This window comes from Streptomyces pseudovenezuelae (assembly GCF_029892565.1).
GTDB classification, from domain to species: Bacteria; Actinomycetota; Actinomycetes; order Streptomycetales; family Streptomycetaceae; genus Streptomyces; species Streptomyces pseudovenezuelae_A.
Window position 1 is genome coordinate 112,963 of sequence record NZ_JARXVH010000015.1, and the last position, 114,025, is coordinate 226,987.

The following is a 114,025-nucleotide window of genomic DNA, read 5'->3' on the forward strand; positions in this document are numbered from 1 at the left end:
GCGAGATCGGCGCGTCGGTGGCGCCGGCGACCATGACGTCCGCCGTGCCCTCCCTGATGAGTTCGACGGCGTAGCCGACCGAGTCGAGCCCGGAGGTGCACCCGGCCGACACCACGCTGCTCGGCCCCTGCGCACCCACGGAGCGGGCGACCTCCGCGGCGAAGGAGCTCGGCACGAAGTAGTTGTAGAAGAAGGGGTCGGCATAGCCGTGGTCCACCAGATCGAGCCGCCCGCCGTCGCTGACGACGCGGTAGTCCTCGTCGAGGCTCATGGTGGCGCCCACCGCGCTGCCGATGGTGACACCGATCCGGTACGGGTCCAGCGCGTCCGGGTCGAGACCGCTGTCCGCGACGGCACCGCGCGCCGCGACCACCGCGAACTGCGCGGCACGGTCCATGCGCCGCACCTCGTGCGGGGTCAGACCGTGCTCGTACGGGTCGAAGTCGATCTCGGCGGCCACGCGCGAGCGGAACTGCGCGGGGTCGAAGAAGGTGATGCCCCGGGTGGCCGTGCGGCCTTCGCTCAGCAGGGACCAGAAGTTGTCCGTGCCCACCCCGCCGGGGGCCAGCACCTGCATCCCGGTGACGACGACGCGACGCCCGCTCATACCCCGACCTGCCAGGTGTAGAAACGCGAGGCCATGGCGTCGGAGGGCGAACGCCAGGTCGCCGGGTCGAAGACCGAGATGTACGGCAGGAGGTCCTGCTGGATCCGCACGAAGCGCGGGTCCTGCTTCGCCCGCTCGATCAGCTCGCCGCCGTTGTCGGACTCGAAGTCCTGGATGTGGAAGTAGAGCCCGTCGTGGGCGAACAGCTGCCGGCGCCGGGTGCCCATCGTGTGCGGCAGTTCGGTGCCGGAGTCGAAGTCCCCGAACAGCTTGGCGACGGTGTCGAGGTCGGCCGGGTCGAGCCGGGCCACGATCACGGTGCTGTACATCCGGTGCTCGTCGGTCACCGGCTGCCCGTGCCACTCGTAGAACCGGGTCGCGAGCGCCTCGTCACCGCCGAGCTCCGCGAGCTTGGCCGGGTTCTCCTCGGTGTGGTCCTGGAGATGGATGAACACGCCCCTGTACTCGAAGAGTTGGCGACGAAGGAGCTGCCGGTCGGTGGACGGCTCACCGTCCAGTTCCGCGAAGGCGCCGGCGACCTGTTGCGTGGATCCAGGGTCGATCCGGGCCACGATGACACTGCTGTGCATATGTCCTTCTCCGTAACGCGAGTCCGCTGAATTCCGAATCGGCCTGCGGGAAGCCGGTGACAAGAACGAGTCTTCCGGCGCCAGATACAGGTTTCAATACGGACAACTTCAGAGCTCTGAAGCTTCCGTCAGGACTTTGTCAGAAGTTCCTGAAATCGCGACCTCAGCGCATTTTGAACCGCACCATCACAGGTATGAAACACATCGAAGACATTCTTCGGCTACAGGCCCTCGTGTCACGTTTCGCGCGCGCCGTCGACACCCGCGACCACGAGGCGCTCACGACGATATTCACTCCGGATGTGACCATGGAATTGGGGGCGGATATCCGGATCGATGGCCGCGAGAAATTGGCAGGCATGCTGCGCGACGACCTGATGTGGGCGACCACCATGCACTCCATGGCCAATGTGCTCGCCGAACCGGAGGGCGACGGCGCGACCGTTCACGCGAATGTCACGGCGGTGCATGTGAGCCGCGCCGGCACGGGCGAGCACTTCGATCTCGGCGCCCGCTACACCTTCACCGCCGTGCGGACCGACGGGTCGTGGCAGTTGTCCCGGATCGCGATCGAACCCGTGTGGAGGACGGGCGACGACCAGGGCATGCACGAGGACTGACCACAGAAGGCGAAAGCCGCGCGGGTCCCCTTCCTTGCGAGGAAGGGGACCCGCGCGGCTTCGTGGCGGATCAGTCCTCCGCGATGGACAGAGCTCGCGCCGGGCAGATGAAGACCGCCTTGTGGGCGGCGGCCTCGTCGGCCCCCTGCGGCTGCTCGATCAGGACGCGGACCAGGCCTCGGTCGTCCTGGTCGAAGATCCTCGGCTCGGTCAGCACACACTGGCCGGCGCCGATGCAGCGTTCGTGATTCTTCTCGAGTCGCATGACCACTCCTTTCACCAGGTCACGGGGAGCGAGTACAGGCCGTAGACCAGTGCGTCGCTCTTGAACGACAGTTCCTCGGCCGGCACGGCCAGGCGCAGGTCCGGCAGCCTGCGGAACAGCGTGTCGAACACGACCTGCAGCTCCACGCGGCCGAGGTTCTGCCCCAGGCACTGGTGCGGCCCGTAGCCGAAGGCCACGTGGTGGCGGGCGTCCCGGGAGAAGTCGAGCTCCTCCGGATCGTCGAACACCGCCGGATCGCGGTTCGCCGCGAAGGTCGAGGCGATGACGGCCTCGCCCTTGCGTATGAGGACGCCACCGATCTCGACGTCCTCCATCGCGAGGCGGTGCGCGCCGAAGTCCGGAATCGTGTAGAAGCGCAGCAGTTCGTCGACGGCCTTGGGGGTCTTCGAGGGATCCGCCTTGATCTCCGCGAGCAGTTCCGGCTTCGTCAGCATGGAGAACACGCCGAGATTGATCATGTTCGCCGTGGTCTCGTGCCCCGCCAGCAGCACCAGCAGACACAGGCTGGCGAGCCCCGGCCGGTCGATACCGCCCTGCTGCCGCTGGAGTTCGATCTGCCGGCTGAGCAGGTCGTCGCCCGGATTGTCGATCTTCTCCTCGACCAGCTTGTCCATGTACTGGCGCAGCTTGACCGAGATGTCGATCCGGCCCTGCTCGTCGGTGGTACGGCGCAGCAGGACCTCGGCCAGCTCCATGAAGTACTCGTGACCCTCGAAGGGCATCCCGAGGATCTCGGAGACCAGCAGCGACGGCACCGGCAGGGAGAAGACCTGGTTCAGGTCGACGGGCTTCGGCAGCTTCAGCATGTCGTCGATGAATCCGTCGACGATCTCCTGGATCCGCGGTTTCAGTGCGGCGACGCGTCGCACCGAGAATTCACTGATGACCGGCCGTCGCAGTTCCGCGTGCTCCGGGTCATCGAGAATGATCATGAAAGGGGCATGCTTGGACAGTGCCGCGTTCTGCCCTGGCACCACCACCGGGAAATCCTTCTTACGGCGGTCCGAGCTGAGTTTGGGATTGGACATCACGGCGCGCACGTCTTCGTACTTGGTGACCAGCCAGGCTTTTCCGCCGTCCGGGAGGACCACCTGGCTGACCGGAGACTCCTCCCGGAATTTCGTGTAGACCGGCGGAATAGCAAAAGGACACGTGCGCTGAATCGGGAACTGGACGAGCTCGCTGGCCTCGTCGACATGGGTGTTCATCATGCGACCCCTCGATCGGAGTTTCCGCTTCCTGCAAACTCACGATAACGGGGGAAGCTACACGGCCGGGTTCGACGAATGTCAATTCGACGGCAATGAATTGTCAGCGCATGTTGCGGAGTTTGAAGCCGACCCCGCGTACGGTGACGATCCATTCCGGTCCGCCCAGCTTGCTGCGGAGGCTGCTGACATGGGTGTCGACGGTACGGCGCGACCAGGACTCGCCCCAGACCTCGCGCATGATGGACTCCCGCGAGATCACCTGCCCCGGGGCGCTGGCCAGCAGAGCGAGCAGATCGAACTCCTTGCGCGTCACCGGAACCGGCCGGCCGCTCACCTCAACCTCACGCGAGTCGCTGTCGATCCGGAGCGGACCGTGCTCGAGCACCGCCCCGCCGTCGCCACCCACATCGGCGTACCGGGTGCGTCGCGCACGCCGCATCACGGCATCCAGCCGGGCCATGAGTTCGCGGACTCCGTAGGGCTTGATGACATAGTCGTCCGCCCCGGCCTGCAGCGCGAGAACGCAGTCCAGTTCGGAGCCTCGCGAGGTGACGGTGATGACCGGGATGTCGCTGGCCGCCCGGATCTCGCGGCACACCTCGAGTCCGTCCAGGTCGGGCAGGTCGAGGTCGAGCAGCACGAGGTCCGCGGTCTCGAACCACACCAGCGCCTCACCGCCGGAGTCGACGGCGTCGACATCGTGACCGTGTCGCTCGAGCGCTTCGGTGAGGATCGCGCGGTCGGCCTTGCTGCCCTCGACGACAAGGATCCGCCAGGCGTCCGAGATGTTCCGGAAGGGGGCCGGCGAGGATGTCGCCGCACCGCCTCGGCTGCCGAAGGTCGCTCGGTCCGCCATGCGGTGCTCGGTGTCGTGGGTTTCGAGTATCTCTGGTTGAGAACTCAGTTTCATCTGTGCTGATCGCATAAATGCCCACCCAACTCAGTCCGGCGGGTTGCCGGTCTTCCATATGAGATCGAACGAAAGACGTGACAGACGCCAGCCTCGTTCGGTGAGCACCGCGTCGCCGGTGACGTAGGTGCCGGACACATAGTGCGGTCGCGTCTCGCCCTCGCGCTCGTGGTGCACATGCACCGACGTCATGTTCGCGCGAAGGGACGCACGCTCGCCCGTGACGTTCACGATTGACGGCGTGTTCAGATGATGGGTTCTGGCCCACATCGCCAGCGCCCTTTGATGGTATTCGACGAGACCGCCAATACCGATGTGCCGACTGATCGGGAACTCGATGACCACGTCGTCGGCGAAAAGTCCGTTCGCCCACTCGTCGTCTAGTTTGTCGTAGTCGAGCCCCAGAACATAACGGTCGAGAAGTTCACTGATTTCCCCGTTCGACTGTCTGACGTTCACCATCCCACCCTCCAGCTTCCCCCTTGGCCAGGCAACCACAACTGGATCTATGTGATTGGCGTCACCGCGGATCGAATTCACGAAACACCGATCCCGCCGGTGAAACTCACGAAACCACAGGGGTTCGTTAATGTTTCTTGACGTTCCGCGCGCGGCCATCAGGAATCATGGGAGGGGGCGACGTCGCCGTCGGTAATTTACTTCAAAACCGAACCAAGCCTTGCGGATATGCACACCGACACGCCCCCGTTGACGTCCGCTCTCGGCACAGCCAGCGTACACGAACCGGAGCCACATCGGAATAAGAGTCGCTAGTAAATTCTCGCGGCTCCACATTTGAACCGACTCGCCTTTCGTCGAGCACGTGAAACCGCAGGTCAGGGCAGCTTTCGCTCGATCCGCAGGGTGTCGGAGCAGGCGTGTGCGTCGGGGAGGGCGGGCAGATCGTGTACCAGCCGGCGCAGTTCTCGGCTCCGCTCGGCATCGACCGTGGCGTCGGCGGCGGTGTCGGCGGCGCGGCGGAGCGCTTCCCGTTCCGAGGGATGGAGTCCTGCCAGGCTGCGCAGTTCGCGGCAGGAGGAGGGGGCCGGCGCGCCCGGGACACTGCGGCCGCCCCGGTAGACGGCGGCCCGGTCCCGGTCCCAGTCACCCAGGGCTCGTTCGCCCACGGCGTCCAGATGAAGGACGAGACGCCCGTGTCCGTCGCGGCGGCGCAGTTCGAGGCGGCCCGGCCGGCTGTGCGCGAGCCGCAGCCCGGGCACACCGACCAACCGTTCGTCGGCGCCCACCACGGCGGGGCAGAGCCGGTGGACGAGGTAACCGAGGAGGGACGGTTCCGTATCCAGGTGCAGGCAGGCCGGGCCCGCCGAGGCCGCGCGGAGACCGAGGAGGCAGCCGTCGAGGGGCGCGACGTCCCGCGCGTACTCGACCAGCGTCTCCAGCACACGGCGCTCGATGCCCGGCTGCCCCTTGCACAGCGCCGCGGTGGCGGTGCGGCTCCGCGGTGACTCCGTGCGCGGCTCCTCGTACGACTCCGCGACCGAAGCGATCCTGTCCGTCACAGAAGTGGTCCCTCCCGTCGCATCCGCCATGGGTTCCCTCACGCGTTCCCGCGCTCCTCGACGCTCATCGGGCAAGGCCGCTGACCGCGCCGGCCGGTCCGGCGCGGTCAGGAGCTCATCACCTCAGGAGGCCGCCCAGCCGTAGAAGCGGCTCGCGTGGAGGTCGGTCGTCGGCTCCTGGGGGGCGAGCTGCGGCAGGTCCTGGAGCACCCGGCCGAACCAGATGTCCGCTGCGGCCTTCTGCGCGGCATCCGCGTCATTGAGACCGGCGTGGTCCTGAATGTGGATGCACAGATCCTTGAAGGCGAACAGCTGGCGCCTACGGATTCCCAGCAATTGAGCGGTGGCGTCGAACTCCCGGAAGATCTTCTGAACGTCGGGAATCGCGTCCGGCTCCATCCGGGCGACGGTGACGGTGGTCCCCGTCGGCCCCGCGCTCTCGAGCGATTCCCCCTCCCAGCTGTAGAAGCAGGAGGCCGCGGAATCCGCAGGAGAATTCCACGTCTCGGGCTCGTACGGCGCGACGAACGGCTGGAGGTCGACCGAGAGCCGGGCCATACGCGGGTCGGACTTGACCTTTTCGAGCGCGGCCTGGTCGGACTTCTCGACGAAGTCGTACAGGTGAACCTGGACGTCCTGGTGAATGAACAGCTGACGGCGGTGCAGTCCGATCAGGCCCGGGATCTCCGTGCTGTCGAATTCCGCGAACAGCTTCGAGACCTCGGGAATGGAGTTCCGATCCATCTTCGAGACGGTAACCATGCTGCGCATGTTCATCACTTCCTCGTGGGAGAGTATCGGTTTTCGGTCACGCGACCGACGCGGTCTCCGACTCGGGCAATTTCGCCCCGGATTCGCTGGTACTGCTCCTGGTGGCCACCGCGGAGAGAAGGAGGCCGACGACCGCGATTCCGGCGCAGACGACCAGGAGGAGATCCATGCCGCTCAGGAAGGCCGTCTGGACGTGGTGGAGCATCGACTGGTCGCCCAGCGAATCGGCGACGGCCACGCCGGATCCGACGCCGTCGGAGATCGGCTCACGGTTGAGCGTGCCGAGTTCGGAGTGGTACCGGGTGGACAGCACGGTGCCGAGCACGGCCACGCCGGTGGTGCCGGCGGCCTGACGCAGGGCCGACAGCAGGGCCGATCCGGCGCCGGCCCGCTCGGGGGTGAGCGCACCGACGGCCAGTGCCATGGAGGTGGGCAGGACGAGGCCGATACCGAGGCCGACGATGACCATCCAGGTGGCGACGAATCCGTACGAGGTGTCGATGTCGGTCGTCGCGCCAAGGCCCATCCCGATCGCGAGAGCCCCGAAGCCGACCATCAGGGTCAGCTTGAGGCCGATCTTGTCGCGCAGGCCCTCCAGGAAGTTCGAGGCGACCAGCAGGCCGCCGATCATCGGGAGCATGCGCAGGCCGCTGCCGAGCGAATCGACGCCGAGCACGGACTGGAAGTACAGCGGGATGGTGAAGAACAGACCGAACATCGCGAAGGCGTTGGTCAGTTGGAAGAAGGTGCCCATGCGGAATCCTTGGTCCCCGAAGAGGCTGAGATCCGCGAGGGCGTGTTCCCGGGTCCGTTCCCAGGCGACGAAGGCCACGATCAGTACGACGCCTGCCGCGAAGGTCAGCCAGGCCGTGCCGTCGCCCCAGCCCTTGTCGCCGAAGCGGATCAGACCGTAGGTGAGACCGACCAGTCCGGCCGCCGACAGCACCACGCTGACCAGGTTGATGGGCCGGCGGGTCTTGCTGCGGGTCTCCGGCACCAGCAGGCCCACCGCGAGCGCGCCGATGATGACGGTCGGAATGTTCACCAGGAACACCGAGCCCCACCAGAAGCGGTCGAGCAGCAGGCCACCGACGATGGGGCCCAGCGGCATGCCGAGGGTCACCGCCGTGATCCACACGGTGGTGGCCCGACCGCGTTCGGCCGGGTCCGGGAACAGCACCGGGATCATCCCCATGGACAGGGACATCAGCACCGACGCCGCGACGCCGAGCAGGACGCGGGCCAGGATCAGCTCGCCCGCCGACGAGGCGAACGCGCACCAGATCGAGGCGGCGCCGAACAGGATCAGGGCGCCGAACACGAACTTCTTCCGCCCGTACCGGTCGCCGAGCGCACCGGCGGGCAGCATCACGCCCGCCAGCGTCAGCGTGTACGCGGTGCTGAACCACTGGAGTGCGGCGGTGCCGGCGTGCAGGTCGCGGGCGAGCGTGGGCAGGGCGATGTTGAGCACCGTCATGTCGAGTCCGACGGTCAGCATCGCCAGAGCGAGTGCACCGAGGGCCAGCCATCGGCGCGTGGCTGTTACTTCCATGAGCTCCCCAAATTTTCGAAGTAACTACGAGTTCAGAGTAGATACGAGATTCTCGGGCGTGTCAATGTCGAGGGACTCGACTTTCGGCCTCGCTCTTGAAAGATGCGGACGCAAAGCCGCACGATCCTGCGAAAGGGCAGGTCAAATGGGGTGTCATGGGGTACGAGGAGGACGGCCGCAGGGGTCGGTCAACGGCCCGGAGACCGGGCGAACGCGCCCCCGACCAGCCTCTTCTCGCTGACGGTCACAGACAGACCGCGGTCGGGCCCTGTACGCTCACTCAGCGGACAGGCGCCCCTGATTCCGCGCCCAGCACGATCTGGACACTCGCATATTTGCAGGTCAGAGGCGCTTTCCAGCGCCGGGGAACCCGCTTGCCCGTTCCACTGAAGATCCAGGGCCAAGCAGGGTCGTCGCCGGACCATGGAGCGAGACGTCCCTATTGCGAGAGGGTGCCTGAGTGTCGGGACTGCGAGAGCGGAAGAAGGCTCAGACGCGTAAGCGCCTGGCGGACACCGCGTTCACCTTGTTCCGCGAGCGCGGATTCGAGAACGTGACCGTCGCGGAGATCGCCGAGGCCGCGGAAGTCGCCGTGAGCACGCTGTTCGCGTACTTCCCCTGCAAGGAGGCGCTGGTCTTCGACGCGGAGGACGAGTACGACCGAGCGCTGACGGCGGCGGTCCGTGACCGCGCCGCCGGCGTCTCGATGCTGGACGCGCTGGAGGCCCACCTGATGCCCGTGGCGCAACCCACGGCGGACGGCCCGTCCGGCGAGGACTTCGTCGAACTCGTCAAGTCCACACCGGCGTTGCTGGAGTACGCCGGCCGGGTGCGGCGCAACTGGGAGGCGAGCCTCGCCGCCACCCTGGCGCAGGAGGCCGGGATCCCGGAGCACGATCTGCTCGCGACGACGCTCGCCCGCTTCGTGCTGGACGCCAACTTCCTCGCCACCTACGGCGATCACTCACCGGCGGATCTGCAGGCGGTCTTCGAGCGGTTGCGGTACGGCTGGGCGGATTTCGGTACCACGGCCGACCGGAAACCCACGGCCATGGCCGCCGAGTAGGGGCGGTCAGGTCTTGGCCAGCATGAACCCCACGCCCCGTACCGACACTATGAGGCCGCGGTCACCCAGTTTGGAACGCAGATTGCTCACGTGAGTGTCGATCGTCCGCTGCGACCAGGAATTACCCCAGACCTCGCTGACTATCTCATCCCGTGAAATAACTCTCCCAGAATTCCGCGCGAGGAGAAGAAGAAGGTCGAATTCCTTGAGCGTCAGCCGTGCAGAACGCCCGCCATACGTCACTTCCCGTTTCTGCACGTCGATTCTCAGCTTGCCCCTTTCCAGAAAAGGAGGCAGCTGTGTGCAGGTGTGGGCCCGCCGCATGACCGCACCGATACGCGCCATGAGTTCGCGGAGCCGGTACGGTCGCGCCAGGTAGTCGTCGCCGCCGGCCCGCAGGGCCAGCACGGTGTCCAGCTCCGAGGCAGCGGAGCCGATGAAGATGACGGGAGTGTCCGTGGCGGCGCGGAGCAGTCGGCACACGTGGAGCCCGTCAAGATCTTTCAGCTTCATCCCGAGCAGCACGAGGTCGGATTCCGCGGCGCCTTCCAGCGCCTCCTCACCACTTTCCACGGCTCGCACATTCTGTCCGCTTCGGGACAGATCGGCCACGAGGATCTCTCTGTTCACCTCATCGCTCTCGACGACGAGGATCGTCCAGGGACCAGCATCCCCGCACATCTCCGGAGCCGCGGATGGCAGCGGCAATCCCATAGAAATCTCCCCCAAAATCTCCGTAGGTTGAACGTCTAGCCTCACATGAGCTCGCTCCCCGTTTCAATGGTTTTCGTGACGCTCACAGTGAAGTGCCGCAATCACCCAGGCGACTCACGCAACAACAAAGAATGCCCTAAGAGATCGTAAAATCAACATGGGAGAAAGTGGACGCTTTTCCGGAATACCTGATTCCGTAAAACGCGGCCACCTGCCACTCACAGCGGCCAGGCGGCCAGCAAATCGCCGGGGCCGTAGGCGGCATCGAGCCCCGGACAGTCCACTCCGCTTCGCGAGACCGCCATGACCGGAACGGGTTCACCGGTGAGGGCGGCCCGGTGTCGATGAAGCGCTGCCAGGTCGTGTCGGTGGAAGGGCGACTGCTCCAGCCACTTGATGGAGCCGACGAAGAGCAGCTCCTTGGCGATGGGGGCGCGGTCCGCCCCGACGACATCGATCTCGACGTCGTTGGTGCGGGTCCAGTAGCCGCCCACCACGGGGGCCGCGGGGAGTCGGTCGTCGGGCAGTATCCGAGCGAGCGCCTCACGGATGAGGGGTTCGATCGCCCGGCCGCGCCAACTGGTCCAGCTCTCCCGGATGCGCGCCAAGGTCAGATCCCCCCGCCCCCGCTCGATCTCTTCCATGGACGGGCCGAGCAGGTGGAGCCAGAACCGCAGGTAGGGATCAGTCACCCGGTAGCGGCGATCCTTCGACGGGCGCAGCGACACGGGCAGCTCCGCGGCGACGATCCGCTTGTTCGTGAGCAGCTCCAGCGCTCGCTGCAGCGGCGTGGCCCCGATCCCGCCGGCCGCGCGGGCGATGTTGGTGAAGGTCCGCTCACCACTGCCGATGGCCGCCAGCACCGTACGCGCCTGAGCCTGCGGAGGGAATTCGGCGGCCAGCGAGCGCTCGGCCGATACCAGCAGGGCCGAGACCGGGTCGCTCAGCGCCTCGCCGAGGAAGTCCCACAGCCCCGCGCCTCGCGGCCACTCCGCGCAGATCAGCGGCAGCCCGCCGGTGACCAGCGCGGCGTCGAAGGTCTCCGCCGGTTCCAACCCGAGCATCTGCCCCACCTCGGCGGGGTTCAGCGGTCCCAGCACCATCTCCCGGCCGCGCTGATGGAAGGGGCGTCCATAGCTGTTCAGGGCCTCCATCATCGACAGATCGGAGCCGATGAGGACCAGCAGCACCGGCTTGGTCTCCAGCACCCGGTCCCAGGCCCGTTGCAGCATCCCCTCGAAGGCGCCATCGGCATCCATCAGGTACGGCACCTCGTCGATGACCAGCACGCTCGCCCGGTCGGCGGGCAGCGCCGCGGCCAGCACGTCGAACGCGGCATCCCAGTTCTCCGGCCGCGCGGCGGCCACCAGCCCCGCCAACGGCAGCGTCGATGCCTGGGCGTCCCGGGCCAGTCGCGCCAGATCATCCCCGGCGGACGCACCGGTCGCCGCGTAGAACAAGAACGGGGCACCGGAGCGCTCCGCAAACCGCTCGACCAGTCGCGACTTGCCCACCCGTCGCCGCCCACGCAACATCACGCACCGACCGGGCCGCTCCCCGCCGACCCCTGCCGCCACCTTCTGCAGCTCTCGCTCCAACGTCGCCAGCTCATGCCGACGGCCTACAAAGTCCACCATGCCCGCCGACCTCCACGCATGACACTAACGACAACGTTACTAACGTAGACGTTAGTAGACATCCTTCGCCAGTTGTCACCCGTGATCCGGCGAAGGTGACCTCACCGGCATCCCGGCACGGGCAGAACGAGGGGCCCGACTCCGAAGAGCCGGGCCCCTGTCGATCCGGGTCGGACGGGTCGATCCGGGTCAGATATGTCGATCCAGGTCAGACGTTGAACCTGAACTCCACGACATCCCCGTCCTGCATCACGTAGTCCTTGCCCTCCATACGGGCCTTGCCCTTCGACCGGGCCTCCGCCACCGACCCCATCTCCACCAGGTCGGCGAAGGAGATGACCTCCGCCTTGATGAAGCCCTTCTGGAAGTCGGTGTGGATGACACCGGCGGCCTCGGGGGCGGTGGCGCCCTTCTTGATGGTCCAGGCGCGGGATTCCTTGGGGCCTGCCGTGAGGTAGGTCTGGAGGCCGAGGGTGTCGAAGCCGACGCGGGCCAGGGTCGTCATGCCGGGCTCCTCGACGCCGACCGACTCCAGGAGCTCCATCGCTTCCTCCTCGTCGAGCTCGGCGAGGTCCGCCTCCAGCTTGGCGTTGAGGAAGATCGCCTCGGCGGGGGCGACGAGGGCGCGCTGCTCGACCTTGAAGTCCTCGTCGACCAGCTCGTCCTCGTCGACGTTGAAGACGTAGAGGAAAGGCTTCGTCGTCAGGAGGTGCAGGTCGTGGAGGAGTTCCTCGTTGCCGGAGCCCTGGACGATGCCCGCGGAGAAGAGGGTGTCGCCCTTCTCCAGGATCTCCTGCGCCGCCTCGACCGCCGCGACCTTCGGGCCGATGTCCTTCTTGATGCGCGACTCCCGCTGAAGGCGCGGAAGGACCTTCTCGATGGTCTGCAGGTCGGCGAGGATCAGCTCGGTGTTGATCGTCTCGATGTCGTCCTTGGGCGAGACCTTGCCGTCGACGTGGACGACGTTCTCGTCCTTGAAGGCCCTGATGACCTGGCAGATCGCGTCGGACTCACGGATGTTCGCGAGGAACTTGTTGCCCAGGCCCTCGCCCTCGGAGGCGCCCTTCACGATGCCCGCGATGTCCACGAAGTCGACGGTCGCCGGGAGGATCTTCTGGGAGGAGAAGATCTCGGCCAGCTTCGCCAGGCGCGCGTCGGGGACGCCGACCACGCCGACGTTGGGCTCGATCGTGGCGAACGGGTAGTTGGCCGCGAGCACGTCGTTCTTGGTCAGGGCGTTGAACAGGGTCGACTTGCCGACATTCGGCAGACCGACGATTCCGATCGTGAGCGACACGTTGCGACTTCCCGTACGTGAGAGACATCAGGGGGCTGGGACTGGGCTGGCACTGGGGTTGCGGGCCCGGTCCTTCTTCGGTGCGCGGGCGGGCCGATCCACCAGTCTACGGCGTACCCACCCCCGCCCCGGCTACCAGTCGAACGCTTGGCCAAGCTCCGCCCTCCGGCGTGTCCCGGAAGCGATTCGGCACATAAACCGACCTAAGTTTGTCCAGTGGAGCAACACAGGACGCGACCCCCGCAGCACGGACCGCGACGCGGCACACCCCCACTGCCCCCGCAGGCGACCCGCGGCGAGAGCGACAGGAGCGGGAGTGGCGGTGCGCGCCCCGGGCAGCGTCGCCCCGCCGACCGCCCGGTCGCCCGCCCGACGACGCCCGTACGCCGGCCCGGTCCGCCGCTGGTCGAGGCCGTGCGGCGGATGCCCAACCCGCGGCTGACGGGACTGGGCGGCGGGCTGTTCTGCGGGGCGGTGATGTTCGTGCTCGGCTGCCTGGACGCGCTGTTGTTCGGGGCGTCGCTGACCGTCTACGGCGTGCTGTTCCTGCCGGTGTGCGTGCTGACCGCGTGCTGGGTGCGGCGGGGCGATCTGGTGACCGCCCCGGTCGTCGTGCCGATCGCCTTCGCCGCCGGCCTGCTGCCCGTCGCCGACAGCAACGGCGGGATCCTCGGCCGCCTGATGGGCCTGGTGACGGCCCTCGCCACCCAGGCCGGCTGGCTCTACGGCGGCACCCTCGTCGCAGGCCTGATCGCGTCGGCCCGCAAGATCCAACTGATGCGCCATCGCACGGCGGCGGCCCGGGCCGGCCGCCGGTGACCCGACCGGACTGCGTCTGCCGGACAACCGCCCGCCGGCTAGCCGCTTACCGACCACCGTCCCACCTGGCTGCCGTCCCGGCCGGTCACACGGGCAGGCCGCCGATGCCCTGACCCGGACGGCCGCCCACCGGAATGCCTCCTGCCGGACAATCGTCCGCCGGATGGCCGCCTACCGACCGTCGTCCCGCCCGGCCGCCGTCCCTGCCGGTCACACGGGCCAGCAGCCGATGCCCTGACCCGAACGACCGCCTACCGGAAGGCCGTCGGCCGCCGGAAGGGCGCCTGCCGACCATCGTCCCGCCCCCGGCCCCGGCCCCGGCCACTGTCCCTACCGGCCGCCGGTGACCTGACGGAAGCACCACCCAACGACCGCCGATGACCCGACCGGAGCCCCGCCACCCACTGCCGGCGCCCCGACCAGACCGTCACCCACCGGCCACCCGACCGAACCGCCGCCCACCAGCCGCTGCCCACCAGACCGAACCGCGCCTACCGGCCGCCGTCCCCGCCCGCCGCGTGCATCGCCGCGCCCACGATCCCCGCGTTGTTCTGCAACTGCGCCGGGACGATCTCCGCCTTGATGTCCTCGATGAAGTGCAGGAACTTGTCGGCCTTGCGGCTGACCCCGCCGCCGATGATGAACAGCTCGGGCGTGAAGAGCATCTCGACATGGGCCAGGTACTTCTGGACACGGTGCGCCCAGTGCTCCCAGGTCAGCTCGCCGTCCTCCTTGGCCTTGCTGGAGGCGCGCGTCTCCGCGTCGTGGCCGTGCAACTCCAGGTGGCCCAACTCGGTGTTCGGGACGAGGACGCCGTCCACGAACACCGCGCTGCCGATGCCGGTGCCGAAGGTCAGCAGGATGACCGTGCCCTTGCGGTCGCGGCCCGCGCCGAAGGCCATCTCGGCGACGCCCGCCGCGTCCGCGTCATTGACGACCGTCACGTCGTGCCCGCCGAGCCGGTCGCTGAACAGCACGCGCGCGTCCGTGTCGATCCAGCTCTTGTCGACGTTCGCCGCCGTACGGATCGTCGACCCGCCCGTCACCACGCCCGGGAACGTCAGCCCGACCGGGCCCGTCCAGCCGAAGTGCTCGACGACCTCCTTGACGCCGTCCGCCACCCCGTCGGGCGTCGCCGGGTGCGGAGTGAGCACCTTGAAGCGCTCCTCCGCGAGGTCGCCCTTGTCCAAATCAACAGGGGCGCCCTTGATCCCGGACCCACCGATGTCCACACCGAAGATCTGCATGGCTCTACGTTACGACGATGGACTGACAGTCACTCAGCGGAGGCGACATCCGAACCGGATCCCGAACCAGATCCCGTACCGGATCCACCGCGCTCGGCGACCAGCGCTGCCGCCTCGTCCCGCAGGTCCCGGCGCAGCTCCTTGGGCAGGGAGAACGTGATGGACTCCTCGGCCGCCCTGACCAGTTCGACGTCCTCGAAGCCGCGCTGCGAGAGCCACTCCAGGACCTGCTCGACCAGGATCTCCGGCACCGAGGCGCCGGAGGTGACGCCGACCGTGGAGACACCTTCCAGCCAGGCTTCGTCGATCTCGTCGGCGAAGTCCACCAGGTAGGCCTCGCGGGAACCGGCGAGCTTGGCGACCTCGACGAGCCGTACGGAGTTGGAGGAGTTCTTCGAGCCGACCACGATCACCAGCTCGGCCTCCTCGCCCATCTGCTTCACGGCGAGCTGGCGGTTCTGGGTGGCGTAGCAGATGTCGTCGCTGGGCGGGGAGATGAGCTGCGGGAACTTCCCCTTGAGGGCGTCGACCGTCTCCATGGTCTCGTCGACGGAGAGGGTGGTCTGCGAGAGCCACACGACCTTGGACGGGTCGCGGACCTCCACCTTGGAGACGTCTTCCGGGCCGTCGACCAGGGTGATGTGGTCGGGGGCCTCGCCGGAGGTGCCGATGACCTCCTCGTGGCCCTCGTGCCCGATCAGGAGGATGTCGTAGTCGTCGTTGGCGAAGCGGACGGCTTCCTTGTGGACCTTGGTGACCAGCGGGCAGGTCGCGTCGATGGTGGCGAGCCTGCCCCGCGCGGCCTCGTCGTGGACGACGGGGGCCACGCCGTGCGCGGAGAACATGACGATGTTCCCCTCGGGGACCTCCTCCGTCCGCTCGACGAAGACGGCGCCCTTCTTCTCGAGGGTCTGCACGACGTACTTGTTGTGCACGATCTCGTGCCGGACATAGATCGGAGCCCCGTACTGCTCAAGGGCTTTCTCGACGGCGATCACGGCGCGGTCCACACCCGCGCAGTAGCCCCGGGGGGCGGCGAGCAGGACACGGCGGCCAGGCGAAGCAGTCATGTGAACCATCGTAAGGCCGCGCCCGACGGGTCAAAGATCGCCTTCTTGGGGAGACTGGCCGTGCGGTGGGAGGGGTGGGGAACGACTCGACGGGCGAGGCACAGGCGGAGGCACGATGTCCGGGACCGGCACGGCGGCACGAACGGACGAGGCGGGGCACGACCTGCGGCGGAGCCTCGGGTTCCGGGATCTCGTCGTCTACGGGCTGCTGTTCATCGCCCCGATGGCGCCCGTCGGCGTGTTCGGCACCCTGGACGCGAAGTCGCACGGGGCCGTGGCGCTGGTCTATATCGTCGCGACGATCGCGATGGCGTTCACCGCTTTCAGCTACGCGCAGATGGTGCGGGTGGTTCCCCTGGCGGGCTCCGTGTTCGCCTACGCGCGCGTGGCGCTCGGCAAGGAGGCGGGGTTCGTCGCCGGCTGGATGGCGATGCTGGACTACCTGCTCATCCCGGCGGTGGCGTACCTGTTCTCCGGGATCGCGATGAACTCGCTGGTCCCGGAGGTCTCGCGCTGGGTGTGGACGACGATCGCGGTCGTCGTCACGACCCTGCTGAACCTGTGGGGCGTACGGGCCGCGGCCCGGGTGGGCTTTCTGGTGCTGGCGATGGAGATCGTGGTGCTGCTGATCTTCGTCGTCTCCGCGGTGGTGGTGCTCGCGCGGGACGGGGCCGAGCGGGGGTGGCTGTCGCCGCTGTCCGGGGACGGCACCCAGGGGGCGTTCGCGCTGTCGGCGGTGATCGGCGCGGTGTCGGTGGCCGTGCTGTCGTATCTCGGCTTCGACGCGATCGCGTCCTTCGCGGAGGAGGTCACGGGCGGGTCGGAGAAGGTCGCCCGGGCGGTGCTGTTCTGTCTGGCGCTGGCGGGCGTGCTGTTCGTGGCGCAGTCGTATCTGGTCTCGCTCCTGGAGCCGACGACGTCCGCCCAACTGGCCGCCGATCCGGGCAAGCAGGGCACGGCCTTCTACGACGCCGTGGACGTCTCCGTCGGTACCTGGCTGCACGATCTGGTGGCTGTGAGCAAGGCGCTCGGGGCGGCGTTCGCGGCGCTGGCCGGGCAGGCGGCCGCGGGGCGGCTGCTGTTCGCCATGGGCCGGGAGCGGAGGCTGCCCCGGGCGCTGTCGAAGACGGACTCCGGGGTACCGCGGGTCGCCCTCCTCTGCGCCGCCGTCATCACCCTGGTCGCCGCGGTCTGGGCGGCCCGCCGGGACGACGGGATGGACCACCTGGTCTCGGTGGTCGACATCGGCGCGTTGACCGCCTTCACCCTCCTGCACGCGAGCGTGGTGAGCTGGTTCGCGGTCCGCCGGGCCGGCGGCCCGGCCATCTGGTGGCGGCACGTCCTGATGCCGGTGGTCGGAGCGGCGATCACGATCGCGGTGATCGTGGAGGCCTCGGTGACGGCCCAGGTGGTGGGCGCGGTGTGGCTGGCGATCGGGTTGGCGGTACTGGTGGCCCAACGGGGGCGGGACGAGAACACTCCCCGGGACGAGAACGCCTCCTGACCGCCGCCCCCGCGACCGCCCGTCCGTCCCGACCTCCACCCCGACCTCCGTCCCGCCAAGCCCGGCGCAGGCGTCCGGTTCGATGTCAGTGCCTGCGGATACGCTCACCGGCATGGCTCTCAACACGTCCGCGGAAGCGCCGCTCCCCGTCGGTGAGGTCTCCCGGCTCATCGGGGGGTGGATCGACCGGCTGGGGGCGGTGTGGGTCGAGGGACAGATCACTCAGTTGTCGCGGCGGCCCGGTGCCGGTGTGGTGTTTCTGACGTTGCGTGACCCCTCGTACGACATCTCGATCAGCGTGACCTGTTTCCGGCAGGTGTTCGACACCGTCGCCGACGTGGTGAGCGAGGGCGCGCGGGTCGTCGTACAGGCGAAGCCCGAGTGGTATGCGCCGCGGGGGCAGTTGTCGTTGCGGGCCACGGAGATAAGGCCGGTTGGAGTGGGGGAACTGCTCGCGCGGCTGGAGCAGTTGAAGAAGTCGCTGGCCGCCGAGGGGCTGTTCGCACCGGAGCGGAAGAAGGCGCTGCCCTTTCTGCCGCAGTTGATCGGGCTGGTGTGCGGGCGGGCCTCCGCCGCGGAGCGGGACGTGCTGGAGAACGCGCGGCACCGCTGGCCCGCCGTCCGCTTCGAGGTGCGCAACGTCGCCGTGCAGGGCGTGCACGCGGTGCCGCAGGTCGTACAGGCCGTCAAGGAGCTCGACGAGACCGAGGGCGTCGACGTGATCATCGTCGCGCGCGGCGGCGGCAGCGTGGAGGACCTGCTGCCCTTCTCCGACGAGCAGCTCGTGCGGGTGGTCGCCGAGTGCCGTACGCCCGTCGTGTCGGCCATCGGGCACGAGCCCGACAACCCGCTCCTGGACTACGTGGCCGACCTGCGGGCCTCCACCCCCACCGACGCCGCCAAGAAGGTCGTGCCGGACGTGGGCGAGGAGTACGAGCGCGTGCGGCTGCTGCGGGACCGGGCCCGGCGGTGTGTGCGGGCCTTCGTCGAGCGGGAGGAGCGCGGGCTCGCGCAGGCGCTGGCACGGCCCTCGATAGAGGATCCGCACCGGATGGTGGACGAGCGGGCCGACCATGTCGCGGCCCTGCTCGACCGGGGCCGGCGCACCCTGGGGCACCTCCTGGACCGCGCCGACTCCGAGCTGACGCACACCCACGCGCGCGTGGTGGCCCTCTCCCCCGCCGCCACCCTCAAGCGCGGGTACGCGGTGCTGCAGAAGGCCGACGGTCATGTGGTGCGCGCGCCGGACGAGGTGACGGCGGCGGAGTCCCTGCGGGCGCGGGTCGCCGAGGGCGAGTTCACGGTTCGAGTCGACGCGGGCGATGCATAGGGTGGGCGGAATGACCAGCAAGGTGACGGAAGAGACGCTCGGGTACGAGCAGGCCCGGGACGAGCTGATCGAGGTCGTACGACGCCTTGAGGCGGGCGGTACGACGCTGGAGGAGTCCCTGGCGCTCTGGGAGCGGGGCGAGGAGCTGGCCAAGGTGTGCCGGCGCTGGCTGGACGGGGCCCGGGCGCGGCTGGACGCGGCGCTGGCGGAGGAAGAGGCCGGGGAGACGGAAGAGGCCGGCGCCGAGTAGGGACGGCACCGTCCCGTCGTAGAGGCCGACCGCAAGAACCGATCACGCATGTGAAGCGGATCACGTCATCCCGCTTTTTGTTGAACCTTGAACTTCATCTGGCGTACCTTCATGCCGTAAGCCGATCCGGACCGTGGTCCGGTTTCCCGGCTCCAGGCTACCCCCGAGGAAGTTCACGCATGTCTCTCGCTCTCGCCCCCGCCGCCCAGGACCTGCTGTTCCGCGAGGCCCGCACCGCCAACACCTTCACCGACGAGCCGGTGACCGACGAGCAGGTGCAGGCGATCTACGACCTGGTCAAGTACGGCCCGACGTCCATGAACCAGTCGCCCCTGCGCGTCACCCTGGTCCGCTCCCCCGAGGCCCGCGAGCGCCTCGTGCAGCACCTCGCCGAGGGCAACCAGAAGAAGACCGCCGCCGCCCCGCTGGTCGCGATCCTCTCCGCGGACAACGAGTTCCACGAGGAACTGCCCACCCTGTTCCCGCACTTCCCGCAGGCCAAGGACGCCGTCTTCGGCGAGCGCGCGGTCCGCGAGACCAACGCCTCCCTGAACGCCGCCCTCCAGGCCGCGTACTTCATCATCGGCATCCGCGCCGCCGGCCTCGCCGCCGGCCCGATGACCGGTCTCGACTTCGCGGGCGTCCAGAAGGAGTTCCTGGACGACGACCACACCCCGCTGATGGTCGTCAACATCGGCAAGCCCGGCGAGGACGCCTGGTTCCCGCGCTCCCCGCGTCTGGCGTACGACGAGGTCGTCACCACCGTCTGAGCAGTCCGGCCCGATCCCGCGACCCAAGCGCTCCGCGCATGACAGGGGCCCCCGCCAACGACGCCGAGGGCCTCTTCTTCGTATGCGCGCCCGTGTCCGTGGGCGGGTGGTCACTCCATCTTCAGCGCCTGCGCCATCTCCGTCAGCTGCGCGTACGAACCCGTGCCCGCGACCACCGTCGTCGAGCCCTTGTCCGCGAGCACGAGGGCGTCGTACCGGCCGCCGCTGTACCGCGTCCAGGTGCGGCCGTCGATCTGCTGGGTGGCCTTCGTCGCCTCGGCACCCTGGCTGGCGTCGTCGATGAACGCGCCCGCCTTCTGAGTCGACTGCTCGACCTGCACGTACTGACCACCGGGGGCGTTGAAGCCGAGGTGCCAGGCGTCGAACTCGTCGCCGCGGAAACGGACGGAGGTCGCCTTCCAGCTCGTGGCCAGGCCCTCCGGGGCGGCCACCGGATAGGAGGCGGCACGGCGCGCGGTGAGCAGTTCGACGCGGTAGTCGACCGGCTTGACGTCGGGGGGTGAGTCGTCGTGCGGAATGAAGACGTAGATGATCGCCGCCGCGATCAAGATCAGGCCCAGGGAGAGAATCATGTCCCGGACCGTCTTCTGCTTGCCGCGCTTACCGTTCGAACCTGCCACGCCCCCATCGTCGCAGGTGCCCGGCCCGCTCATCCGTGGGGGCCCCTGCTCATTTTGTCGGACTGACGATAGAGTCGATGGTCGAACCCTCATCCGGCCGTCGTCGTATCAGAAAGGTGCGCCTCGATGACCGAGCATCATCACTTGCCGTCCGAACTCGAAGTCCCCAGCGAAGCCCCCGACCGCAACCTCGCCCTGGAACTCGTCCGAGTGACCGAAGCCGCCGCGATGGCCGCCGGCCGCTGGGTCGGGCGCGGCGACAAGAACGGTGCGGACGGTGCCGCGGTGCGCGCCATGCGAACCCTCGTCTCCACCGTCTCGATGAACGGCGTCGTCGTCATCGGCGAGGGCGAGAAGGACGAGGCGCCGATGCTCTTCAACGGCGAGCGCGTCGGTGACGGCACCGGGCCCGAGTGCGACATCGCCGTCGACCCGATCGACGGGACGACGCTCAACGCCAAGGGCATGCCGAACGCGATCGCCGTGCTGGCCGCCGCGGACCGGGGTTCGATGTTCGACCCGTCCGCCGTGTTCTACATGGACAAGCTGGTCACCGGGCCCGAGGCCGCCGAGTTCGTCGACATCGAGGCCCCGATCTCGGTGAACGTCCGCCGGGTCGCCAAAGCCAAGCGGGTCACGCCCGAGGACGTCACCGTCGTCGTCCTGGACCGGCCGCGGCACGACGGGATCATCAAGGAGATCCGGGAGACCGGTGCGCGGATCAAGCTGATCTCCGACGGCGACGTCGCGGGCTCGATCCTGGCGCTGCGCGAGAGCACCGGCGTGGACCTGCTGCTCGGTATCGGCGGCACCCCCGAGGGCATCATCTCGGCCTGTGCCGTGAAGTGCCTGGGCGGTGTGATCCAGGGCAAGCTGTGGCCGAAGGACGACGCCGAACGGCAGCGGGCGCTGGACGCCGGGCACGACCTGGACCGTGTGCTCACCACCAACGACCTGGTGTCGGGCGAGAACGTGTTCTTCGTCGCGACCGGGATCACGGACGGGGAGCTGCTGCGGGGCGTGCGGTACCGCTCGGAGACCGCCACCACCGACTCCATCGTGATGCGGTCCAAGTCCGGCACGGTCCGGCGGATCGACTCGGAGCACCGGCTGAGCAAGCTGCGGGCGTACAGCGCGATCGACTTCGACCGCGCCAAGTAGCTCGGGGCGGAACAGCTCGCCCCGCGTCAAAAGGGCGCCCCCGGTGCGGTGGGGGCGCCCTTTTGACGCGGGTCAGCCTGCTTGGGCTATGTGGCCCGATGCCCTTGCTGCCTTCTTCAATTCCATGTCGCGGCGGCGCCTGCGGGCCAGGACCACTCGGCGTTCCGCTGCGGTGAGGCCGCCCCAGACTCCGTAGGGCTCCGGTTGCAGCAGCGCGTGTTCTCGGCACTCGACCATGACCGGACAGCCGGCACAGACGCGTTTGGCCGCCGCCTCGCGGGAGAGCCGGGCGGCGGTGGGTTCCTTGGACGGTGCGAAGAACAGGCCAGCCTCGTCGCGCCGGCACACCGCCTCGGTGTGCCAGGGTGCGTCTTGGTCCCTGTCCCGCACTGGCACCCGCTGGGCCGGAACGGCAGCGACCTGCAGGGACGAATGCGGCGGTTGCAGCACGGTCTACTCCTGACGACGGCTTCGCGAGCGAGAGACGATGCAGCAAGGCCTACCCGCTGTGCGCGTGCCTATGCACTGAGTTCCGAACCGCTGGGAATCGAGAGGGCCTTGCTCCGACGCGGTCCGACCGCGGGTGGACCGCGGGTGGACCAACTCCCTCCGGAAACCGATCGATTCGCAACCGTCAACGATCCAAGTGCTTGCGCAAATTCTTGTCGACCTTGCGCTGAACCCGATCGATGATGTCCGCGACGAGCTTGCCGCGCTTCGGCCGACCCTCGACATTGCCCAGTACGGCCCAGCCGTCGACGTACACGACGGGCGCCTCGGGGTCCTCCGCGTCGAGGTTGTCCACCTCGAAGTTGCCGAGCACGCCGCCGCCGGTGCCGCGCAGCGACACGTTCTCCGGGACGCGGATCTGGATGTCGCCGAAGACCGAGACGACCTTGATCACGACCTGCTGGTACTCGAAGATCGCCTCGCTGAGGTCTATCTCCACCGAGCCGAAGATCGAGTACACGTGGATCCGGCGCCCGGCGCGCCAGCGGCCCTTGCGGACGGCGGCGCTGAAGACCGCCACCACGTTGTCGTCGGCGTCCGCCGGGACCGCGCCCGGGGTCGGGCGGTCGGCGGCGAAGGAGGGGGCGGCCCGGCGGTGCGCGACCGGCAGGTCGCGGATGAAGACCTCCAGCTCACCCACCGTCTTGGCGGCGAGCACGCCCTCCACCCGCTCGGCGTGCTCGTCGGGCGTGAGCCGGCCCTCGGCGAGGGCCTCGCGCAGGATGTCGGCGATACGGTCCCGGTCGGCGTCCGAGGCGCGCAGCTCGACGACCTCGGGGTCGGCTGCGCGCGGCGCCGTGTCCTGCTGCTGAGGCTGCTTCTGAAGGTCCACGACAGCAGAGTACCGAAACGCGATAGATCGCGACTAGGGGGCGTGGACAGCCATCTCGGCCAACCGCGAATGCCAACTGAGGATTACCTCACAAGGACCGTGTCAGTGGCAGGTTCTACGCTGGTGGGCGCCCGCCAGTGTCGGCGGGTGGCCGTCTGTCGAGTGAGGAATGGGCTGAGATGCCTGAGTTCGCGTACACCGATCTGCTCCCCATGGGAGAGGACACCACCCCCTACCGGCTGGTGACCTCCGAGGGTGTCTCCACCTTCGAGGCCGACGGGCGGACCTTCCTCAAGGTGGAGCCGGAGGCGCTGCGCAAGCTCGCCGAGGAGGCCATCCACGACATCCAGCACTATCTGCGGCCCGCCCACCTGGCACAGCTGCGACGCATCATCGACGACCCCGAGGCGTCGAGCAACGACAAGTTCGTGGCGCTCGACCTGCTGAAGAACGCGAACATCGCGGCCGCGGGCGTGCTGCCCATGTGCCAGGACACCGGCACGGCGATCGTCATGGGCAAGCGCGGACAGAACGTGCTCACCGAGGGCGGCGACGAGGCCGCGCTGAGCCGCGGTATCCACGACGCGTACCTGAACCTCAATCTGCGGTACTCGCAGATGGCCCCGCTGACCATGTGGGACGAGAAGAACACCGGGTCGAACCTGCCCGCCCAGATCGAGCTGTACGCGACCGACGGCGGCGCCTACAAGTTCCTGTTCATGGCCAAGGGCGGCGGCTCGGCCAACAAGTCGTTCCTCTACCAGGAGACGAAGGCGGTCCTCAACGAGGGCTCCATGATGAAGTTCCTGGAGGAGAAGATCCGTTCGCTGGGCACGGCCGCGTGCCCGCCGTACCACCTGGCGATCGTCGTCGGCGGCACGAGTGCGGAGTACGCGCTGAAGACCGCCAAGTACGCCTCCGCGCACTACCTGGACGAGATCCCGGCGGAGGGCTCGGAGCTGGGGCACGGCTTCCGGGACAAGGACCTTGAGCAGAAGGTCTTCGAACTGACGCAGCGGATCGGCATCGGGGCGCAGTTCGGCGGCAAGTACTTCTGCCACGACGTGCGCGTGGTGCGGCTGCCGCGGCACGGGGCGTCCTGCCCGGTCGCCATCGCCGTCTCGTGCTCCGCCGACCGTCAGGCGCTGGCGAAGGTCACGCCCGAGGGCGTCTTCCTGGAGCAGTTGGAGACGGACCCGGCGCGGTTCCTGCCGGAGACCACCGACGAGCATCTCGAAGAGGCCGATGTCGTCCGCGTCGACCTCAACCAGCCGATGGACGACATCCTCGCCGAGCTGACCAAGTACCCGGTGAAGACCCGGCTCTCGCTCACCGGCCCGCTGGTCGTGGCCCGCGACATCGCGCACGCCAAGATCAAGGAACGCCTGGACGCGGGCGAGGAGATGCCGCAGTACCTGAAGGACCACCCGGTGTACTACGCGGGTCCGGCGAAGACCCCCGAGGGTTACGCGTCGGGCTCGTTCGGCCCGACCACGGCCGGCCGCATGGACTCCTACGTCGAGCAGTTCCAGGCCGCGGGCGGCTCCAAGGTGATGCTCGCCAAGGGCAACCGCAGCAAACAGGTCACCGCCGCGTGCGACGCGCACGGCGGCTTCTACCTCGGCTCCATCGGCGGCCCGGCCGCCCGCCTCGCCCAGGACTGCATCAAGAAGGTCGAGGTCGTCGAGTACGAGGAGCTCGGCATGGAGGCGGTCTGGAAGATCGAGGTCGAGGACTTCCCGGCGTTCGTCGTCGTCGACGACAAGGGCAACGACTTCTTCCAGGACCCGGCGCCCGCGCCGACGTTCACGTCGATTCCGGTGCGCGGACCCGGCCTCGCGTGACCGTGTGACCCTGTGACGGACGCCCGCCCCTGATTGGCGCAGGGGCGGGCGTCGTCGTTCCAGGTCGGGACCGGTCAGCCGGCGCAGATGGTGAAGTTGACCGTGTCGCCCGGCTTGATGGTCTTCGGAGCGTGCGGGGTCACCTCCAGCACCGAGGTCGGCTTGCAGCCCTTGACGGCCTTCTTGGTGACGGTGCCGAGTTTCGTCTGCGTCTTTTCGAGCACCGGCTTGGCCATGTCCAGGCTCAGGCCCGCGAGGGGGAGCCGCGTGGTCGTGCCGTCGCTGAAGAGGTAGAGCAGGGTGGTGGCGTCGTCGCTCTTGGTGGCCGTGCTGCTCGCCGCCGGGGTCGAGCTGCTGCTGCTCCCGACCGAGGTGGCCAGGGCCGTGCCCCCGCCCGCCGCGATGAGGGCGGCGGCGACCGCCGCGATGCCGACGGCACGGCGACGACGGGTGCGGCGCTCGATCTGGGGGGCGTCGAACGCGGGGGTCTCGGCGGAGTCCGCGAGTCGGTTCATGGCGTTCATCAGTTCCTCTTCGAAAGGTGTGCAGCCGGAAGGCCGTGCATCGCCGTACGAGGTCATCGGATTCCTTCCGTGTGCCGCTGGGCCGAAGGGCCGGAGAGTGCGGGGAACTGGCTTCTGAGCTTCTCGATGCCCCGGGCCAGCTGGGAGCGGACCGTGCTCGGCGTGATGCCGAGGTCGGCCGCTATCTCACCGTCCGAGAGATCGTGGAAGTACCGAAGCACCACCACCGTCCGCATCCGCATGGGCAGTTGCTGCAAGGCGCGCACCAACTGGTCCCTGCTGTCCACCTGTCCGTACTCGTCCCCCGGGGCGACGGAGTCGCCGGTCTCCGGGTGGGGAGTGGTGGTCAGGCGGCGGAATCTCCGCCAGCGGTCGTTGGCCAGGTTCACCATGATCCGCCGGACGTAGGCGTCCGGAGCGTCCTTCGCAGCGATGACGCGCCACTTGCGGCAGGCCTTCTCCAGGGTCTCCTGGACCAGGTCCTCCGCCGCCTCACGGTTGCCCGTGAGGACAAGGGCGCCCCGGAACAACGCGGTCGATCGAGCCGCCACGAATTCCTGGAAGTCCGATGCCGGGAGATCCGATGCCTTGAAGTCCGTCTCCACACGCTCCTCCCTTCCTGTCACCCCTTCTCGACGTGGACACGTCCGCTTCTGCTGCACGGCCGTTCTGAGACCTGGGTCACAGGACGGAAACCCGTTCGGGCGAAGTACGCGAAGAACGGCCCCGGTCCGGAACATCCGGGCCGCCCCGATCGCTGTACGAGGCATGAGCGACTACCGCATCGAGCACGACTCCATGGGCGAGGTCCGCGTCCCCGCCGACGCCAAGTGGCGGGCGCAGACGCAGCGGGCCGTCGAGAACTTCCCCGTCTCCGGGCAGCGGATCGAGCGCGCGCACATCGAGGCCCTGGCCCGGATCAAGGGGGCCGCGGCGAAGGTGAACGCGCGGCTGGGGGTGCTCGACAAGGACATCGCCGAGGCGATCCAGGAGGCGGCTGCGGAGGTCGCGCGCGGGGACTGGGACGACCAGTTCCCCGTCGACGTGTTCCAGACCGGCTCCGGCACCTCTTCCAACATGAACGCCAACGAGGTCATCGCGACGCTGGCGACCGAGCGGCTCGGCCGGGACGTGCACCCGAACGACCATGTGAACGCCTCCCAGTCATCCAACGACGTCTTCCCGTCCTCCCTGCACATCGCCGCCACCGCCGCGGTCACCCGCGACCTCGTGCCGGCCCTGGAGCACCTCGCCGCCTCCCTGGAGCGCAAGTCCGAGGAGTTCGCGGACGTGGTCAAGTCGGGCCGCACGCACCTGATGGACGCGACGCCCGTGACGCTGGGCCAGGAGTTCGGCGGATACGCCGCCCAGGTGCGGTACGGCGTCGAGCGGCTGCACGCCTCCCTGCCCCGGCTGGCCGAGCTGCCGCTGGGCGGCACGGCGGTGGGCACCGGCATCAACACACCGCCCGGCTTCTCCGCGGCCGTCATCGAGGAGGTCGCCCGCGCCACGGAGCTCCCGCTCACCGAGGCCCGCAACCACTTCGAGGCACAGGGCGCCCGGGACGGCGTCGTCGAGACCAGCGGACAGCTGCGGACGATCGCCGTAGGACTGACGAAGATCGCCAACGACCTGCGCTGGATGGCGTCCGGGCCGCGCACCGGCCTCGCCGAGATCTCGCTGCCGGATCTCCAGCCCGGTTCCTCGATCATGCCCGGCAAGGTCAACCCGGTCGTCCCGGAGGCCGTGCTCATGGTCGCCGCGCAGGTCGTGGGGAACGACGCGACCGTGGCCACCGCGGGCGCCGCCGGCAACTTCGAGCTCAACGTGATGCTGCCGGTGATCGCGAAGAACGTCCTGGAGTCGGTCCGGCTGCTGGCCAACGTCTCCCGCCTGCTGGCCGACCGCACCGTCGACGGCATCGTGGCCCACCGCGAGCGGGCCCGCGAGTACGCGGAATCCTCGCCGTCCGTGGTGACCCCGCTGAACAAGTACATCGGCTACGAGGAGGCCGCCAAGGTCGCCAAGAAGGCGCTGGCCGAGCGGAAGACGATCCGCCAGGTGGTGCTGGAGGGCGCGTACGTCGAACGCGGCGACCTCACCGTCGAACAGCTTGACGAGGCCCTGGATGTCCTGCGCATGACGCACCCGTAACCGATTGCGAACCAGAACCACAGTGTTCGTGAACCGTGACGCGGACCGCAGCGTCGTATGCCTGTGGCACCTAATATCTGTGCATGGCAGAGGGCGGAGCGGTGAGAGCTGAAGCGGAAGCGGGCGGTTCGACGGGATTCTGGGCCCCCGGGAGTCAGATCCTGTGGCGGTACCGGGAGAACGCGGGCGCGGGTTTTCACATCGCGCGCCCCGTCACGGTCGTACGTGATGACACCGATCTGCTCGCCGTGTGGCTCGCGCCCGGCACCGAGTGTGTGAAGCCGGTGCTCAGCGACGGTACGCCGGTGCACCAGGAGCCGCTGGAGTCGCGGTACACCAAGCCGCGCACCGTCCAGCGCGACACCTGGTTCGGCACGGGCGTGCTGAAGCTCGCGCGGCCGGGTGAGCCCTGGTCGGTGTGGCTTTTCTGGGAGCCGGGGTGGCAGTTCAAGAACTGGTACGTGAACCTTGAGACACCGCTGGTCCGTTGGGCCGGCGGCGTCGACTCCGAGGACCACTTCCTCGACATCTCCGTGCACCCGGACCGCAGTTGGCACTGGCGGGACGAGGACGAGTTCGCGCAGGCCCAGCGGGACGGGCTGATGGACGCCGAAGTCGCCGAGCGGGTGCGGGAGGCGGGGCGCTCGGCGGTGGAGGCGATCCGTGCCTGGGGCCCGCCGTTCCGCGACGGATGGCAGCACTGGCGCCCGGATCCGTCGTGGGATGTACCGTCACTCCCGGAGGGCTGGGACCGTATGCCCGCGCACATGTCCACATGAGACCCTTGATGCGCCCCCGGTCCGCAACCGTAGGATCGTCCTCCGCAAGGGCGCGCAGTAGCAACTCCCGGAGCATGCGCTGGGCTTGACCGATCGTCACCGAGGGGCGGCAGGACGTGAGCGAGGGGTACGAGGGCAACACCGACAGGGCCTGCGTGGACGCGGGTCCTGGCCCTGGGAGCCGCAGACGGTGCGCCGGTGGCGCAGGAACAGTTTCTGACCACGCGGGAATTCCGTTCCTGGGACACGTATTCCGGGTATCGGGTTTTCTGCGGGATGAACTGCGCGCGCGGCGCGCAGCCCCGGACGGACGGATTCGACACGCGTGACGGAGCACCCCATCTCCTTCGAGCGCCCACAGCCGGGCGTCGACCCCGCTGACCCCCGCGGGGCGCTCCTGCACACCCCGACACCGGCGCCCACGACGCCCTCGGCCGCCTTACCCGCACAGGCGCGCACGGGCGAGACGCCGTCGACCCCGGGCACGGCCCATCCGTGCGACAAGGACATGGGCAAGGGAACAGATCCGGCCACTCCCGCGGGCGGCTCGGAGCACTCGCAGCCGGCCGTCGCGGAGCAGGACAATCACCGGCCGCGGCCCGCGCCCGAGGGCATCCCGGCCCAGCCCGGCGCCGAACAGACGGGGCTGCAGAGCTCCGGCGGCTCGGAGCGCCGTACCGGACAGGGACTGCCGCCCGGGCGGCCCACGCCCATGCGGCGGGACGGGGACCGGCTGCGGTTCGTGGGCGCCGCCACCCGGCGGATCGCCCGCGGCATCGACCTCGACGAGATCGTCATGGGGCTGTGCCGGGCCACCGTGCCGACGTTCTCGGACGCGATCCTGGTCTATCTGCGCGACCCGTTGCCGGTCGGCGACGAGCGGCCCACGGGCCCGTTGCTGCTGCGGCTGCGCCGCACCGACCGGATACCGGCGGAGCGGGACAGCGAGGCCGGGTTCACCCCCGCGCTCCAGCCGGAGCCCGCGGAGGTGACCGAACTGGACACGCTCGGCGCCGAGTTGTGCGAGGTCCGCCCCGGCAGCGCGCTCGCCGAGGTGCTGCGCGGGGTCCGCCCGGTCTTCACGGACGCCCCCGCGGCCCGCGCCGCCCTGCCCGAACTCCTGGGCGAAGGCTGCGAGTTCAGCGTGCCCGGAGGCCAGCGCGCGATCCTCGCCCCGCTGCGCGGCCGCCGCCGGGTGATCGGCGCCGCGCTCTTCCTGCGCCGCCCCGAGCGCATCGCCTTCGAGCCGGACGACCTCCTGGTCGCCGCCCAACTGGCCACGCACAGCGCGCTCGGCATCGACAAGGCCGTCCTCTACGGCCGCGAGGCCTACATCGCCGACGAGCTGCAGCGCACGATGCTGCCCGAGACGCTCCCGCGCCCCACGGGCGTCCGACTGGCCTCCCGCTACCTGCCGGCCGCCGAGACGGCCCGGGTGGGCGGCGACTGGTACGACGCCATCCCGCTGCCCGGCAGCCGGGTCGCCCTCGTCGTCGGCGACGTCATGGGCCACTCCATGACCTCCGCGGCGATCATGGGCCAGCTGCGCACGACCGCGCAGACCCTGGCCGGTCTCGACCTGCCCCCGCAGGAGGTCCTGCACCACCTCGACGAGCAGGCCCAGCGCCTTGGCACCGACCGCATGGCGACCTGCCTCTACGCGGTCTACGACCCGGTCTCGCACCGCATCACCATCGCCAACGCCGGCCACCCGCCGCCCGTCCTGCTCCACCTGGGCGGCCGGGCCGAGGTGCTGCGGGTGCCGCCGGGCGCCCCGATCGGCGTCGGCGGGGTCGACTTCGAGGCCGTCGAGCTGGACGCGCCCGCCGGGGCCACCCTGCTCCTCTACACCGACGGCCTGGTCGAGTCCCGCCTGCGGGACGTCTGGACCGGCATAGAGCAGCTGCGCGAGAAGCTCGCCGCGGTCGCGCAGCTGACCGGACCCGACCATCCGCCGCCCCTTGAAGCCCTGTGCGACGAGGTGCTCGACATGCTCGGCCCGGGTGACCGGGACGACGACATCGCGCTGCTCGCCGCCCGCTTCGACGGGATCGCGCCGAGCGACGTGGCGTACTGGTTCCTCGAACCGGAGGACGCGGCCCCCGGCCGGGCCCGCCGGCTGGCCCGGCGGGCGCTGTCCCGCTGGGGCATGGAGGACATGAGCGACTCGGTCGAACTGCTGGTCAGCGAGGTCGTGACGAACGCCGTGCGGTACGCCTCCCGGCCGGTCACCCTGCGGCTGCTGCGCACCGATGTGCTGCGCTGCGAGGTCGGCGACGACGTGCCGCAGCTGCCTCGGCTGCGACAGGCGCGGGCCACCGACGAGGGCGGGCGCGGGCTGTATCTGGTCAACAAACTGGCCAGACGGTGGGGAGCGACCCGGCTCAGCACCGGCAAGGTGGTCTGGTTCGAGCTGAACCGGAACTGAATCAACTTTGGATCAAATCCAAAAGTTGCCGACATCATGTTGGAGGCGTTGACTGCTGGGGTACGCGAAGCGCCTGACCGACCCCTCACCCGAGGATGGGAGGACAATCGTGACGCAGGCACCCCAGCACGTTCCGTACACGACGACCAACGCGGGCATCCCCGTGGAGAGCGACGAACACTCGCTCACCGTCGGGTCGAACGGCCCGATCCTGCTCCAGGACCACTACCTCATCGAGAAGATGGCCCAGTTCAACCGGGAGCGGGTACCCGAGCGCGTGGTCCACGCCAAGGGCAGCGGCGCGTACGGGACCTTCGAGGTCACCAACGACGTCAGCCAGTTCACCAAGGCGGATCTCTTCCAGCCCGGCAAGCGCACCGAGATGCTGGCCCGCTTCTCCACGGTCGCGGGCGAGCTCGGCTCCCCGGACACCTGGCGCGACCCGCGCGGTTTCGCCCTCAAGTTCTATACCGAGCACGGCAATTACGACCTGGTGGGCAACAACACCCCCGTCTTCTTCGTCCGTGACCCGCAGAAGTTCCAGGACTTCATCCGCTCCCAGAAGCGCCGGCCCGACAACGGGCTGCGCGACCACGACATGCAGTGGGACTTCTGGACCCTCTCCCCCGAGTCCGCGCACATGGTGACGTGGCTGATGGGCGACCGGGGCGTGCCGCGGACGTACCGGCACATGAACGGGTACTCGTCCCACACCTACATGTGGGTCAACGCCGGCGGCGAGCGCTTCTGGGTCAAGTACCACATGAAGACCGACCAGGGCGTCGAGTTCCTCACCCAGGCCGACGCCGACCGGCTGGCCGGCGAGGACGGCGACGTGCACCGCCGGGACCTGTTCGACTCGATCCAGCGGGGCGAGCACCCGTCCTGGACGATGCGGGTGCAGGTGATGCCGTTCGCGGACGCGGCCGACTACCGCTTCAACCCGTTCGACCTGACCAAGGTGTGGCCGCACAGCGACTACCCGCTGATCGAGGTCGGCCGGATGACGCTGAACAAGAACCCCGAGGACCACTTCGTCCATATCGAGCAGTCCGCGTTCGAGCCGTCCAACCTGGTCCCGGGCATCGGCCCGTCCCCGGACAAGATGCTGCTCGGCCGCCTCTTCTCGTACCCGGACACGCACCGGTACCGCATCGGCCCGAACTACACCCAGCTGCCGCCCAACCGGCCGCGCTCGAAGGTGAATTCGTACGCCAAGGACGGACCGATGCGCTACGAGGCGGCCGACGTGGGCGCCCCGTACGCACCGAACTCCTACGGCGGTCCGGCGGCGGACGTGCAGCGGTTCGGGGACATCGCCGGCTGGCAGGCGGCGGGCGAGATGGTGCGCGAGGCGTACGCGCTGCACCGCGAGGACGACGACTTCGGGCAGGCGGGCACGATGGTCCGGGAGGTGCTGGACGACGCGGCCCGCGACCGGCTGGTCTCCAACATCGCCGGACACCTGCTGGACGGCGTCTCCCGTCCGGTGCTGGCCCGCGCGCTGCAGTACTGGCAGAACGTCGACAAGGAGCTCGGCGAGCGGGTCGCCGCCGAGGTCGACGGAGGCTGACGCGGACCGAACGAGCGAGGGCGCCCGGTGCTCACCGGGCGCCCTCATCTCGTACTCACCGCATTCCCACCTACTGGTCGTCGTCCAGCGGATCGTCCGGCTCGGTCGGTGTCTCGACCGGTGTGGAGATCGGCGGCGACGTGGTCGGCGTCTCGACCGGCGCCGAGGTGGTCGGCGTCTGGCTCGGTGGCGCCGAGGACGTCGGCGGCTTGGTCGTCGGCGTCTCGCTCGGTGTCTCGCTGGGCGTCTCGCTGGGCGTCTCGGACACCTTCGGCGTCGTGCTCGGCTGGACGGCCGCGCCCTGCGTGGTGTCCAGGTCGAACTTGGCGTTCTTGGACGAGACACCGAAGGTGTACGTCGCCCAGATCTGCGCCGGGAAACCACCGCCGTTGACGCGCGGGAAGCCGCCCGCCTCGTACATCGAGACCTGCGCACCGGACTTCTTGCCCTCGCCGAACAGGCCGACCGAGGTGACCAGGTCGGGCGTGTAGCCGGTGAACCAGGCCGACCGGTTCTCGTCGGACGTACCCGTCTTGCCGGCCACCTTGCGGCCGTCGCGCTTCTCGTTGTCCCGCACCGACACCTTGGCCGTACCGTCGTCGACCACGCCGGTCAGCACCGAGGTGACGGTGTCGGCGGCCTCGCGGCTGACGATCTGGGCGCCGATCGGATCCGGCAGCTTCACCTCGCGCTTGCTGTTCTCGACCGACTTGATGATGGTCGGGGTGACCTGTCTGCCGTGGTTGTCGAGGGTCGCGTACACGCCGGCCATCTGCCACGGGCTCGCGCCCATGGTGCCCAGGGTCTGCGCGGGCACCGACTTGAGGTCGGCGGTGTCCATGCCCATCTGGCTGGCGACCTTGAGGACCTTGTCCATGCCGACGTCGACGCCCATCTGCGCGAAGACGGAGTTCACGGACTTGTTCATCGCCGTCTGGACGGTGATGTCGCCGTAGTCCTGGTCGTCCTCGTTCTCCGGGGCGAAGCCGACCTTGTTCCCGTCGTTCACGACCTGGCGCTTGCTGGTGCCGTCGTAGATCGTGTTCGCGGAGATCGCCTTGCCGGACTGGGTCTTGGCGTCCTCGTCGAGGGCGGCGGCCAGGATGACCGGCTTGAAGGTCGACGCGGGCTGATAGTCCACGCGGGTCGCGTTGGAGCGGAAGTGCTTGTAGTAGTCCGTGCCGCCGTACAGCGCGACGACCGCGCCCGTCTTCGGGTTCACCGACACCGCACCCGCCTGGACGTCCGCGTCGACCTTGCGCTTCTTCGCGTCCAGCTTGCTGGTCAGCTGCGACTTGGCGGCGCTCTCCAGCGCCTTCTGCCGCTTCTTGTCGATGTTCAGCGTGATGGTCCAGCCGCCCGCCTTGACCATGGTCAGGGCGTCGTCCGCGTTGTCGACCGTGCCCTGGGCGACGAGTTGCCTGGCCAGCTGGTTGTTGGCCGCGTCCACCAGATAGCCGGTCTGGCCGCCCATGCCGGGCGCTGCCTTGGGCTCCTTGGGCACCGGGAACTCCATGGCCGCGCGCTTGGTCTGGTCGAGCCAGCCCTGGCCGACCATGTTGTCCAGTACGTAGTTCCAGCGCGCCTTCACCAGTTTCTGGCCGGTGGGTGAGGCGACGGCCCAGTCGTACTGGCTCGGCGCCTGGAGCAGCGCGGCGAGGTAGGCGCCCTGCTGGACGTCGAGGTCCTCGGCGTCGACGCGGTAGTAGGCCTGGGCGGCGGCCTGGATGCCGTAGGCGCCGCGGCCGTAGTAGCTGGTGTTGATGTAGCCGGCGAGGATGTAGTCCTTGGACTTCTCGCGGTCCAGTTTGAGCGAGATGACCAGTTCCTTCAGCTTGCGCGTGACGGTCTGGTCGGCGGTGAGGTAGTAGTTCTTGACGTACTGCTGGGTGATCGTCGAACCGCCCTGGGTGCCCTTGCCGGAGAGCGTGTTGAGCAGACCGCGGGCGGTGCCCTTGAGGTCGACGCCGCCGTCGTTGTAGAAGGTCTTGTTCTCGGCGGCGACGAAGGTGTACTGCACCTTCTTGGGCACCTTGTTCAGGTCCACGATCTCGCGGTTGCGCTCGCCGTCACGGGTCAGCGGGCTGCCGTCGCTGTACTTGTAGACGTTGCTCTGCAGTTCCGCGTCGGCGTTGCCCGCGGGGATGTCGATCATCATGTACATCGCGATGAAGGCACCCATGCCGAGCAGGCAGACCCCGAAGACGGTCCCGACGACCTTCTTCCACGTGAACATCCGGCGTATGAGGCTCTTGTCACTCTTGCCCTTGCCGGCCTTGCCCTTCTTGCCCCGCCCCTTGGCCTCGGCCTGAGCCGCCTTGCGCGCCGCGGCCCGGCCGCCGATGACGGTGGGCTCGGCCTCGGGGGTGGCCGTGGCCGTCGTCCCGGAGGGGCCCGTGGGGGCCACCGGCGCCGTCTCTTCGGACGAGCGCGTAGGGGGCGCCGCGCGGCGACCGCCGCGCTGTCGCGCTCGTCTCTCTTCCGCCCGTCCCATTGGTCCGTTCCGCTCCGCTTCGGTCATGTGTGCTCACAAGCCACACAGGTTCGCCGCTCAAGTCAGCTCAGAAAGCTAACACCGGGAGATGTGACCCAGGTCCGCCGATCCGTCCTTTCTCGGACGTGAGAATCAGCACCTGTCCCAACGGAACCGACGGCCGAGAGGCGTGAAGGGTTGCGCTGCGGGGTAAAGTGATATCACTTAGCTAGAACCGAGCTAGGCACTGCGAAGACGTACGACACCGTACGAGAACGTACGAGAACGGGGGACCCACCATGTCCGCACACGACTCCACACCCACCACCGACGCATCCGCCGACGTGCCCGAGATGCCCGCCCCGCAGGTGCGGGAGTTCACCGCGCACAGCATCGGGGGCGGGCTCGCCCTGTTGCTCGGGCTGGTCGGGATCCTGGCCGCCGTCGCCCTGTTCGTGGCCGCCTCGGTGAGCCCCGGCTTCGCGGCCGGCGGCACCTTCGTCCTGCTCGCCGCGCTGATCTCGCTGCGCGGGCTGAACACGGTCGCACCCGGCGAGGCGCGGGTGGTCCAGCTCTTCGGGCGCTACCGGGGCACGATCCGGCAGGACGGGCTGCGCTGGGTGAACCCCTTCACCTCGCGCTCCAAGATCTCCACCCGGGTCCGCAACCACGAGACCGCCGTCCTCAAGGTCAACGACGCCTACGGCAACCCGATCGAGCTGGCCGCGGTCGTGGTCTGGAAGGTGCGGGACACCGCGCAGGCGACCTTCGAGGTGGACAACTACCTGGAGTTCGTGGCCACCCAGACCGAGGCCGCGGTCCGCCACATCGCCATCGAGTACCCCTACGACGCCCACGACGAGGGCGGCCTCTCGCTGCGCGGCAACGCCGAGGAGATCACCGAGAAGCTCGCCGTCGAACTGCACGCGCGCGTGGAGGCCGCCGGCGTCCAGATCATCGAGTCCCGCTTCACGCATCTCGCGTACGCTCCCGAGATCGCCTCGGCGATGCTTCAGCGGCAGCAGGCGGGCGCGGTCGTCGCGGCCCGGCGGCAGATCGTGGACGGAGCGGTGGGCATGGTCGAGGCGGCGCTCGCGCGGATCTCGGAGCGGGACATCGTGGAGCTGGACGAGGAGCGCAAGGCGGCGATGGTGTCGAACCTGCTGGTGGTGCTGTGCGGCGACCGGGCGCCCCAGCCGGTCCTCAACACCGGGACCCTCTACCAGTGACGGATTCCTCTACGCCGGATCCCGCCCGGGACTCCTCGGCGAAGCGTCGGCCGCAGCAGCGCAAGCAGGTGCTGCTGCGGCTGGACCCTGCCGTCTACGAGGCCTTGGCGCGCTGGGCCGGCGACGAACTGCGGTCGGCCAACGCGCAGATCGAGTTCCTGCTGCGCCGGGCGCTCAAAGAGGCCGGCCGGCTGCCCGGCGAGGCGGGCCCGATCCCCCGCAGGGGCCGTCCGCCCACCGACCGCGAGAGCTGACCCGGACACCCCGACCCCGGACCCCCGGCCCGTGTAGCAGAACCGTGACAATGGGCCCCCACCTGCGCACCTGTACACCCCGCCATGATCTACACACACCGCGTATACATGAGGCGTATACACCGTGTGTAGAGTGCTCCGCATGTCCATCGGTCACACCCTCCTGGGGCTCCTGGAGTCCGGCCCGCGCCACGGTTACGACCTCAAGCGGGCCTTCGACGAGAAGTTCGGTCACGACCGGCCGCTGCACTACGGCCAGGTCTACTCGACGATGTCCCGGCTGTTGAAGAACGGGCTCGTGGAAGTCGACGGCATCGAGGCCGGCGGCGGCCCCGAGCGCAAGCGCTACGCGATCACCGACGCCGGTATCACCGACGTCGAGCGGTGGCTCGCGACGCCGGAGAAGCCGGAGGAGTACCTCCAGTCGACCCTCTACACCAAGGTCGTCCTGGCGCTGCTCACCCATCGCGAGGCGGCCGACATCCTCGACAGCCAGCGCTCCGAGCACCTGCGCAGCATGCGCATCCTGACCGACCGCAAGCGCCGGGGCGATCTGGCGGACCAACTGGTCTGCGACCACGCCCTGTTCCACCTGGAAGCCGATCTGCGCTGGCTTGAGCTCACGGCCGCGCGGCTCGACAAGCTCCGTGAGGCGGTGGCCAAGTGACTCCTCCGCCCGGTTCCCTGCTGGCCGCCCAGGACCTGCGCAAGGTCTACGGCCCCACGCTCGCGCTCGACGGCGCCGAGTTCTCCATCCACCCCGGCGAGGTCGTCGCCGTGATGGGCCCCTCCGGGTCCGGCAAGTCGACGCTGCTGCACTGTCTGGCCGGCATCGTGCCGCCCGACTCGGGCTCCATCACCTACCAGGGCCGCGAGATGGCGACCATGAGCGACGCGCAGCGCAGTCAGCTGCGGCGCTCCGAGTTCGGCTTCGTCTTCCAGTTCGGCCAGCTCGTGCCCGAACTCACCTGCGTGGAGAACGTCGCCCTGCCGCTGCGGCTGAACGGCACCTCCCGCAAGGAGGCCGAGCGGGCCGCGCTGACCTGGATGGAGCGCCTGGAGGTCGACGACCTCGGCAGAAAGCGCCCCGGCGAGGTCTCCGGCGGCCAGGGGCAGCGCGTCGCCGTCGCCCGCGCGCTGGTCACCGGTCCGCGTGTGCTGTTCGCCGACGAGCCGACGGGCGCGCTCGACTCGCTCAACGGCGAGCGCGTGATGGAGCTGCTCACCGACGCGGCCCGGTCCACCAACGCGGCCGTCGTCCTCGTCACGCACGAGGCACGGGTGGCCGCGTACTCCGACCGCGAGATCGTCGTACGGGACGGCAAGTCCCGGGACATGGAGCGGGCCGTATGAACGCGCGTCAGTGGGCCGCGGATCTGGCCATGGGGGTGCGGTTCGCCTTCGCGGGCGGACGTGAGGGCTGGGTACGGGCCCTGCTGACGGCCGTCGGCGTGGGACTCGGCGTGGCGCTGCTGCTGTTGACCACCGCCCTGCCGAACGCGCTGAACGTGCGCCACGACCGGGAGGCCGCGCGCAGCGACATCACCTACACCTCGGACCGGATCAAGAAGGCCGACGACACCGTGGTCGTCGCCAACGTCGGTACGACCTTCCGCGACAAGGACGTCCGGGGCCGCGCGCTGGAGCCGGAGGGCTCGCGGGCCCCGCTGCCGCCCGGCGTGGCGAAGTTCCCGGGGGTGGGCGAGATGGTCGTCTCCCCCGCGCTGAAGAAGCTCCTGGACTCCTCCGACGGCAAGCTGCTGCGGGAGCGGCTGCCGGAGAAGATCGTCGCCACGATCGGTGAGAGCGGGGTGATCGGCTCGGCCGAACTCGCCTTCTACCGGGGCGCCGACGATCTCGCGGCGAAGGTCGACGGCGGCCGGGTCGAGCGCATCGACCACTTCGGGGACCCGAACCCGTCGTCGGACGCGATGGACCCCGTACTGCTGCTGCTGATCCTGGTCGTCTTCGTGGCGCTGCTGATGCCGGTCGCCGTCTTCATCGCGGCGGCCGTGCGGTTCGGCGGCGAGCGGCGCGACCGGCGGCTCGCGGCGCTGCGGCTGGTCGGCTCCGACAGCCGGATGACTCGGCGGATCGCGGCCGGCGAGGCGCTCGCGGGCTCGGTGCTCGGCCTTGTGCTCGGCGCCGGGTTCTTCATGATCGGCCGGCAGATCGCGGGCTCCGTTGAGGTCTTCGACGTCAGTGTGTTCCCGAGTTACATGAACCCCTCCCCCGCCCTGGCCCTGCTGGTCGCCCTCGCGGTGCCGGCGGCCGCGGTGCTGGTGACGCTGCTGGCCCTGCGCGGGGTGGTCATCGAGCCGCTCGGCGTGGTCCGTACGGCGAAGCCGGCCCGGCGCCGGCTGTGGTGGCGGCTGCTGCTGCCGCTGGCCGGGCTCGCGATGCTCTACCCGATGATCGGGCAGGGCCGCACCAACGGCGACTTCAACCAGTACCTCGTCATCGGCGGCGTGATGCTGCTCCTGGTCGGCATCACCGCGCTACTGCCGTGGATCGTGGAGGCGGTCGTCGCCCGGCTCGGCTCGGGCGGGGTCGCCTGGCAACTGGCCGTGCGCAGGCTCCAGCTGAGCAGCGGTTCGGCGGCCCGGATGGTCAACGGCATCGCGGTGGCGGTGGCCGGGGCGATCGCGCTGCAGATGCTGTTCGCGGGCGTGGACGGCGACTACACCAAGGACACCGGCCTCGACGTGACACGGGCGCAGATGCAGGTGACGCTGCCCAGCGAGGTGCCGACCGCGCAGGCCGCCGCGGAGTTCCGGGCGACCCAGGGCGTGCGGAAGGTCGACGTCTACTCCGACGGCACCCTCGGCGACCGGCGCTCGGATCCCACGCACTCCGCCGCCATGACCGTCGGCAGCTGCTCGGCGCTGCGCGAGGTGGCCCGCCTGTCCTCCTGCAAGGACGGCGACGTCTTCGCCGTCCGCGGTGTCGAGTACGACACCGACACGCCCAAGCTCGCCAAGTCGGGCGGGACGCTGTACGTCGACCCGAGCTACGAGGGGGACTCCACGCGCGGCAAGGAGATCCCCTGGCGGGTGCCGGCCGGTCTGAAGACCGTCGATTCCCGCAAGGACATGACCGGCAACGAGCGGGGCGGCTTCCTGGTCACCCCGAAGGCACTGCCGGCCGCCACCTTGGCGGGCCTGAGCGGGCAGGTCTACCTCAGCCTCGACCAGTCGGTGCCCGACGTGCAGGACCTGGTCCGCAACACGGCGACCGGCATCAACCCGATGACGGATCCCATGACCTGGTCGGCCAGCGAGCGGTCGGACAAGTACACCTCCATCCGCACCGGCCTGTTCGTCGGCGCCGCGGCTGTGCTGGCGCTGATCGGGGCGAGTCTGCTGGTGTCCCAGCTGGAGCAGCTGCGTGAGCGCAAGAAGCTCCTGTCGGCGCTGGTCGCCTTCGGCACCCGGCGGCGCACGCTGAGCCTGTCCGTGCTGTGGCAGACGGCGATCCCGATCACCCTGGGTCTGGTCCTCGCGTCGGCGGTCGGGCTGACGCTGGGCGCGGTGCTGCTGCGGATGACGGACACGAAGGTGCGCATCGACTGGACGAGCGTGCTGCAGATGACGGGCGTCGGCGCGGGGATCGTCCTGGCCGTGACCCTGCTCAGTCTGCCGCCGCTGCTGCGGATGATGCGGCCGGACGGACTGCGCACGGAGTAGGAGCCGCCCGCAGCCCTCCGCTCGCTCCGGTCAGAGTCCGTACTCCCGTACCACCCGGCGGACTTGGGCGAACAGCATGCCCACGTTCACCGACTTGCGGCACACGACCACGGCGACGACGTCCTGTTGCTCGGTCATCCGCACGAACAGATGAGTGAGGTTCTCGCTGTTGACGAGGATCTCCTGGAAGAAGTGGTGGTCACTGGTGATCCCGCGACGCTCCTTGAAGACGTCCTCGATCATCACGACCGTCCGGCCCTGGAACAGGTCGAGGGTCGCACCCGCCAGCAGGTCGAGGACCTCTGGCGGGTGGTTGTCGATGGTCTCGTACGACAGCAGCATGCCGGTGGCCATGTCGACGACACCCGACGCCACACAGTCGGGGGCATCGGTGCGGAGTGCTTTGACCAGGCCCATCACCTGGTCGGAGAAACCTGGGGTCATGCGCTTCGTCGCCATCCCTTCAGACTCCTTCTGGTGCTTTTTCCGGTGCTTTCTCGGTGAGGATCAGGTCGATGCGGTGCAGCGCCTGCCGGGTCGCCCGGTGCAACTGGTCCACGTCGATGCCCTCGTCTCCGAGTACGACCATCAGGGCCGCGTCGCCGACGGCGTAGAAGGCCGCGCAGCCGTGGCTGCCGTAGGTCACCGTCCGTCGCAAGGCGCCGCGGGAGGTCGCCGCCGCGGTGCGCCGGGCGAGGCCGAGGCCGGCCGCGGCGAGGGCGGCGAGGCCCTCCGGGTCGATGGAGTCGGCGGTGTCGGCGGCGATGAGCAGTCCGTCGGCGGCCGCGAGCGCCGTGTCGGTGATGCCGGCCACCTGTTCGCGCAGTCCGCGCATTTCCAGGGTCAGCGCTTCATGGTCCATGGAATCAACTCCCCATATTCTGTTCGCAATTGATCGGTCTTTTCATTCCGGGGTTCGCTCATTTCGAGGTTCCGTTCCGCAGCCGGAAGAATCCTTTCCAGCTCGCCCCGTGTTTCTCCGGGGCGAGAGAGGGGGTGAGTGATTCGGTGATGCCGCTGGCGCCGGGGCTGCGCCGGGGCAGTTCGACGGCGCGCGGCGCGGCGGGCACGGGCGGCGGCGCGGGCGCGGGCGGTGGTGTGCGCTGCCGGACGCCGCCGGGCGGGGTGCGGACGACGATCGGCGCGGGCGGTCCCGGCGTTTCCAGGAGGCCCTCGGCGAACATGCGGGCGACCTCGACGGTGACGGTGTAGACCCCGCGTCCGGTGCGGAAGGCGAGGTCGCGGGCGGTACGGCGGCCGTCCGCGTGGGCGAGCAGTTCGCCGCGCAGCTCGGTGAGCGGGCCGTCGGCCCATCCGGCGGCGGGGACGGGCCGTTCACCGTCGGGATGGACGGGCCGGGGCATGGCGGCGACCGCGGCGAGCTTGCGGGAGGCGTCCTGGAGCAGCCGCCCGGGCGGCTCACCGACGGCCACCGGGGCCGGCGGCCCGACCTCCCCCACGGTGCGCTCACAGCCCTCGACCCGGCCCGCGGCGATCGCGAACGCCGCGTCCTGCAAGGCCATCACGCACACCACCCGCAACTGCGCGGCCCCCGCGTACCCGTGCACGATCAGCCCGGCGACCGGCCAGCGCGCACCCCCCGCCTCCCGCACCAGTGCGGCCCACTGCTCCCCGTCGATACGCCCCGACCGCAGCAGCAACGCCTCGGGCCCCGGCGCCCCCGGCGACTCGGCGGCGACGACAAGCCCGTCCCGCAGATGAAAGACCCCGCCGGGCGCCCCCGCCACCCGCAACTCCCCCGTCAGCCCCTCCCGCCCACACGCGACGAGGGACCGCGCCAGGAGGTCGTACCCCGACATCACGCCCCCTGCCGTGTCGCACATACGCCTGACGCGTAGCGCTCAGGGGGGAAGGTGTATCAGTCCGGGCGCATATTCCGTCCGCGGATTCCCGACCTGTCTCCAGGTGACGGAAGTTGAGCCCCGGGGCTTTTCAATTCGCTTTGTTCGGCGCGCATTTGAGCGATTCGGGAACGGGTCGCTTGCCGCCCCCGAAACCCACGAACACGGATCTCGGACCGCCCCGATACGGTGAGGAGGTGTCGGGAACCACCCGCGGCCCGGCCCCGAGCATCGGCGCGCTCGCCCTTCCGGTGCTCCTGCTCCTGCTGACCGGCTGCGCCACGGAGAAGACCACGAAGGTGTCGGCCGCCGGTGTCGTCGGCACCTGGAAGGGACCGGGCGGGGAGCAGATCTCCCTGGGCGCGGATCACGCCTTCACCTCGTCCGGCCTCGACTCGAAGAACCTTGCCGGGACCGGCTGCCCGGCAGAAGTGGCGGGCGGCAGCTGGGGGTTCATGGTCGCCCACGGAAACAGCGGCTTCAGCTCGGAGACGGCGAAGTCCGGCTCCTGGATCGGTCTCGGCTTCAAGGTCCGCTGGGAATGCGGCCTGAGCCTCGCGGTCGTCGACGACGGCGAGACCCTGTGCGCCACCGACGACCCCGGCGCCCCCTGCGGCCTCGGCGTGCGGCTCACCCGCCGGAAGTGACCGCCCCGGCTACTCCGCCGGAGGCTTCCGGTCCTCGTCGGTCTGCTCCCGCGGAGCGTCGGCCGGCGTTGTCGCCGGGACCGGAGCCGGGTCCTGCTCCGGGTCCGGCCCGGATTCAGGGTCCGGAGCCGGATCCTGTTGCTCCTCTTCCTCTTGTTCCTCTTGTTCCTCTTCCTGTTGTTCCTCCGCGTACCGCTTCAGGTAGCTGACCACCGTGTTGGAAACCGCCACCAGCGGTACGGCGACCACCGCGCCGCCGATGCCGGCGACCATGCCGCCCGCCGCGACCGACAGGACGACCGCGAGGGGGTGGACGCGGACCGCGCGGCCGAGGATGAAGGGCTGGAGGATGTGGCCCTCGATCTGCTGGACGGCCAGGACCACGGCGAGGGTCATGACGGCCGTGAACACACCCTGGGTGACCAGCGCGACGACCACCGCGAGCGCGCCGGAGGCGACCGCGCCGACCAGCGGGATGAAGGAGAACAGGAAGATGAACACGGCCAGCGGGACGGCCATGGGTACGTCGAGGAAGTAGATGCCGATACCGATGAAGGTCGCGTCGATCAGGGCCACGAGCACCGTGCCGCGGACGTAGGCCGTCAGCGTGTGCCAGGCGCGCGGTCCTGCACCCGCCATACCGGGCCGGGCCGCCGCGGGAACGAGCTTGAGCACCCACCCCCAGATGCGCTCACCGTCGTAGAGCAGGAAGAGCGTCGAGAAGAACGCCAGCAGGATTCCCGTCAGGGCCTCGATGACGACCTGTACGCCCTCCAGGCCCACCGAGGTGATCTGGTCGGTGTTCGCGCCGACCGCCTCGCGCAGGTTCTTGGCGATCTGGTTGATCTGCTTGTCGGTGACGTGGAAGGGGCTCTTCAGCAGCCAGTTGCGCAGGTCGTCGATGCCGTTCTGGATCTGGTCGGAGAGGTTGTCGATGTTCTCCATGACCTGCCAGGTCACGAACCAGCCGATCAGCCCCATCACGCAGAAGCCGAGGATCGCGGTGAGCGCGGTGGCCAGCCCGCCCGGCACCCCGCGGCGCTTCAGCCGCGCCACCGTCGGCTGCAGCAGCGCCGTGATGAGCAGTGCGATCACGAAGGCGAGGATGACGAGTTGGACGGCGCTGATGACCCGCATCAGCACCCACACGGTGCCCGCGAGCACCAGCAGCCGCCAGCCGGCCTCCGCCGCCACCCGTACGCCCCAGGGCACGGCCTGGGCGGGATCGGGACGGACGGTGAGCTGCCGGGGCGCGGAGGGGCGCTTGACGGTCACGACGGACGTGGCGGGCGGACGGTCGGCCGACGGGTCCTCGGACCCGGACGCCTTCGCCTTGGCGCGGTCCGCGAGCTGGGGGGCGAGTTCCGTCGCGACGGGCGGCGGCGGTACGTCGGAGTCCGAGCTCTCCCGCTCCACCTCGGCCCGGCGCTGGTCCAGCCGCTCACTCAGATCCGTGAGTCCGGCGCCGATCCGGCCGAGCCATCCAGGCACGCGCGACATGATTCGCCCTCTACCCCCGTCTCTGACCACCACTCCTCCCTGGAGTCGTCGCGTCCGACCGTACAGGGCGAAAGCCCCTCCCCTAAGGACGGGGAGGGGCTGCGCGAGGTTGAGAGGTGAGACCGTCGGTTTCGACGGCGGCTCAGGCTTCGAGGGCCTAGTACCAGCTGTTGGCCTGCCAGAAGGACCAGGCTTCGCACGGGCTGCCGTAGCGGCCGTCCATGTAGCTCAGGCCCCACTTGATCTGGGTGGCCGGGTTGGTCTGCCAGTCGGAGCCCGCCGAGGAGTACTTGGAGGCGGGCAGTGCCTGGAAGAGACCGTAGGCGCCCGAGGACGCGTTGACCGCGTTCATGTTCCAGCCGGACTCGTGGTCCACGATGTTGCTGAAGCACTGGAACTGGGCACTCGGCACCATCTCCCGGGCGATCGCCTGGATCTGGGAGACCGAGTACGAGCTCTGCACAGGGAAGGAGGAGGAGTCACGCGTGCTGGTGCGGCTCGCGGCCTTCTTGGCCTCGGCGCGCTCCTTGGCTTCCTTCTCCGCCTTTTCGGCGGCGGCCTTCTTGTCGAGGGCGGTCCTGGCGGCCTTCTTGCGAGCCAGCTCCTCGGCGCCCCTCTTGGCGCTCGCGTCGGCCGCGATGGCCTGCGCGTCCGCCTGCTGCGTCAGGGACGCGAGCTGCACGTGGGCCTGCTGGCCCGCAGGTATGTCCGCAAGGAGCGTCGCGTCGGTTGCCGTCGCCTCTGCGTCGTTGTTCTGCGCCACGCTGCCCGAGGCAACGCCCACGACGCTTCCGACGGCGGTGACCGCGGTGGCCGAAGCCACTGCGAATCCCCGGACCGAGATCCGGCTCACACGGTTTCCTTCCAGCATCGCCCGCTTCGGTGACCCTGGCGGACGCAATCGTGCCCCTGAACACTGGCCTCCCAACTGCGGGGTCACGGGAGGCGCGGGCCCGGTGGGCAACTCCCGCGAGGGGAGCGCCGCTTGGTGCTCGGGCGGCATACGACGACGCTTTTCAGTTGGCTGTGATGCTGCTGTGGTTAGTGCCGCTGGGGGCACAGGTGTGTCGTATGCGGGGCCTGACAGGAGTGAGACTCTGCCGTAACCGGACGCCGGGTGGCAATTCTGAGTTGCGTGTGAAAGCTCACATCCCGTTTGACGCCAGTGAATTCGAGAAACAGCGACACGCGAAGGCGCCGCCCGGCTAGGCTCTTGGCCTTTCCGGACGGCGCCAACCAACGAGTAGCTACCGCAAGTTGAGCACTTGGGTCAGATCTGCCCGTCCTCCAGCATTTCGGTCACAAGGGCCGCGATCTGGGACCTCTCGGACCGGTTCAGGGTGACATGCGCGAAGAGCGGATGCCCCTTCAGTTTCTCCACGACGGCGACCACACCGTCGTAGCGACCGACCCGCAGATTGTCCCGCTGAGCGACGTCATGGGTGAGGATCACCCGTGAATTCGCGCCGATCCGGGACAGAACGGTCAGCAGGACGTTCCGTTCCAGTGACTGCGCCTCGTCCACGATCACGAACGCGTCGTGCAGCGAACGCCCGCGGATGTGGGTCAGGGGCAGCACTTCGAGCATCCCGCGCGCGGTGACCTCTTCGATGACATCGCGGCTGGTGACCGCGGACAGCGTGTCGAAGACCGCCTGCGCCCAGGGGCCCATCTTCTCGGCCTCGGAGCCGGGCAGATAGCCGAGCTCCTGTCCGCCCACCGCGTACAGCGGCCGGAAGACCATCACCTTCTGGTGCTGGCGGCGCTCCAGGACCGCCTCAAGTCCCGCGCACAGCGCGAGCGCCGACTTACCGGTGCCGGCCCGGCCTCCCATCGACACGATCCCGACGTCCGGGTCGAGCAGCAGATCCAGCGCGATGCGCTGCTCCGCGCTACGGCCCTTGATGCCGAACGCCTCCCGGTCGCCGCGTACGAGGCGGACGTTGCCCTCGGACGTCACCCGGCCCAGCGCGTTGCCGCGCTCGGACAGGATGGTCAGCCCGGTGTGGACGGGGAGCTCGGCGGCCTCGGGCACATACACGTGCCCTTCCTCGAAGAGGATGTCCACCTGCTCGCCGGCCAGGCTCAGTTCGGACATTCCGGTCCAGCCGGAGGAGCCCGTGATGGCGAGTTCCGCGCGGTACTCCTCGGCGAGGAGCCCGACGGAAGAAGCCTTGATCCTGAGCGGCAGGTCCTTGGAGACGACCGTGACGTCGAACCCCTCGGCCTGCAGATTGCGGGCGACCGCGAGGATGCGGGAGTCGTTGTCCCCCAGGCGGTAGCCGCTGGGCAGCACGCTGGGGTCCGAGTGGTTGAGCTCGACACGGATGGTCCCGCCCAGCTCCCCGATCGGGATGGGGGCATCGAGGCGACCGAACTTCACCCGGTAGTCGTCGAGCAGGCGCAGGGCCTGCCTGGCGAAGTACCCGAGCTCGGGATGGTGCCGCTTGGCCTCCAGTTCCGTGACCACGACGATGGGGAGCACAACTTCGTGCTCCTCGAAGCGGGTCATGGCGTTCGGGTCGGCCAGCAGGACGCTGGTGTCGAGAACATAGGTGCGCCGGTCTGGCATACGGCGCTTTGTGCTGGTCACCACGGAAGGACGTACCCCCTCGGATGAGGTCGGGGAGCGACGGAGTGGAGCTGGACCGGTCGACGGCCGCATTGCACGGGCCGGAGACCGGCCCTCCACTGCTTCTTCCGTGCCGTGACTGCACGGTCGAGCTGGTGCAAAGGGCCTCCCGGGCGGACGGCCCCGTGCCGTCCGCTGAGATCCGACACCCGTGGTTCGGGCGTCGACCTGCTTGCCTTATGCCCTCGAACATGCGCCGCCATGCCACGGCATACGACGGCGCCCTGGTGAACTCCTTGTAACTTCCGCCCCAAAAGGGGTGGCCCCGGCAGCTCCCGGACCGCCCCCGTCAGCCTCCGTAGCGGCGGTGACGCAGCGCGTAGTCGCGCAGTGCGCGCAGGAAGTCGACCTTGCGGAAGGCCGGCCAGAAGACCTCACAGAAGTAGTACTCCGAGTGGGCCGACTGCCACAGCATGAATCCGGACAGCCGCTGCTCGCCGCTGGTACGGATCACCAGATCGGGGTCGGGCTGTGCACCCGTGTAGAGGTGCCGGCTGATCATGTCTACGTCGACGGCCTCGGCGAGCTGTTCCATCGAGGTGCCCTTGTCGTGGGCGTCGAGGATCATCGAGCGCACGGCGTCGGCGATCTCCTGCCGGCCGCCGTAGCCGATCGCCACGTTGACCACTATCCCGTCGACCAGCGCGGTGGCCTCCTCGGCCTCCTTCAGCGCGGTCTGCATCGGGGCGGGCAGCAGATCGGGGGTGCCGACGTGGTGCACACGCCAGCGGCCGTCCGCGGCGAGGGTGCGTACGACGTCCTCGATGATCCCGAGCAGCGGGCCGAGTTCTTCCTGGGGCCGGTCGAAGTTGTCCGTCGACAGCAGCCAGAGGGTGACGACCTCGACGTCCGTCTCGGTGCACCAGCCGAGGAACTCCTCGATCTTCTCCGCGCCGGCCCGGTGGCCGTGCACGGTGGTGGAGCCCGCGGCCTTCGCCCAACGGCGGTTGCCGTCCATGATGACGCCGATGTGCTTGGGCACCTGAGCGTGGTCCAGGTGGCCTTCCACCCGGCGTGCGTAGAGCCTGACCAGCAGGCCGCGCAGCTTGTCGCGCAGGTTCACGTGATGTCAGCCCCTCCGTACGGTGGCGGTCCCCGCGTCCGGCAGCGTACCGCTGCTCGGCCGCACCCGAGTTGGGGGGTCCGATGGTTCAGGACGCGGTAGTTGAAGATGCGGTGCTCGATGACGCGTCGCCGAGTGCAGGACGGCGGGGGCCGGTCGAGCGGTTCCCCCGCACCCCCCGGGTACCTGCCGCGAGCGTCCGCTCCGGGTGCCCCTGCCCGCCCACATAAAAACGGGCCGGTCCGTGGGGGGGGATACGGACCGGCCCGAGGGGGGTTTCCACCATAACCCTTCGTAAGTGATGCTGCGTGCATCGGCGTGCCACAACTACTCTCCGGAATCGAACGGCGACGCGCCGATGGCCGTACGGAGGCCGTTCCGTAGCGGATGCATGGCCGAAACACAGCGGATTCCCAGGTGTTTTGCCCGTCCCCCGGGTGGGTGACCCCGCCGAGGAACGCCGACTTGACGCGCACATGGGCACAAACGCACGGTCACGGAGGCACAAAAAAATCGGCACCGCGCAGCCCCCTCCACTGCGCGGTACCGCCCGCGCAGCTTTGCTCACGCGAATTACCTTGGTACGAACTTACGTGAGCCATAGGCCTGGATGCGAGCCGACCTCGATAACAATGTGGAAACCCCGTCCCTGCCTGCGAATACGCCGTCAGTGCGGGCTGTGGAGGCGTTATGCCATAGCGGACACTCCCCGTCCTACTCCCCTCCTACCGTCGACCCATGACCTTGAGGATCACGTGGGAACAGGCGAGCGCGCGTCGGATGGAGCGGCAGTTCCTGGCCAACCCCGCGCCGGAGGGCACACCGGTCGCCGATGTGGTGAGCGCCATGCTCGCCACGCACGCGCAAGTGCTGTCGGCGGCCGAGGTGTCGGTGGGGGTGCGGGCGATTGGGGTGACGCGGGCGGATGTGCGGGCGGCGGTGTGGGGAGACGGATCGCCGTCATCGTCGGAGGAGACAGCCTCGTCGACGGAGTCGGTCTCATCGGTGAAGTCGATCTCATTGGTGAAGACGTACGGTCCGCGCGGGACCGTGCATCTGCTGCCCGCGCGTGAACTGCCCATGTGGTGCTCGGCGTTGCCGGCGGTGCCGGGCGGGGCCGGTCCGTTCGCGCCGGATGTGCGGGTCACCGAGGAGCAGGCGCGGCAGATCGTGGCGGCGATCGGGGACGCGCTCGACGGGGCCTGCCTGACCATCGACGAACTGGGCGACGAGGTGGTCGCCCGCACCGGGCCCTGGGCCGGCGACCGCGTGATGCCCGCCTTCCAGGACCTGTGGCCGCGCTGGCGCCAAGTGATGCACCGGGCGGGCCAGTCGGGCGCCCTCTGCTTCGGACCGAACCGGGGCCGCAAGGTGACGTACACCCGCCCACCGCACTTCGCCCCGCAGCCACCGGCCGAGGCGCTGCGCGAGCTGGTACGGCGCTATCTGCACGCGTACGGCCCGGCGACACCGGCTCACTTCGCCAAGTGGCTGGCGGCGCAGGGTGGTTGGGCGACGGGGTTGTTCCGGGAACTGGCGGAGGCGGGCGAGATCGAGGAAGTGGAGTTGGAGGGGGTGACGTCCAAGGGCTCCGGGGACGGAAGCGGGGTCGCTTGGGTCGTGGCCGGCGACACCGTGTTTCCGGCGGAACCCCCGCGCGGAGTGCGGTTGTTGCCGTACTTCGATGCCTACGCCGTCGCCGCGCAGCCTCGGGAGCTGCTGTTCCCGGGGGCCGCGTACCAGCGGGCCCTGGCAGGCGGCCAGGCCGGCAACTTCCCCGTGCTGCTGGTCGACTGGGTCGTGGCCGGGGTCTGGCACCAACGGCGCCGGGGACGTCGTACGACGGTCACGGTGGAGCCGCTCGGACGGCTGACGGCGCGCCAGGAACGGGAGTTGGGCGAGCGGGTCCGGCGGGTGGGGGAAGTGCTGGAGGCGGAGGCGGAGTTGGTGATCGGGGAGGTGACGACGGGGCCGCACGCGTGACGGGGCCAGGGCCTGGGTCAGGTGCTCAGGTGACGGGCTTGCGGGCGTCGAAGAGGTGCCGGGTGCTGTGCGCGGCGAAGGGACCCTCGGACTCGATCCGCTTGTGCAGGGCGCGGAGTCGGTCCTCGTACTTCTCCACGCTGAAGTCGGGGACCATCCAGATCACCTTGCGCAGGAAGTGGACGACGGCGGCGATGTCGTAGAACTCGACCCGCAGCCGCTCGGCGCGCAGTTCGACGACGTCGAGACCGGCGGCCTCGGCGGCGGCTCGCTCGCGGTCGGGGTGGCGGGCGTTGCGGGTCGCGTCCGGCTGGGTGCCGACGAAGTGCTCGACCAGTTCGTAGACGCTGCTGGGGCCGACGTGTTGGGCGAAGTACGTGCCGCCGGGGCGGAGTACGCGGGCGATCTCGTGCCAGTGCGCGCGCACCGGATGCCGGCTCACGACCAGGTCGAAGGCGGCGTCCGCGAAGGGCAACGGCGCGTCCTCCTCGGACGCGACGACGGCGACGCCGTGCGGGCGGAGCAGGGCGGTGGCCTTGGCGACGTTCGGCGGCCAGCCCTCGGTGGCGGCGGTGAGGAGGGGGCGGGGGTCGGCGTTGTCGGCGGCGTCGGCGTCGGCGTCGGCAAGGGTGTCGAGGGCGAAACCGAGGACCTCGCCTCCCCCGGTCTGGATGTCGAGCGCGGCGGTGGTGCCGGCGAGACGCTCCGCCATCGAGCGGGCGTACCCCCAGGAGGGCCGCTCCTCGCTGGCCCGCCCCTCGAACCAGGAGAAGTCCCAGCCCTCGGTGGGGACGGCGACGCCTTCGGCGACGAGGTCTTCGAAAGCGCGCGGGCGTACGTCCATGAGGTCATCGTGGCAGGGCGTTGTCAGTGGTCGCTGCTAATTTTTCCAGCATGACGACTGGTGACGAATCGGGCACGGTGACTGGGGACACGACGGCTGCGGATATGTCGTCGGCGGATACGTCGTCCGCAGACACGACGACTACGGGCATGCCGTACGCGGGCGGTGAGAAGGAGACGCTGCGGGCGAGTCTCGATCAGCACCGGGACGCGGTGCTGTGGAAGCTGGAGGGGATGGACGACGAGGGGCTGCGGCGCCCCATGACCCCGTCGGGCACGACCCTGCTCGGCCTGGTGAAACACCTGGGGTCGGTCGAGTACGGCTGGTTCGTGCAGACCTTCGGCCGCGAGGTCGAGCCACTGTGGTTCGACCCGTACAGCGACGAGGACATGCGCGCGGACCAGGGCGAGACGACCCGACAGATCACCGAGTTCTACGGCCGCGCCCGTACCGCCGCCGATCTCGTGATCGCCGAACTGTCCCTGGACGACCTGGGCCGCCCGCCGTGGCGGAAGCACTCCGTGTCCCTGCGCTGGACCCTGGTCCACATGATCGAGGAGACGGCGAGACACGCGGGGCACATGGACATCGTGCGGGAGTTGCTCGACGGGGCGGCCGGAGATCATCGGCGGGACTGACGTAGGTCTACGGCACGAGGGGCCGGACCTCCTCCGCCACGAACCGCACGAATCCCTCGGGGTCGGGCTCGTCGCCCGTCGGTTGGATGATCACCGTGTCGGCACCGGCGTCCGCGAGCCGCTGGACGGCCTTGGCGACGGCTCCGGCATCTCCGGCGACACCGAGATCGGGGACGGACTCGACGCCCTCGGCGGCGAGCTCGGCGCGGAGCCGGGCGGGGGCGTCGATGCCGGTGGCGGCGAGGAGGTAGACGACGACTTGGTGATCGTGGGAGGGGATGGCGGTGGCGGGGTCGGCGGCTTCCCGCCGCTGATCGATCCCTTGGGCGATTCCCTGGCCGATTCCCTGCCCGACCCTCTGCTCGATCCCCTCGTCGATGAGTTGGCGTGCCCGGCGTACTCCCTCGGGAGGGGTGCTGGCGGTCAGGACGGTGCCGTCGGCGGCCTCACCGGCGAGGCGTAGCGAACGGGGCCCGGTGGCGCCGGCGAGAACGGGGACGGGTTCGGCGGGCGGCCAGTCGAGCGCGACGTCGTCCAGCTTCACGTACCGCCCGCTGGTGGTGACCCGCTCACCGGCCAACAGGGCGCGCAGCGCGACGAGGTGCTCCCGCAGCAGGGTCACGGGCGATTCGACGCGGGCGCCGACCTGGCCCATCCAGTCCTGTACGCCGTGTCCGACGGCGAGGATCGGGCGGCCGGGGAACATCCGGTGCAGGGCGGCGGCCTCCATCGCGGTGACGGCGACGTTGCGCAGCGGCACGGGCAACAGCCCGACGCCGATCCGTACGCGTTCGGTCCAGGCGAGGGCGGCCGCGGCGGTCGAGATCCCGCCTTCCCGGAAGCAGTCCTCCCACAGCCACAGTTCCTCCAGCCCGGTCTCGTCGGCGAGGCGGGCGACGGAACGCAGTCGCTCAGGGGGCAGTTGGGGCCGGAACACAGCGCCGAGTCCAGTCATGGACCTTTCCTACCCGGAGCCAACGACGGGGACAACACCTCTCCCTGTCCTAGTCCCTCCCATAGCGGAGCAGTACGACGCCGTTGTCGAAGACCCGGTTCTCGACGAGGTGGAGGGAGGCGGCGATGTCGGTCCCCTCCGGGAAGAGCCGCGTCCCCTGGCCGACCAGCACGGGATGGACGTACACCCGCAACTCGTCAACAAGCCCGAGCCGCAGAAACGCGCCGCCGACACCGGCCCCACCGACCCAGAGATCCCCACCGGCGTCCCCCTTCAACGCCCTGACCTCCTCGGGCACGATCTCCCGCACCACCCTGGCATTCCACCCGACCTGCGCGAGCGTCCGCGAGTACACCACCTTCGGCATCTCCCGCCAGATCCCGGCGAACTCGACGACCGTCGCGGGGGCATCGGGATCGGCGTCTGCGGTCGGCCAGTACCCGGCCATCAGCTCATACATGACCCGCCCACTGAGCAGCGCGCCCAGCTGTCTGATCTCGTCGTTGTAGTGCTGGTGGATTTCGTCGCTGTCCCGGTGCCAGGAGATGTCTTGGTTGGGGCCTTCGATGTAGCCGTCGAGGGATACGGACATCATCAGAACGACGTTAGGCATCGCGTACCTCACTGGTGGGTGCGGGCTTGCAGCTCGGACGCTGGTCGATCACGTAGAGGCGACGCGGTCCCGGGACAGCGATCACCGCAGCGAGGCGGGGGTCGCCTGCGAACCAGATCGTCCTGACCTCTGCCTTCCTTTCGGGCTTGGCGCGTTTCCCGAGACGGCCTCCCCACCACACGGAGCGCACGTGGGAATGCATCACCATCGTCACCTGCTGATCCGGTGCTTCAGGGTTGGGGAACCGCAGCCAGACGTATCCGTTTCGCACACCCGGGATGTTCCCGATACCGCTCTCCGGGGCCTCGTACACCTGCCACGGGTGGTGCCGCAGGATACGGCGCGCGCGCAATGCCCCTCGCCAGTAGGCCACTTGAAGGAATGTCCGGTAGAACGAGTAGGCCAAGGGGACGAAGAAGAGCCACAGGGTCCATGTGATGGACATGATCACGTACCACGCCAGCAGGCCCGCCCATACCGCCGGCCAGAGAATCTGGCCGACGGCAGCGCAGGTGACGAGCCTGGTCCAGGCACGGCGGGTGGCCGGATCGTCCCAAGCGGTGGGGTGGTGCGTGGGCGGCATTTCACTCCTCGTCGGATACGTCGTCGGATTCGGCCGGGAGTGGGTTCTCGAAACTGACCGTACCCACGATGTCCCCGAGCAGGGCGCGATAGTGCCGCGCATGTTCGACAGCTGTTGTGGCCAGCGTGAGGATGGCGATCCGTTGGCCGTCGAGACACGGCACGTACGCCGTGGTCTGAAGCAATTGGATGTCGGCGGCGATTTCCGCCTCCGGCGGTCCGGACAAGCGTGTCTGTACGACGGATGCCGGACCGCACGGCAAGTCGAGCATCTCGATGTGTTCGGCGTCCTGGGCACTCGCGGCGGCGCGGGCCGCTAGAACACTGCGCGGTGCCCAGTCGGTCGCTCGCCAGGAGAGCGTGAACAGAGAGAGAAGTGCCCCGCCGTCTCCCTCGTCGTCGGAGTGCAGACCGAGACAGCAGCGGACGGCCCCGCCTGCCAGAAGCAGCTGGGCCATACGGAGGACCGGTTCGAGACCGGCGAACGGCCCTTGTCCGACGGCGTTCTCGGGAAACGCGTCCGGCAGCGGCAGCGGGACGAAACCCGGCGGCAACGCGAACCAGATGTCCGCGTCCTGGCTCCGGGCCGATTCGTCGATCAGGTAAGGAGAACTGTTCACGACGCTCTGCCCGTTCACGACGCTTCGCCCGCCCCGCGCAACAGGAAGTGGACGGCCCCCAGAGCAGCCGGAAAATCGACGCCCAGGGTTCTTGGCCCGTCGAGGAGACGGCTGGCCACCTTGGTGCCGTCGTTGTCCAGGCTGTCCACGGAACTGCTCACAATGCCGTAAGTGGCCGTCCCCGCGCCGAGATACGTCGCCGGCTTGTCGACCTTCTCCACGATCGGTGCCAGCCGCCCGCCGAACACCCGAGAATGGGCCAGCATGCTCGCCGCGCCTCCGGCGGCGGTGGCCTCCTCCCTGACCGAGGTCCCGACCGTCTTGAACGACGTCACGGTGTTGGTTCCGACCCGCGCGAGCTTCTGTCCGAGCGTCAGTACCTCATCTGCCTCACCCGTGAGTGACAGCAGTTCACCAGACTCTCCAAGACCGCGCAGACCCAGATAACTGCCTTTGGCAACCGCGCCCAACCCCGGTAACGCTCCCAGAAAGTCCCCGGCGACGCCCAGCACGTTGCCCCAGAATTCGACGTCGAGTTCACCCTTGGTAATGCCGTCCCTCAATGACTCCAGGACCTCGGGGTCGGTGACACGTATGCCGAAGGCCACTCCGCTCAAGATGCCCGCGGCGAGAAGCAGTACCCAGGGCGCGATCACAGTGAGACCTAGCAACGCGATGACTCCCAGTACCGCCGCGCACGCGCTGAGGATGTCCGGCAGGTTGTCGTCCAGCCAGTTGGTGAACTTGTCCCAGCCGCTCGGCTCATGTGACGCCAGCTTGTGCGTGGCGTCCCCGATGAGCCGGGCCCGCTTGCGGGCCGTGGTCTCGTGTTCGAGGGCGAGGGAACGAGCATGCCGCAATACGTCGTCCAAGTCCTCCTGCGCCGTGGTGACCGCACGCTTCCCGTCGTCCGCGTGGTCCTGGGCCCGTTTCAACGCCTCGCGCGCGTGATGGGCCTCGCCGTCGAGCTTCTTCGCACGTCGCTGGAAATCCTCCAGCTCCGTGACCCACAGATCCAGTTGCTTCGCGGCCTTGCCGACGGAGTGGGCACCGTTCTTGAGGTTGATCGGCAGAGGACCGCCCTGCAATTTCTCACGGAAGGCGACAGCGGCATCCCCTTCCCAGTAGCTGCCGTCCATCAGTTTCGTGACCTTGGAGTGGGCCTTCTCCATCTCCTTCGCACAACCGGTCAGCTTCTTGTGGATCTCGCGTACCAAGTCCGTGCTGCCGGGCGTCGGATTGAAGCCGATGTGCGCATACGGATTCGTCAGGCCCGAGCCTGACTTCAGCCCCTGAGGCCGGTCGGCGTCCACGGTGGGAGTCGTCACTTCTTCCCACCCTTGTGCCTGACCTTTTCGAGCGCCTTCTCCAAGGCCACGTCCACCTCGTGGAAGTCGTCCTTGGCCTTCTTCGTGAGGTCCGTGAGCTCCTCGATCTGCCCGGCGATCTCCTTGGCCCCGTAGTGCCAGTCCTTCTGGAACTCGTCGCAGGCCTTGTCCAGATCGTCGGTACCCAGCCCGTCGACGCCCGAGTCGTGCAGCGCCCGCTGCAAGGCGGTGAACGAATCCCGGGCCTTCCTCAGATCCTTGAAGAACCTGTCCAACTCAGTACCGTCGACGACCAGTCGGTCCGCCACTCCCCCGCCCTCTCCCCAGTTGATCAGCACCGTTGGGAGGAACGACCGTGTCCGGGTTTTGTGACGGACCGTGGGGCGCTCCCCTCTTTAGGGGGAGCGCTTACCGGACACGGTGGGGTGAAGTGGGTTGCTGCGGTCAGCGGTTGACTGCCTGGATTTCCTGTACGACGACGTTCTGGGTGGCGCCGAAGGTGCCGGCGGGAAGGTCGGCGCCCGGGGAGTTCGTGCCGGTCCAGTGGATCTTCCAGGTGACCGTCGCCCTGAGCGGGAACGTGTCGTCGCCCGAGGAGCGCAGGTACTTCACGCCGCAGGGTGGGGTCTCGTCGGCCTTGCCCTTGGCGTAGGGCTCGCCGATGCGGTCACCGTTGATCTGGCAGACGCCGGACGCGGGGTAGGTCTGGGCGTCCGCGGTGCCGGGTTCGATCTTCACCGAGACCGGTGTGGCGGTGGTCGTCGCGGAGATGTTCAGGAGCGGGACGCTCGCCGTGACCGAGACCGGCTTGAACTTGGCCGCGTCCAGCCAGGCCCAGGTCGGGAGGTTCACCTTCGTGGTGTTCGCCGGGGCGAGGTCCATCTTCGTGGAGGGGACGCGGATCTCGGCGTAGGCGAGTTGGGCGAGCATCTCCGGCGTGACCGCCTCGGGGATGTCGGCCGGCGGGTCGTCGTTGGTGGCGACCCAGAAGTAGGGCTTCGTGCAGTTCAGCGCGGCGGGGTCGCCCTCGCGGCCGGCACTGACGTAGGAGTCCCACCAGTAGCCCTTGCCGGTCTCTTCCTTGTTGAAGTCCTTGTAGGGCTTGCCCTCGACGTACTTCTGACGCTGCTCGGCGTCCCACTCGTAGCCCGTCGAACCGGCTTCCCAGATCGGCGTCAGGTACTTCTCGAGTTGGGCGGGGGTGTATTTCGGGGCGTAGTAGCAGGCGGGCGGGGTCCAGGTCGTCGTGGAACTCACCGGGCCCACGGATTCACCGGAGCCGTTCTTGGAACGGTCGTAGACGATGGCTCCCGCGGTCGAGGTGAGCTTGTCGCCCTCGTTGCCGCCCTGCTCCTGGGTCTCGGTGCCCGTGCCCTTTCCGCCGGGCACGAAGTCGGCCCAGGCCGACGGGCTGGACGTACACACCAGGACGCCTGCCATGACAGCGGTGCAGAGCGAGACCCTTGTTATGGCTGGCACTGAGCCGCCCCCCTTGTGGAAATGATCTGCGACGTCTGCCAGACACCGTCGGGGTTCTTGTCCAACCTGGTGTTGTAGAAGACGTAGCTGTTCTTGGTCACCGGCGTCCTGGAGACCTTCCCGGTCTTCTTGTCCTTGCTGAAGCCCTTGCCCTCGTCCGCGCAGAACGTGAGGCCGGCCGACGTCTTGCCCTTGAGCGTCACTTCGCGGTCGTAGTACCGGGCCGAGCCCGTCATCGTGGCCCCGGCGTCCTTGAACTCGGCGACCCACGCCAGGGCGGCGTCCAGTGCCTTGCCGGTGTTGTAGTAGCCGATCGCCTCGCCCTTGGGATCGGTCCCCGTGATCGCGGCGTCGACGGCACGCATGCGTTCCGCGTTGTCCGACAGCACCGCGTCCTTGACGGCGTCGCCGGTCTTCGTGTCCTCGAAGTCGAGCGTCAGGTCGGACGGCAACGTGATCTTCGGGCGGTCGGACACCGCCGTCGACGTCGAGGGCGTCGGAGATGCCGACGCCTCCTCGCTGGTGTCGGCGCCTGCGATCTTGTCGTTCTTGCCGGAGCTGTCGTCGTTGCCGCATGCGGACAGCGACAGGGCCGCAGCGGCGGTCAGCGTGATCGCTGCGAGCAGTGTGGGGCGGCGGGTCACGGTCGGCTCCTGATGGGGCGAGGCTTCTCTTGAGCGAACCAACGCTATCCAGCGGCATGGGGTGACACCAGGGTGACGCTTGTCAGCCCAGGGAGCGTATGAGGTCAAATCCCCCACACCTGGGACCACTTGAGTCATTACAGTTACATAACGCGCCGGGCCGTTCACGGTGCAGCAAAGTGAGCCGATCATTCCACTCATGAACAAGCAAAGGGGAAAGTGTTCAGGGCCGGCACTTGTCACTCCCGCGCTGGGAAGCCAGCTTCTCGACGACCCAGACTCCCTTGGCGTTCTTGCGGAGTTGCGTGGTGTAGAGGACGTAGTTGTCCACGGAGGCCGGCGTCACGTCCGTCTTGCCGGTCTTGAGGCTCCGGTTGTAGGCCTTGTTCTGGTCCTCGCAGTAGACGAGGCCCGCCGTACCGTCACCGTTGACCTTGGCCTTTGCCGCGAAATAGTGCTTGGCGCCGGTGATGCGGTCCTTGTAGTCCACGAATTCCTGGATGAACTTCCGGCTTCCCGCCGCCGCCTCACCCTCGGAGTAGTAGCGGTACGCCTTACTGAGCGGATCCTGCTCGGCGATGGCCATGTCCACGGCCTTGATGGACTGCTCGCTGTCGGCCAGTACCGCGTCCTCGTCCTTGTCGCCCGTCTTGGGCCAGTCGAAGGTGTACGTCAGATCCGACGGCAGCTCGATCTTCGGGCGGTCGGATGCCGTCGACGTCGAGGGTGCCGGCGTGCCTTTGTCGGTGTCGGCGCCTGCGGGCTTGTCGTCGTTGCCGCACGCGGACAGCGACAGGGCCGCGGCTGCGGTCAGGGTGATCGCTGCGAGCAGGGCGGGACGGCGGGTCACGGTCGGCTCCTGGTGGGGCGAGGGTCGGGTCGAGTGGGCAACGGTAGTCAGTGGGACGTTTCGGTGTGGGTACGTTCGGTTCGCACGGTAGGCGGGCAGGGTGGTTGGGGCGGAGGTATTGGGCATGGGTCGGCGGTGGCGGGACGGGCGCGGGGAGTTGGTCGTGGGGGCGGAGAACGGGGTGGGGGGTGTGTCCGTTCCGCTGGAGGTCGCGACCTCCTATCGGGCCCGTACCAAAGGGCTGTTGGGGCGGGATTCCGTCGACGGGGCGATTCTGTTGTCGCCCGCGAACGGCGTGCACACCTTTCGTATGCGTATCCCGATCGACATCGCCTATCTCGACCGACGCCTCCACGTCATCGCCGTACGCACCATGAAGCCGGGGCGGTTGGGGCTGCCTCGGCTCCGTTCTCGGCATGTGCTGGAGGCGGAGGCTGGGGTGATGGCGGGGTGGGGGCTCAGGGTCGGGGCCACGGTCGAGGTGCGTGTGGACGTGGATGGGGTGGGCGACGGCTCCTGAGAGGGGAAGGGTGTGCCTTCTCGGTTCATGTCCGGGGCAGGAGCCTGATCACGGGGACGGCGGACGATACGTCGATGACGCCCCAGTCGCCCTCCACGTGGAAGGCCGAGCCGTTCCAGAACAGCGCGTCGAAACCGCCGTAGTCCTTGGAACCGGATGCGTCCACCGCCGGAGGAGTTCCCTGGCCCGACCACACCAGCTCGCGCACCTGCGGGAACTGGATCGTGGCTCGCGCGTAGCAGGCCTGCTCGCCGGGGGCGGGCGGGTGGTAGGCCGGGTGTCGAGGGGTGAGGACCAGTTCGACTTCGAAGGTGAGATGGCCGGGAGTGGCTCGGATCTCCAGTACGAAACTGTCCTCCAGGTAGACGTCCGTGAATCCGTCCAGCTCCTGGTATTCGACCTTTTCAGCACTCATGGCAGATCCCAGGTGATCGGAGTGTGGTTGCCGGGGCTCTTCCTTGTGACGACGTTCCCGGTCGGATCGATTCGCTCTCCTTGAGCGTTCCGGATTTCCACATGGGGCGCTCCACTGCCCGGCGCACGGCTGCTTCCCTGCTTCAGGGTCACGCGGATGATTCCGTTCTCGTCGGTGAACTTCGGCGGTCCGTTCTCTGTTCGCGTCTCCGTCCAGCCCTGTTCACGGGCCCATTTTGCAATACCGGATGCCGTCCGGTGTCCCCCGACCGCGTCGCCCGCGACGGAACCCTGCTGTGGGGAAGCCGGGTTCGCGTCCTGGCCTCCCGATCCGCCGCCCCCACCGCCTCCCCCGCCGCCGGTCCCTCCGCCTGCGGCGCCCGCGGCCATCAGGGCGATGCCCGCCGCGCCGAGTCGCGCGGCAAGGGCGGCCCCGAGAGCCCCTTCGCCCGACACGGTGACGCCGGCGAGGGCCAGTCCGGCGCCCGGCGGGAACAGCGCGAGCAGGGAGAAGAGCAGGAGGGCGAAGCCGAGGTAGGTGAGGACGTTGTCGAGGGCGTCGAGGAGGTGGGCGGATGGCACGATCCGGGTTTCGGAGCCGGCCGGTCCTGTGCTGCGCCGGAGCAGGAGTGTTCCGGTCAGCGCGGCGGCCAATGCGGTGGCGCAGCGGAGGCGGTGGACGGCCAGTCGCTCGCCCAGAGGGTTGGCCGCCGACTGGCGCCAGGTGCGTAGCAGCATGGCCGACTGCCAGACGATCCACGCCAGTGCGGCGATGGCGAAGCCCAGCAGGATCTTCGGGCCGGCGCCGTGGGTGAAGTAGTTCTGGAGGCCGACCGTCGACTTGAACGAGCCGACGCAGAGGAAGAGGACGGACGGGACCAGCAGTGCGCAGGGGATCAGGCTCAGGATCCGCGTGCGGTGACCCGTCGTGGCTCGGGCTGCTCTGACGCCGGAGCGGATGCCGGCGCGTAGGTCCGCCCCGCGCCAGGCCTGCTCGTGGTCGGTGGCGTCGATCCTGGTGGCGAGGTCGGCCACCGTCCGTCGCAGCGGGTCGAGTTCGGCGGGTGGTGTGCCCGCTGCCGCGTAGCAGAGGGTGCGGCGGAGACGTATGAATCGTCGCGCGATCAGCAGCGTCCAGGGTGGGCGCCAGGCGGCGTAGCGGATCAGGGCCGCCGCGCTGTCACCGTCCGCTCGTTCCGTCGCCAGTAGTACGCCGGGCAGGTTCCGCTTGCCGTGGTGGAGGCGGACCGTGTCGACGGTCATGGCGAGGAGCAGGGCCACGATCGGAGCGAGCCAGGCCTTGCCGTCCAGGTGCTCCAGCCACTGCCGGGCCTGTCGATCGGTCGGGTGCCGGACGACGTGGTTGGTCAGGGTGTGGTGGGCGACGGCCGCGCCGAACGGGATCACCGCCAGCGGCTTCCACCAGGTCGGCACTCGCCACAGGACACCGACCGCCAGTCCCGCCAAGGCCGTCCACACCAGGTGGGTGAAGGTGGGGACTGTGATGGCGGTGGTCTGCCCGAGTTCCAGGGAGGCGGCGGGAGCGGGCAGCCAGGACGTGGCGACCTGGCCCGGGCCCGGGATGTACGGCGGTGACAGGCTGTCCGGGATGATCCAGCCGTCGCTGCGGGCCAGCGCCCGATCCGCGTCCAGGGAGTAGCGCAGCAGCGCTTCCAGCAGGCCGAAGCCGGCTCCGAGGGCCGCGCCCAGGACGGTGAAGTCGGTCAGCCCCCACTGGCGCCGTACCTTCGCGTACGCCCCGATCAGCAGCAGCGGGGTGATTTTGATCAGCTCTTCCACCCACGGGGCCATGGTGACGGAGGTGGTGTTCGCGACCTCGATCAGCGATCTGCCGGTTCGGTCGGCGATCGTTCTCGTGTAGGTGACTTCCAGCAGGGCCGCGGCCGCGCCGCAGACGTACACGCCCGCGAGGAGTGCCAGCAGGACTGTGCCGAGGCGTACCGAGCGGGTGGGGTACGACAGCGCGAACAGCTGGACGACGCCGTACACGGCCGCGGCCGTCATCAGTACGGTCACGGGCCCCCGCCCATTCCGTGGTCTGTGTCGAGTTCCCTCAGCTCTCCGTCAGCTCAGCTCTCCGTCCGCGGGAACGACACCTCCACGCGGCGGTTCTTCTTGCGGCCGTCCTCCGTGGCGTTGTCGGCGATGGGGTACTGCTCGCCGTAGCCGCGGACCTCGAAGGTGATGTTGGGGTCGTTGAGTTCCTGGTCGAGGACGTCCTGGACGGCGTTGGCGCGTTGGCGGGAGAGGACGTCGCCGTGGGCCGAGGAGCCGAGGTTGTCGGTGAAGCCGAAGACGCGGATCTTCGTGGCGTTCTGGTTCTTGATCTCGGTGGCGATCGAGGAGATGCGGGATCTCGCGTCGGCGCTCAGTTTCGAGCTGTTCTTGCTGAAGAGGACCTCGGCCTGGAGGGCGAACTTGACGTCGGAGTTGGTGTCTTCGCGGCGTTCCTCGCCGCTCTGGTCCTCGACGACCGTTTTGATGTCGAGGACCTTGGGGTCGGCGAGGGTGGCACCTTCGGGGAGTTTGAGGTCGGGGTCGTTGGGGTCGACCTGGACGGGGGCGGAGGCGGAGGGTTCGGTGCCGGGGGGGACGCTGGGGGTGTCGTCGGCGTGGGACACCGTCGCGCCTACGAGGTTCGTGGCGAGCATGAGTGACGCGGCGGTGAGGGTCAGGGCGAGGCGAGGGGCGCCCGCCCGGGGCGAAGTCCGGGTGGTGGTGGTCATGGTGGGCCTCACCCGGAGATCTTGATCGTGCCGCTGGTGAACGTCGGGAGCTGGAAACTGACGTCGGTCGTGCTCGCGGGCGGCGCGGGGAACTGGAGGAACACGGCCAGCGATTCGCCCGCCTTCAGGGACGTGAAGCCGGTCGTGGTGAGCGGTCGGCCCTCTGTGTCCCGCAGGACGTAGTAGCGCTTCTTGCCCTGGCTGTCGACCAGGGTCGCGCCACCGAGCGACATGCCGTTGCGGAGGATCTCCGTCTCGTTGCCGCGCACCGCGGCGGGCACGGTGATCCGCTCGGCGCCGTCGTTCTTCAGGATGCCGTTCACGGTGAGGAAGCCGCCGGAGTCCCGCTGCGCGGAGGTGATCTGGAGCAACAGACCACCCGTGCCCCGCAGTTCCACCAACGGCTCCTCGGACTGGCCTTCCTGGGCACTCGGTTGGGATCCACTGTCCTGGGAGGCGGAGGCCGACGTGTCCGGCTTCTTGGCGTCATCGTCGCCACCACCGCCGCAGCCGGCCACACCGACGGCCAGTCCGGCCGCGACGGTCAGTGCGACCATCCCCCTGCGGGCCTTCGTAGTGAACCGAATGCTCATGACTCCGCTTCCTTCATCACTCGTCGATCTCTTGTCAGTCGGCCAGATGAACGTCGAAGAGGTCCTCGGGTCCCGGCAGTTCGGTGAGGTCGTCCGGGTCCAGGGTCCACTCCTCGCCGTCCTTGCAGGTGAGCTGTGGCAACGTGTCGTCCCCGGCGTCCTCACCGGGGAGCGGGAACGTGCAGAGCGGCTCGATCACGGCAGTGGCGGACGCCGTTGCGTACTGGTTCTCCGTACCGGGGACGATGGTGTCCCCGACGGGCTTGTTCGTCCGGACCTCGACGGTGTAGCCCGGGCGCGCCGGCTGTGGCTCACAGCCCGTCGCCTGCGCGTCGTTCTGCGCCGCCAACTCGTAGGCGCGCGCGCAGCCGTCCAGTACCGCCGCGTCGCCGTCGAGGATGTCCTGCCACTTCGTGGGGTCGAGCACGACGTCCACCCACATGTCGGCGAGCTGGTCCCGGGTGTCCTGGGCCGCCGCCAACGCGGCCGCGTCGGCGGCCGTCTGGGCTCCGTTCCGAGTCGCCGCGGCCTGGCCGACCGCCAGATACGCGAACGCGAGAAAGAGCAGGCCCGCCACCACCACGATGTAGATGGGGAAGGCCTGCCCGGCGTCGCCGTACCTGCGGCGCCGCATCAGCCGCCGACGACTTCGGCGATCTTGTCCGTGATCGCGGTGTAGATCGTGTTGCCGATGTCCGTACCCGTGATCGCGAGCACGATCGCCACGACCACCGCGATGATGCCCAGGTACTCGACCGCGGTCTGGCCCTTGTCGTTGCGAGCGGCGCGGCTTTGCAGATACGCGACGGTGGTGTTGATCCAGTTGCTCATGGTGTTCCCCTCCGGGTTCGATGCCCGTGCCGCTGTCGACACGAGAAACGTACGGTGGAAAACCCTGTTCGCAAGAGGGCCCCTGGACCCAAACCCGGAGCCTGTCCGATCCCTGCAACCATGTCCTGCTCCTCGACGACCCCACTGGTCACCCCAATTCCCGTGCCGTACCGAGCCACTTGGCGGCGGCCTCGGAGCGGCTGGTGCTGTGGAGTTTGGCGAAGATGCGGTTGATGTGGTTCTTGACCGTCTTCTCACTGATGAAGCACGTGGCGGCGATCTGCTGGTTGTTCATGCCGGATGCGATGAGGTCCATGATCTCCGCCTCCCTCGTGCTCAGTTGGTACCTCGACCGGTCGGGAGCTGCCGGACGGCCGCTCGACCATCCAGACGACGACTGTCCCACATTCGGTTGCACTTGCGAAAGGTTTTCTGAAGAAATAGTGGAGACGACCGGCGGGAAGTACCCGAAACTGCCTGACGGTAAGGGTTCTTGAAGTGAAGAATGTATGACGACGGGGCGACTTGATCCGTATGCAGTCGCACTTCTCACGATGTCCCGTACCGCCTCGACCAGTTGGTCCACGGTGAACTCGCCGTGGACCAGGTAGCCGCCGGCACCCCTGCGCAGGGCTTCCTGGACGATCTCCGGCTCCCTGCTGTACGTGAGCATCACGACCGGGGCGATCCGGGCCAGGTACGGAAGCGCCGAGAGGCCGTCCACACCCGGCATGCGGACGTCCAAGAGGACGACGTCCGGGCGGAGTTGCCGGGCCGCCTCGTAGGCCTCGCGACCGTCGGCGGCCTCGGCCACGACCGAGATGTCCGCGCGGCCGGTGAGCAGGGCCGTCAGACCCGCCCGGACCACCGGGTTGTCGTCGGCCACCACGACGCGCAGAGTCGTCTCGTCCGGCATGGGGGCGGCCTCCTTTCGTCGCGTGGGGGGCGTGTTCATGAGGTCGAGGGGGTGAGGGCGGCCAGCGGGATTTCCAGGCGGATCTCCGTGCCCCGGGGGTGGTCGCCCCGGCCGATGCGGATGCGGGCGCCCACCGAGGCGGCTCGCTCGACCATGCCGACCAGGCCGAAGTGGCCTGCCCTGCGCAGCTGTTCGAGGGAGGTGTCGGGAGGCAGCCCGTTGCCGTCGTCGTAGACGCTGATGCACAGAAGGTCGCCGTGGACTCCCGCGCGTACGTCGACCCGGGTCGGGCCCGCGTGACGGTGGGCGTTCTCCATGGCCTCCGAGGCGATGGTGAGGAGCTGTCGGGCCACGGCGGGCGGGACGGGGGGTACCGCGTGTTCGCCGGTGGGGCGGTAGCTGGAGGGGAGGCCGGTCCGGATGCTGAAGTCCTTTGTCCGGGCGGCCAGTTCGACCAGCACGTCGGTGGCGTGGGCCGGGTCGGACTCGCGGCGCAGGTCGGCGAGGAGTTCGCGGGACTCGGCCGCCGCTCGCCGGACCGAACGGGCCACCAGTTCCGCCTGCCGTTTCACCAGATCCGGGTCGGGACGGGCCGCGCCCGCGGAGCAGGCGAGTCCCTCCGCGGCCAGCGCCACACCGTGCAGGGTCTTCGCCACGGAGTCGTGCATCTCCCGTGCCAGCCTGGCCCGTTCCGCGCCGACCGCCTCCGCGACGGCCAGCCGGGCCTGGACGGTGGTCAGGGCCTGGGTGGCAGCGCCGAAGCGGAACATCAGGTTGCGCAGGGCCGAGCCGACCGCGCCAGCGATGACGCACAGGCCGGGCAGGAACAGGACCTCGGCGGGCGTGGAGTGCGCACCCTTCGACGTCGTGTGGACCACGAGCAGGATCAGCGACTGGAGGGAGGCGAAGACCGCGGCGCCTCGCCAGCTGTAGACGAGGCCGGCGAGGAGCGGGGTGCAGACGCTGACGTAGGCGAGGGTGGTGTCCGGTCCCGCGGAGAACAGGAGCAGGGACATGAAGAGGGTGTCCAGGGCCAGCAGGGAGGGGTGGCGCAGGAGGAGGGGGCCGAAGCGTTCCCAGTCCCTGAACAGGACGTAGGAGCCCATGAAGGTGACGACCACGGCCGCACCCACCAGGCGCATGGCGAGGCCGGGGGACGCGTTGAGAAGGGCGGCCGGGGCGGCCAGGGCGATCATCGCGAGCCGGAAGCCGAAAACCTGGCGGCACATCGCCTGGAGGGCGTTGATCTGGAGGGGGATGGCGGGAGTGGAGGTGGGGGTGGGGATGGAGGCGGGGAAGGAGGTGGGGGCTGGGGTTGGGGTGGGGACTGGCGTGGCTTCGCGCGGCTGCTGTGTGGGCTGGGGGCTGTCGGTGGCCCGGTCGAGCTGGGGTCGGGAACCGCTTCGCCCGCCGCTCGACTCCCCCGCACGCTCTCCACGCGGTCCCGGTTGCGGCGGTACCGCCGATATCGGGTTGCGCACCGGTTCCCAGCCGGGTGGGAGCGTCGGGGGCGCCGGTGTCACCGGACTGCCGTATGCGCTCGGGATCCTCGGGCTCGCCGGCGTTTTCGGACGGCGGCGGCGTCGCAGGCGCCCTATGCGTTCCTTCGTCGTCGACATGACCGTCACCCGCCTGCCGTCTACTTGCCCGTAAGCGTGCCGAAGTCCGTGCCGGAGCCGAGGATCAGGCCGGCGCCGAGCAGGATCATCGTGGCCGGGACCATGAAGGTGGTGATCATCATGGTGGCCTTGGGGACCGCGCGGGCCGCCTTGCGGCGGGCGTTCTGCGCGTCCGTGCGGCGCATGTCCTTCGCGAGGGACACGAGCGTGTCGACGATGGGGGCGCCGAGTTCCTCGCCCTGCTGCAGCGCCGTCACGAACATCGCGACCTGTTCGGAGTCGTTGCGCCGGCGCAGTTCCGCGAAGGCCTCGCGGCGGCCCATGCCGAGGTCCATCTGGCGCAGGGTGATGCGCAGTTCGTCCGCCCAGGGGCCCTCGTACTTGATGGAGACCCGGTCCAGGGCCTGCCGGAAACCGAGGCCCGCGCTCACCACGACCGCGAGTACGTCCAGGAAGTCCGGCAGCGTGCGCTCGATGACGTCCTTGCGGATGCGGATCGCCGACCATATGCCGACCTCCGTCCAGAACGCGCCGAAGGCGAACAGGACGATGGCCAGCAGGTAGTTGCCCTTGATCAGGAAGATGAGGCCGCCCAGGCCGCCGAGGAAGCCGTAGACCGCGCGGCGGGCGGCGTAGCGGTTGATGGTGAGGCCGCCCGGGTTGCCGGCCAGGTCGATCTTGCGGCGGTACTTGGCGACCATCTTGGGGCCCATCAGCCGCAGGACCGCGGGCGCGTACCGCATTCCGAGCCGGTCGACGAGCGAGTCGACCGCTCCCGTGCGGGTCGAGCCGACCTCCAGGGCCAGGGCCAGGTCGGTGGGGAGCTTCACGTCGGCCCGGTACATGCGGATGCCCGCGAAGATGCCCCAGACGCTGAGGCCCATCGCCAGTGCGAGCAGAAATGCCATCGGGTGTCCTCCTTCCCGGGTTCGTCAGACGTCGATGCGGGACAGGCGGCGTATCAGGACGAAGCCCACCGCGTAGAGGGCGAAGGCGATGAGCACAGCGGCCTGGCCGACCGGTGAGCCCGTCATGCGCGCCAGGGCCCCGTCCTTCACGCCGTTCATGAGGAACAACGACCCCACCCCCAACACAGGCACCGCATAAGACGTCATATTGACCTGCGACAACTGCGTACGAACCTCCCGTCGCGTCTCCTTCCGCTCCTCCAGCGTCTCCGTGAGGTTCCGGAGCGCGCTGACCACCTGGCCGCCCGCTCGGTTGGAGAGGACCAACGTGGTGACGAGGACGACCAGTTCGCGGGAGGGAAGGCGTTCGGCCATTTCGCCCAGGGCGTCGTCCATCGAGACTCCGAGGGCCAACTGGTTGGCGACCTTGGCCAGTTCTTCGCCGGCGGGGGCCTCCAGTTCCTCCGCCGCCATGCCTATCGCCGTGCGGAGCGCCAGGCCGGCCTGCGTCGCGTTGGCCATGATGCGGGCCAGTTCGGGGAGTTGGTTGATGAACTTCTCGATGCGTTTCTGGCGTTGCCAGTTGAGGAACTGGACGGCCGCCCAGATGCCGAGGAGGCCGGCGATGGGGCCGAAGAAGGGGGCCAGGGAGGCCTGGCCGATCAGGAAGAGGGCCGCGACCGTGGCGAGCATGTAGACGAAGAACTCGCCGGGGGTGACGTCCAGGCCCGTCGCCGCCAGGCGGAGTTCGAGTTTGCGGCCCAGGCGCGTACGGCGCACCCGGCGGTCCACGTTGACGAAGCGCCGGCGTCGGACGCCCGTCGGGATCTGGCCGGTGGCCGAGAGACGGTCGACGAGGGCCTGGCGCTGGGCCTTGCCCTTCGTGTACGTGTGCAGGCCCAGCACGGCCAGGACACACGTCAGCAGCGTGATGCCGGTGGTGAGCGTGACGAGCTGGTGCAGTTCCATCGGTCGGTCCTACCTGGCTTCTCGGGTGGTCAGCTGCGCTGCGGAGTTGGCGACGCCGAACGCCTGCGGGACGGGCTGGCTCGCCATGTAGAGGCGGTCGGCGGTGCGGCGCGGCAGGGGGGAGTACTCGAAGACGCCGTAGACGCGGCCGTCCGCCGCCATCGGCTGCGCGTGGAAGCGGGCCACGGTGGCCAGTCGGTACGGTTCGCTGCCGTGGCTGTCGAGGATCGCGATCTCGGTGATCCGGCGGGCACCGTCGGCGAACCGGGTGAGCTGGATGATCACGTCGATCGCGCTGTTGATCTGGTCGTGCAGCGCCTCGAAGGGGACCTCGACCTCCGACATGGACGCCAGCGTCTTCAGGCGCATCAGCGCGTCCTCCGCGCTGTTGGCGTGCACCGTGGCCAGCGAGCCGTCGTGGCCCGTCGACATCGCCTGGAGCATGTCGAGGGACTCGCCGCCGCGGACCTCGCCGACCACGATGCGGTCGGGGCGCATGCGCAGGGAGTTGCGGACCAGGTCGCGGATGGTGACCTGGCCCTGGCCCTCGACGTTCGGGGGGCGGGACTCCAGGCGGATCACATGGGCCTGCTGGAGCTGGAGTTCTGCCGAGTCCTCGATCGTGATGATGCGTTCGGACTCGGGGATCAGGCCCGAGAGGGCGTTGAGCAAAGTCGTCTTGCCCGTGCCCGTCGCGCCCGAGACTATGACGTTGAACTTCGCCTGCACCAAGCCCGCCAGCAGGTACACCATCTGCTCGTCCAGCGAGCCCAGGCCGACCATCTCGTGCAGCGTGAAGGAGCGCGGGAAGCGGCGGATGGTGAGGGTCGCGCCGGTGAGGGACAGCGGCGGGATGATCACGTTGACCCGCTCACCGGACGGGAGACGGGCGTCGACCATCGGATTCGACTCGTCCACCCGCCTGTTGACCGTGGAGACGATCCGCTCGATCGTCTGCATCAGCTGGTCGTGGGAGGGGAAGCGGAGCGGGAGTTGTTCCACCCGGCCGCCTCGCTCGACGAAGATCGCGTCCGGGCCGTTCACCATGATCTCGGTGATCGACGCGTCCTCCAGGAGCGGTTCGAGGATGCCGAGGCCCAGGGCCTCGTCCACGACGCGCCGGATCAGCTGGGAGCGTTCCACCGTCGACAGGACCGGGCCCTCGCGGCTGATGATGTGCCCGAGCACCCGTTCCAGCCGGGCCCGGCGCTCGGCCGCCGCCAGCGAACTCATCTCCGCGAGGTCGATCTCCTCAAGGAGCTTGGACCGGTACGACGCGACCAGATGGCCGTCCTCGCCCCGACTGCCGTTCTCTTCCGGGGTGTTGATGCGGGACCGCAGGCTCATGGTGCACCTCGTTCAGTGGTCGAGCGGCATGGTGGCGGTCTTCTGCGCGGTGCCGAAGTCCCAGCCCGGGACGATGGACGGGATGTCGACGGTGGCGGTGACGGTGACCGCGTCGTCGCCGTACGCCTCCCCGCAGTTGGTCCCGTCGGCGAGAAAGCCGCTGATCGCGTTCTGGCATCCCGTCTGGGCGCTCTCCTGCAACGAGGCCGCCCGCGCCCCGGCCCGGGCCGCGGTGCCGGCCTGCTGCGCGGTGTAGGCGATGAGTCCGATCTGTACGCCGGCCAGGGCGACCAGGATCAGGACCGGGATGAACCCGAGGTACTCGATGGCGACTTGGCCGAGGTCGCGGCGTTTTCCAGTGCGCTCGTCGTCGTACGACATCTCAGTCCTTCACCTCCTCCACCGCTCCCGCGTGGCCCTTCACGTCGAAGGGGAAGCCGATCGCGCCGGGGAAGAGGACGGGGACGTGGAGGGTGACGGTGGCTTTGACATAGCCGCCGCCGGTCGTGCACTCCACCTCGCCGCTCCACGCGTTCGGCAGCTTGTCCAGGCCCGCCTGTTGGCACGCGGCCGCTCTTGCGCCCTCCGGAACCGCCGTTCCCGCCCGTGCCGCCTCGTCCGCAGCATTCCCCGCGAGGGTGAACGTGTATCCCAGGAGGACGAACTGCCACAGCAGCACCAGCGTGATGATGATCAACGGGGTCATGCCGAGGAACTCGACACTCACCTGGCCCTCGTCCCGCCGAACAAGCCGCGCCGTCAACGCCTGCGCAGCCCGCCGCGGCCTCACCGCTCCAACTCCTTGCGTCGCCGTAGCGTCAGCGCGCCGCGTTCGCCGCCGCGGGAGCGGCCGTTGCGGTGTTGGGGGCCCTCGGAGCCCTTGACCAGGCCCAGTTCGCCCGCGAGGGTCCACAGGGCCTGCTTGACCGTGCTGCGGTTGTCGAGTTCGTGGACCCGGCCCGCGTCCACGGCGCTCTGGAGTTCCTTGAAGTTGGCGGGGATCACGGTCCCGGCGAGGCCGGTGCCGGTGATCTTCTGGATGAGCGGCGGCTGGATCTCCGTACCGCGGGTGTGGCGGTTGACGACGACGGTGGTCTCCTCGGCCTTGCGGACCTGGAGCCGGTCCCACATGCGCACGGCGCGCTTGGCGCCGCGGACGGAGACCACGTCGGGGGTGGTGACCAGGACGGCGGTGTCGGCCATTTCCACGATGGCCGCGCCGGCGCCGCTGAGTTGGGCGCCGCAGTCGACGACGACGACCTCGTAGCGGGAGCGCAGGGCGCCGACGATCTGGCGGGCGGCGCGGTCGGTGACCTCCTCGCCGCGTTCGCCGTCGGCGGGGGCGAGCAGGAGGGTGAGGCCGGTGTCGTGGCGGAAGACGGCGTCGGCCAGGACGCGCGGGGTGATGTCCGTGATGGTGGCGAGGTCGACGACCGAGCGGCGGAACTGGACGTCCAGGTAGGAGGCGACGTCCCCGGTCTGGAGGTCCATGTCGAGCAGGACGGCGGCGCGGCCCGACGCCTGGGCGGCGAGGGCGAGTTGGATGGCGGTCGTGGTGGTGCCGACGCCGCCCTTCGCGCCGCTGACGGTGACGACGGTGCCGCCGACGCCGGTGAACACGTCGCCGGCGGCGCCCAGATGGCGGCGTACGCCCACCGACCACTGGGACACCGCGTGCACCCGGCTGGCGAGTTCCTCGTAGCCGAGGGGCAGGGCGATCAGGCCGCGGGCGCCGTAGTCCATGGCGGCCTGGAAGAGGCCGGCACTGACGTCGGAGGTGACGAGGATGACGCCGACCGCCGGGAAGCGCAGGCTGACCTCGCGGACGAGTTCCAGGGCGGGGACGGGTCCGATGCGTTCGTGGACGACGACGACCTCGGGCAGTTCGTCGATGGACTCGGCGGCCAGCCGGGCGAGGGTGTCGATGAGCTGGGTCGAGTCGGTCACGGGGGCGACCGGCTCGGCGTCCGGCAGTTGGCTGAGCAGCGTGGTGAGGGACCGGACCGCGTCCACGTCGCCGACTGCCGGGAGGATCCTCGTGGGCATGGCGGCCTCTCACTTGTCCTTGGTGAGTTCGTACGTGCGGTCCTTGTCGGGCACCGTGCCGGTCTCCCCCGGCGCGACCAGCGCGAGCCGCACCCGCTTGGCGAAGGACTCGGCGTACGTGATCCGCTGGGCGTCGAGCGCGGAGAGCGCGAACGTGATCGGGACGGCGTCGGTGGCCGCCCGGGTGCGGTCGTCGGCGTCGGGCTGGAGCGGGGTGAGGTCGCCGACGTCGAGGACGGCGGCGTTCGTCACGATGATCTTGGACAGGTCGGGATCGCCCTCACGCTGGCCCTCGAAGGTGGCGTACACGTTGACCTTGGAGCCCGCCGTGATCTTGCCGGCGACGCCCGTCGCCGCGTCGATCATGATGGCGACCTCCTGCTGCCCCGGCTGCAGGGCGGGCTGGTCGACGATCATGTCGCTCTGCAGCAGGGAGCCCTGCTTGAGGGTCGTCACGGCGATCTTGCCGCGGATCTCGGCGAGATCGGTGATCGCGTTCGCCGACAGCCAGCGCTTGGGCATCTCGGTCTTCTCGAACTGGGCCGAGGTGAGGCTGGTGTACGGCTTGATGTCCTTCTTGACCTCGTACGCCGTGACCTCGGGGCCGACCTTGGACTTCACGTCGTTGATGACGGACAGCACGCCGGCGAACGCGCCCAGGGCGCAGATGACCGACAGAAGCAGGAGTAGCACGCCGCGGCGCTGACGGGAGTTCATGAACCGTACAACCTCGTTGGGGGGCTCGGTCGAGCGGAATCGGGGACGGGAGACCGAGGGCGGCTCAGCCCGCGGGCAGTTGGTTCTCGTGGACGGGTGGCACCGGTGCCGTGGCGGAACAGAAGACACAGCGGTCGCCGATGACGTCGATGCCGCACCAGTGACAACTGCCTTGCCGGACCGAGGTGACCAGCTGGTAGAGCACCGACAGGTCCGGCAGATAGGCGGCGAACTCGACCAGCTTCCCCGTCTCCCACCACACCGCGGACTCGGCGGGCAGCGCGGTCTCCCGCAGCCCTTGCACGCTCCACTGCTTGGCCAGGGTCGCGGTGACCCAGTCCGACTGCAACTGTCCCTTGGCGACCTGCATCCAGGTGCCGAACTCGGGCCCGGCGAGGGTGGCGCCGGGCCCGATCTTCACCAACTGCGGCTCGGGGTGCGCGAGGACGGCGAACTGGCTGCCCGGCACCCAGGACTTGGCGTGCGACTTCAGCGGCACGGGGACGCGGTCCAGCCGGGCCACGGAGCCGAGCAGCGCGCCCGCGTGGATGTAGTGGGTGAGCAGCCGGCCCGCGGAGGCGAGCACCCCGGGGCTGAGGTCGCAGGAGGCCAGCTGTCTCAACTGGCGGGCCAGGACGGCGAGTCCGAGCGGGGGCAGCTCGGGACGGAACAGGGCGATCCGGTCACTCTCCAGGAGGCCGCGGATGGTGTGCAGCCGCCGCTCCACCGCATGGGGGGCGGCCTGCGAGTACACGACGATGAGATGCCCGTGCTGGTCCAGCAGCGACTGGACGGCGGACAGCGCCTGGTCGAGCGGTTGTTTGTCCAGGTCCGGCAGGACGACAGCGGGCAGCGTCCGCTCGTCGTGCGGCGGCAGCGCGAGGTCGGCACCGGTCACGGCAATGGCAGTTGGCACGCCCAGCTCCCCGTGTTACGCCGTCGGCGGACCGGGGTTACTCCGATACACCGAGTTGACTTCACTGCGTGACTACCTCAGCACTGTATCCACGCCTCTGTGACCGGAGAACAGCGTTTCTGTAGCTGGCAGGCAACTCCCGAGGCACAAGACGCGCCAAAACGGAGCAGGTTGGGCATCTTCCCGGTCTCGATTCACCACCGCGCCTCCGCCCCGCCTCCGCCTCACCCTCGCCCGACCTTCACCCCGCCTCCACCCCCGCCTCCGCCCCCGTCGCCCCCAAGTTGGTCTGGACCTCTTGACAGCCGGATTGGTCTGGACCAACTTATTGTCATGTCCCCACTTAGAAGATCGGCACGGCTCTGGTCGGGAGTCGTCACCGCCGCCCTCGCCCTCTCCCTGGCGGGCGCGGGCCAGGCGTCCGCCGCGGACGTCAACAACGCCAAGAACGCCGGTTACGAGTCCGGCCTGAGCAACTGGACCTGTTCGGCGGGCAGCGGCACCACCGTCTCCTCGCCGGTGCACGGCGGCGCGGCCGCGCTCAAGGCGACGCCCGCCGGGCAGGACAACGCCCAGTGCACCCAGTCGGTCGCCGTGAAGCCCAACTCGACGTACACGCTGAGCGCCTGGGTGCAGGGCGGCTACACCTACCTGGGCGTGACTGGCACGGGCACCACGGACGTGTCGACGTGGACGCCCGACTCCGCGTCCTGGAAGCAGCTGTCGACGACCTTCACCACGGGCGGATCCACCACCTCGGTGACCGTCTACACGCACGGCTGGTACGGACAGGCCGCCTACTTCGCCGACGACCTCTCGGTGTTCGGCCCCGACGGCGGCGGTGGCGGCGACCCGGCCCCGACGATCCCCGCGGCCCCGGCCGGCCTCGCGGTGTCGGGCACGACGTCCTCCTCGGTCTCCCTCGCCTGGAACGCGGTCTCCAACGCCACCGGGTACAACGTCTACCGGGGCGGTACGAAGGTGTCGTCGGTGACCGGCGCCTCGGCCACCGTCACCGGCCTCACGGCCTCCACCTCGTACTCCTTCCAGGTCACCGCCACCAACTCGGCCGGCGAGTCGGCCAAGTCGGCGACCGTGACGGGCACCACCACCGCGACCGGCGGCGGGGGCGGCGGCACCCTGCCCAAGCACGCCGTCACCGGCTACTGGCAGAACTTCAACAACGGGGCGACGGTCCAGAGGATCTCCGCCGTCCAGTCGCAGTACGACATCATCGCGGTGGCCTTCGCGGACGCCACGGGCACGCCGGGTGGCGTGACCTTCAACCTGGACTCGGCGGGCCTGGGCGGCTACACGGTCGACCAGTTCAAGGCCGACATCAAGGCCAAGCAGGCCGCCGGCAAGAAGGTCATCATCTCGATCGGCGGGCAGAACGGCACGGTGTCGATCAACGACTCCACCTCCGCGACCAACTTCGCCAACTCGGTGTACTCGCTGATGCAGACGTACGGCTTCGACGGCGTCGACATCGACCTGGAGAACGGCCTCAACGCGACCTACATGTCGCAGGCCCTGCGCTCGCTGTCCTCGAAGGCGGGCTCGTCGCTGATCATCACGATGGCCCCGCAGACCATCGACATGCAGTCGACGTCGAACTCCTACTTCCAGACGGCCCTGAACATCAAGGACATCCTCACGGTCGTCAACATGCAGTACTACAACAGCGGTTCGATGCTGGGCTGCGACGGCAAGGTCTACTCGCAGGGTTCGGTGGACTTCCTCACCGCCCTGGCCTGCATCCAGTTGCAGGGCGGCCTGTCCCCGTCCCAGGTGGGCCTCGGTCTGCCGGCCTCGACCAGCGGCGCGGGCAGCGGCTACGTCTCGCCGACGATCGTGAACAACGCGCTGGACTGCCTCGCCAAGGGCACCGGCTGCGGCTCCTTCAAGCCCTCCAAGACGTATCCCGACCTGCGGGGTGCGATGACCTGGTCGACGAACTGGGACGCCTCGGCGGGCAACGCGTGGTCCAACTCGGTGGGCGCACACGTGCACGCGCTGCCGTAGCGCGGAGCGGAATCAGTAGACAAACCAGGAGGAATCGACAGCGGTGGGCCGGGGGTTGAAACATTTCCCCCGGCCCACCGCATCAATGAAGTGAGTACGGTGCCGAACGGCACCGCGGGAGGGGGCTCGGATGAGACAGCGTCGGGCGGAGGAGTACGCGGAGTTCGCCTCGGCACGTGCCGGGCATCTCTACCGGTCCGCCTGTCTGCTGACCGCCGGGGACACGCATCTCGCCGAGGATCTCGTGCAGGAGACCCTCGGGCGGCTGTACATCAGCTGGGGACGGGTGTCGCGGGTCGGGAATCCGTCGGGGTACGCGCAGACGGTCCTGACGCGTACGTTCCTCGCGCACCAGCGGCGGCGCAGCAGCACCGAGCGGGCCACCGACGTGCTCCCCGATCTGCCGGGCCGCGCCTTCGACGGGGACACCTCCCTGCGACTGACCCTGCTGGAGGCGCTGGGCCGGCTGCCCGCCAAGGACCGGGCGGTGGTCGTCCTGCGCTACTGGGAGGACCGCTCGATCGAGGAGACCGCCGACGTCATGAACACCAGCTCGGCGGCGGTGCGCACGCGCTGCGTCCGGGCCCTCGGGCACCTGCGGGAGCTGCTCGGCAAGGACCTCGGCGAGTACGCGCGCCCCTGAACACCCCCTCCACTTCGGCTTCTTCACTTCGCCCCCTTCCCGAAACGGCGGTTCCGTCATGCCCGTAGAGCAGCACAGCGATCCCTTCGAGGAGACGCTCGCCGCAGGCCTGAGAGAGGCCGGCGACACCTTCACGACCGACCGGGCCGCGCTCGTCGCCGCCGGCTCGGTACGCGGGCGCCGACACCTGCTGCTGCGCCGGGCCGCCGTGACGGGCGGCGCCGCGGGCATCGCGCTCGTCGGCGTGGGCGGGGCGCTGCTCCTGCCCGACGCCGGCACCACCCTTCAGAACCAGGCCTCGGCGACCTCGCCGGTCTCCACGACCGCGACTCCCGGCAAGGACACACGCGCTCTGACCACCGGCGCCTCACTGGCCAAGTCGCTCGAAGCGCTGTTGCCGAAAGGCGAGTTCGACCAGACGGCGACCTGGGGCGTCAACGGGTCGTCGGCGTTCACGGGCATCGTCTACGACGACGGCAAGGGGGCGTCGGCCATCGGGCTGTCCATCGGCCGCGTCGACCCGGCGAGCGAGGAGGCCGCCCAGCTCACCCAGTGCCCGGGCAAGGCGCTGACGCACTACGACGCCTGCCGCACCGAGCAGTTGGCCGACGGCTCGCGGCTCATGATCTACCAGGGCTACGAGTATCCCGACCGGCGCGTGGACACCAAGTGGTGGTCCGCCGAACTGGTGACCCCGCAGGGGAAGCACGTCAACGTCGAGGAGTGGAACGCCGCCGCCGAGAAGGACTCGCCGATCACCCGGCCCCAACCGCCCTTGTCCCCGGCGCAGTTGAAGAAGGTCGTCACCGCGTCCGTCTGGCGCGACGCCGTCGACTCGCTGCCCAAGAGCTCCGCGAAGCCCACGACCCCGTCGAGCCCGACGACCCCCGTGGTCGAGGGCAAGCCGGTCACGTCGACGCTCAAGAGCCTGCTGCCGAAGGGCTTCAAGGTCACCGGGACCGGCCCCGCTGACGACACGGAGTTCGGCTACCTCGTGGTCGACGACGGCAAGGGCAAGACCTTCGTGCAGGTCAACGTCCAGCCCGACATGTCCGACGCCGCGGACGACCTCTTCGGCACCGGCTCCGATACCCTGCCCGACGGCACCAAGGTCGCCGAGCGGCAGGGGCCCGGCGAGAAGGGCGGTTCGGGTGTCGTCATGTGGACCGTCGACACGATGCGGCCCGACGGCCGCCGAGTGGTGATCAGCGCCTTCAACTCCGGTGCCCAGGACACCCCGGCGACCCGCGCGACCCCGGCCCTGACCATGAAGCAGCTCCGCGCGATCGCGCTCAGCACGGAGTGGCTGTAACCGCGACGCCCGGGGTCGGTGAGGCCCCGGGCTCCGGGAGAACCCGCCGTCAGAAGAAGTCCGCCCACGGCTGGTCCCAGATCTGCTTCACGCACAGCACCAGGAACAGCACCCCGGCCAGCGCCAGCATCGCGTTGCTGAGCAGGCCGTTGCGCCATTCGGCCGGGGTGCGGCTGGAGTTGAGGAGCCAGATCAGGGTGCCGGCGAGGAAGGGCAGGAAGGCCGCGCCCAGGACGCCGTAGAGGATGATCAGTCGGAAGGGCTCGCCCTGGAAGAGCAGGACGATCGGCGGGAAGGTCAGCCACAGCAGGTACGCGCGGAAGGGCCAGGAGCGCTCGCGGGCACCGGAGGCGACCTCCTCGCCGCGTACCGTCGAGCGCGCCCGGGAGCGGGCCACGAAGTCGGCGAACATCAGGCTCACGCCGTGCCAGACGCCGATCAGTGAGGTGAAGGACGTGGCGAAGAAGCCGATCAGGAAGAACTTGGCCGTCGCCGTGCCGTATTCGGCCTCCAGGATGTCGCTCAGCTGGATCAGGCCCTTGTCGCCGCTGGCGATGGCCACGTTGGCGGAGTGCAGCAGTTCCGCGCCGACGAAGAGCATCGCGACGACGAAGATGCCGGTGGTGGCGTAGGCGACGCGGTTGTCGAACCGCATCACCTTCATCCAGCCGGTGTTGGTCCAGCCCTTGGCGTTGACCCAGTAGCCGTACGCGGCCAGCGTGATCGTGCCGCCGACGCCGCCGATCAGGCCCAGGGTGTTGAGGATCGAGTCCTTCTCGTCGGGCAGGACGGGCAGCAGGCCCGCGAAGGCGTCGCCCAGGTTCGGGGTGACCCGGATCGCGAGGTAGACCGTCACCACGAACATGACGCCGACCAGGACCGTCATGACCTTCTCGAAGACCTCGTACTTGTTGAACCAGACGAAGACCAGTCCGACCAGCCCGCAGGCGATGCCCCACCATTCGAGGTCCATCACGTGCGGGAACAGCGCCTGCAGGGGCAGCGCGCTCGACGACATCGCCGCCGCGCCGTAGACGAAGCCCCAGATCACCGCGTAGACGACGAAGAAGTACGTCGTCCAGCGGCCCAGGCTCGCCCAGCCGTCGAACAGGGTGCGGCCGGTGGACAGATGCCAGCGTCCGGCCGCCTCCGCGAGGGAGATCTTCACCAGGCAGCCGACGATGGCCGCCCACAGGAGCGTGTAGCCGAAGTTGCTGCCCGCGATGAGCGTGGCCACCAGGTCACCGGCGCCCACGCCGGTGGCGGCGACCACGATTCCGGGGCCGATGTACCGCCAACTCGATTTACGTGGGGTGGAGTCGATGCCGGATGCCGCCTCGGTGTCAGTGGGGTTTCCCGTGGTGTCCGTCATGGTGGTCAAGAAAGCGCAAAGAGGCGGCAGGGGCAAGAGGGCCTGCGCGTACGGCTATCCGTACTGGAGTCGGATCGTGGCCCCCTTCGCGTCGTCGCGCATGTCCACGTACGCGCAGACCTGCCGGGTGAACCACAGTCCCTGCGCGGGCTCCAACTCGGCACCGGGCGGCGGCACGAAGCCCGCGAGGGGGTCGTCCACCCGTCGCTCGGCGCGCAGTTCGCAGACGACGGCCGGGGCCCGGCCCCACAGCAGCACGCCGGTCACGGGTCCGAGGGAGGCGAGCGCGGCGGTGACGGCCTCGGTGAACAGCTCGGCGTCGGCGGGAGCGAGGCCCCGGGCGGCGGCCCTGGCGCGTACGGCGGCGGGGTACGGCTGCGGGAGCAGTACCGCGTCGGACCCGGGCGGTCCCTGTGCCACGGCGTCGAGTTCGGCGGCGAGGACGACCGGGTCCTCGTACACGCCGGTGTCCGGATGGGCGCGGCGGGCCGCCCCGACGATGGCGGCACCGGCGGTGCGGATGTCGTACGCGCACAGGAACGTCGCCGCCGTGGGCGCGAACAGGAGGTTGGCGAGGGCCTCGTAGCGGATCCACTCGGCGGTCTCGCGCGTGGAGCGTCCGGCGCGGCCGGCCCAGTCGGGCTCCGTGAGGAGGTGGACCCGGCCGTCGGATCCGGCCCGGGAGTCGAGGTAACCGGCCACCTGGGCAACGGCGTTGGCGGCCGAGCCGGTGTACCAGTCGCCGTGCGGGATCAGGCGCACGTGCCGCGCGTCGCCGCCGAGGGCGTCCCGCAGCAGGTCCAGCCGCTCGGGGGCGGCGACGGTCACCGGCGGGGGTTCACCCGGGGCGGCGAGGCCCTCGGCGAGGAAGGGCAGGGCGGCGGCCACGAACGCGTCGTCCGCGCCGAACACGGCCATGCGGTGGTCGAACGCGCGGTGGTCGAACGAGGAGGTGCGGGTCATGGTTCTCCTCCGGCTGGGGGGTCTTACCGTGGGCCGCGGCTCCCCTTGCGCCGAGTCCAACTCTCCATCGTGGCCCGGCACTTGCGCACGCCCCGCTCACACCCGCGAGTGCACTTCGCCGGGGACCGAGCCGGAGGTGACCCCCGCGCGTACACTGCGCGGCCGTTTTCCGAACGGTTCACGCCAAGGACTCTTGGGCCACTCTTGACCAGCTCATGACATAAGTCCACGATGGGCCCGCCACCAGCACCAGTAGGTCGCTGAACCACCCCCGCTCCACCCCCCACTTCCGGAGACCCCGGAACCCCAGGAGAAACCAGGAGACTTCATGCGACTTCGGATACGAGGCTCAGGCGCCCGCGGCAGACGCACCGCCGCCCTCGCCACCCTCCTCGCCCTGACCCTCGCGGCACCCCTCTCCGCGAACGCCGACGGCGCCGACAGCCCTGCCGGCACCGCCAACGCGGCTCCCACCGCCGACGACATCCGGCAGTACGAGATCCACGTCGACCACAACACCCCCGTCACCCGCACCGCGATCGCCGCGGCCGGGGTGAGCGTGGACGAGGCCGACGAGGAGACGGTGGTCGTCTCCGGCCGGACCGCGCAGATCAAGAAGCTGCGCGCGCAGGGCTACGAGGTCACGCCGCTCGGCTCGGCCCCGGACCGCTCCTCCGGCGAGGCCCGGCTCTTCGACTTCCCCACGGCCGACTCGAAGTACCACAACTACGCCGAGACGACCGCGGAGATCGACCAGCGGCTGGCCGCCTACCCCGGCATCATGAGCAAGCGCGTGATCGGCACCTCGTACCAGGGCCGGAACATCGTCGCGATCAAGGTCAGCGACAACGTGGCGACCGACGAGAGCGAGCCCGAGGTCCTCTTCACCTTCCACCAGCACGCGCGCGAGCACCTGACGGTGGAGATGGCGCTGTACCTGCTGCGGGAGTTGGGGACCGGCTACGGCAGCGACTCCCGGATCACCAACATGGTCAACAACCGCGAGATCTGGATCGTGCCCGACCTCAACCCGGACGGGGGCGAGTACGACATCGCCTCCGGCTCCTACCGCTCGTGGCGCAAGAACCGGCAGCCCAACTCCGGTTCCTCGTACGTCGGTACGGACCTGAACCGGAACTGGAACTACAAGTTCGGCTGCTGCGGCGGGTCTTCGGGCTCGACCTCGTCCGAGACCTACCGGGGTGCGTCCGCCGAGTCCGCGCCCGAGGTGAAGGTCGTCGCGAACTTCGTGCGCGGCCGGGTCGTCGGCGGCAAGCAGCAGATCACCGCGGGGATCGACTTCCACACGTACAGCGAGCTGGTGCTGTGGCCGTTCGGGTACACCTACTCGGACACCACGACCGGGATGACGGCGGACGACTACAACGCCTTCAGGACGGTCGGGCAGAAGATGGCCGCGAGCAACGGCTACACCGCCGAGCAGTCGAGCGACCTGTACATCACGGACGGGTCGATCGACGACTATCTCTGGGGCACGCAGAAGATCTTCTCGTACACCTTCGAGATGTACCCGACGTCCAGTTCCGGGGGCGGTTTCTACCCGCCCGACGAGGTCATCGAGCGTGAGACCTCCCGGAACCGGGACGCGGTGCTGCAACTGCTGGAGAACTCGGACTGCATGTACCGGTCGATCGGCAAGGAGGCGCAGTACTGCGCCTAATCGGCGTCCTTGGCCTTTGACTTGACGTCGGTCTTGGTCTCGGCCTCGGTTTCGGCCTTGTCCTCGACGTCGGGCTCAGTCTCGGCGTCGGCGTCGAGCTCGGCGTCGGCGTCGAGCTCGGCCTCGGCGTCGAGCTCGGCCTCGGCGTCGGTCTCGTCCTCGACCGCGTCCTCGGCGTCGCCTTCTTCGAAGTAGGCGTCGAGGACCGCGTCCAGCTGTTCCTCCCACTCACCGAAGCGTGCCCTGGCCGTCGCCTCGATCTCGATCGGGTACCAGCGGCGCTCAGGGGTGTGCACGGTGATGGTGAACCGCTTGCCGAAGCGCGGGGTCTCCGTCTCCACGGCGCCGATCTCGTCCCAGCGGAACTCGCACTGCTGGTCGTCCAGGGTGAGCCGGACGCCCTTCTCGTCGGCGACGATCCGCGCGCGCCGGTCGGAGGCCTCGAAGACGGGCCCGTCGCCGGACTCGTCCGTCTCCTCGACCTCGTCATCGGCGTCCGCGTCGGACTCACCGTCGGCCTCCGCCTCGGCCTCGGTGTCCGCCTCGTTGTCGGTCCCGGGCTCCTCCGGCGCCGCGTCCTCGGCCTCGTCCGGCTGCTTCGCCTTCTCCGGCTCATCGGACACGGGCGACGTGAGCCCGGGGATGAATGCCGGGTCGAACCCGGCGCCCTCCAGGGGCTGGCTGCTCGAACCTATGCGCTGCTCCACAGCGGGAAGTATGGTCGACGATCCTGTGGTGGGCACAGCCAGCCCCAACTTTGTTATCGGACGCCTACACGGACAAACCGAGCCCCACGGGCCCCTATACGAACAAGCTCACCACCGCCGCCACCGCGAACCCCGCCACCGACAGCACCGACTCCAGCACGGTCCACGTCTTGAGGGTGTCCCGTTCGGTGATGCCGAAGTACTTGGCGACCATCCAGAAGCCTCCGTCGTTGACGTGCGAGGCGAAGATCGAGCCGGCCGAGATCGCCATGATGACCAGGGCGACGAACGCCTGCGAGTGGTCGCCCTCCGACAGCAGCGGCGCCACGATGCCCGCCGTCGTCACGATCGCCACCGTGGCCGAGCCCTGGGCGACGCGCAGGACGAGGGAGATCAGGTAGGAGAGGACGATCACCGGGAGGCCGACGTCGTTGAAGGTGTCCGAGAGAGCCTGGGCGACCCCGCTGGCCTTGAGGATCGCGCCGAAGATGCCGCCCGCGCCGACGACGAGCAGGATGTTGCCGACCGGCTTCAGGGAGGCCGTAGAGACGGTCTCCAGGGACTTGCGGGACCAGCCGCGCCGGATGCCCAGCAGGTAGTAGGCGAGGAACAGGGCGATCGTCAGCGCCACGAAGGGGTGGCCGAAGAACTCGATCACCGAGCGGCCCGTGGAGGGGTCCAGGGCGATCGAGGAGAAGGTGGCCGCCAGGATGAGGATCAGCGGGGTGCCGATGATGCCGAGCACCGTGCCCAGCGGCACCGGCGTCTCCCGCGGCTCCACCCCCGACTCGCGCTGCTCGTCGATGACCGCCTGCTTGGCCTCCGCGGCCGCCTCCACCATGTCCTGCGGTACGGCGACGAAGATGCGGTTGCCGATCCAGGCGGAGAAGACCCAGGCGGCCAGCACCGCGGGGAGCCCGCAGATGATGCCCATCAGGATGACCCAGCCGAGGTCCACGTGCAGCAGACCGGCGGCGGCCACCGGGCCGGGGTGCGGGGGCAGGAAGGCGTGGGTCATGGACAGGCCGGCCAGCAGCGGCAGGCAGTAGAGCAGGATCGACTTGCCGCCACGCTTGGCCGCCGCGTACACGATCGGCGCCAGGACGAAGATGCCGACGTCGAAGAAGACCGGGATGCCGAAGATGAGGCCGGTGAGGCCCATGGCGAGCGGTGCGCGCTTCTCGCCGAAGAGGTTGAGCAGCCGGGACGCCAACACCTCGGCGCCGCCGCTGACTTCGAGGATCGCGCCGAGCATCGTGCCCAGGCCGATGATGATCGCGACATGGCCGAGGATGCCGCCCATCCCGGACTCGATGGTCGACACGGCGTCCGATCGCTGGACGGTGCCGAAGAGTTCGGTGACCGAGAGGCCGGCGAGCAGGCCGACGGCTATGGAGACCGCGAGGAGGGCGACGAAGGGCTGCAGTCTGACCTTGATGATCAGGAAGAGGAGCAGGACGATGCCGATGGCGGCGACGGTCAGCAGACCGGCGGTGCCGTCGAGGAGGAGGAGCAGGCCGCCGGTGTGGGGTGGGGTCTCGGCGGGGGCTGTCGCGGCGAGCGGATGGGACATGGGTGGGGGTCCTCTGGGTGAGTACACGGGACTTTCGGGCAGGGGGGATCACGGCATGGCACCCGGGTAGGCGCCATGCCGGTTACGGCGTGCGGGAGTTGAGGGGGTGTCAGCCGAGGACGGCGAGTGCGTCGATCTCGATGAGCAGACCCGCGGGGAGGCCGACGTAGACCGTCGTGCGGGCGGCCGGCGGTGCGGTGAGGCCCTGCTCCTCGAAGTACGCGTTGTAGATCGCGTTCATCTCGGCGAAGTGGTCGACGTCCGTCAGATAGACGCGGATCATCATCGCGTCGTCCCAGCTCGCGCCGCCCTCCTCCAGGATCGCCTTGACGTTGGCGAGGGTCTGGAGGGTCTGCTCGCGCAGGGTGGGGCCGGCCGGTGTGGGGGGCTTGCCCTCCTCGGCCGGGAGGAAGCCGACCTGGCCGGCGACCTGGAGGATGTTGCCCTTCCTCACGCCGTGCGAGAACTTCGCGGGCGGGGCGGTGTGGGTCTTGGGGGTGAGGGCGATCTTGTCCGTCATGCCGGTCCTTTGCGGGGGTACGGGGTCACTGGGTCGCTGGTGTTCTTCCGGAGTACTCGCCGCTGATCGCGTCGGCCGTGCGGCGCACCAGCGGAAGCAGGGTGAGGAGTTCGTCGGCGGTCACCACGACGTTCGGCGCGGAGACCGACATGGCGGCGGCGACCTTGCCGTCCGCGCCGCGGATGGGCGCCGCGACGCAGTTGATGGACTCCTCGTGGCCGCCGAGGTCGGTGGCCCAGCCCTGCTCGCGCACCTTGTCCAACTCCTTGAGGAAGGCGGGGGCGTTGGGCGTGGACCGGGCCGTGTACATGGGGTAGTCGAGCTCGTCGGCGAGGACGCGCCGCTCGCCCTCGGGCAGGTCGGCCAGGAGCAGCTTGGCGACGGCGGCGACGGTGATGGCGACGGGCTTGCCGATCCGCGAGTACATCCGCACCGGGTAGCGGCTCTCCACCTTGTCGATGTAGAGCACCTCGTGCTCCTCGTAGACGGCGAGGTGGACGGTGTGTCCGCACTGCTCGTTGAGGCGTGCGAGGTGGGGGTGGGCGATCTCGCGGATGTCGAGGTTCTCCATGGCCTCCTGGGCGAGCGCGATGAGGCGGGCGCCGAGACGGTAGCGCTGGTCGGACTGGCGGTAGACCAGGCCGTGTTCGTGGAGGGTGCGCAGCAGCCGCAGGGCCGTGGACTTGTGGACGGCGAGCCGCTCGGCGACCTGGCCGAGGTCGGCGGGCCCCTCGGCGAGCAGCGGCAGGATGCTCAGCGCACGGTCGACGGTCTGGCTCATGGCGTACGTACCTCCTCGTCGGCCCGTTCGTCGGCTGCTGTCCAGCCGGGGCCGAGTCGAAGTCTCTCCCACGCCGGGTCGTCGAGAGCGACCAGCCGGTCGGCGTGGTCGCGGGCCGGAGGGACGGCGAGGTCGCCGGGGACGGTGAGGGCGGCGGCGGCCATGAGGTGGCCGTGCCGCAGGCGGTCGCGGACGGGCAGTCCGCGCAGGGTGGCGGAGAGGAAGCCGGCGGCGAACGCGTCCCCGGCTCCGACGGCGGCGACGACGTCGACGTGCGGGGCGGGGACGAAGGTGGCGCCGGTCCGGTCGTAGACGGTCGCTCCTAGGCCGCCCTGCTTGACGACGAGCACCGAGGGGTCGGGGAACGCGGCGCGCACGGCGTCGGCACCCACCAGCCCCCACACCTCCCGCGCCTCGTCCTCGCCGACGAAGACGAGGTCGGCGGCGCGGGCCAGCTGCAGTGTCGTCTGCGGGCCGTCGGGGGTGCGCCACAGTCCGGGGCGGTGGTTGACGTCGAAGGAGACGAGGGGGCGGCCGTGACGCAGGACGGTCAGCTCGCGCATGAGGTCCGCGCACCCGTCGGCCAGGGCCGCGGTGATCCCGGACAGATGCAGTACGCGTCCGGCGCGGACGGCGGCCAGGTCCACGTTCGCCACGGTCATCGCGGAGGCGGCGGAACCGGCCCGGTAGTACGCGACCTCGTGGGCGTCGGTGGCCCGGTCCCCGGCGGTGCGGAAGTACACGCCCGTCGGCCGCTCGGGGTCCCGCTCCACGGCGGTGACGTCGACGCCGTACGCCCCGATCGCCTCGATCAGGTGGTCCCCGAACCCGTCGGCGCCGACCCGGCTGACCCACCGGACCGTGTGTCCGGCCGCCGCGAGCACACAGGCCACGTTCGACTCAGCGCCGCCGATGGCACGGTCGAAGGAGGGGACGTCGGCGAGGCGGCCCGGCCGGGAGGGCAGGAAGGTCACCATGGACTCGCCGAGCGCTACGACGTCCACGACGTCGGGGGCCTTGCCGGGTCCGGTGGCGGTCACGATCGTCGTAGCTCCTGGGTGAGGGGGTCCCGGCGGCTCCGTTGACCCCGCGTTGGCCGAGATGTTAGACAGCCGTAAGCGCTCTACGCAATGGACGTTGCAGATATCGCAACAGACCAGATCAGGGAGGTCCCATGGACATCGAGGCGCTCGACCGACTCGCCGAGGAACGCGTCGACCACCGATTCAAGGGCCTCCCGCCGGACGCGGCCGGTCTGACCGTCGGCGAGCTGACCGCCGAGCGCCGCAATCTCTTCACCGGCGGCTTCACCACCCCGCTGCTCGCCCTGTCCGCCGAGCGCCTGGAGCACAACCTCGCGCTCATGGAGACGTACGCGACCCGCCACGGCCTCGCCTTCGCCCCGCACGGCAAGACCTCGATGGCCCCGCAGCTCTTCCGGCGCCAGCTCGACCGCGGCGCCTGGGGCATCACCCTCGCGCTACCGCACCAGCTCCGGGTGGCCCGCGCCTTCGGCTTCGGCCGGCTCTTCCTCGCCAACGAACTGGTCGACCCGGCGGCCCTGCGCTGGATCGCCGCCGAACTCGCCGCCGACCCGGACTTCCGCCTGATCTGCTACGTCGACTCCGTACCCGGCGTCGAGCTGATGGCCACGGCCCTCGAAGGGGCCCCGCGCCCCCTCGACGTCGTCGTCGAACTCGCCGCCGGTGAGGGCGCCCGCACCGGCGTCCGGACCGAGGCGGAGTGCGCGGCCGTGGCCGACGCGGTGGCCGCCACCGGCACCCTGCGCCTGGCCGGCGTCGCGGGCTACGAGGGCGAGGTGCCCGGGGCCGACCCGGAGCGGGTGCGCGGCTATCTGCGCCGACTGGTCGCCCTCGCCGCCGACTTCGACAAGGCGGGGCGTTTCACGGGGCTGGACGAGATCGTCGTCAGCGCCGGCGGCAGCGCCTGGTTCGACGCGGTGGCCGACGTGTTCGCCGAGATCCCCGAACTCTCCGTGCCGGTACTGAAGTTGCTGCGCTCGGGCGCCTACGTCTCGCACGACGACGGCCACTACCGCGAGGTGACCCCCTTCAACCGCGTCCCCGAAGAGGGCGCGCTGGAGCCCGCGTTCCGCCTGTGGGCGCAGGTCGTCTCGCGCCCCTCCCCCGAGCAGGCCTTCGCCAACGCGGGCAAGCGCGACGCGGCCCACGACCTCGACCTGCCCTTCCCCCAGGTGGTCCGCCGGGACGGCGCCGAACACCCGGCCACCGGCATCTCGGTGCCCGCCCTGTCCGACCAGCACACCTGGCTGCGCACCACCCCCGAGGCGGATCTACGGGTCGGCGACTGGCTGGGCCTGGGCCTGTCCCACCCGTGCACGACCTTCGACAAGTGGCCGCTGATCCCGCTGGCCGAGGCGGACGGGACGGTCGTCGACTACATCCGCACGTTCTTCTAGGAGGAGTCGTGGAGCAGCTCGTCATCCGGGACGCGGACGTCGTCGACGGTTCCGGCGCACCCTCCTACCGCGCCGATGTGGTGATCGACGAGGGCAGGATCGTCTCGATCGTCCAGGAGGCCGCGGCGGCGGGCTGCCAACGCCCGAAGGCCCAGCGGGAGTTGGACGCGGAGGGCCTGGTCCTCTCCCCCGGCTTCATCGACATGCACGCCCACAGCGACCTGGCCCTGCTGCGCGACCCGGACCACAGCGCGAAGGCCGCGCAGGGGGTCACGCTCGAAGTCCTGGGCCAGGACGGGCTGTCGTACGCGCCCGTCGACGACCGCACGCTCGCCGAGGTGCGCCGCTCGATCACCGGCTGGAACGGGTACGGCGACGACATCGACTTCGACTGGCGCTCGGTGGGCGAGTACCTGGACCGGCTGGACTCCGGTTTCGAGGGCCGTGGAATCGCCGTCAACGCGGCCTACTTGATCCCCCAGGGCACGGTGCGCATGCTCGCCGTCGGCTGGGAGGACCGGGAGGCCACACCCCAAGAGCTCGACCGCATGCGGCAGTTGGTGGCGGAGGGCATGGAGCAGGGCGCGGTCGGCATGTCGTCCGGGCTGACCTACACGCCCGGGATGTACGCCAAGGACGCCGAACTGACCGAGCTGTGCCGGGTGGTGGCGTCCTACGACGGCTACTACTGCCCGCACCACCGCTCGTACGGCGCCGGGGCCCTGGAGGCGTACGAGGAGATGGTCGCCCTGACCCGGGAGGCCGGCTGCCCGCTCCATCTCGCCCACGCCACCATGAACTTCGGCGTGAACAAGGGCCGGGCGCCCGAGCTGCTGACCCTCCTCGACGAGGCGCTGGCGTCCGGGGCGGACCTCACCCTCGACACGTATCCCTACACCCCCGGCTGCACCACGCTCGTGGCGATGCTGCCGAGTTGGGCGAGCGAGGGCGGCCCTGAGTCGATCCTCAAGCGGCTCGCGGACGACGGGACGGCCGAGCGGATCCGGCACCACATGGAGGTCGTGGGCGCGGACGGCTGCCACGGCGTACCGATCGAGTGGGACACGATCGAGATCTCGGGCGTGGGCACGGACTCTTTGGCGGACCACGTGGGCCGCACGGTCCAGCAGTCGGCGGACGCACGCGGCGAAACCCCGTGGACGGTGGCCCGCCGCCTCCTCCTCGCGGACCGCCTCGGACCGACGATCCTCCAACACGTGGGCCACGAGGAGAACGTGCGGGCCATCATGCGCCACCCCGTCCACACCGGCGGCTCGGACGGCATCCTTCAGGGCTCGAAGCCGCATCCGCGGGCGTACGGGACCTTCCCGCAGTATCTCGGGCGGTACGTACGGGAGTTGGGCGTGCTGTCGCTGGAGGAGTGCGTCGCGCACCTCACCTCGCGCCCGGCGGCACGGCTGCGGCTGCCGGACCGGGGGCTGGTCCGCGAGGGCTACCGGGCGGACCTGGTCCTCTTCGACCCGGCGACGGTGGCGGCGGGTTCGACCTTCGCCGACCCGCGCCGGCTTCCGACGGGCATTCCGCACGTCCTCGTCGACGGGCGGTTCGTGATCGAGGACGGGCGGCGCACGGACGTACTGGCAGGGCGGGCGGTGCGGCGGACCACCCGCCCCTGACCGATTACGGTGTGGGGCTTACGACTTGGTGCTCACGGCTTGGGCAGGGTGCAGGCGCTGGCGCTCAGGTTCAGCTTGTTGCCCGTGGTGAAGCAGGCGGGGATGTTGTAGATCTCCTGCGCGTAGTTGATGCCTTCGCGGACGGTCACGGTGCCGTTCGCGTCGACCTCGCAGGGGTTGTTCTCGGTGCAGCGCTCGCCGTCCTCGTTGCCGGTGTTGTTGACGGCGACGACCTGCCCGGTGGCGTTGTCCACGACCGGCGAACCGGACGTGCCGCCGATGGTCTGGCAGGCGGAGGTGTAGCGGACCGAGTCCTTCCAGGTCCAGTCGCCCTCCTTGAGGCGGTAGACGAACCCGTCGACGTTGCAGGCGTAGGTCCGCTTCCAGTACCCGGAGACGACGGTGATCGCGGTACCGGCGGTCGGGTGGGTGCTCTGCACGGTCAGCGGGCTGATCCCGTAGGTGCTGCTGATCGACGCGTACGTGCTCGTCAGCTGGTAGATCGTGACGTCCGTGTCGGTCATGGTCGAGTACGCGACCTTGCTGGCCCGCAGCGTCCCGACCCGCGTCGCCGACGCGTTGAGCAGCCCGAAGGTACGGCTGGAGGCCTGGTCGACGATGACCTCGCCGGGCTCCGGGAAGCCGGTCTCCAGGCAGTGGCCGTTCGTCAGCACCAGCGCCGGGTCGGTGGACACGGAGCCCGGGAAACGGATGACGGAACCGGAGCAGTTGCTGAGCGCGACGGTGCCGGCGAAGTTGACGGCCTGGATGGTGGGCGCGGCCGACTTCTCGACGGGCGCCGCGTCGGGCGCGGCGACCGCGGGTGCCATCCCCGCCCCGGCGATGGCCAGGGTGAAGAGCGTGGCAAGGAGAGGCTTTCGCATGTGGGGGTCCCCTCTGGAAACGCGAGCGACCGGAGGTCTTCCGGTCGCCTTCGCGTTTTTGTCATGGACATCTTCACGACAAGGGGGTGTCACGACAAGAAGGCGTGCGCGAGTTGTGTACGGCGGATCTACGCGCGACACGGGACCGTCTCATGTGGTGGAAAGCACGACCCGAGGTCCGTTACCGGGCCGTAAGCTCCCAGACATGCAGGTGATCCAGTCGACCAAGCTCGCCAACGTCTGTTACGAGATCCGGGGTCCGGTTCTTGAGGAGGCGATGCGGCTGGAAGCGGCCGGGCACCGCATTCTCAAGCTGAACACCGGCAACCCCGCCGCGTTCGGCTTCGAGTGCCCGCCCGAGATCCTGGAGGACATCCTCCGCAACGTGTCGTCGGCGCACGGGTACGGCGACGCGAAGGGCCTGCTGGCGGCGCGTCGGGCGGTCGTCATGCACAACCAGACCCTCGGCATCGAGACGGACGTCGAGCACGTCTTCATCGGCAACGGCGTCTCCGAGCTGATCGTGATGGCGATGCAGGGCCTGCTCGACGACGGCGACGAGGTACTCGTACCGGCGCCGGACTATCCACTGTGGACGGCGGCCGTGTCGCTGTCCGGCGGTACGGCGGTGCACTACCGCTGCGACGAGCAGTCCGACTGGATGCCCGATCTCGCGGACGTGGAGCGGAAGGTCACCGACCGCACCAAGGCGATCGTCATCATCAACCCCAACAACCCGACGGGGGCGGTGTACGACGAGGCGATGCTCAAGGGGCTCACCGACATCGCCCGGCGCCACAACCTGCTGGTCTGCTCCGACGAGATCTACGACAAGATCCTCTACGACGACGCCACGCACACGCCGACCGCGGCCGTCGCCCCGGACCTGCTGACGCTGACCTTCAACGGCATGTCGAAGGCGTACCGGGTGGCCGGCTACCGGGTCGGCTGGATGGCCATCTCGGGGCCGCGCGCGCACGCCGACTCCTATATCGAGGGTCTGACGATCCTCGCGAACATGCGGCTGTGCGCGAACATGCCGGGGCAGCACGGGGTGGTCGCCGCGCTGAGCGGACGGCAGACGATCAACGACCTGGTGCTGCCGGGCGGGCGGCTGCGGGAGCAGCGGGATGTGGCGTACGAGCTGCTCACGCAGATTCCGGGGGTGAGCTGCGTGAAGCCGAAGGGGGCGCTGTATCTCTTCCCTCGGCTCGACCCCAAGGTGTTCAAGATCAAGGACGACCGGCGGATGGTCCTGGATCTGCTGCGCCAGGAGAAGATCATGGTCGTCCAGGGCACCGGGTTCAACTGGCCCGAGCCGGATCACTTCCGGGTGGTGACGCTGCCCACGGCCGGGGATCTGCGGGATGCGATGGGGCGGATCGGGAACTTCCTTGACGGGTACGGCCAACTTTAGACGAGATCTAAGGTAGGATGGCTTCCTGACAGTCACTGGAGGCCATCCCATGTACGAGCCGATCCGTACGAAGTCGGTCCACAGCACGGTGGCCGGTTCGGCCGATTTCCCTCACCGGTCGCGTGAGGACGAGTTGGACATTCAGCTTGCCGGGCACCTCTCGGCGTTGCTGGCGGTGACAGACGAGCTGCGCGGGCTGGAGCCCTCCGGCGACCTCGACAAGGCAGCCGAGCGGCTTGCCACGCAGGTGGCTCGGTTGCGGGGCGGGATGGCGCCGGTTCGGATGTCGGTGACGCCGGCGTCCGACGACCTCACGTCTCTGCACCAGCGGGCGCATGCCCTTGCCGGGCGGGCGCTTGTGGTGGCGGCGTCCCGTGCGGATACCGCTGCGGCGATTTTGGCGGCGGAACAGATGGACGTCCATGCGGCGGCCCTGTCGTCTCGTGAACTGGCGTCCCGGTAAGCCCTCGCGGTAGCGCCGTAGGGGTACTCGACGGTGTGCGGGTCCGCCGCGGCCGGTCGCGCAGTTCCCCGCGCCCCTGAGGGCGTTGCGGCTGAACTTCCTCAACGGTGCCGTTGATGCACCCCCGCTGAAGCGGCGCAGCCGACCCGTTGTGTACCGGGACGGCCACTTCACCCCCCGTTCATCCGATCAGCCCTGGAATATGGGGTTCCGCGAGCACGCTCCCCGGCGTGAGACGAATCGCAGGGATCGTCCTCGCGGTGTTGCTGATCGGCGGCGTGGTGGCAGCCGTCGTGGCGGGCCGGGAAGCGGACGACAAGGGCACGGCAACGAAGACCGTGCGTGGTGTGATCGGGTCGGAGAAGGCGGACTTCTTCGCCGATCCCGATGTGGTGAAGGCCCTCGCCGCCAAGGGCTACACCGTGAAGGCCGAGACCTCCGGGTCCTGGGCCATGGAGGGGCTGGATCTGGAGGGGTACGACTTCGCGTTCCCCTCCAGCCAGGCGCCCGCCGTGGAACTGGCGGCCCGTTACAAGGTGCGCGGCACCCTCCCCCGGCCCTTCTACTCGCCGCTCGTCGTGGTGGCCCACCGCAGCGCCGCCCAGGTGCTCGCGGCCAACGGCCTGGCCACGCTCGACACCGAGCACCGCGGGACGCTGAAGATGGCCGCCTATCTCGACGCCGCCCGGCACGACCGCAGCTGGCAGCAGCTCAAGGGCGCCGACAAGTATGGGGAGTTGAGCGGGACTCTCTTCATCTCCAGTACTGATCCTGAGTCCTCCAACTCCGGTGCTCTTTATCTCGCCGCCGCCAGCTACGTGGCCAACGGTGGGCGAGTCGTCGCGAGTGACGCCGACCTCGACCGGACCGAGCCTCTGCTGAAGAAGCTCGTCACCGTGCAGGGGGCTCAGCAGTCCAGTTCGGACGCCGTCTTCCGGGACTTCGTCAGCGGCGCGGGGAATCCGCTGGTTCTGGTCTACGAGTCCCAGGTCGCCGCCCTGTTGGCGGACGGACAGCAGCCCGGCGACCTCGTCGTGCTCTACCCGGACACCACCGTCAACAGCGACCACACCGTCGCACCGCTCACCGACAACGGCCAGGCCCTCGCCCAACTCCTCTCCACGGACCCGCAGTTGCGGGGACTCGCCGTGCGGCACGGTTTTCGGCCGCAGGGTTCCGCCACCGGGTTCGCCTCGGCCGGCACCTATCTCAAGCAGGAACTGACCGGCGTCCGGCAGGCGCCCGTGCCCACCTCCGCGGTGCTGCACGAGATGGCCCGCCGGGCGAAGGGATAACGGGGGGAACGGAAAAGTGACCGATCACAACACCAGTCAGAACAGCAGCCACAGCACCGACACCTTCACGCTCACCCCGCCGGAGGCCGTGACCGCGGTGCCGCGGGAGAAGGCCGGCGGGCTCGTACCCGTGGACGACTCCGTCCGTACGGACATGGCACGGAAGGCCACCGCGTATGTCGACGGGCTCGCCGTGCTCGACGCCCGGTCGCCGGAGTTCGCCGGCAAGGTCGGCGAGATCACCGCCCTGGGCGCCGGCGAGATGCGCTCCGCGACCGCGCAGTCCAACCGGATGCTGGAGCGGACCGTGCGGTCCCTGCCGGACAAGGGCGGGGACGCACAGTCCCAGGTCGCCGGGTCGCTCGTCGAACTCCGGCGGGTGGTGGAGGACTTGGATCCGCGTGACCTTCCGGCCGGTAAGGGGCGGAAGTTCCTGTCCCGGCTGCCCGGGGGTAACAAGTTGCGCGATCACGTGGCCAAGTACGCGTCCGCGCAGGGGACCTTGAACAAGATCGTCGGCTCTCTGCGCGGTGGGCAGGACGAACTTCGGCGCGACAACGCCGCGTTGCAGACCGAGCGGGTCCGCCTGTGGGAGACCATGGGCAAGCTGCAGGAGTACGTCGTGCTGACCGAGGCCCTCGACGCGGCCGTCGAGCAGCACATCGCGGGCGTCGGGGAGCTGGAGGCGGCCGACGGTCTCCGGGCCGACGTGCTCTTCCCCGTCCGGCAGAAGCACCAGGACCTGCTCACCCAACTCGCGGTCTGCGCACAGGGCTACCTCGCCATGGACGTCGTACGCCGCAACAACGAAGAGCTGATCAAGGGCGTCGACCGGGCGGCCACGACCACCGTGTCGGCGCTGCGGATCTCCGTGATGCTGGCCTCCGCGCTGGACAACCAGAAGAAGGTCGTCGAGCAGGTCAACGCGTTGCGCGGGACCACGGAGGATCTGATCCGGGGCAATGCCGAGATGCTCGCCACGCAGAGCGGGGAGATCCAGCGGATCGCCGCCGACCCGGCCGTGGGCGCCGAGACGCTGCGCTCGGCCTTCCAGCAGATCTACCGCACGCTGGACGCGATCGACACGTACAAGGTCCAGGCGACCGAGGTGATGGCGTCGACCGTCGAGTCGCTGACCGTCGAACTCCAGTCCGCGAGCGGCTACTTGGCGCGCAGCCGGTCCCGGAGCGCGCTCGAAGGGGGGCTGTCATGAGACGGACTGTCGTTCTCGTCGCCGTGTCGGCCGCCCTGCTGACCGCCTGCACGACGACGCCGAAGGAGACCGCGGCTCCCGGCGGCTCCCCGCAGCCGGGCACCCTGCGCGTCCTCGCCTCCAGCGAACTCGCCGACATGACACCGGTGTTGGACCAGGTCCGCAAGGACACCGGGCTCACCGTCCGCCCCACCTACATGGGCACCCTGGACGCCGTGGACCTGCTCGCCAAGGGCGGGACCGACGGGCTGTACGACGCGGTGTGGCTGTCGTCGGACGACTATCTGCGGCTGCGGCCCGAAGCGGCGAAGAAGGTCGTGTCGGAGACGTCGATCATGTCGAGCCCGGTCGCGGTCGGTGTGAAGACCGCCGTCGTCAAGGAGTTGGGCTGGACGCCGGCCCACGTCACCTGGTCGCAGGTCGAGCGGGCCGTGCAGGGGGGCCGGCTCAGCTACGGCATGACCGACCCGGCGCGCTCCAACTCCGGTTTCTCGACGCTCGTCTCGGTCGCCTCCGCCCTCTCCGGCGCGCAGTCCGCGCTCACCGACGCGGACGTCACCAAGGCCACGCCGAAGCTGAAGGAGTTCTTCAAGGGGCAGGAGCTGACGTCGGGTTCGTCGGGCTGGCTGGCGACCGCGTACGAGCGGCGCGGGAACGTCGACGCGATGCTCAACTACGAGTCCGTCCTCAAGGGCGTCTCCGGTCTTACGGTGATCCGCCCCACGGACGGCGTCGTCACCGCCGACTACCCGCTCTCCTCCCTCGCCGCCACGAGCGCGGCGACCCGCGAGGAGTTCCGTCGCCTGACCGAGGCCCTGCGCACCCCGGCGATCCAGCGCCAGATCACCGAGCGCACCCACCGCCGCCCGGTCGTCCCCTCGGTGCGGCCCGCGCCCGGCCTGGACACCAGCCGACGCCGTGAACTCCCCTTCCCCGGCAGCCGATCCGTCGCCGACGGACTGCTCGACGCGTACGAGAACAAGCTGCGCCGCCCCTCCCGCACGGTCTACGTCCTGGACACCTCGGGCTCGATGAAGGGCGACCGCCTGAACCGGCTGAAGAAGGCGCTCACCGACCTCACCGCGGACTTCCGGGACCGCGAGGAGGTGACGCTGATGCCGTTCGGCTCGGACGTGAAGAGCGTACGGACCCATGTGATCGACCCCGCGGACCCGGGGACCGGCCTCGACGGCGTCCGCAAGGACACCAAGGCGCTCAGCGCCCAGGGCGACACCGCGATCTTCTCGTCGCTGGAGAAGGCGTACGACCATCTCGGCGCCGACGACGACACGTTCACGTCGATCGTGCTGATGACGGACGGCGAGAACACCACCGGCGCCAAGTCCGGCGAGTTCGACGCCTTCTACCGCGGGCTCGGCGCGCAGCAGCGGCAGACCCCCGTCTTCCCGATCCTCTTCGGCGACTCCGACCGGGCGGAGCTGGAGCACATCGCCGATCTGACCGGCGGCCGCCTCTTCGACGCCCAAAAGGGCTCGCTGGACGGCGCCTTCGAGGAGATCCGTGGCTACCAGTAGGTTCGTGGGGTTCCTGGAATCCCGCAAGAACATCACGGGCAGCGCCTGCGGACTGGCCGGCCTGGCGCTGACCTTCGTGGGCGCGGCGGGACCGTACTGGCCCGTCGTGGTCGTCGGCCTGTACGGCGCGGGCGCGCTGATCGCCCCGCCGGAGCGGCCCGCGCCGCCCGCCTTCCCGGACCCGTCCGCCCAACTCGACGAGGTGCGCGAGGACTTCGAGCGGCTCGGCGGCTATCTCGCCGGTGTCGAGCTGCCGCCGGCGGCCGCGGGCCGGCTCACCGAACTGACCGGGCTGCTGGCCGCGTTGCTCGACCCGGGCTGGGCCACGGAGTTGCTGGGCCAGGACCCCGAGGGCCTGCACACCCTCTCCCGGGCGGTGCGCCAGGACATCCCCGAGGCCGTCGACACCTTCGTACGCACCCGGTGGTGGAGTCGGATGGCGCCGGGGCAGGAGCCGCCGGAGCGCCATCTGGAACGGCAGTTGACGCTCCTGCAGGAGGAGGCGGACCGGTTGGCCGCGTCCCTGCGCGAGACGGAGGCACGGCGGCAGGAGTCGCACACGCGGTATCTGGAGGACCGGGGCCGGGGGGCCTGAATCGACCCCTGACTCACCGGGCCCGAGTCACTGTCCCTGGCGACCGACCAGGAACACGATCAGCACCAGCACCACGATCAGCAGCACCGCCACCTTCACCGCCCCGAACCGGCCACCGCCGACCGGCACGTCCTGTGTGACCGGTGCCGGCGGCGGTGGCGGCAGCGGGACCGGGGCGGGGCCGTTGAAGACGTCGTGGCCGGTCAGGGCCGCTCGGGTGCACCACGGGCAGGTCGCGAGGTGGGAGCCGTAGGTGTGCAGGGGGCGGTGCGGGCAGATGCGCATGCGGGCCCGCTCCCGGTCGAGCGCCCGTAGCCAGGCCTCCGCCGGGGGGCGGGCGGCGGGGGCGTGCACGCCGGGGCCGAAGGCGGCGCGGGCCAGGGTGAGGAGTTCGGGCGGCAGCACGGACGGGTCGACGGTGCCGCGCGGGATGGTGACCAGCTCGGGGCGTACGACGTAGGAGCAGCTGGCGGCGATGTTGTCCTTGACGGTCGACTCGGAGGTGCTCTCGTGCGGGACGCCCCCGAAGGGGTGGTTGCCGGCCGTCAGCAGTTGGTAGACGAGGACCGCGAGGGCGAAGTCGTCGCTGGCCCGGGTGGCGGGGGCGCCGGACTGCCGCTCGGGGGACGAGTAGTCGGTGGTGTGCATCAGGCAGGGGAAGGGTTCGCCGGTGACCGCGTCGGTGAAGGCGATGGAGTCGCAGTCGAGGAAGGTGACGAAGCCGTTGCCGTCCACGACCACGTTGCTGCTGGAGAAGTCGCCGATGACCAGATGGTCGTGGTGCATGCGCGCGGTCATGAAGGCGAGGTTCCAGGAGACGCCGAGCAGGAACCGCCAGTCCGCCCGCTCCGGGAAGAGCCGCAGCCGCTGGGTGCGGGTGAACAGGCCGACCAGCTGGACGTGTTCGGGCTCCCCGAAGCGGTGCATGGCGTAGCCGAGGAACTCTCCCTCGGCGCCCCGGGCGATCGCGGTGGGCCAGGCCAGCTCGGGCGGCTGGGACTGGTCGGTGGGACGGGCGGCGAGCGGGGACATGGTCAACATGCGGGCCAGCCGCCGCTCCTGGTCGGGTCCCGGCGGTTCGCGGTAGAGCTTGACGACCGTGCCGTGGTCGCCCTCGACCGGGAAGACGGCCGCCTGGCCGCCGCCCTTGAGCGGGAGTTCGGCCAACTGGGCCTGCTTGCCGTCGAGATACACGACCCGGCCGCTCATGCCCGTACCTCCCGCACGGCCCGCAGCAGGGTCTTGTCGTCGGCGTTCAGCGCGGTCAGCCGGTCCGACCTGAGCAGTGCGGCCAGGTTCTCGTGGGCGCTGTCGGAGACCGGGCCCGGGGTGGTGTCCAGGGAGCGGAAGACGGCGTCGGCGAAGGAGGCGTTGGGCATCGGCGCGCCCCCGGCCGAGCGGGACAGCGCGGCCTGCGCGAGTCCGTCGGTGGACAGCAGCACCCCGTCCACGCCCGGGTCGCACACGCAGTCGGTGTGGATCCGGCGGGCCGCGTCCGGCGAGGTGAGGAAGACCGTCTCGTTGCTGTACTCGCTGACGGCGGCCGGCTGCGGCAGCGCGTGGAACTGCCGCTCCCCGTCCTCGGTCCCGGCCCGCAGCACCACGAAGCCGTCGCCGACGGTGAGATGACCGAGCCAGCCGGGGGTCAGCACGACGACGGTGAGGGTGGTCGCGAAGTCCGCCGCCGACGCCCCCGTGGTGTCCAGGAACACCTTGGTGACGTCGTGGAAGGCGTCCGTCAGCAGGTCGTGCACGGCCTCACCGGGCGGGGTGTCGACGGCGGCGGATGACCTTCGTACGAAGTGCTCGACGGCCAGGTCCACCGCGAGCCGTGAGCCCTCCTCGGAGCGCGGCCTGCTGCCCGCGCCGTCCGCGACGGCGAGCACCGCGACCTGCCCCGACACGGTGTGCGCGCACGCGTCCTGACAGGGGCGGCCGTCCCTGCGGTGCCGGTAGCCCTCGACGCTCATGCCGTGGATCCGCCAGCCGGCCCGGCCCGCGCCCATCGCCTAGCTCTCCCAGGCCGGGCGCTGGGTCTTGAACTGGCTGAAGATCTTCTCGAAGACCTCGTCGCCCGCGCCCTTCTGCTCGGCGTTGGCGCTCGCGGACATCATCTGCAGCAGCTCACGGAACGGGAAGCCCTGGATGCGGGCGTTGAACGTCGGCGCGAAGGCGCGCAGCACCTGTTCGCCGATGTCGGTGATGCCGCCGACGCCGATCGCGTAGAGCCGGAAGCGGCGGGCGCGCTGCTCCTCGGCGAGGACGGGGACCAGCCGCTGCCAGGAGTCGGTGCGGCGGCCGGTGCCGTCGGTGGGCAGTCCGTCGGTGACCAGGCAGATCTGCGGGCGGTAGTACTGCAGCCCGGAGGCGCGCAGTTCGGCCTTGCGGGCCGCGACGACGTGCATCGACAGCTCAAGTGCCTCGGTCATCAACGTCACGCCGGCGGCGGCCAGTCGGGGCGGCCGGAACGTGTGGGCGGGCACGAACGGGCTCACCGGCGTCCCCGGCGGCAGCGGCTGCGGGCCGCGCCACGCGGCGACGCCCTGTCCGCCGAAGGTGACCAGGGCGACCTCGACGGAGTAGCTGAGCGCCACGTCGTCGTGGAGCTCGCGGGTCCACTCCACCAGGGCGTCGTTGAGCGTCTGGATCGGCGGGCCCGCCATCGAGCTGGAGGTGTCGAGGCACAGCACCAGCGGCAGCCGCTGGGCGTTGTTCTCGAACTCGATGTCGGCGTACTCCGCCGGCAGGGTGGGCGGGTATTCGCTGGACATGGGCCTCTCCTGGTGGAACCGGTACGTCAGCGGGCGGGGGCGGACCGCCCTGCGGCGGGCGGGAAGGCGTGCAGGACGTCCGCGTCCTTCTCCGGGACGTCGGTGACGTCGACGGGCGAGCCGGGCACGGGCGGCGCCTGTCCGGGCTCCGCCCACACCGCCCGGTACAGGACGCGGTCGACCTCGACGTAGCCCTGCGGGTGCAGGTCGGTGCGGACGACGGCGGACCGGGCGGAACCGGCGCGGTTTCGGGCCCGGTGCCGGCCGCCGGAACGGGCGGGTGTGGTGCGCAGGGCGCGGGTGGGTTCGTCGGCGTCGGCGGTGCGGGAGGCCTGACCGGCCGTGGCGGGGGCCGGAGTCCGGGTGCGGCGGACGAGGAAGTAGAAGGCGCCGAGGAGGAGGACGAGGACGGTGGCGGTGGCGGGGAGCAGCCATTGGCTACGGTTGTCGCCCTGGTCGTCGGCGGGGCCTACGACGTAGGCGTGCTGCTCGGTGGCCTCGTCCGCCGTGATCAGCTTGTCGCCGGACATCGGGGACTCGCCCGGGCCGACCAGCTCGCACAGGTCCTTGCGCGTCGACCCGCAGAGAATGTCCAGCTCCTTGCGCATGCTCCGCGACAAGCGGTCGATCTTCGCGCTCTCGTCGACGAGCCGGCCGCGTTGTTCCGCCAGCAGGAGCAGGACCGTGCCGCCCTCGCCGGTGGAGACGCCGGCCGGCACCTGGACGTTCAGCTTGCTGCTCTTCCTCTCGATGTCCTCGATGAGGTCGGCGCGTTGGGTCGTGGAGCCGTCGAGGCGCAGCGCCCGGTCGAGGGTGACGGTGACGGTCCCGCCGTCGAGCTCGCTCGACCAGCACTTCAGCCTGGCCGAGAAGTCCCCGCCGCATCCGTCGTCCGCCCCGGCCGCCGGCGCGACCGACACCAGGACGAGAAGAATTCCCAGAAAGATGGTGAAACGCAACGATCGCCCCATGGGCACCCCCGTGGCCCGAAAAGACCCCCGCCCATAGTGGAGCCAACAGGCCCGCGTCCGAAAGGGGCTGTGCCCCCTCACACCTGTCACTTCTACAACTGGAACACCTGGTGGCAGCGGATGAACATCTGCCGCGCCCGTTCCACCCAATCACTGGCCAGAGCATCGAAATCCGTCTGCGTGACCCGGCAGGTCAGCGGGAGATCGCACACCCCGGCGAGACACGGCCGCGGTCCCCGGACGTCCCACACGGAGAGCATGGGATTGAGCTGTTCCGTGTTCCACGCGTTGGACGCGGCGGCGGCGAGGGCCAGTTGGTCGTGGCGCAGGTCCTGGCCGTCGGTGACGAAGGCGACGAGCAGCCGCTTGGTGGTCATGAAGCGGACCGTGAGCGTGCGGCCGGTCTCCTCCAGGTCGAAGCGCAGGGACACGGAGTCGGTGTCCGTCAGGGCGTGGTAGTTCCGGTCGGCGCCCCACTTCTGCACCAACTGCCTCCAGTGCGTGCCGATTTCGAGGACCGGGCGGGGAAAGGACTCAGAGGGAGCCACGGTTCACCGCCCGGGTGACCATCGCGTCGGTCAGTCCGGCGTCCAGCAGCGCCTGGGCGTGCAGCAGCAGACAGGACGGCACCGACACGCTCGTACCGGAGGAGCGGCGGGCCGCCAGTTCGCTGACCCGGAGTTCGATGGTCCGCCTCACCTTGGGCGGCGGCCAGGACGGCGACTGCTCGGTCTCCGCGAGGAGTTCGGTCAGCAGCACGTCGAGTGGGGGCCGGTCCTCGGGTTTCTTGGCGAGGCAGCGGGCGACCAGGGGTCGTATGCCCGCTGGTACGGCGTCGAGTTCGGGTTCGCCGCAGACGACCTGGTAGCGCACCGACTCGCCGGTGCCGTGCGGCGGGCGGCCGGTGAGGGCGTAGACCAGGACTCCGCCGAGGGAGAAGACGTCGCTCGGCGGGCCGACCCGCGCGCCCTTCATCTGCTCGGGGGACATGAACGGCGGGGTGCCGACGATGAGTCCGGCCTGGGTGAGTCCGGGCGCGCCGTCGACGCGGGAGATGCCGAAGTCGATGACGCGGGGGCCGTCGGCGGCCAGCAGTACGTTCGACGGTTTGAGGTCGCGGTGCACGACTCCGGCCGCGTGCACGGCCTGCAGAGCCTCGACCAGGAAGGCGCCGAGCTTGCGCACCTGCGCCTCGGGCAGCGGACCGTCGGTGCGGACCGCCTCCGTGAGCGAGGGGCCCGCCACGTACATCGTGGCCAGCCAGGGCAGTTCGGCCTCCGTGTCGGCGTCGATCACGGCCGCCGTGTACGCGCCGCTGACCACCCGGGCGGCGGCGACCTCGCGGGCGAAGCGCTCCCGGAACTCGGGTTCGGCGGCCAGTTCCTGGCGCACCACCTTGACCGCCACCTCGCGCCCGGCCGGCGAACGGCCGAGATACACCCATCCCATGCCGCCGGATCCAAGGCGCCCGACGATCCGGTAGGGCCCCACCTTCAGGGGATCGCTGACCGGTGTGCGCACCCCGCTCACCTCATTTCGGGGTTCGTTGCAGGATGTCCCGAGTGTCCCGCGAAATCCCGGTGCGCACAGAGGTGATGCAAGAAGACGCGAGAAGATACGAGAAGTGGAAGCCGTCGGTTTCACGACAGAGACGGCAGCGGCGGCCGAACAACGGCGAGGGCCCGCCGCCGCGTTCCCGTCGGGGCGGACGGGAACGGTGACGACGGGCCCACAGTCCCGCACGCCGTTGTGCGGGACCTCGCCGGTCTGCACCGCGGCCGGCCGTGACGATCGCTGGTCAGGGCACCGTTGCCGGCCGCGGAGTCTTTCAGGTGCGGGACTCAGCCCAGGCGCTGCACCAGCGCGTGGTACTCGTCCCACAGTTCCTTCGGTGTGTGGTCGCCGAAGGTGTTGAGGTGGTCCGGCACCAGTGCGGCCTCCTCGCGCCAGATCTCCTTGTCGACCGTGAGCAGGAACTCCAGGTCGGACTCGGCCAGTTCGAGGCCCTTGGTGTCGAGGGCGCCCTTCGCCGGCAGCACGCCGATCGGGGTCTCGACGCCCTCGGCGCGGCCGTCCAGGCGGTCCACGATCCACTTCAGGACCCGGCTGTTCTCGCCGAAGCCGGGCCAGACGAACTTGCCCTGGTCGTTCTTGCGGAACCAGTTGACGTAGTAGATCTTCGGCAGCTTCGCCTGGTCGCGGCCCTTGGCGACATCGACCCAGTGGCCCATGTAGTCGCCCATGTTGTAGCCGCAGAACGGCAGCATGGCGAAGGGGTCGCGGCGCAGTTCGCCGACCTTGCCCTCGGCGGCGGCGGTCTTCTCGGAGGCCACGTTGGCGCCGAGGAAGACGCCGTGGTTCCAGTCGAAGGACTCGGTCACCAGCGGTACGGCGGTGGCGCGCCGGCCGCCGAAGAGGATCGCCGAGATCGGCACGCCCTTCGGGTTCTCCCACTCGGGCGCGATGATCGGGCACTGCGCGGCGGGGGTGGTGAAGCGGGCGTTGGGGTGGGCGGCGGGCGAATCGGACTCCGGCGTCCAGGAGTTGCCCTTCCAGTCCGTCAGGTGGGCCGGGGTCTCCTCCGTCATGCCCTCCCACCAGATGTCGTTGTCATCGGTCAACGCCACGTTGGTGAAGACCGAGTTGCCCCACAGCGTCTTCATCGCGTTGGCGTTGGTGTGCTCACCGGTGCCGGGCGCGACGCCGAAGAAGCCGGCCTCGGGGTTGATCGCGTAGAGCCGGCCGTCCTCGCCGAACCGCATCCAGGCGATGTCGTCACCGATCGTCTCGACGGTCCAGCCGGAGATGGTGGGCTCCAGCATGGCGAGGTTGGTCTTGCCGCAGGCGCTCGGGAAGGCGGCGGCGACGTACTTCGACTCGCCCTGCGGCGGGGTGAGTTTGAGGATCAGCATGTGCTCGGCGAGCCAGCCCTCGTCGCGGGCCATGACGGAGGCGATGCGCAGGGCGTAGCACTTCTTGCCCAGCAGCGCGTTGCCGCCGTAGCCGGAGCCGTAGGACCAGATCTCGCGGCTCTCGGGGAAGTGCGAGATGTACTTGGTGGAGTTGCACGGCCACGGCACGTCGGCCTCGCCCTCGGCCAGCGGCGCTCCGAGCGTGTGCACAGCACGCACGAAGAAGCCGTCCTCGCCGAGTTCGTCCAGGACGGGCCGGCCCATGCGCGTCATCGTGCGCATGGACACGGCGACGTAGGCGGAGTCGGTGATCTCGACGCCGATCGCGGAGAGGTCCGAGCCGAGCGGGCCCATGCAGAACGGGACGACGTACATCGTCCGGCCCCTCATCGAGCCACGGAAGACGCCCCCCTCGCCCTTCTCCCCCGTGAAGATCTCCCGCATCTCGGCAGGAGCCTTCCAGTGGTTGGTCGGGCCCGCGTCCTCTTCCTTCTCGGAGCAGATGAACGTCCGGTCCTCGACCCGCGCGACATCGGTCGGGTCGGAGGCGGCGTAGTAGGAGTTGGGGCGCTTGATCGGGTCGAGCTTCTTGAAGGTGCCCTTTTCGACGAGCTCCTCGCACAGTCGCTCGTACTCGGCCTCGGATCCGTCACACCAGACCACGCTGTCCGGCTCGGTCAGTTCGGCGATCTCGTTCACCCACGAGATCAGTTCTGGGTGCTTTGTGGGGATGACGGGGGGAGCCGCGATGTCGCGCGCCACGATTGCTCCTAAATGAGGGATTTTTTGTTGGAGGCCCCGTGGGGGCTGCGGCCCGGATGCTGCACGGCTGATCTTCAGCGCTCATCCGGTGCCGACCGCACTCATTTGATCATCCGACGCGGGTGCCCATATGTCCAGAGGGCCTCACGGATGAGCGGAGTGAGGCTCGCCACGCGTCAACATGTTTCCGAGCGTGTCTTTGCGTGCACGTTGGGTTCACCCAACGGTTCTTTTACGTGGCGGCACGAAGCCTCAACTCCCGTGAGAGGATGGCCACTCTTGGCCGTTCTCCGGCTTCTACTGATACGTAACTTACGGGTCCGTAGGTACGATGCCGGGCATGAATGCGTCCGTCCCCGAAGCGCACACGGACACGACGGCCGCCGGCCGCGTCGCCGAAGCGCTCTCGCTGCCCGACCATGTGAAGCCGAAGCTGCGCGGCTGGCTGCATCTCGGCATGTTCCCGGCCGTGCTCGTCTCGGGCCTGGTGCTCACCGCCCTCGCCGACTCCTCACGCGGTCGCATCGCCTGCGGTGTCTTCGCCCTGACCGCCTGCCTGCTGTTCGGCGTGAGCGCGCTGTACCACCGGGGCAACTGGAGCCCCCGCATGGACGGCATCCTGCGCAGACTGGATCACGCCAACATCTTCCTGATCATCGCCGGTACCTACACCCCGCTCACGATGCTGCTCCTGCCGGGCGCCAAGGGGCAGGTGCTGCTGTGGGGCATCTGGGCCGCGGCGACGGCCGGCATCGTCTTCCGCGTCTTCTGGGTCGGCGCCCCGCGCTGGCTCTACACCCCCTGCTACATCGCGATGGGCTGGGCGGCCGTCTTCTTCCTGCCGGACTTCATGCGCACCGGCGGCATCGCGGTCCTCGTCCTGGTGATCGTCGGCGGCCTCCTCTACAGCGCGGGCGGCGTGATCTACGGCATCAAGCGCCCCAACCCGTCCCCGCGCTGGTTCGGCTTCCACGAGGTCTTCCACTCGCTCACCGTGGCGGCCTTCCTCACGCACTACGTCGGCATCTCGCTGGTGGCGTACCAGCACGGATAGCCCCTGACGCACCCCTTCCTTCATGGCCACGGCTCCTCAGCCGTGGCCATTTTCCGTATGCCGCGACCCGCCTCGCAGCTTCCTGACAGCGACCACCTGTTGACATCAACAGTCTTTTGAGAGCTACTCTCATTTCATGGCTACTGTCACTCAGAACATGGGCGTGCGGCGCGACCCGCGCCGCTGGTGGGCCCTCGGCGCCCTGGTCGCGAGCATGCTCACCCTCGGCTTCGACACGACGATCCTGAACGTCGCCCTGCCGACGATGGCGGGCGACCTCGGCGCCACCACCGGCCAGCAGCAGTGGATGGCGGACTCCTACGTCATCGTCTTCGCGGCGCTGATGCTCCCCGCCGGACTGCTCGGCGACCGCTTCGGACGGCGCCGCATGCTGATCGTGGGGCTCGGCATCTTCCTCGCCGGATCCGTGGTCGGCGTCCTGGCGGACGACGTGAACTGGGTCATCGCGGCCCGCACGGTCATGGGCATCGGCGCGGCACTGATCACCCCGCTCGCCCTGTCCGTGCTGCCCTCGCTCTTCGGCCCGGACGAGCGGACCAAGGCTGTCGGCATCATCTCCGCCGCCTCCTCGCTCGGTCTGCCGCTCGGCCCGATCATCGGCGGCTGGCTGCTCAACCACTTCTGGTGGGGCTCGGTCTTCCTGGTCAACATCCCGATGGCCGCGCTCGGCATCGCCGCCTGCGTCTTCCTGCTGCCCGAGACCAGCGACCCCGCCTCGCCCAAGGTCGACGCCCTCTCCACCGCGTTCACGGCGGCCGGCCTCGGCGCCCTGATCTACGCGATCATCGAGGCGCCCAGCCGCGGCTGGGGCGACCCGCTGATCGTGGGCATGCTCGCCGGAGCCGCCGTACTGATCGCCGCGCTCGTGCTGCGCGAGCGGCGCATGGCCCGCCCCATGCTCGACATGGAACTGCTCGCCCAACGCGGCTTCCTGTTCAACACACTCGCCGCGACCCTGGTGATGTTCGTCCTGTCCGGCCTGCTGTTCGTGCTGCCCCAGTACCTCCAGGCGGTGCTCGGCAACGACGCTCTGGGCACCGGCGTCCGGCTGCTGCCCATGATGGGCGGGCTGATCGTCGCGGCCCGCGCCGCGCAGCCGGTCGTCGCCCGGTTCGGCTCCCGCGCGGTGGTCACCGCGGGCCTGGTGGTCCTCGCCTTCGCCGCGTTCCTGGGCAGCCGTACGAGCGTGGACTCGGGCTACGGCTTCACCGCGCTGTGGCTGTCGATCACCGGCTTCGGCTTCGGCTTCTCGGTCGTCCCGGCGATGGACGGCGCCCTCGGCGCGCTGCCCCGTGACCGGGCCGGCAGCGGCGCCGGTCTCCTCATGACGACGCGCCAGGTCGGCGCCGCCATCGGCATCGCCCTGCTCGGCAGCCTGCTGGCGAGCACCTTCCGCGACCGCCTCGACACCACCGGGCTGCCCGCCAGGGCCGCCGACACCGCCGGGGACTCCGTGGTCGCGGCGCACATAGTCGCCCAGAAGACGGGCTCGGCCGACCTGGTGGCCTCCGCGAACAGCGCGTACGTCCACGGCATGGGCCTGGTCCTGCTGGTGTGCGGCGCCGCGGCCCTCGTCACCGCCCTGCTGGCCGCGGCCTTCCTGCCGAACACGCCGGTCACGCACGCGAAGGAGAAGGGGGACGAGACCCCGGACATGGCCACCGCGTCGGCGGATGCCGGACAATGAGCACCATGACGGCCGCACCCTCCCCCTTCAGCCCCGCCGACCGCCCGCAACTGGGCCTGCGCGAGCGGAAGAAGATCAAGACCCGCGAGGCGATCCGCACCGCGACGTACGCACTGGTCAAGGAACAGGGGTACGACGCGACGACGATCGAGCAGATCGCCGAGCGCGCCGAGGTGTCGCCGTCGACCGTCTTCCGCTACTTCCCCACCAAGGAAGACATCGTCATCACCGACGAGTTCGACCCGATCATCATGGACGAGCTGCGGGCCCGCCCCGCCGACGAGCCGTGGCTGGTCAGCCTCCGGTACGTGATGCACAGGGCCATCCAGTACGGCCTCAAGGAGGACGAGGAGGTCTCCCGGCTCCGGTCCCATCTGATGGTCCAGGTCCCGGCGGTGCGCTCACGGACGATGGAGAGCATGTCGGTCACCGGCACCATGCTCTGTCAGGCCATCTCCGAGCGCACCGGCCGGGACCCGGAGAGCCTGGAGGTAAGGGTCTACGCGATGTCCCTCGTCGGCGCCCTGATGGAGACGACCCTGTACTGGGCGGAGCACGGCCACGAGGGCGACTTCAAGGACCTGGTGAACCGCACGATGGACGTGCTGGAGCACGGGCTCTCGGACTGAGCCCGTGCTCCGCGTCCGTGCCGACCTCTAACGCCTGGTCAGCACGGTCTTCACATCACCCTTCCCGCACGCCAGCCCGTCCTTGTTGCGGTCCAGGCTCAGCGGGTCGTCCTTGCCGTTGACCTTGAGCCGGCCGTAGTCGTTCTTCTTGAGCCAGTCGCAGCGCGCGGCCGCCGTCTTCTTCACGGTCTTCGGGAAGGCGGTCGGCACACACACGTTGATCGAGCCGTAGTGCCGGTCGCAGCCCGAGATGGTCACGGGGACCTTCTGCGAGGCGCGCTTCTTGCCGGGCTCGGCGACCTTGCCCTCCAGGGAGTCGGCGAAGGAGTGCACGTGCGCCGAGGCGTCCGAGGCGCTCAGTGCCGACGGACCCTGCAGATGCACCCACTTGGCGACCGACGGCACACCGTTGGCGTCCACCGCGAAGAGCATGTACCAACCCGGCGGCGCCACATTGGGGTTGCTCGTCACGTTCAGGTCGACGTTGTTGCCGTCCACCGACAGCGGCAGATCCACGAACCGCTGGTTGGGGTCCGAGGAGTGCGTGACGGCCGCCGGACGGATCAACTCGGCCTTGGCGACGGGCCGGTCGACCGTGATCCGCTGGGTGTCGCCGTAGTTCCACTCGGTGTCGATCACCGAAGTGATCGTCGGCCGCGTGCCCTTGAGCAGATACGGCGGCGTGTAGATCGACACGTTGTGGTTCCAGGTGCCGTTGCCCGGGTTGTCGCCGGTCGACATCACCCGGCCGTCGGGCAGCAGGAACGACGAGGAGTGGTAGCCGCGGGCCTCCGGGTCGGCGGCCACCGGGTCGAAGGTGTTGGTGTCGGGGTCGTAGATCGACGACTCGTAGACCGGGTTGGCGCGGTTGTGCAGAGCGCCGCCGGTCTCCAGCACCTTGCCGTCGGGCAGCAGTACGGCGGAGACGTACATCTTGCCCTGGTTGCCGGTCTCGGCCACCGGACCGTTGCCGAGGTCGACCGTGCCCTGCGGCAGCGGCGGCCCGGCGACATAGGACGGGTCGGCGTCCTTGAGGTCGATGACGTCGGTGAGGCGGTTGCCGTCCGGGTTGGAGTCGATGTTGCCGCCGCCGACGGTGAGGACCTTCTGATCCTGCGCCGGCGGCAGCAGCACGCTCGCCGACTGGTCCCGCTGGTCCTTGCTCTGCAACCCCGGGACCTGCGTGACCGTGTTCGCGTCGTAGTCGTAGATCGCCGAGCCCGTGCCCGGGATGTTGTTGCCGAAGACATGGCTGCCCGAGTAGAAGAGGCGGCCGTCCTGCATCAGGATCATCGACGGGTACAGACCCCAGTACGACCAGGTCTGGTTGACCTGCCACAGCGCCAGCCACTTCTGCTCGGCGTCCGACCAGTACTCGGCGGTCACCGAGCCGGTCGAGTCCTCGCGCAGCCCGCCGAAGGAGATGACGTCACCGTTGCCGAGCTCGGTCGCAGACGGGTACCAGTGACCGTCGTTGAGGTCGTTGGTCTTGCTGTAGGTCTCGGTGACCGGATCGAAGATGTACGAGTCCTTGTAGCCCTCGTAGCCGTGCGAACCGTCCACCGCCGGGAAGGCCTTGTTGCCGCTCATCACCAGCACCCGGCCGTCCTGGAGCTGGATGTGGCCGGAGCAGAACATGTCCTTCGGCGTCGGGATCACCTTGTACGTGCCGGCGACCGGGTCGTAGACCGCGCTGGTGAAGGTGCCCGCGTCGAACTGCTCCTCGCTGTTGCCGGAGCCCGCGATCAGCAGCACCTTGCCGTTGTTGAGGACGACGGAGTGCATCGAGCGCACCGGGTTCTGCGTGGGCAGCACGTCCCAACGCCCGTTGGCGCACTGCTCGGCGGTGCCCGTGCAGGTGGCCGGCGGAGTGACGTCCGGGACCTGCTCCATCGTGTAGTCGTCGGTGGTCGCCGAGCCGGTGCCGTAGACCGAGACACCCCAGGTGATCCGGTCGGTGCCGGCCGGCACCTCGGGTGTGCGGACCGTGGCCTGGGTCCAACCGCCCTGTATCTCCAGGGTCTTGAGGTCGGTCCAGTACTGCCAGCCGGCGGTGGCGTCGTGTCGGAAGAGCGTGATGTTGGCGTCGGGTGTCGTGGACTTGTACCAGAGCCCGAGGTCGTACTGCTTGCCCGCGCTCACCACCGGCGCGCAGTCCGTCGTCTCGGTGATCAGGGCCTTGCGGTCGCCCTCGACCCGACGCGTCAGCGACACCTTCATCGCCTTGGCACCGCTGTGCGCGTCGCTCGTGGCCTCGAAGGTGAAGTCGTTGTCGCCCCAGCCGGACTTCTCCCAGCAGTACGGCATGTCACCGGTGCCGGCGGTCTCGAAGCCCGCGTTCTTGACGAGGTTGGCTGCCTCGGCGGACTGCGGCGAGGTCAGCAGCAGACCGGCGGTCAGGGCCCCCACCCCGACCAGTGCGGTCCTTCTTCGGTGCCTGCGCAGATTCCGCTTGATGAAACTCTCTCTGTTCACACGGCTCTCCTTGCTGCGGTGCTCCCCCCACGCCCCCTGCGCGGGAGGTAGACCAGCGCCTCGGTCCCCACGAAGCGCAGGACGAACGTCGTCACCAGCGCGAGCGCGGTGGCGCCGAGCGCGCCCATCCCGAACCGGTGCACGAACAGCGCGATCAGCGGGATCCGCAGCACCAGGTCGGCGTTGGCGAGCAGCCCGAACCGGCCGACACGGTCCCACCACTGGCGGTGCCCACGACGGTCACGGAAGAGCAGATGCTCGATGAGTACGAAGTTCCAGGCCACGCCCAGCTGGTTGGCGAGGATCTCCGCCGGTACGTAGTGCATCCCGACCTTGGTCAGCGCCCACAGGCCGAACAGGTTCGGCACGAAGCCGGTCGCGCCGATCAGCCCGAAGCCCACCATGCGGGCGACCGGCGAGGCGGTGCGCAGGCCGATCAGATGGCGCAGGAAGCGGAAGCCCTCCTGCGCACTGGACTTGGACTCCCCCGCGAACCGGTCCTGGAAGACGAACGGCACCTCGGTGACCTGGCGCGGCCGGTTGCGGACCGCCAGCTCCAGCAGGATCTTGTAGCCGAGCGGCTTGAGGGCGTCCGCGGTGATGTCGCTGCGGCGGATCGCGAAGAACCCGGACATCGGGTCGCTGATCCCGCGCAGCCTGCGCGGGAAGAGGGACTTGGTCAGCCAGGTGGCCGCACGGCTGACGGCCACCCGGTAGCTGCCGGCCAGACCGGCCCGGCTGCCGCCCTTGATGTACCGGGAGGCGACCACGAGTCCGGCGTTGGAGCGCTCGCCGGTGGCGACCAACTCCGGTACCAGGGACGGCGGATGCTGGCAGTCACCGTCCATGACGACGATCCAGTCGGAGCCGGCCGCCTTGATGCCCTCGACGACCGCGCCGCCGAGCCCGCCGACGGGCTCCTCGCGGTGCAGGACAGTCACCGGGAAGGGGCAGTCCTTGGCGGCCTCGCGGATGACCTGGGGGGTGTCGTCGCTGGAGTCGTCCACGAAGACGACCTCGCACGGCAGCCGGGCCGGCACCGACTCGGTGATCTGGTGCAGGAGTTGACGGACGTTCGCGGACTCGTTGTACGTCGGCACGACGATGGTGACCGCGCCGGGCTCGGCCACCTCGGCGGCGCGTACGGCGGGATCGTTGAGTTCGCCGGGAGCGGTGTACTCGTGGGTCATCGGACGCCTCCGGAGGCCGTCTGGATCTGGCGGATCTCGATGCGGTCGTCTCCGGTGCCGAAGGTGGCGACCGGGGTGGAGTGCTCGATGGCGGCCTTGACGTTGGGCAGGTCCACCGCGTCGCGCCGCACGGTCGGGGAGGCGACGACGTAGTCGATGTCCTTCCAGCCGTGCGGCATCGTCTTGGTCACGGCCGGGTCGAGGTCGGCCTTGTAGAACCAGATGACGCCGAGCCCGGGCCGGTACCCCTCGTGCACCAGGTCCAGCCAGAGCGCGTCGTCGACCAGGACACGGGTGCCCTCGGGGTTCTCGACCTCGGAGGCCAGCCACTTGGAGGCGGCCCGGTAGGGGGCGTTGGCGTCGGCGGTGACGGCGGTGTGGTCGCCGTCGTACCAGCGCGGGACGACGTACGCCCCGGCGGCGACCGCGAGCACGGCCGCGAGGGCGTACCGGCCGCCGGTGAAGTACCGTTTCTCCCCTTCCCCCCGACGGCGGCGCAGTACGGCGTGGGCGACGGAGGCGGTGCCGCCGGCGAGGACCAGGGCGAGGAAGGGCAGCGCCTGGATGACGTACATCGCGGGCAGGTAGCCGTTGGGGCGCAGGGCCAGCAGGGCCAGGATGCCGACCGTCAGGGCGGGTCCGGCCAGGGAGCGGGCGGTGACCGACCAGCGCCAGGTGGCCAGCAGCAGGAGCGCGCCGGCGAGACCGCCGAGGGGCAGTACGCGGTCGTAGTAGAGCCAGGACCTGAGCACGCCGTGCGAGCCGGACGCGCTGTCCAGGATGAAGCCCGAACCCGGCCTGGTCATCTGGTACTTGACGCCGTCCCACAGGGAGACGTGTCCGCCGCCGGGTATCAACTCGCCCTTGAGCAGGGCGAACAGGGGGTAGGCGAGGCCGATCAGGACGCAGGCGGTGACGGCGCCGGTGATCGCGAACTTGCGGGTGTCGCGGTGGCTGTGGCGCCACATGGTGAGGAACAGCGCGGGCAGGATGACGAGCATCGTCTCCTTGGTGAGCACGGCGGTCGCCGCCGCGAGGCCCGCGCCGAAGTGGTGCCACAGATGACGGCTCGGGGAGGCGGCGAGTGTGAACGCCACGAGCGTCCACATCACCGCGATGTTGTCGAGGAAGATCTCGCGCTGCAGGACGACCGAGAGCGGCGAGAGACCGAACAGGACCATGGCGAGCCCGGCCGCCCAGCGGGGCAGCGAGAGCCGGCGGGCCAGGATGTAGACCAGGACCGCGCTGATCGCGCTGATCAGCAGCATCACCACGCGCATGCTGCCGACGGTCATCGACTCGGGGCTCAGCAGCGAGGGGATCCAGGTCAGCAGCGCCAACTGGATCCAGCCGAGCGGGGGATGGTCGTACCAGTAGGTGTAGTGGGCCAGGCCCTTGCCCTGCTGGACCGCCCAGGCCTGGGCGAGATAGGTGCCCTCGTCGTCGCTGAGCGTCGGGTAGTCGGCGATGTTCCAGCCCTGCACGACGAGGATCGCCACGAGGAGCGCGCCGCACAGGAGGAGGTCGGATCGGGAGGAACGCAGCCGGTCCGGCAGGGATGTCCGACGGGCCGAACCGGTTTCGGGCGCAGGCTGCCGCTGCGCGGGGACCTTGGTGGTGGTCACCGCGGGAAGGGTGGAGGTCACGCAGGGACATCCTCTCGGAGGTCACGGGTCGCTTCGGCCGGGCCGAGATGTGCGCCGATGTGGCTGGTCAACTCCCAGTCGTTGCGGCCGCGTTGCTCGCGCCAGACGGCGCGGATGGCGGCCCCGGCGAGGAGGACCTGGTAGAAGGGGCCGCCCACGACCAGCTTGAGGTAGTGGACGGCACGGACGCGCAGTCCGTACTGCTTGCCGAAGTCGTGCAGTCCGACCACCTCGAAGACGAAGGTGACGGCGGCGGTGACCAGCGGCAGGAAGGTGAGGAAGGCGATCCCGACGGGCACGTCGAGGAAGAGCGCGACCGCCGCGTTGAGCGGGATGATCACGCCGGAGAACGCCTGCAGGAACGGCGTCATCAACGTGTACCGGGCGAGCAACCGCCGCCCGAAGCCCGGCAGTTGCTGCCAGTCCTTCTTCCGGTAGACCTGCAGGAAGCCCTGGTTCCACCGGGTGCGCTGCTTGAGCAGCGACATGAGCGAGCTCGGAGTCTCCTCCTTGGTCACCATGTCGGAGTCGTAGGCGACGACGACCTTCTTGCCGATGCTGGACAGGCGTACGCCCAGGTCGCAGTCCTCGGCGAGGCAGTTGGGGTCCCAGCCGTCGGCCTCGCGCAGCACGTCGGTGCGGACGAAGACGGTGTTCCCGCCGAGCGGGATGAACCCTTTCTGCGCATGCAGGTGCAGCCGGGAGCGGAACCAGAAGAAGTACTCCAGGCAGTTGCGCAGGCTGTACCAGCTGGAGTGGAAGTTGATGAGCTGGACGCCGCCCTGGACGACGTCCGCGCCGGTGGTGCGGAAGGCGTGGTCGACGTGCGCGAGCAGCTCCGGATGGACCTGGTCCTCGGCGTCGAAGACCCCCACGACATCGCCGCGGCAGTGCGGCAGCGCCGTGTTCATGGCCTTGGGCTTGTTCTTCTTCTCGTGGGTGTCGACGACGACACGGACACGCGGATCGCGTTCGGCGGCCGATGCGGCCACGTCCGTGGTCTCGGGGTCGTCGTGCCCCACGATGACGATGATCTCGAAGTCGGTGTGCGTGGACTCCAGCAGCCGCTGGATGGTGTGGTCCAGTACGGCCTGTTCGTGCCGTGCCGGAACCAGCAGCGAGAAGCTGACGTGCTCGTCGCCGTCAGGTCTGCTGAATCGGGTGGAGGCGAGCACTTCCGGCGTACGCCAGGCATGCATCTGCCACCACAAAGTGAAGGCCGCCATCCAGAACAGGGCAAGCGAAACCACAGCGACAAAAATGGACGTGAGCAACAGATCCCCCCAGATCCCAAAACCCCCTGTCGCGACGGTGCGTCACACCAGCCGCGTCACTGTGCAGACATTAGGGGGGATCTGTGAAGTGCGCACGATCTTTCGATGAAGAGCGCGTTTCGTCACAACGGGTCCTCTGTGTGAACAATGCCCACACAGGGTCCGTGCGCACTCATTCCGTTCCTGTCGTTTCACCTGCTCAGTGCGGCCCGCAGGCGGTCACCATCGGTGGTCGGAGCGTCACAGGTGAAGTTACGGCAGACGTACGCGGTCGGTGCGCCGCCCACCAGCGGACGGTCCGCGAGCAGCGGGAACTCGTCACTCTCCGGCACCCCGAGGGCGACCACCGCACCGGGCGAGGCGCCCAGAAGTGCCGTGCGGTGCAGGGCCCTTGTCGCCTCGTCGTCCAGCGCGGGACCGACGACCGCGATCTCCCGCGGCCCGTCGAGCAGCGCCTCGGCGACGGCGAGCCCCCAGCCGATGAACCGGGGCACCCGCGGGCCGAGCGCCTTCACCACGCCGAGCGCCTTCTCGGCGGCGGTGCGGTGCGGCTGGGCGCCCGTCTGGGCGGCATAGCTCAGCAGGGCGCCCGCGGCGGCACTCCAGCCGGAGGGCGTGGCGTTGTCGGTGGGGTCCTGCGGCCGGCGGATCAACCGCTCGGCGTCCACGGCGGTGTCGTAGAGCGCGCCGCTGTCGGGGTCGGCGAAGCGGGCCAGCACGTGATCCAGCAGGAACCCGGCGAACTCCAGCCACACGCCCTCGCCGGTGACGGACGCGAGCGCGAGGAAGCCCTCGGCGACGTCGGCGTAGTCCTCCAGGACGCCCGCGTTGGCGCCCACCTGGCCGTCCTTGCTGGTCCGGGAGAGGCGGGCCTGCTCGTCCAGGTGCAGCCTGACCAGCAGATCGGCGGCGCCGACCGCGGCCTCGACCAGGTC

General features: G+C 69.4%; 110 protein-coding genes and 1 pseudogene (2 of these 111 running past the window's edge). 37 read left to right on the forward strand and 74 right to left on the reverse strand.

Annotated elements, in window-relative coordinates:
• The 3 genes and pseudogenes from M2283_RS37325 to M2283_RS37335 form a co-directional block, all read right to left on the reverse strand.
• Positions 1–607: the beginning of a beta-ketoacyl-[acyl-carrier-protein] synthase family protein gene (locus tag M2283_RS37325; protein ID WP_280880926.1), read on the reverse strand. 665 nt of this gene lie to the left of the window's left edge; the window shows 607 of its 1,272 coding nt (coding positions 1–607); its start codon is at positions 605–607; the stop codon falls past the left edge of the window.
• Positions 604–936, reverse strand: a complete 333-nt coding sequence (locus M2283_RS37330; protein WP_280881054.1) for a TcmI family type II polyketide cyclase — start codon at positions 934–936, stop codon at positions 604–606. Before M2283_RS37330 ends, M2283_RS37325 begins: the two co-directional genes overlap by 4 nt.
• Positions 937–1,005: 69 nt before the next feature.
• Positions 1,006–1,197 (reverse strand): annotated as a pseudogene (locus M2283_RS37335) (TcmI family type II polyketide cyclase); the annotation flags it as partial.
• Positions 1,198–1,391: 194 nt separating this feature from the next.
• On the opposite strand from M2283_RS37335, the gene M2283_RS37340 reads away from it, so the two are divergent.
• The gene (locus tag M2283_RS37340; RefSeq protein ID WP_280880927.1) at positions 1,392–1,817 is read left to right on the forward strand and encodes a nuclear transport factor 2 family protein; all 426 of its coding nucleotides are present in this window, start codon (positions 1,392–1,394) and stop codon (positions 1,815–1,817) included.
• Positions 1,818–1,887: 70 nt separating this feature from the next.
• Here M2283_RS37340 and M2283_RS37345 read toward each other — a convergent pair whose 3' ends face one another.
• From M2283_RS37345 to M2283_RS37375, 7 genes are all read right to left on the reverse strand, one after another.
• Complete coding sequence (locus tag M2283_RS37345) at positions 1,888–2,082, reverse strand: ferredoxin (protein ID WP_280880928.1); 195 nt, start codon at positions 2,080–2,082, stop codon at positions 1,888–1,890.
• Positions 2,083–2,093: 11 nt separating this feature from the next.
• Positions 2,094–3,314 (reverse strand): cytochrome P450, encoded by a 1,221-nt coding sequence (locus M2283_RS37350; RefSeq protein WP_280880929.1) that lies wholly within the window; start codon positions 3,312–3,314, stop codon positions 2,094–2,096.
• Between the two features lie 100 nt (positions 3,315–3,414).
• Entirely contained in the window at positions 3,415–4,170 is a 756-nt protein-coding gene (locus M2283_RS37355; RefSeq protein WP_280880930.1) for a response regulator transcription factor, read from the reverse strand.
• An 84-nt stretch (positions 4,171–4,254) separates the two neighbouring features.
• Positions 4,255–4,686, reverse strand: a complete 432-nt coding sequence (locus M2283_RS37360; RefSeq protein ID WP_280880931.1) for a nuclear transport factor 2 family protein — start codon at positions 4,684–4,686, stop codon at positions 4,255–4,257.
• A gap of 374 nt (positions 4,687–5,060) precedes the next feature.
• Positions 5,061–5,744, reverse strand: coding sequence for a hypothetical protein (locus tag M2283_RS37365; RefSeq protein ID WP_280880932.1), 684 nt, complete (start codon positions 5,742–5,744; stop codon positions 5,061–5,063).
• A gap of 123 nt (positions 5,745–5,867) precedes the next feature.
• Positions 5,868–6,521, reverse strand: a complete 654-nt coding sequence (locus M2283_RS37370) for a TcmI family type II polyketide cyclase (protein WP_348538954.1) — start codon at positions 6,519–6,521, stop codon at positions 5,868–5,870.
• Between the two features lie 31 nt (positions 6,522–6,552).
• Positions 6,553–8,067, reverse strand: a complete 1,515-nt coding sequence (locus M2283_RS37375) for a DHA2 family efflux MFS transporter permease subunit (protein ID WP_280880933.1) — start codon at positions 8,065–8,067, stop codon at positions 6,553–6,555.
• A gap of 460 nt (positions 8,068–8,527) precedes the next feature.
• On the opposite strand from M2283_RS37375, the gene M2283_RS37380 reads away from it, so the two are divergent.
• Positions 8,528–9,133 carry a TetR family transcriptional regulator gene (locus tag M2283_RS37380; protein ID WP_280880934.1) on the forward strand — a complete coding sequence of 202 codons (606 nt, stop codon included), beginning with the start codon at positions 8,528–8,530 and terminating at the stop codon, positions 9,131–9,133.
• 6 nt (positions 9,134–9,139) lie between these two features.
• Here the strand turns inward: M2283_RS37380 and M2283_RS37385 are convergent, their stop codons facing one another.
• From M2283_RS37385 to ychF, 3 genes are all read right to left on the reverse strand, one after another.
• A complete protein-coding gene (locus M2283_RS37385) occupies positions 9,140–9,847 on the reverse strand; it encodes a response regulator transcription factor (protein ID WP_280880935.1) in 708 nt (235 codons plus the stop codon).
• A 218-nt stretch (positions 9,848–10,065) separates the two neighbouring features.
• Positions 10,066–11,484, reverse strand: a complete 1,419-nt coding sequence (locus M2283_RS37390) for an ATP-binding protein (protein ID WP_280880936.1) — start codon at positions 11,482–11,484, stop codon at positions 10,066–10,068.
• A 208-nt stretch (positions 11,485–11,692) separates the two neighbouring features.
• Complete coding sequence (gene ychF, locus M2283_RS37395; protein WP_280880937.1) at positions 11,693–12,781, reverse strand: redox-regulated ATPase YchF; 1,089 nt, start codon at positions 12,779–12,781, stop codon at positions 11,693–11,695.
• A 216-nt stretch (positions 12,782–12,997) separates the two neighbouring features.
• Between ychF and M2283_RS37400 the strand changes: the two genes are divergently transcribed.
• Positions 12,998–13,600: a DUF6542 domain-containing protein gene (locus M2283_RS37400; RefSeq protein ID WP_280880938.1), complete on the forward strand. Its 603-nt coding sequence runs from the start codon at positions 12,998–13,000 to the stop codon at positions 13,598–13,600.
• A gap of 491 nt (positions 13,601–14,091) precedes the next feature.
• On the opposite strand, the gene ppgK is transcribed toward M2283_RS37400, so the two are convergent.
• Both ppgK and M2283_RS37410 read right to left on the reverse strand, forming a co-directional pair.
• Complete coding sequence (ppgK, locus tag M2283_RS37405; protein ID WP_280880939.1) at positions 14,092–14,847, reverse strand: polyphosphate--glucose phosphotransferase; 756 nt, start codon at positions 14,845–14,847, stop codon at positions 14,092–14,094.
• Positions 14,848–14,876: 29 nt separating this feature from the next.
• On the reverse strand, positions 14,877–15,926 hold the full coding sequence (locus tag M2283_RS37410) for a 4-hydroxy-3-methylbut-2-enyl diphosphate reductase (protein WP_280880940.1): 1,050 nt from the start codon (positions 15,924–15,926) through the stop codon (positions 14,877–14,879).
• A 106-nt stretch (positions 15,927–16,032) separates the two neighbouring features.
• Between M2283_RS37410 and M2283_RS37415 the strand changes: the two genes are divergently transcribed.
• From M2283_RS37415 to M2283_RS37430, 4 genes are all read left to right on the forward strand, one after another.
• Positions 16,033–17,421: an APC family permease gene (locus M2283_RS37415; protein WP_280880941.1), complete on the forward strand. Its 1,389-nt coding sequence runs from the start codon at positions 16,033–16,035 to the stop codon at positions 17,419–17,421.
• Positions 17,422–17,533: 112 nt separating this feature from the next.
• Entirely contained in the window at positions 17,534–18,751 is a 1,218-nt protein-coding gene (gene xseA / locus M2283_RS37420; protein WP_280880942.1) for an exodeoxyribonuclease VII large subunit, read from the forward strand.
• Positions 18,752–18,761: 10 nt separating this feature from the next.
• Positions 18,762–19,001, forward strand: coding sequence for an exodeoxyribonuclease VII small subunit (locus M2283_RS37425; RefSeq protein WP_280880943.1), 240 nt, complete (start codon positions 18,762–18,764; stop codon positions 18,999–19,001).
• Between the two features lie 179 nt (positions 19,002–19,180).
• Entirely contained in the window at positions 19,181–19,771 is a 591-nt protein-coding gene (locus M2283_RS37430) for a malonic semialdehyde reductase (RefSeq protein WP_280880944.1), read from the forward strand.
• 110 nt (positions 19,772–19,881) lie between these two features.
• Here M2283_RS37430 and M2283_RS37435 read toward each other — a convergent pair whose 3' ends face one another.
• Entirely contained in the window at positions 19,882–20,412 is a 531-nt protein-coding gene (locus M2283_RS37435) for a DUF4245 domain-containing protein (RefSeq protein ID WP_280880945.1), read from the reverse strand.
• A gap of 126 nt (positions 20,413–20,538) precedes the next feature.
• Between M2283_RS37435 and glpX the strand changes: the two genes are divergently transcribed.
• Complete coding sequence (gene glpX / locus M2283_RS37440) at positions 20,539–21,573, forward strand: class II fructose-bisphosphatase (protein WP_280880946.1); 1,035 nt, start codon at positions 20,539–20,541, stop codon at positions 21,571–21,573.
• A 72-nt stretch (positions 21,574–21,645) separates the two neighbouring features.
• Here glpX and M2283_RS37445 read toward each other — a convergent pair whose 3' ends face one another.
• The gene (locus tag M2283_RS37445; protein ID WP_280880947.1) at positions 21,646–22,023 is read right to left on the reverse strand and encodes a WhiB family transcriptional regulator; all 378 of its coding nucleotides are present in this window, start codon (positions 22,021–22,023) and stop codon (positions 21,646–21,648) included.
• 184 nt (positions 22,024–22,207) lie between these two features.
• Entirely contained in the window at positions 22,208–22,915 is a 708-nt protein-coding gene (locus M2283_RS37450; RefSeq protein ID WP_280880948.1) for a DUF1707 SHOCT-like domain-containing protein, read from the reverse strand.
• A gap of 179 nt (positions 22,916–23,094) precedes the next feature.
• Between M2283_RS37450 and M2283_RS37455 the strand changes: the two genes are divergently transcribed.
• Complete coding sequence (locus M2283_RS37455) at positions 23,095–24,759, forward strand: fumarate hydratase (protein WP_280880949.1); 1,665 nt, start codon at positions 23,095–23,097, stop codon at positions 24,757–24,759.
• A gap of 74 nt (positions 24,760–24,833) precedes the next feature.
• Here the strand turns inward: M2283_RS37455 and M2283_RS37460 are convergent, their stop codons facing one another.
• Both M2283_RS37460 and M2283_RS37465 read right to left on the reverse strand, forming a co-directional pair.
• Positions 24,834–25,283 (reverse strand): hypothetical protein, encoded by a 450-nt coding sequence (locus M2283_RS37460; RefSeq protein ID WP_280880950.1) that lies wholly within the window; start codon positions 25,281–25,283, stop codon positions 24,834–24,836.
• A gap of 53 nt (positions 25,284–25,336) precedes the next feature.
• Positions 25,337–25,888: a SigE family RNA polymerase sigma factor gene (locus tag M2283_RS37465; RefSeq protein ID WP_280880951.1), complete on the reverse strand. Its 552-nt coding sequence runs from the start codon at positions 25,886–25,888 to the stop codon at positions 25,337–25,339.
• A gap of 163 nt (positions 25,889–26,051) precedes the next feature.
• On the opposite strand from M2283_RS37465, the gene M2283_RS37470 reads away from it, so the two are divergent.
• The 4 genes from M2283_RS37470 (at position 26,052) to M2283_RS37485 (ending at position 32,217) form a co-directional block, all read left to right on the forward strand.
• Complete coding sequence (locus M2283_RS37470; protein ID WP_280880952.1) at positions 26,052–27,437, forward strand: class II fumarate hydratase; 1,386 nt, start codon at positions 26,052–26,054, stop codon at positions 27,435–27,437.
• A gap of 83 nt (positions 27,438–27,520) precedes the next feature.
• A complete protein-coding gene (fomD, locus tag M2283_RS37475) occupies positions 27,521–28,216 on the forward strand; it encodes a cytidylyl-2-hydroxypropylphosphonate hydrolase (RefSeq protein WP_280880953.1) in 696 nt (231 codons plus the stop codon).
• Positions 28,217–28,541: 325 nt separating this feature from the next.
• The gene (locus M2283_RS37480) at positions 28,542–30,644 is read left to right on the forward strand and encodes a SpoIIE family protein phosphatase (RefSeq protein WP_280880954.1); all 2,103 of its coding nucleotides are present in this window, start codon (positions 28,542–28,544) and stop codon (positions 30,642–30,644) included.
• Positions 30,645–30,753: 109 nt separating this feature from the next.
• Complete coding sequence (locus tag M2283_RS37485) at positions 30,754–32,217, forward strand: catalase (protein ID WP_280880955.1); 1,464 nt, start codon at positions 30,754–30,756, stop codon at positions 32,215–32,217.
• A 70-nt stretch (positions 32,218–32,287) separates the two neighbouring features.
• Here the strand turns inward: M2283_RS37485 and M2283_RS37490 are convergent, their stop codons facing one another.
• Complete coding sequence (locus M2283_RS37490) at positions 32,288–34,711, reverse strand: transglycosylase domain-containing protein (RefSeq protein ID WP_280880956.1); 2,424 nt, start codon at positions 34,709–34,711, stop codon at positions 32,288–32,290.
• Between the two features lie 278 nt (positions 34,712–34,989).
• On the opposite strand from M2283_RS37490, the gene M2283_RS37495 reads away from it, so the two are divergent.
• From M2283_RS37495 to M2283_RS37515, 5 genes are all read left to right on the forward strand, one after another.
• On the forward strand, positions 34,990–35,919 hold the full coding sequence (locus M2283_RS37495) for an SPFH domain-containing protein (RefSeq protein ID WP_280880957.1): 930 nt from the start codon (positions 34,990–34,992) through the stop codon (positions 35,917–35,919).
• A complete protein-coding gene (locus M2283_RS37500) occupies positions 35,916–36,173 on the forward strand; it encodes a hypothetical protein (protein WP_280880958.1) in 258 nt (85 codons plus the stop codon). The genes M2283_RS37495 and M2283_RS37500 overlap by 4 nt, the downstream gene beginning before the upstream one ends.
• 142 nt (positions 36,174–36,315) lie before the next feature.
• On the forward strand, positions 36,316–36,840 hold the full coding sequence (locus M2283_RS37505) for a PadR family transcriptional regulator (protein ID WP_123998000.1): 525 nt from the start codon (positions 36,316–36,318) through the stop codon (positions 36,838–36,840).
• The gene (locus M2283_RS37510) at positions 36,837–37,526 is read left to right on the forward strand and encodes an ABC transporter ATP-binding protein (RefSeq protein ID WP_280880959.1); all 690 of its coding nucleotides are present in this window, start codon (positions 36,837–36,839) and stop codon (positions 37,524–37,526) included. The genes M2283_RS37505 and M2283_RS37510 overlap by 4 nt, the downstream gene beginning before the upstream one ends.
• Positions 37,523–39,859, forward strand: a complete 2,337-nt coding sequence (locus M2283_RS37515; RefSeq protein ID WP_280880960.1) for an ABC transporter permease — start codon at positions 37,523–37,525, stop codon at positions 39,857–39,859. The genes M2283_RS37510 and M2283_RS37515 overlap by 4 nt, the downstream gene beginning before the upstream one ends.
• 30 nt (positions 39,860–39,889) lie before the next feature.
• On the opposite strand, the gene M2283_RS37520 is transcribed toward M2283_RS37515, so the two are convergent.
• From M2283_RS37520 to M2283_RS37530, 3 genes are read right to left on the reverse strand one after another with little or no spacing between them, the layout of a single operon-like run.
• Positions 39,890–40,318, reverse strand: coding sequence for a hypothetical protein (locus M2283_RS37520; RefSeq protein WP_280880961.1), 429 nt, complete (start codon positions 40,316–40,318; stop codon positions 39,890–39,892).
• 4 nt (positions 40,319–40,322) lie between these two features.
• On the reverse strand, positions 40,323–40,721 hold the full coding sequence (locus tag M2283_RS37525) for a roadblock/LC7 domain-containing protein (RefSeq protein ID WP_280880962.1): 399 nt from the start codon (positions 40,719–40,721) through the stop codon (positions 40,323–40,325).
• A gap of 58 nt (positions 40,722–40,779) precedes the next feature.
• Positions 40,780–41,679, reverse strand: coding sequence for a MarR family transcriptional regulator (locus M2283_RS37530; RefSeq protein ID WP_280880963.1), 900 nt, complete (start codon positions 41,677–41,679; stop codon positions 40,780–40,782).
• Between the two features lie 239 nt (positions 41,680–41,918).
• Here M2283_RS37530 and M2283_RS37535 point away from each other — a divergent pair, with 239 nt between their 5' ends.
• Positions 41,919–42,368, forward strand: a complete 450-nt coding sequence (locus M2283_RS37535; RefSeq protein ID WP_280880964.1) for a hypothetical protein — start codon at positions 41,919–41,921, stop codon at positions 42,366–42,368.
• Positions 42,369–42,377: 9 nt separating this feature from the next.
• Here the strand turns inward: M2283_RS37535 and M2283_RS37540 are convergent, their stop codons facing one another.
• From M2283_RS37540 to M2283_RS37555, 4 genes are all read right to left on the reverse strand, one after another.
• Positions 42,378–43,868 (reverse strand): AI-2E family transporter, encoded by a 1,491-nt coding sequence (locus tag M2283_RS37540; protein ID WP_280880965.1) that lies wholly within the window; start codon positions 43,866–43,868, stop codon positions 42,378–42,380.
• 157 nt (positions 43,869–44,025) lie between these two features.
• Complete coding sequence (locus M2283_RS37545) at positions 44,026–44,721, reverse strand: transglycosylase SLT domain-containing protein (RefSeq protein ID WP_280880966.1); 696 nt, start codon at positions 44,719–44,721, stop codon at positions 44,026–44,028.
• Positions 44,722–45,138: 417 nt separating this feature from the next.
• The gene (locus M2283_RS37550) at positions 45,139–46,464 is read right to left on the reverse strand and encodes a PhoH family protein (RefSeq protein ID WP_280880967.1); all 1,326 of its coding nucleotides are present in this window, start codon (positions 46,462–46,464) and stop codon (positions 45,139–45,141) included.
• A gap of 325 nt (positions 46,465–46,789) precedes the next feature.
• Complete coding sequence (locus tag M2283_RS37555; protein ID WP_280880968.1) at positions 46,790–47,563, reverse strand: isoprenyl transferase; 774 nt, start codon at positions 47,561–47,563, stop codon at positions 46,790–46,792.
• Between the two features lie 738 nt (positions 47,564–48,301).
• Here M2283_RS37555 and M2283_RS37560 point away from each other — a divergent pair.
• Positions 48,302–49,546, forward strand: a complete 1,245-nt coding sequence (locus M2283_RS37560) for a winged helix DNA-binding domain-containing protein (protein ID WP_280880969.1) — start codon at positions 48,302–48,304, stop codon at positions 49,544–49,546.
• A gap of 25 nt (positions 49,547–49,571) precedes the next feature.
• On the opposite strand, the gene M2283_RS37565 is transcribed toward M2283_RS37560, so the two are convergent.
• Positions 49,572–50,390, reverse strand: coding sequence for a methyltransferase domain-containing protein (locus tag M2283_RS37565; RefSeq protein WP_280880970.1), 819 nt, complete (start codon positions 50,388–50,390; stop codon positions 49,572–49,574).
• 149 nt (positions 50,391–50,539) lie between these two features.
• Here M2283_RS37565 and M2283_RS37570 point away from each other — a divergent pair, with 149 nt between their 5' ends.
• Positions 50,540–51,028: a DinB family protein gene (locus M2283_RS37570; RefSeq protein ID WP_280881056.1), complete on the forward strand. Its 489-nt coding sequence runs from the start codon at positions 50,540–50,542 to the stop codon at positions 51,026–51,028.
• Between the two features lie 7 nt (positions 51,029–51,035).
• On the opposite strand, the gene M2283_RS37575 is transcribed toward M2283_RS37570, so the two are convergent.
• The 9 genes from M2283_RS37575 to M2283_RS37615 form a co-directional block, all read right to left on the reverse strand.
• Positions 51,036–51,983: an LLM class flavin-dependent oxidoreductase gene (locus tag M2283_RS37575; protein WP_280880971.1), complete on the reverse strand. Its 948-nt coding sequence runs from the start codon at positions 51,981–51,983 to the stop codon at positions 51,036–51,038.
• 49 nt (positions 51,984–52,032) lie between these two features.
• Positions 52,033–52,596: a dihydrofolate reductase family protein gene (locus M2283_RS37580; RefSeq protein WP_280880972.1), complete on the reverse strand. Its 564-nt coding sequence runs from the start codon at positions 52,594–52,596 to the stop codon at positions 52,033–52,035.
• Positions 52,589–53,179: a hypothetical protein gene (locus M2283_RS37585; protein WP_280880973.1), complete on the reverse strand. Its 591-nt coding sequence runs from the start codon at positions 53,177–53,179 to the stop codon at positions 52,589–52,591. The genes M2283_RS37580 and M2283_RS37585 overlap by 8 nt, the downstream gene beginning before the upstream one ends.
• 1 nt (position 53,180) lies before the next feature.
• Entirely contained in the window at positions 53,181–53,798 is a 618-nt protein-coding gene (locus M2283_RS37590; protein WP_280880974.1) for a hypothetical protein, read from the reverse strand.
• A gap of 14 nt (positions 53,799–53,812) precedes the next feature.
• Positions 53,813–55,126: a hypothetical protein gene (locus tag M2283_RS37595; protein ID WP_280880975.1), complete on the reverse strand. Its 1,314-nt coding sequence runs from the start codon at positions 55,124–55,126 to the stop codon at positions 53,813–53,815.
• Positions 55,123–55,464: a hypothetical protein gene (locus M2283_RS37600; protein ID WP_280880976.1), complete on the reverse strand. Its 342-nt coding sequence runs from the start codon at positions 55,462–55,464 to the stop codon at positions 55,123–55,125. Before M2283_RS37600 ends, M2283_RS37595 begins: the two co-directional genes overlap by 4 nt.
• A gap of 106 nt (positions 55,465–55,570) precedes the next feature.
• Positions 55,571–56,605 carry a hypothetical protein gene (locus M2283_RS37605; protein WP_432423179.1) on the reverse strand — a complete coding sequence of 345 codons (1,035 nt, stop codon included), beginning with the start codon at positions 56,603–56,605 and terminating at the stop codon, positions 55,571–55,573.
• The gene (locus M2283_RS37610; protein ID WP_280880978.1) at positions 56,593–57,249 is read right to left on the reverse strand and encodes a hypothetical protein; all 657 of its coding nucleotides are present in this window, start codon (positions 57,247–57,249) and stop codon (positions 56,593–56,595) included. The genes M2283_RS37605 and M2283_RS37610 overlap by 13 nt, the downstream gene beginning before the upstream one ends.
• Before the next feature lie 223 nt (positions 57,250–57,472).
• Positions 57,473–58,099 (reverse strand): hypothetical protein, encoded by a 627-nt coding sequence (locus M2283_RS37615; protein WP_280880979.1) that lies wholly within the window; start codon positions 58,097–58,099, stop codon positions 57,473–57,475.
• Positions 58,100–58,223: 124 nt separating this feature from the next.
• Here M2283_RS37615 and M2283_RS37620 point away from each other — a divergent pair, with 124 nt between their 5' ends.
• On the forward strand, positions 58,224–58,619 hold the full coding sequence (locus M2283_RS37620; RefSeq protein ID WP_280880980.1) for a DUF192 domain-containing protein: 396 nt from the start codon (positions 58,224–58,226) through the stop codon (positions 58,617–58,619).
• Between the two features lie 25 nt (positions 58,620–58,644).
• Here M2283_RS37620 and M2283_RS37625 read toward each other — a convergent pair whose 3' ends face one another.
• The 16 genes from M2283_RS37625 to M2283_RS37700 all read right to left on the reverse strand — a co-directional run bounded on the left by M2283_RS37625 (position 58,645) and on the right by M2283_RS37700 (position 72,642).
• Positions 58,645–59,034 (reverse strand): hypothetical protein, encoded by a 390-nt coding sequence (locus tag M2283_RS37625; protein ID WP_280880981.1) that lies wholly within the window; start codon positions 59,032–59,034, stop codon positions 58,645–58,647.
• A complete protein-coding gene (locus M2283_RS37630) occupies positions 59,031–61,070 on the reverse strand; it encodes a PrsW family glutamic-type intramembrane protease (protein ID WP_280880982.1) in 2,040 nt (679 codons plus the stop codon). Before M2283_RS37630 ends, M2283_RS37625 begins: the two co-directional genes overlap by 4 nt.
• A gap of 53 nt (positions 61,071–61,123) precedes the next feature.
• Entirely contained in the window at positions 61,124–61,780 is a 657-nt protein-coding gene (locus tag M2283_RS37635; RefSeq protein ID WP_280880983.1) for an OmpA family protein, read from the reverse strand.
• An 8-nt stretch (positions 61,781–61,788) separates the two neighbouring features.
• Complete coding sequence (locus M2283_RS37640) at positions 61,789–62,373, reverse strand: hypothetical protein (RefSeq protein WP_280880984.1); 585 nt, start codon at positions 62,371–62,373, stop codon at positions 61,789–61,791.
• A gap of 34 nt (positions 62,374–62,407) precedes the next feature.
• Complete coding sequence (locus M2283_RS37645; protein WP_280880985.1) at positions 62,408–63,007, reverse strand: pilus assembly protein TadG-related protein; 600 nt, start codon at positions 63,005–63,007, stop codon at positions 62,408–62,410.
• Entirely contained in the window at positions 63,007–63,204 is a 198-nt protein-coding gene (locus M2283_RS37650) for a Flp family type IVb pilin (protein WP_280880986.1), read from the reverse strand. The genes M2283_RS37645 and M2283_RS37650 overlap by 1 nt, the downstream gene beginning before the upstream one ends.
• 148 nt (positions 63,205–63,352) lie before the next feature.
• Positions 63,353–64,120 carry a response regulator gene (locus M2283_RS37655; protein ID WP_432423180.1) on the reverse strand — a complete coding sequence of 256 codons (768 nt, stop codon included), beginning with the start codon at positions 64,118–64,120 and terminating at the stop codon, positions 63,353–63,355.
• A 35-nt stretch (positions 64,121–64,155) separates the two neighbouring features.
• Positions 64,156–65,349 (reverse strand): sensor histidine kinase, encoded by a 1,194-nt coding sequence (locus tag M2283_RS37660; RefSeq protein ID WP_432423181.1) that lies wholly within the window; start codon positions 65,347–65,349, stop codon positions 64,156–64,158.
• Between the two features lie 410 nt (positions 65,350–65,759).
• Complete coding sequence (locus tag M2283_RS37665; RefSeq protein ID WP_280880989.1) at positions 65,760–66,647, reverse strand: DUF5936 domain-containing protein; 888 nt, start codon at positions 66,645–66,647, stop codon at positions 65,760–65,762.
• Positions 66,648–66,671: 24 nt separating this feature from the next.
• A complete protein-coding gene (locus M2283_RS37670; RefSeq protein ID WP_280880990.1) occupies positions 66,672–67,616 on the reverse strand; it encodes a type II secretion system F family protein in 945 nt (314 codons plus the stop codon).
• A gap of 9 nt (positions 67,617–67,625) precedes the next feature.
• Positions 67,626–68,963: a CpaF family protein gene (locus M2283_RS37675; RefSeq protein ID WP_280880991.1), complete on the reverse strand. Its 1,338-nt coding sequence runs from the start codon at positions 68,961–68,963 to the stop codon at positions 67,626–67,628.
• A gap of 12 nt (positions 68,964–68,975) precedes the next feature.
• Positions 68,976–69,344 carry a TadE/TadG family type IV pilus assembly protein gene (locus M2283_RS37680; protein ID WP_280880992.1) on the reverse strand — a complete coding sequence of 123 codons (369 nt, stop codon included), beginning with the start codon at positions 69,342–69,344 and terminating at the stop codon, positions 68,976–68,978.
• A gap of 1 nt (position 69,345) precedes the next feature.
• Positions 69,346–69,669: a pilus assembly protein gene (locus tag M2283_RS37685; protein WP_280881057.1), complete on the reverse strand. Its 324-nt coding sequence runs from the start codon at positions 69,667–69,669 to the stop codon at positions 69,346–69,348.
• A gap of 80 nt (positions 69,670–69,749) precedes the next feature.
• Positions 69,750–71,009: an AAA family ATPase gene (locus M2283_RS37690; RefSeq protein ID WP_280880993.1), complete on the reverse strand. Its 1,260-nt coding sequence runs from the start codon at positions 71,007–71,009 to the stop codon at positions 69,750–69,752.
• A gap of 9 nt (positions 71,010–71,018) precedes the next feature.
• Entirely contained in the window at positions 71,019–71,726 is a 708-nt protein-coding gene (gene cpaB, locus M2283_RS37695; protein ID WP_280880994.1) for a Flp pilus assembly protein CpaB, read from the reverse strand.
• A 64-nt stretch (positions 71,727–71,790) separates the two neighbouring features.
• Positions 71,791–72,642: a hypothetical protein gene (locus M2283_RS37700; protein ID WP_280880995.1), complete on the reverse strand. Its 852-nt coding sequence runs from the start codon at positions 72,640–72,642 to the stop codon at positions 71,791–71,793.
• Positions 72,643–72,975: 333 nt separating this feature from the next.
• On the opposite strand from M2283_RS37700, the gene M2283_RS37705 reads away from it, so the two are divergent.
• The 3 genes from M2283_RS37705 to M2283_RS37715 all read left to right on the forward strand — a co-directional run bounded on the left by M2283_RS37705 (position 72,976) and on the right by M2283_RS37715 (position 76,622).
• A complete protein-coding gene (locus tag M2283_RS37705) occupies positions 72,976–74,667 on the forward strand; it encodes a chitinase (protein WP_280880996.1) in 1,692 nt (563 codons plus the stop codon).
• Between the two features lie 130 nt (positions 74,668–74,797).
• Complete coding sequence (locus M2283_RS37710) at positions 74,798–75,310, forward strand: SigE family RNA polymerase sigma factor (RefSeq protein WP_280880997.1); 513 nt, start codon at positions 74,798–74,800, stop codon at positions 75,308–75,310.
• A gap of 58 nt (positions 75,311–75,368) precedes the next feature.
• Entirely contained in the window at positions 75,369–76,622 is a 1,254-nt protein-coding gene (locus M2283_RS37715; RefSeq protein ID WP_280880998.1) for a hypothetical protein, read from the forward strand.
• A 49-nt stretch (positions 76,623–76,671) separates the two neighbouring features.
• On the opposite strand, the gene M2283_RS37720 is transcribed toward M2283_RS37715, so the two are convergent.
• A complete protein-coding gene (locus M2283_RS37720; RefSeq protein ID WP_280880999.1) occupies positions 76,672–77,994 on the reverse strand; it encodes an Nramp family divalent metal transporter in 1,323 nt (440 codons plus the stop codon).
• A 54-nt stretch (positions 77,995–78,048) separates the two neighbouring features.
• Complete coding sequence (locus M2283_RS37725) at positions 78,049–78,957, reverse strand: MEDS domain-containing protein (RefSeq protein WP_280881000.1); 909 nt, start codon at positions 78,955–78,957, stop codon at positions 78,049–78,051.
• A gap of 328 nt (positions 78,958–79,285) precedes the next feature.
• Here M2283_RS37725 and M2283_RS37730 point away from each other — a divergent pair, with 328 nt between their 5' ends.
• Complete coding sequence (locus M2283_RS37730; RefSeq protein ID WP_280881001.1) at positions 79,286–80,638, forward strand: M14 family metallopeptidase; 1,353 nt, start codon at positions 79,286–79,288, stop codon at positions 80,636–80,638.
• On the opposite strand, the gene M2283_RS37735 is transcribed toward M2283_RS37730, so the two are convergent.
• The 5 genes from M2283_RS37735 to M2283_RS37755 form a co-directional block, all read right to left on the reverse strand.
• Entirely contained in the window at positions 80,635–81,345 is a 711-nt protein-coding gene (locus M2283_RS37735; protein WP_280881002.1) for a hypothetical protein, read from the reverse strand. The genes M2283_RS37730 and M2283_RS37735 overlap by 4 nt on opposite strands.
• 94 nt (positions 81,346–81,439) lie before the next feature.
• A complete protein-coding gene (locus M2283_RS37740; protein ID WP_280881003.1) occupies positions 81,440–82,918 on the reverse strand; it encodes a GntP family permease in 1,479 nt (492 codons plus the stop codon).
• Between the two features lie 109 nt (positions 82,919–83,027).
• Complete coding sequence (locus M2283_RS37745; protein ID WP_280881004.1) at positions 83,028–83,438, reverse strand: RidA family protein; 411 nt, start codon at positions 83,436–83,438, stop codon at positions 83,028–83,030.
• Between the two features lie 25 nt (positions 83,439–83,463).
• Positions 83,464–84,219: an IclR family transcriptional regulator gene (locus tag M2283_RS37750; RefSeq protein WP_280881005.1), complete on the reverse strand. Its 756-nt coding sequence runs from the start codon at positions 84,217–84,219 to the stop codon at positions 83,464–83,466.
• A complete protein-coding gene (locus tag M2283_RS37755) occupies positions 84,216–85,259 on the reverse strand; it encodes a sugar kinase (RefSeq protein WP_280881006.1) in 1,044 nt (347 codons plus the stop codon). The genes M2283_RS37750 and M2283_RS37755 overlap by 4 nt, the downstream gene beginning before the upstream one ends.
• A 134-nt stretch (positions 85,260–85,393) precedes the next feature.
• Between M2283_RS37755 and M2283_RS37760 the strand changes: the two genes are divergently transcribed.
• Positions 85,394–86,659 carry an amino acid deaminase gene (locus M2283_RS37760; RefSeq protein WP_280881007.1) on the forward strand — a complete coding sequence of 422 codons (1,266 nt, stop codon included), beginning with the start codon at positions 85,394–85,396 and terminating at the stop codon, positions 86,657–86,659.
• Between the two features lie 8 nt (positions 86,660–86,667).
• A complete protein-coding gene (locus tag M2283_RS37765; protein WP_280881008.1) occupies positions 86,668–88,296 on the forward strand; it encodes an N-acyl-D-amino-acid deacylase family protein in 1,629 nt (542 codons plus the stop codon).
• A gap of 32 nt (positions 88,297–88,328) precedes the next feature.
• Here M2283_RS37765 and M2283_RS37770 read toward each other — a convergent pair whose 3' ends face one another.
• The gene (locus M2283_RS37770) at positions 88,329–89,180 is read right to left on the reverse strand and encodes a S1 family peptidase (protein ID WP_280881009.1); all 852 of its coding nucleotides are present in this window, start codon (positions 89,178–89,180) and stop codon (positions 88,329–88,331) included.
• A 205-nt stretch (positions 89,181–89,385) separates the two neighbouring features.
• On the opposite strand from M2283_RS37770, the gene M2283_RS37775 reads away from it, so the two are divergent.
• The 6 genes from M2283_RS37775 (at position 89,386) to M2283_RS37800 (ending at position 95,698) form a co-directional block, all read left to right on the forward strand.
• Positions 89,386–90,597: a pyridoxal phosphate-dependent aminotransferase gene (locus M2283_RS37775; RefSeq protein WP_280881010.1), complete on the forward strand. Its 1,212-nt coding sequence runs from the start codon at positions 89,386–89,388 to the stop codon at positions 90,595–90,597.
• A 49-nt stretch (positions 90,598–90,646) separates the two neighbouring features.
• Positions 90,647–91,060 carry a hypothetical protein gene (locus M2283_RS37780; RefSeq protein WP_280881011.1) on the forward strand — a complete coding sequence of 138 codons (414 nt, stop codon included), beginning with the start codon at positions 90,647–90,649 and terminating at the stop codon, positions 91,058–91,060.
• Positions 91,061–91,290: 230 nt separating this feature from the next.
• Positions 91,291–92,355 (forward strand): hypothetical protein, encoded by a 1,065-nt coding sequence (locus M2283_RS37785; RefSeq protein WP_280881012.1) that lies wholly within the window; start codon positions 91,291–91,293, stop codon positions 92,353–92,355.
• Positions 92,356–92,371: 16 nt separating this feature from the next.
• On the forward strand, positions 92,372–93,568 hold the full coding sequence (locus tag M2283_RS37790; RefSeq protein ID WP_280881013.1) for a toxic anion resistance protein: 1,197 nt from the start codon (positions 92,372–92,374) through the stop codon (positions 93,566–93,568).
• Positions 93,565–95,103 carry a vWA domain-containing protein gene (locus M2283_RS37795; protein WP_280881014.1) on the forward strand — a complete coding sequence of 513 codons (1,539 nt, stop codon included), beginning with the start codon at positions 93,565–93,567 and terminating at the stop codon, positions 95,101–95,103. Before M2283_RS37790 ends, M2283_RS37795 begins: the two co-directional genes overlap by 4 nt.
• Positions 95,090–95,698: a hypothetical protein gene (locus M2283_RS37800; RefSeq protein ID WP_280881015.1), complete on the forward strand. Its 609-nt coding sequence runs from the start codon at positions 95,090–95,092 to the stop codon at positions 95,696–95,698. The genes M2283_RS37795 and M2283_RS37800 overlap by 14 nt, the downstream gene beginning before the upstream one ends.
• A gap of 27 nt (positions 95,699–95,725) precedes the next feature.
• Here M2283_RS37800 and M2283_RS37805 read toward each other — a convergent pair whose 3' ends face one another.
• The 7 genes from M2283_RS37805 to M2283_RS37835 form a co-directional block, all read right to left on the reverse strand.
• Positions 95,726–96,907, reverse strand: a complete 1,182-nt coding sequence (locus M2283_RS37805; RefSeq protein WP_280881016.1) for a hypothetical protein — start codon at positions 96,905–96,907, stop codon at positions 95,726–95,728.
• Positions 96,904–97,704 (reverse strand): PP2C family serine/threonine-protein phosphatase, encoded by an 801-nt coding sequence (locus M2283_RS37810; protein ID WP_280881017.1) that lies wholly within the window; start codon positions 97,702–97,704, stop codon positions 96,904–96,906. The genes M2283_RS37805 and M2283_RS37810 overlap by 4 nt, the downstream gene beginning before the upstream one ends.
• Positions 97,705–97,707: 3 nt before the next feature.
• Complete coding sequence (locus tag M2283_RS37815; RefSeq protein ID WP_280881018.1) at positions 97,708–98,469, reverse strand: vWA domain-containing protein; 762 nt, start codon at positions 98,467–98,469, stop codon at positions 97,708–97,710.
• Positions 98,470–98,495: 26 nt separating this feature from the next.
• Complete coding sequence (locus M2283_RS37820) at positions 98,496–99,440, reverse strand: hypothetical protein (RefSeq protein WP_280881019.1); 945 nt, start codon at positions 99,438–99,440, stop codon at positions 98,496–98,498.
• A 92-nt stretch (positions 99,441–99,532) separates the two neighbouring features.
• Positions 99,533–99,925, reverse strand: a complete 393-nt coding sequence (locus M2283_RS37825) for a hypothetical protein (RefSeq protein WP_280881020.1) — start codon at positions 99,923–99,925, stop codon at positions 99,533–99,535.
• A 49-nt stretch (positions 99,926–99,974) separates the two neighbouring features.
• The gene (locus M2283_RS37830) at positions 99,975–100,961 is read right to left on the reverse strand and encodes a serine/threonine-protein kinase (protein WP_280881021.1); all 987 of its coding nucleotides are present in this window, start codon (positions 100,959–100,961) and stop codon (positions 99,975–99,977) included.
• Positions 100,962–101,281: 320 nt separating this feature from the next.
• Positions 101,282–103,114, reverse strand: a complete 1,833-nt coding sequence (locus M2283_RS37835; protein WP_280881022.1) for a phosphoenolpyruvate carboxykinase (GTP) — start codon at positions 103,112–103,114, stop codon at positions 101,282–101,284.
• Positions 103,115–103,454: 340 nt separating this feature from the next.
• Between M2283_RS37835 and trhA the strand changes: the two genes are divergently transcribed.
• The 3 genes from trhA (at position 103,455) to M2283_RS37850 (ending at position 106,505) form a co-directional block, all read left to right on the forward strand.
• Entirely contained in the window at positions 103,455–104,168 is a 714-nt protein-coding gene (gene trhA, locus M2283_RS37840; protein ID WP_280881023.1) for a PAQR family membrane homeostasis protein TrhA, read from the forward strand.
• Positions 104,169–104,304: 136 nt separating this feature from the next.
• Complete coding sequence (locus M2283_RS37845; protein WP_280881024.1) at positions 104,305–105,876, forward strand: DHA2 family efflux MFS transporter permease subunit; 1,572 nt, start codon at positions 104,305–104,307, stop codon at positions 105,874–105,876.
• Positions 105,873–106,505, forward strand: a complete 633-nt coding sequence (locus M2283_RS37850; RefSeq protein WP_280881025.1) for a TetR/AcrR family transcriptional regulator — start codon at positions 105,873–105,875, stop codon at positions 106,503–106,505. The genes M2283_RS37845 and M2283_RS37850 overlap by 4 nt, the downstream gene beginning before the upstream one ends.
• A gap of 27 nt (positions 106,506–106,532) precedes the next feature.
• Here the strand turns inward: M2283_RS37850 and M2283_RS37855 are convergent, their stop codons facing one another.
• From M2283_RS37855 to M2283_RS37875, 5 genes are all read right to left on the reverse strand, one after another.
• Entirely contained in the window at positions 106,533–108,950 is a 2,418-nt protein-coding gene (locus M2283_RS37855) for a galactose oxidase-like domain-containing protein (RefSeq protein WP_280881058.1), read from the reverse strand.
• Positions 108,951–108,976: 26 nt separating this feature from the next.
• Entirely contained in the window at positions 108,977–110,170 is a 1,194-nt protein-coding gene (locus tag M2283_RS37860; protein WP_280881026.1) for a glycosyltransferase family 2 protein, read from the reverse strand.
• On the reverse strand, positions 110,167–111,816 hold the full coding sequence (locus M2283_RS37865; RefSeq protein ID WP_280881027.1) for an ArnT family glycosyltransferase: 1,650 nt from the start codon (positions 111,814–111,816) through the stop codon (positions 110,167–110,169). The genes M2283_RS37860 and M2283_RS37865 overlap by 4 nt, the downstream gene beginning before the upstream one ends.
• Positions 111,813–113,090: a glycosyltransferase gene (locus M2283_RS37870; RefSeq protein WP_280881028.1), complete on the reverse strand. Its 1,278-nt coding sequence runs from the start codon at positions 113,088–113,090 to the stop codon at positions 111,813–111,815. Before M2283_RS37870 ends, M2283_RS37865 begins: the two co-directional genes overlap by 4 nt.
• Positions 113,091–113,281: 191 nt before the next feature.
• Positions 113,282–114,025: the final stretch of a thioredoxin domain-containing protein gene (locus tag M2283_RS37875; protein WP_280881029.1), read on the reverse strand. It continues 1,290 nt past the right edge of the window; 744 of the gene's 2,034 nt are visible here — the last part of the coding sequence; its start codon lies off the right edge, out of view; it ends in the stop codon at positions 113,282–113,284.

Bases quoted from the DNA above. Each gene is read 5' to 3' on its own strand.
- M2283_RS37330 (WP_280881054.1), bottom strand. From the start codon at position 936: ATGTACAGCACCGTGATCGTGGCCCGGCTCGACCCGGCCGACCTCGAC.
- M2283_RS37340 (WP_280880927.1), top strand. From the start codon at position 1,392: ATGAAACACATCGAAGACATTCTTCGGCTACAGGCCCTCGTGTCACGT.
- M2283_RS37345 (WP_280880928.1), bottom strand. From the start codon at position 2,082: ATGCGACTCGAGAAGAATCACGAACGCTGCATCGGCGCCGGCCAGTGT.
- M2283_RS37350 (WP_280880929.1), bottom strand. From the start codon at position 3,314: ATGATGAACACCCATGTCGACGAGGCCAGCGAGCTCGTCCAGTTCCCG.
- M2283_RS37355 (WP_280880930.1), bottom strand. From the start codon at position 4,170: ATGGCGGACCGAGCGACCTTCGGCAGCCGAGGCGGTGCGGCGACATCC.
- M2283_RS37360 (WP_280880931.1), bottom strand. From the start codon at position 4,686: ATGGTGAACGTCAGACAGTCGAACGGGGAAATCAGTGAACTTCTCGAC.
- M2283_RS37370 (WP_348538954.1), bottom strand. From the start codon at position 6,521: ATGAACATGCGCAGCATGGTTACCGTCTCGAAGATGGATCGGAACTCC.
- M2283_RS37375 (WP_280880933.1), bottom strand. From the start codon at position 8,067: ATGGAAGTAACAGCCACGCGCCGATGGCTGGCCCTCGGTGCACTCGCT.
- M2283_RS37385 (WP_280880935.1), bottom strand. From the start codon at position 9,847: ATGGGATTGCCGCTGCCATCCGCGGCTCCGGAGATGTGCGGGGATGCT.
- M2283_RS37390 (WP_280880936.1), bottom strand. From the start codon at position 11,484: ATGGTGGACTTTGTAGGCCGTCGGCATGAGCTGGCGACGTTGGAGCGA.
- ppgK (WP_280880939.1), bottom strand. From the start codon at position 14,847: ATGCAGATCTTCGGTGTGGACATCGGTGGGTCCGGGATCAAGGGCGCC.
- M2283_RS37410 (WP_280880940.1), bottom strand. From the start codon at position 15,926: ATGGTTCACATGACTGCTTCGCCTGGCCGCCGTGTCCTGCTCGCCGCC.
- M2283_RS37415 (WP_280880941.1), top strand. From the start codon at position 16,033: ATGTCCGGGACCGGCACGGCGGCACGAACGGACGAGGCGGGGCACGAC.
- xseA (WP_280880942.1), top strand. From the start codon at position 17,534: ATGGCTCTCAACACGTCCGCGGAAGCGCCGCTCCCCGTCGGTGAGGTC.
- M2283_RS37425 (WP_280880943.1), top strand. From the start codon at position 18,762: ATGACCAGCAAGGTGACGGAAGAGACGCTCGGGTACGAGCAGGCCCGG.
- M2283_RS37430 (WP_280880944.1), top strand. From the start codon at position 19,181: ATGTCTCTCGCTCTCGCCCCCGCCGCCCAGGACCTGCTGTTCCGCGAG.
- glpX (WP_280880946.1), top strand. From the start codon at position 20,539: ATGACCGAGCATCATCACTTGCCGTCCGAACTCGAAGTCCCCAGCGAA.
- M2283_RS37455 (WP_280880949.1), top strand. From the start codon at position 23,095: ATGCCTGAGTTCGCGTACACCGATCTGCTCCCCATGGGAGAGGACACC.
- M2283_RS37460 (WP_280880950.1), bottom strand. From the start codon at position 25,283: ATGAACGCCATGAACCGACTCGCGGACTCCGCCGAGACCCCCGCGTTC.
- M2283_RS37470 (WP_280880952.1), top strand. From the start codon at position 26,052: ATGAGCGACTACCGCATCGAGCACGACTCCATGGGCGAGGTCCGCGTC.
- fomD (WP_280880953.1), top strand. From the start codon at position 27,521: ATGGCAGAGGGCGGAGCGGTGAGAGCTGAAGCGGAAGCGGGCGGTTCG.
- M2283_RS37490 (WP_280880956.1), bottom strand. From the start codon at position 34,711: ATGGGACGGGCGGAAGAGAGACGAGCGCGACAGCGCGGCGGTCGCCGC.
- M2283_RS37495 (WP_280880957.1), top strand. From the start codon at position 34,990: ATGTCCGCACACGACTCCACACCCACCACCGACGCATCCGCCGACGTG.
- M2283_RS37505 (WP_123998000.1), top strand. From the start codon at position 36,316: ATGTCCATCGGTCACACCCTCCTGGGGCTCCTGGAGTCCGGCCCGCGC.
- M2283_RS37515 (WP_280880960.1), top strand. From the start codon at position 37,523: ATGAACGCGCGTCAGTGGGCCGCGGATCTGGCCATGGGGGTGCGGTTC.
- M2283_RS37520 (WP_280880961.1), bottom strand. From the start codon at position 40,318: ATGGCGACGAAGCGCATGACCCCAGGTTTCTCCGACCAGGTGATGGGC.
- M2283_RS37525 (WP_280880962.1), bottom strand. From the start codon at position 40,721: ATGGACCATGAAGCGCTGACCCTGGAAATGCGCGGACTGCGCGAACAG.
- M2283_RS37530 (WP_280880963.1), bottom strand. From the start codon at position 41,679: ATGTCGGGGTACGACCTCCTGGCGCGGTCCCTCGTCGCGTGTGGGCGG.
- M2283_RS37540 (WP_280880965.1), bottom strand. From the start codon at position 43,868: ATGTCGCGCGTGCCTGGATGGCTCGGCCGGATCGGCGCCGGACTCACG.
- M2283_RS37560 (WP_280880969.1), top strand. From the start codon at position 48,302: ATGACCTTGAGGATCACGTGGGAACAGGCGAGCGCGCGTCGGATGGAG.
- M2283_RS37565 (WP_280880970.1), bottom strand. From the start codon at position 50,390: ATGGACGTACGCCCGCGCGCTTTCGAAGACCTCGTCGCCGAAGGCGTC.
- M2283_RS37570 (WP_280881056.1), top strand. From the start codon at position 50,540: ATGCCGTACGCGGGCGGTGAGAAGGAGACGCTGCGGGCGAGTCTCGAT.
- M2283_RS37575 (WP_280880971.1), bottom strand. From the start codon at position 51,983: ATGACTGGACTCGGCGCTGTGTTCCGGCCCCAACTGCCCCCTGAGCGA.
- M2283_RS37580 (WP_280880972.1), bottom strand. From the start codon at position 52,596: ATGCCTAACGTCGTTCTGATGATGTCCGTATCCCTCGACGGCTACATC.
- M2283_RS37585 (WP_280880973.1), bottom strand. From the start codon at position 53,179: ATGCCGCCCACGCACCACCCCACCGCTTGGGACGATCCGGCCACCCGC.
- M2283_RS37620 (WP_280880980.1), top strand. From the start codon at position 58,224: ATGGGTCGGCGGTGGCGGGACGGGCGCGGGGAGTTGGTCGTGGGGGCG.
- M2283_RS37625 (WP_280880981.1), bottom strand. From the start codon at position 59,034: ATGAGTGCTGAAAAGGTCGAATACCAGGAGCTGGACGGATTCACGGAC.
- M2283_RS37635 (WP_280880983.1), bottom strand. From the start codon at position 61,780: ATGACCACCACCACCCGGACTTCGCCCCGGGCGGGCGCCCCTCGCCTC.
- M2283_RS37640 (WP_280880984.1), bottom strand. From the start codon at position 62,373: ATGAGCATTCGGTTCACTACGAAGGCCCGCAGGGGGATGGTCGCACTG.
- M2283_RS37645 (WP_280880985.1), bottom strand. From the start codon at position 63,007: ATGCGGCGCCGCAGGTACGGCGACGCCGGGCAGGCCTTCCCCATCTAC.
- M2283_RS37650 (WP_280880986.1), bottom strand. From the start codon at position 63,204: ATGAGCAACTGGATCAACACCACCGTCGCGTATCTGCAAAGCCGCGCC.
- M2283_RS37655 (WP_432423180.1), bottom strand. From the start codon at position 64,120: ATGCCGGACGAGACGACTCTGCGCGTCGTGGTGGCCGACGACAACCCG.
- M2283_RS37660 (WP_432423181.1), bottom strand. From the start codon at position 65,349: ATGTGCCGCCAGGTTTTCGGCTTCCGGCTCGCGATGATCGCCCTGGCC.
- M2283_RS37665 (WP_280880989.1), bottom strand. From the start codon at position 66,647: ATGGCATTTCTGCTCGCACTGGCGATGGGCCTCAGCGTCTGGGGCATC.
- M2283_RS37670 (WP_280880990.1), bottom strand. From the start codon at position 67,616: ATGGAACTGCACCAGCTCGTCACGCTCACCACCGGCATCACGCTGCTG.
- M2283_RS37675 (WP_280880991.1), bottom strand. From the start codon at position 68,963: ATGAGCCTGCGGTCCCGCATCAACACCCCGGAAGAGAACGGCAGTCGG.
- M2283_RS37680 (WP_280880992.1), bottom strand. From the start codon at position 69,344: ATGTCGTACGACGACGAGCGCACTGGAAAACGCCGCGACCTCGGCCAA.
- M2283_RS37685 (WP_280881057.1), bottom strand. From the start codon at position 69,669: ATGACCCCGTTGATCATCATCACGCTGGTGCTGCTGTGGCAGTTCGTC.
- M2283_RS37690 (WP_280880993.1), bottom strand. From the start codon at position 71,009: ATGCCCACGAGGATCCTCCCGGCAGTCGGCGACGTGGACGCGGTCCGG.
- cpaB (WP_280880994.1), bottom strand. From the start codon at position 71,726: ATGAACTCCCGTCAGCGCCGCGGCGTGCTACTCCTGCTTCTGTCGGTC.
- M2283_RS37705 (WP_280880996.1), top strand. From the start codon at position 72,976: ATGTCCCCACTTAGAAGATCGGCACGGCTCTGGTCGGGAGTCGTCACC.
- M2283_RS37710 (WP_280880997.1), top strand. From the start codon at position 74,798: ATGAGACAGCGTCGGGCGGAGGAGTACGCGGAGTTCGCCTCGGCACGT.
- M2283_RS37715 (WP_280880998.1), top strand. From the start codon at position 75,369: ATGCCCGTAGAGCAGCACAGCGATCCCTTCGAGGAGACGCTCGCCGCA.
- M2283_RS37720 (WP_280880999.1), bottom strand. From the start codon at position 77,994: ATGACGGACACCACGGGAAACCCCACTGACACCGAGGCGGCATCCGGC.
- M2283_RS37725 (WP_280881000.1), bottom strand. From the start codon at position 78,957: ATGACCCGCACCTCCTCGTTCGACCACCGCGCGTTCGACCACCGCATG.
- M2283_RS37730 (WP_280881001.1), top strand. From the start codon at position 79,286: ATGCGACTTCGGATACGAGGCTCAGGCGCCCGCGGCAGACGCACCGCC.
- M2283_RS37740 (WP_280881003.1), bottom strand. From the start codon at position 82,918: ATGTCCCATCCGCTCGCCGCGACAGCCCCCGCCGAGACCCCACCCCAC.
- M2283_RS37745 (WP_280881004.1), bottom strand. From the start codon at position 83,438: ATGACGGACAAGATCGCCCTCACCCCCAAGACCCACACCGCCCCGCCC.
- M2283_RS37750 (WP_280881005.1), bottom strand. From the start codon at position 84,219: ATGAGCCAGACCGTCGACCGTGCGCTGAGCATCCTGCCGCTGCTCGCC.
- M2283_RS37760 (WP_280881007.1), top strand. From the start codon at position 85,394: ATGGACATCGAGGCGCTCGACCGACTCGCCGAGGAACGCGTCGACCAC.
- M2283_RS37770 (WP_280881009.1), bottom strand. From the start codon at position 89,180: ATGCGAAAGCCTCTCCTTGCCACGCTCTTCACCCTGGCCATCGCCGGG.
- M2283_RS37775 (WP_280881010.1), top strand. From the start codon at position 89,386: ATGCAGGTGATCCAGTCGACCAAGCTCGCCAACGTCTGTTACGAGATC.
- M2283_RS37780 (WP_280881011.1), top strand. From the start codon at position 90,647: ATGTACGAGCCGATCCGTACGAAGTCGGTCCACAGCACGGTGGCCGGT.
- M2283_RS37795 (WP_280881014.1), top strand. From the start codon at position 93,565: ATGAGACGGACTGTCGTTCTCGTCGCCGTGTCGGCCGCCCTGCTGACC.
- M2283_RS37805 (WP_280881016.1), bottom strand. From the start codon at position 96,907: ATGAGCGGCCGGGTCGTGTATCTCGACGGCAAGCAGGCCCAGTTGGCC.
- M2283_RS37810 (WP_280881017.1), bottom strand. From the start codon at position 97,704: ATGGGCGCGGGCCGGGCCGGCTGGCGGATCCACGGCATGAGCGTCGAG.
- M2283_RS37815 (WP_280881018.1), bottom strand. From the start codon at position 98,469: ATGTCCAGCGAATACCCGCCCACCCTGCCGGCGGAGTACGCCGACATC.
- M2283_RS37820 (WP_280881019.1), bottom strand. From the start codon at position 99,440: ATGGGGCGATCGTTGCGTTTCACCATCTTTCTGGGAATTCTTCTCGTC.
- trhA (WP_280881023.1), top strand. From the start codon at position 103,455: ATGAATGCGTCCGTCCCCGAAGCGCACACGGACACGACGGCCGCCGGC.
- M2283_RS37845 (WP_280881024.1), top strand. From the start codon at position 104,305: ATGGCTACTGTCACTCAGAACATGGGCGTGCGGCGCGACCCGCGCCGC.
- M2283_RS37850 (WP_280881025.1), top strand. From the start codon at position 105,873: ATGAGCACCATGACGGCCGCACCCTCCCCCTTCAGCCCCGCCGACCGC.
- M2283_RS37860 (WP_280881026.1), bottom strand. From the start codon at position 110,170: ATGACCCACGAGTACACCGCTCCCGGCGAACTCAACGATCCCGCCGTA.